The organism is Streptomyces sp. NBC_01261 (genome assembly GCF_036226385.1).
Lineage (GTDB): Bacteria > Actinomycetota > Actinomycetes > Streptomycetales > Streptomycetaceae > Streptomyces.
Window position 1 is genome coordinate 1,317,376 of record NZ_CP108463.1, and the last position, 115,343, is coordinate 1,432,718.

Here is a 115,343-nt window from a genome sequence, read left to right on the forward strand (position 1 = left end):
CCAGGAGCGGGCGGTGTACGAGCGGTGCGCGCAGGTCGACCTCATGCTCGCCCGCACGCTTGCGGACAACCTCGCCCGGACCGATCACGGCGATCACGAGCGGGAGTCCATCGACACCGCGCTCTCCTTCGCCCTGCCCGCCGCGCTGGCCCTGGAGGCGGCGCGCTACGACTTCACCACCGCACACGCCCGCAGCCAGTGGCTCGAACTCGCCGACGAGGCAATGCGGTTGGTGTTCCGCCTCGCGATCCGCCGCCAGGACCAGGGCCTGCTCTTCGAGCTGGCGGAACACCGTTGCGCGGGCGCATCGTTGGCCCTGGACCGCACACCGCCCGCCGGCGAGCCAGTGGAAGCGACCGCGTCGGTCTTCCCGAGTGCGGCCATGAAGTCGTACCCCCGACCTGAGCACGCCGAGGGCACGATGACGCTCGGCGGTGTCGCCGCGCAGGCCGCCGCGTCGGCCGGCCTGCGGGTCGCGCCGCCGCCGAAGGTGCGGATGTCGGCGCAGTCGGGTCCGGGCCGTGTCGCGCTCCAGGAGTACATCGCCGCGGCCGAGTTCCGCTATCACCGGCGGATCGTGCACGAGGAAGCGGTGCCGTTCTGGATCACCGACGACCTCACTAGTCGCCCCGTGGTCCAGGTCCGACTGGCCGACGCCGGCGACCTGTTCATGACCTGGACGTGGGCGGGCGGGGCCCGGGGCTTCGGCACCGGTCAGGGGCCCGGTGCCGAAGTCGAGCAAGCCGTACGGGAGTTGACCGACGCACTGCCGGGAGCGGGCGACGGGGCGGAGGGCATGCGGCGGGCGTTCGACTCGGGCGCGCTGGCCGAGCACGAAAGCGAACGCCGACTCGCGCGCACCCTTACAGAAGCCCTGTGGCCGGAGCAACTGACCGCGCAGATACGCCAGGTGGCTGAGCGGGCGGGCCGTCCCCTCGTACGGATCCAGCCCTCACCCCGCGTCGCCCAGATCCCCTGGGAACTGCTCGCCGTCGACGACGGAACCGACGTACGGCTCATCGACCTGGCGGACGTCGTGACCACCGCGCCGGCGTCGTTGCGGCCACGTACTCCGACGGCCCCGAAGCCGCAGGGCACGGACACCGACCTGGTCGTACTCGTCCTCGACCCCCGTATCCCCGGCTTCCGCGCCGATTCACCGCTCGGCTCTGTCCTGGGACCGCCCGGCTCCGACCCGGAGTTGCTGTCGCTGGTCCGGCGCCGCCTCGACGCGGGCGCCGTCGTACCGTCCGTCGCGTCCCCCGCTGAAGCCTTCCGCCGCACGGACCTGGACCGGGACTGGCTCAGCGAGGTACTCCGCGAGGGCGCCCGCAGGCTGATGTACGTCGGGCATGTGAGCGGTGCGCCGGTCGAGGGCGGGCAGAGCGAGGACGGCACCCTGCACCTGTGCTGCGACGCGGGCGCCTCCGGCCTGGCCGAGCCGCTCCGCACCCACCGGCCGCTCTCCGCCAAGGACTTGCTGCTGGGCTCGCTCCCCCTGCGCGCGGACGGCGAACCGGGCGCACGGATCTGGCCCGCACCACCCCGGGTCGCCCTCATCGGCTGCGAGAGCGGCGGCGATCTGCGGTTCGCCGAGTCGTTCGGCCTGGCGACGGCGATGCTGTACAACGGCGCCGAACTGGTCACCGCCACCCGCTGGGTCCTCCCGACCAGCTTCGCCTTCCACCGACTGGCCCGACTGCCGGAGTCCGTAAGGCCGTTGACGGAGGCGATCATCGCCGTGGACACGGCTCACGAGGACGACGACCCCGTGCGGAGCCTCGGCGGCTGGCAGCGCGAGCAGCTCGACCGCTGGCGCGCGGACGGCCGTATCGAGCACTCGCCGCTGCTGTGGGCGGCGATGACCTCCATCGTCGTATGACCGGGATCGCCCTACGACGTAGCGCCCTACGACGTGGTCAGAGCCGCACGATGATCAGGGCCGTGTCGTCGGTGGCGCCGCCGTGCGGGAGCAGTTCGAGGAGTACGGCGTCCGCGAGGGCTTCGGGGTCGGTGTTCCGGTGGTGGACGAGGGAGTCGGCGAGGCGGGCCAGGCCTTTGTCGATGTCCTCGCGACGGCGTTCGATCAGACCGTCGGTGTAGAGGACCAGGGTGGAGCCGCGGGAGAACGTGGTGGTGGCCTGCGGTCGGGGCATCGGGTCGGGGCGGGCATCGAGGGGCGGGTCGGTGGCCCGGTCCAGGAATTCCACGCTGCCGTCGGGATGGACCAGGGCGGGCGGTGGGTGCCCGGCGCTGCTGTAGGTGATGGTGTGGCGGTCGAAGTCGACGAAGGTCGTGACCACCGTGGCGGACTCGGCGCCGTCGACCACGTTGGCGTACCGGCCCAGGACGTCCAGGGCCTCGGCCGGGCCGTCCGCGACGCGGGAGGTGGCGCTCAGCGCGCTGCGCAGTTGCCCCATGACGCCGGCGGCGGCCAGGCCGTGGCCGACGATGTCGCCGACGGAGACGCCGATACGGTTGCCGCCGACCAGGTCGACGACGTCGTACCAGTCGCCGCAGACGTTCAGGGAGCCGACCGCGGGCCGGTAGCGCACGGCGATCTGGTGGCCCGCGCCCTGGCGGTGGGTGGGCAGCATCCCCTCTTGCAGGGCCAGGGCGACCTCGCGTTCGCGGGCGTGGGCGCTGCGCAGGCGTTCGTTGACCTCCTGCAGTTCGCGGGCGCGGGTGTACAGCTCGGCCTCCAGGACGCGGGTGCGGCTGCCGCCGGAGCCGCCGCGGGCCCGGATCAGTTCGGTGACCTCCTCGACCCGGTGGACGAGGAGGACGACCTTGCCGTCCGGGTCGACCACGGGGGCGTTGACCGGGCTCCAGTAGCGCTGGTCCCACTTCCCGGGGCACGCCGTCGACTCCACGTCGTAGCGCTGGAGGGCCATGGTGTCGCGTTCGCCGGTGGACAGGACGCGGCGGAGCGAGGTCTCCAGGTTGCGCATGCCGGTGGCGGCGGGGTCGTTCGGGTTGTCGGGGAAGACGTCGAAGAGGAAGCGGCCGACGACCTGCTCGCGGGTGCGGCCGGACATGCGCAGGAATTCCTCGTTGGCGTCCGCGTACACCAGGTCGGGGGTCAGCAGGGCCACCATGCCGGGCAGCCCCTGGAACACCGCCGCGTAGTCGATCTCCGCGTCCGTCATGGCCCTGCCACCAATCGCCGCTATCACACCATTTTCCCACGATATAAGCAGACCGGGTGCGCCTCAGGAGGCACTTTGCGGTCACCCGGTCACTCAGCGCCACACGATGGGTAGGGTGCTCCGGTGACAACGTCCTCCTCCCCCACTCAACTGATCGTGGTGCGCGGCAACAGCGCCTCCGGCAAGAGTTCGGTGGCCACGGGTCTGCGTGAGCGGTACGGCCGCGGTATCGCCCTGGTCCGCCAGGACGTCCTCCGGCGCGAGGTGCTGCGCGAGCGGGACATCCCCGGCGGCGCGAACATCGGCCTGATCGACCTGACCGTCCGGCACGCCCTGGCGAACGGCTTCCACACCGTGCTGGAAGGCATCCTCCACCTCGCCCACTACGGCGAGATGCTGGCGGGTCTGCTCGCCGACCATCCGGGCCGCACGCACTGCTACTACCTCGACGTGCCGTTCGAGGAGACCTTGGCCCGGCACGCCACGAAGCCCATCGCCGACGACGTCACCGAGCATCAACTCCGTGAGTGGTACCGGCCGTTGGACCTGCTGCCCGGCGGCGTCGAGACGGTGGTCCCGGCGGTGAGTCCGCTGGAGGGGACGGTCGACCGGGTGCTGCGCGAGTCCGGCCTGTGGGTCGGGGACTCGTCGATCGACCGTACGCCGGCTCCGTGATCGAGAGCGGGACTCCGGGTACGGCGGCGGCCCGGCTCACCGGGTGCACGGTGGTCGGTGAGCGTCCGCTGTCCGGGGTGGTCACCGAAGTCACGCTCGACGGTGGGCGGTTGGTGATCGTCAAGGGCGACGCGGCTCCCGGCGCGGTGCGGGCGGAGGCGGCGGGGCTGCGCTGGCTGGCGGACGCCGGTACGGTCCGGGTGCCCGCCGTGCGCGGGGTGGACGAGCACTGGCTGGTCACCGACCACGTCCGCACCGGCCCGCCGGGTGCGCGGGCGGCCGTCCGGTTCGGCCGAGACCTGGCCGCCCTGCACGCCTCCGGCGCACCGGCCTTCGGTTCACCACCGCCCGGCGGCCCGACGGACGCGTACATCGGGCTCGCCCCGATGCGCAACGTGCCCGCTCCCGACTGGCCCAACTGGTATGCCGGGCAAAGGGTGTTGCCGTATGTGCGCCGAGCGGTCGACGCGGGCACCCTGCGGCCCGCCGAGGCGACGGTGGTGGAGCGTGTCTGCGAGCGGTTGCCCCAACTCGCCGGTCCCGCCGAGCCACCCGCGCGGCTGCACGGCGACCTCTGGAACGGGAACGTGCTCTGGGGCGCCGACGGACACGTCCGGCTGATCGATCCGGCCGCGCACGGCGGACACCGGGAAACCGACCTGGCGATGCTGCACCTCTTCGGCTGCCCCCACCTGACCGAGGTGCTGGACGGCTACCAGGAGACCGCGCCACTCACCCCCGACTGGGCCGACCGCATGGGGCTGCACCAGCTGTTTCCACTGCTGGTGCACGTGGTGCTGTTCGGGCGCGGCTATGCCGAGCAGGCGTTGTCGGTGGCACGGGCGGCTCTCGCCGGGTGACATCGGGCGAGGCTGCGGCTGTCCGGCACGGGGGCCAGGTCAGAGGGTGCCGGTGCACGTCGTGCCGTTCGGACACGGCTGCGCCGAGCGGACCACCTGAGCCGCGCGTGTGGTCCTGGCCGAGTGGCAACCGACGAGGCCGCCCGGCACAACGGGTCACGCCAGACGCTGCCGGTGCACACCGTGCCGTTCGGTCCCTGCTACGCCGAGCCCACCCCGACCGCGCGGGCGACCCCGCCGGAAAGACCAGGGGCGAGGGCGCCCGGCACAACGGCCCAGGTCAGACGGCACCGGTACACGCCGTGCCGTTCGGCCCCGGCCACGCCCGGCGGGCCGTCCCGGTCGCGTGGGCGGCCCTGGCCGGCTGACACCGGTCAGGGTCGCTCACCGTGTGTGGCTGGTCAGACGTGTGGGCGGCGGCCTCGTTCCTGGTGGGGGAACTTCTGGTCCGCGCCCGGCAGGGTGGGCTTCGGCAGTGTCGCCACCTCCTCCTTCGCCTTCTCCAGCTGCTCGGCCGTGTCGTCGGGCAGGCGGGGCGAGCGCGGACGGGCGTCGCGGAAGCGGAAGGCGGAGGTGAAGTCGCCGAAGGTGTCACGTCGCCAGTCGGTGACGTTCGGCTCCTCGACGCCGGTGAACCGCTCCAGGAACTGGAGCGCCGAGGTGTGGTCGAAGGCCTCCGAGGCGACCCAACCACCCACGGTCCAGGGGGAGATGATGATGGCGGGGACGCGGAAACCGCCACCGATCGGCAACCCTTGGATGAACTCGTTCGCCGTGCCCGCGGGCGGGGTCGGCGGCACGACGTGGTCGAACAGCCCGTCGTTCTCGTCGTAGTTGAGGATGAACGCGGTCTTGCGCCACACCTTCGGGTTGGACGCGATCGCCTCGATCTTCGACGCGACGTAGTCGGCGCCGGCGGCCGGGAGGTAGTCCGGGTGCTCGGACTGGTAGCTCGTGGGGCAGATCCACGACACCGTCGGCAGCCGGTCGTTGCGCGCGTCGTCCTCGAACGTCCCGTGCGGCTGCGGGCGTACGCCCCGCTCGTACAGGTCGGAGCCGGGCTGGGCGTTCTTGAACGACGCGAACTGCTCCAGCATGTTGGTGCCGTAGTCGTCCTCCTCCTGGTACACCTTCCAGCTGACGCCGGCTTTCTGGAGGCGCTCCGCGTACGTCGTCCAACGGTAGGGCGTCGGGGCGACGTTGCTGATGATCGGGCCGCCCTGGGTACCACCGGGGTCGATCGAACCGGTCATCCACATCAGCCGGTTGGGCCAGGTGGGCCCGAACACCGAGCAGAAGTAGTTGTCGCAGATGGTGAAGGTCTCAGCGAGCGCGAACTGGAACGGGATGTCCTCGCGCGTGTAATAGCCCATCACGTAGGGGCCGTTGACGCCGTCGGCCGCGCGGTGGGCCGGCAGCCACTGGTCCATCTTGCCGTTGTTCCAGGCCTGGTGCTGTACCGACCAGGCGTGGCTGGTGGACGGGATGGCCTGCGCGCTGGAGGTGTGGGTGTCGAGGTGGAACGGGAGGAGGTAGCCCTTCGGGTTCACCGCGTCCGGCTGGTAGAAGACGCTGCGCCCGGTGTCGAGTTTGCGAGCGTGCGGATCGGCGAATCCGCGAACGCCGGACAGGGTGCCGAAGTAGTGGTCGAACGACCGGTTCTCCTGCATCAGCATGACGACGTGTTCGATGTCGCGCAGCGAGCCGTTCTTCGGCGGTTCGGCGGCGACGGCTTTCTGGACGCTCGGCGGGAGGAGGGAGAGTGCCGCGGCGCCGCCCACCGCGCCCGCGGCGGAACCCAGGAGTCTGCGACGTGTCAACTCGGCCATGATTGCCCCTTCTTGAAGAGCTTCGAGGGATCTCGTGGACCAGACCTCGGATCACTCTCCGCCCATTTCGGCATGGGGTGTCAGGGGCGTGCGATGAATTTGCGGCCAACGTGCGGAAAGGGGTTGGCCAAGCCGTGACCGGCAACATCCGGGCGTTGCTCGGGTGTTGCCAAACCTTGGGGGACGGCTGACGGACGCATGAGCCGGCCCCTCCGGGGACGCCGGTGCCGTACGTGTTTCCCGTTTGCGAAGTTCCTAGGCGGAGTTCCTCGGGCGCAGCCGGGCGGCGATCGCGGCCACGTCGTCCTCCGCCTCCTGGACGTGCAGGCGCAGCACGATGTCGTCGAGGAGGCGGGAGACACCCTGGCCGGGGTGCAGGCGGAGCCGGGCAAGCCGGGCGAGGGAGACGTCGATGTCCTCGCCGCGGCGTTCGACCAGGCCGTCGGTGAACATGACCAGGGTGTCCTCGGGGGTGAGGGTGAGCGTGGTCATCTCGTAGTCGGCGAGGCCCGTGCCGAGGGGTGGGCCGACGGGGACGGGGATCAGTTCGCCGGCGCCGTCGCGGTGGAAGACGGCGGGCGGGAGATGGCCCGCGCTGGAGAAGGCGGCCGTGCCGCGGTCAGGGTCGAGGAGGGCGAGCAGGCAGGTCGCGGGGCGGCGGTTGTGCTCCTCGGACATGGCGGTGTCCATCTGGCGCAGGATGCGGTGGGGCGGGAGGTCGGTGGAGGCGACGTAGCGGAGCATCGAGCGGTACGCGTTCATGTCGACGGCCGCGTCCAGGCCGTGGCCCATGACGTCGCCGATGACGAGGAGGGTGCGGCCGTAGTGCAGTCGTACGGCCTCGAACCAGTCGCCACCGACGAGGGTGCCGCTGCCGGCGGGCAGGTAGCGGGTGGCCATCTCGACGTTGGGGTGGGGGCGGCTGGGTTCGGTGAGCAGGACCTGTTGCAGGTTCAGGGCGGTGGTGCGCAGGCGGTGGTGTTCGACGGCGTGGTGCAGATGGGCCGCGGTGAGGCGGGCCGCGTAGTGCACGGCGGCGGCCTCGTCGTCGCCGAACGCCCGCCCGGCGCGGATCGCGAGGAGCGCGCCGTAGGCCTTGCCCCAGGCGGTCAACGGCACGGAGAGGGCGGCGAGTACGCCGTGGTCGTTCGTGGTGAAGGACGTGGTGATCGGATGGCCGGCGTCCAGGGCGCGGACCATGACGTCCTCGCGCGGCACGGTCCGCAGGCTGTCCAGCAGTTCCTTGCGGCCCACGGCCGCCATCGGGTGCAGCATGCCGTGCGGTGCCGGACGGGCCTCGTCCTGCGCGAACAGGTCCACGGCCGCGGCGTCGCACAGCCCGTCGACGAGGAACCCCGCACACTCCGCCGCGGTCCTCCGCTCGTCGAGCGACGACCCGATCGCGGACACGGCCCGCTCCGCGAGCGCGAACCGATCGGCCGCCCCCACCTCTGACCCACCAACCCCGTCGCCGTCCACCAAGGCCCCTTTCTGCCACCCCCATCCCAACACCCGCGCGAGCGTTCGGACGGTAGCGACCCGTTGCGCGGTGGGATCGGGTCGGGGCGGGGGGCCGGTCACGGGGGTGTGGAACTCCTTGGCCGTAGCGCCCGTAGCGCCGATATCGTCCGATCCGATCCCTTGATCCCCTGCGCGGAGAGCGACTCCGATGACGACCCAGCAGCCCACGACCACCCTCTGGCGCCCCACCGGCCCCAAGGAGCTGGACCTGGTCCGGGCGCTCGACTGGCGCGCCTGGCCGCCCCGGCTGCCCGAGCAGCCGATCTTCTACCCGGTCCTCAACGAGGACTACGCAATCCGGATCGCGAGGGACCGGAACGTCAAGCACGACGGCGCCGGTTTCGTGACGCGCTTCGACGTGGAGTCGGAGTTCCTGGCCCGGTATCCCCTCCAGCAGGCGGGCGGCCGGACGATTCTGGAACTGTGGGTGCCGGCCGAGGAACTGGACGAGTTCAACGCCCACATCGTCGGCGAGATCCGGGTGGTGCACGAGTTCCACTGAGCCTTCGGAGCTCGGGGTTCGTCGCCGGGGCGGCATCCGCTCCGGTAAGCCACGGAACCGCCGCATCCCGGACGGCGACTATCAGCCACCGAACATGCGGGCCACCGCAGGGCCCTGTCCTGGACGACATACGAAAGTGTTTCGTAACCGAGGAATTTCCCGTGCTTGTCCTGGGTGTGAATTCCGTGTCAGTGTCCCGGCCAGCAGGCAGGCGACCCGCGGTGGGGCATCCGAAAGCCTTTCGGGCCGGTTTCCGTTTTCGATCTGCCTGGCCGAACTACGGCATGCCGAAAGAAGAGAGGCACACCATGCGGGGAATCCCGGTCACCGGACATCTCGGAAGCCCGAGAACGCGACGCGCCGTCGCAGCCGCGGTCACCCTGGCCGCCGCAGCGAGCCTGGCCGCCTGCGGGTCCTCGGGACCGTCCAGCACCTCGTCGGCGAAGGGCCTGACGATGTGGGCGCTGAACGACCAGACGATCCTCAAGCAGTCGGTGGACGCGTACAACAAGGACCACCCCGACGAGAAGATCACCCTGCGGCTGTTCGCGAACGACGACTACAAGCAGAAGCTCCGCGTGGCCTTCGGCGCGAACCAGGCCCCGGACCTCTTCTTCAACTGGGGCGGCGGCGCCCTGAACGACTACGTCAAGGCCGGCAAGGTCGACGTCCTGAACACCTCGGACGTCAACACGGACCGGTACACCGACAGCGTGATGCGGAGCGCGACCTTCGACGGCAAGGTCTACGGCGTACCCGTCAACGGCCTCGCCCCGGTGGTCCTCTACTACAACAAGAAGGTGCTGTCCGACGCGGGCGTCCAGCCGCCGAAGACGTACGACGACCTGCTCGCGGCGGTGAAGAAGCTCAAGGGCAGGGGAGTGACCCCGCTGTCCCTCGCGGCCAACTCCAAGTGGCCGACGCTGATGTACCTGGAGTACCTGCTGGACCGCACCGGCGGCTCCCGCGTGTTCAGCGACATCGCCGCCGGTGACGCCGCCGCGTGGAAGGACCCCTCGGTCACCAGGGCCAACGAGAAGCTCCAGGACCTGGCGAAAGCCGGCGCCTTCGGCGACAACGCCTCCTCCGTCAGCTACGACCAGGGTGCCTCGACCGCGCTGCTCTACACGGGCAAGGCCGCGATGGAGGTGATGGGCACCTGGGAGTACGCCAACATGGCCAAGGCCGCGCCCGACTTCCTGAAGAAGGGCGAGCTGGGCTACACCGCGTTCCCGGCGCTGACCGGCGGCGCCGGAAGCGCGGCGAACATCGTCGGCAACCCGTCGAACTTCCTGTCGCTGAACAAGTCGTCCAAGAACAAGTCGGACGCGCTGACGTACCTGAAGAACTACGTCCTCAACGGCTCCCAGGTCGACGCCTACCTCGCCTCGGGCAGCGTCCCGCCGGTCAAGGGCCTCGACGCGAAGCTCGCCGCGGTGAAGTCGTCGTCCGACAAGGCGTGGCTGACGTTCGTGTACGACCTGGTGGACAAGGCCCCGAGCTTCCAGCTCTCGTGGGACCAGGCGTTGCCGTCCGACCAGGCCGACCCGCTGCTGACCAACACCGACAAGTCGTTCCTGCGGCAGATCGCGCCCGCGGAGTTCGGAGTGAACATGAGCAAGGCGGGCTCGTGACCATCACCACCACCCCGTCGCGGCGCAGAGGAGGGAGCGGCCTCCTCATGGCCGCCCCGGCCCTGCTCCTCTTCGGTCTCTTCGGTTTCGTGCCCCTGGTCGGTGTGGCGGCGCTCAGCGTCGCCCGCTGGGACGGGCTGGGTTCCATCAGCTGGGCGGGCCTCGCCAACTGGACGTCCGTCCTGACCGACAGCGCCACCTGGCAGTCGGTGTGGCTCACCCTCAAGGTGATGGTGGTGAGCTGGCTGGTGCAGACGCCGATCGCCCTGGCGCTCGGCCTGTTCCAGGCGCCCAAGGGGCGGCTGCGCGCACTGTTCGCCGTGCTGTTCTTCCTGCCGCTGCTGCTGTCCGCGGTGGCGATCGGCCTCACCTGGCAGGCGCTGCTCGACCCGTCCTTCGGCATCGGCTCCACCCCCGGACTGCACTGGCTGGCCCAGCCGCTGCTCGGTTCGCCCGAACTCGCCCTGTACACCGTGATCTTCGTGATCGCCTGGCAGTTCCTGCCGTTCCACGCCCTGCTCTACCAGGCGGGGATACGGCAGATCCCGACCGCCCTGTACGAGGCCGCCGCGCTCGACGGTGCCGGACCTGTGGCCCGCTTCCTGCACATCACGCTGCCGCAGCTGAAGTACACGCTGGTCACGTCGAGCACGCTCATGCTGGTCGGCTCGCTGACCTACTTCGACCTGATCTTCGTCCTGTCCGGCGGCACCGGCGGCCCCGGCACCGCGACCCGCGTCCTTCCCCTCGCGATGTACATCACCGGTTTCCAGTCCCACGACATGGGCCGGGCCAGCGCGGTGGCCACGCTTCTCGTGGTCTTCGGCCTCGGCCTGTCGCTGCTGACCACCCGCCTGTCCGGCTTCACCCGGATGGACAGCCAGCAGGAGGGCATGTGAGCACCACCGTGACCAAGAGCCGCACCACCACCGGACGGGAGAGCGCCCCCAGCCACCGGGCGGTGCCGCCGACACCCGTCCGCCGGAACCCCGTTCCCGGGTTCCTCCGCCGCACCCTCACCAGCGGCGCCACCCTCTTCTGGACGGCGATCGTCGTCATCCCCATCTACTGGCTCGTCGTCACCAGCCTCCGCAGTCAGTCCGACTTCACCTCCGACAGCCCCCTCGCGCTGCCCAGCCACCCGACGCTGGACAGCTACCGGACCGTCCTGGACGGCGACTTCACCACCTACCTCCTCAACAGCGTGATCGTCACCGCGGGCACGGTCGTCATCGCCGTCGCCGTCGCCCTGATGGCCGCGTTCTCGATCGTCCGCAACGCCGGCACCCGCTTCTCCCGCGTGTCGTTCCGCCTGTTCCTGCTCGGCCTGGCGATCCCGCTCCAAGCGGTGATCATCCCGGTCTACCTGCTGATCATCCGCATGCATATCTACGACAGCCTGCTCGCGATCGTCCTGCCCTCGGCCGCGTTCGCGCTGCCGATCACCGTGATGATCCTGGTCAGTTTCCTGCGGGACGTGCCCCGTTCGCTCTTCGAGGCGATGATCGTCGACGGCGCCGGCGACTGGCGCATGCTTTGGTCGCTCGCGGCGCCGCTGGCCCGCCCGGCACTGATGACGGTCGCCGTCTACGACGGTCTCCAGGTCTGGAACGGCTTCCTCTTCCCCCTCATCCTCACCCAGAGCGGCGACAAGGCCGTCCTGCCGCTGGCACTGACCCTGTTCCGCGGCCAGTTCGGCATCGACGTACCGGCCACGATGGCGGCGGTGGTGCTCTCCACCCTGCCGATGCTGGCCCTGTTCATCCTGGCCCGCCGTCAGCTCGTGGCCGGTCTCACCGCCGGTTTCTCCAAGTAGCCCCCACCACCGGGCAGTTCACCCGCACGTAGGCCGGGCCGTGCGCCCGGCCCCGTCGGCGTGCCCGCGCAACACCGAGGAGTCGTGAATGACGACCACCATGCCCGACCACGGCGGCCTCCCCCAGGAGGAGAGCGACCGCCCCTGGACCGACCCCGCCCTGCCCGTCGCCGACCGCGTCGAAGCACTGCTCGCCCGGCTCACCCTGCCGGAGAAGGTCGCGCAACTGAGCAGTACCTGGGAGGACATCGAGGCCGACGGCCCCGAAGTGGCGCCGGGCAGCAACCACTTCGGCCGCGTCGGCGACCTCGACGAGACCGCCCGGCACGGCCTGGGCCAGCTCACCCGCCCGTACGGCACGCTGCCCCGGCCCGCGTTGGAGCACGCGCGCCTCCTGGCCCGGCACCAGCAACAGGTCGTGGCGCAGAGCCGGTTCGACATCCCGGCGATGGCCCACGACGAGTGCCTGACCGGCTTCACCGCCTACGGCGCCACCATCTACCCCACCTCGCTCGGCATGGCGGCCACCTTCGACCCCGCGCTGATCCGCAGGGTCGGCGAGGCCATCGGCTCCGACATGGCCGAGGCCGGAGTCCACCAGGGCCTCTCCCCCGTCGTCGACGTCATCCGCGACTACCGCTGGGGCCGCTGCGAGGAGACCTACGGCGAAGACCCTTACCTGGTGGGCGAGTTGGCCGAGGCGTATGTCACCGGACTGCAGAGCGCCGGGGTGTACGCGACCCTCAAGCACTTCGCCGGGTACTCCGCCTCGATGGGCGGCCGCAACCACGCCCCCGTGCACGCGGGCCGCCGTGAACTCTTCGACGTGATCCTCCCGCCGTTTGAACGCCTCGTCGCGGCGGGGGTGCGGTCGGTCATGAACTCGTACGCCGAGATCGACGGCGAGGCGCCCGCCGCGAGCCGCTGGCTGCTGACCGAAGTCCTGCGCGAGGCCTGGGGTTTCGAGGGGACCGTCGTCTCCGACTACTGGTCCCTGCCCTTCCTCGTCAACGCCCACCGAGTGGCCGCCGACCTGCCCGCCGCGGGCGCGCTCGCCCTGCGCGCCGGCATGGACGTCGAGCTGCCCGACCAGCGCGGCTTCGGCAACGCCCTGGTGCAGGCCGTCGAACAGGGCATGGTGGACGAGGAGTTCGTGGACCGGGCGGTACGCCGGGTCCTGCGCCAGAAGGTGGACCTCGGACTGCTCGACGCCGACTGGGACCCTCGCCCGCCCGCCCTGCGCGCCGGCGAACTGGACCTCGACAAGCCCGTCAGCCGCCAACTCGCCCACGCCGTGGCCCAGTCGAGTGCCGTTCTGTTGTCGAACGACGGTGCCTTGCCCCTCCCGACGACCGGCCGCATCGCGCTCATCGGCCCGTGTGCCGACGACGTGCGCACCATGTTCGGCTGCTACAGCTTCCCCAACCACGTCCTCGCCGAACGCGACGACCTCGGCGACGGTGTCGAGGCGGTCTCCCTGCGCCACGCCCTGACGGCCGAACTACCCGACGTGGAGTGGGAGTTCACGCAGGGCTGCCCGATCCGCGAGGCGGACCGCTCCGGAATCGCGACCGCGGTGGTGGCGTCCGCCGGGGCCGACCTCACCGTGCTGGCCGTCGGTGACAAGGCCGGCATGTTCGGGATCGGTACCTCGGGAGAGGGCTGTGACGTGGAGGATCTGCTCCTGCCGGGCGTGCAGGAGGAGCTGATCGAGGCGGTGTTGGCCACCGGGCGGCCGGTCGTCCTGATCGTGAGCAGTGGCCGTCCGTACGCGGTGGGCCGGTTCGCGTCCACCGCCGCAGCGATGGTGCAGGTCTTCCTGCCGGGCGAGGAGGGCGGCCGTGCGGTGGCCCAACTCCTCGCAGGCAAGGCGAACTTCAGCGGCAAGCTCCCCGTGCAGATCCCGACGACGCCCGGCGGCCAGCCCTACACCTATCTCCACGCGCCGCTCGGCGACCGGCAGAGCTGGCTGTCCAACCTCGATCCGACACCGGCGTTTCCCTTCGGGCACGGGCTGTCGTACACGACCTTCGAGACCGACGGACTCGGCGTGGACCGTGAACTGGTGCCGGTGGACGGCGAGTTCACGGTCAGCGTGCGGGTGCGGAACACGGGGGCGGTAGCGGGTGCCGAGACGGTCCAGCTGTACGCGATCGACCCGGTCGCCCAGGTGACCCGGCCGGTGCGGTCCCTGCTCGGCTTCGCCAAGGTGGCCCTCGAACCCTGTGAGCGGGCGACGGTCCGCTTCCATGTCCACACCGACCGGCTGGCCTTCACCGGCCTGGCCGGCACGCGCGTCGTCGAGCCCGGCGAGATCCTGCTGGAGGCGGGCTCCTCCAGCCTGGACACACCCGTGCGCGGTGCGATCCGACTCGTGGGCGAGGAAAGGGATGCGGCGGTTCTGCGGCACCACGCGGTGCCGGTGAGCGTCGAGCGGGAGTAGGCGGCGGGGACGTACACGAAGCGGCGCCACCGTATCCGACGGTGGCGCCGCTTCCGTCGTGTGCCTAGGCGCGGCTCCACTGCTGGGTCGCGTTGCCCAGCCCGGTCCACAGCTCGACCTTCGAGCCGTTGGCCGTCCCCCAGTTGGTCACGTCGACGACCAGGCCGTTGGCCCGGTTGACGATCGTGCCGTCCACGCGGAACGCCCACTTCTGGCTGGACTTTCCGTTGCAGGCCCAGAGGATGAGCGTGGTGCCCGCGGTGGTGCCGTCGCCGTTCGCGGCCAAGCAGCTGCCGTTGACGCGGAGTTCGCCGGCCGTGGTCTGCGTGATGGTCTGGTAGGCGTTGCCCGAGCAGTCGTAGATCTGGACCTGGACGCCCGTCGCACCGTTCGGGACGTCGAGGCAGCGGCTGGAGTACGTGCCCTTCAGGGTGAAGGTGGAGGCGGTGGGGAGCGGGTCCTGGACCAGTTGCCAGTCCTGTGAGCCGTCGGTGGTGGCCGCCGCCACGGTGACGGAGCCGCCCGCGGTCGAACCGGTCATGTAGAGGCTGGTGTTGAGGACCGAGCGGAGCTTGTAGTAGCCGCTGGTCGAGGACGCGACCTGGGTCCACTGTTTGTCGGTGGCTCCGTCGTCGACCCACTGGGCCAGCTTCTGCCCGGCCGTCGCCGTGCCGGTCCAGATGGCCGCCGCTCGACCGCCGGCCTTGTTGAGCAGCGTGACGTTGCTGCCCTTGGCGGTGAGGTGCCAGCGCTGGGTGGTGGCCGCGGTGTCCGCCGCGAGGACGAGGTCGGGGGTGTTCCCGGTGAGGTTCGCGTCCTGGGTCTTGCCGGACGCGGTGCTGAGCACCTGGCCGGTGAGCCGGTTGACGAGGCTGTAGTAGGCACCGTCGGAGCGGCCGAGGTCGACCTCGGCGTAGGTCACGGGGCCGACGCTGGTGCCGCTCCAGGACGCCTGGAGGACGAGGACGCGTCCCGTGCCGTCGACGTACTGCAGGTTGCGGCTGTACCCGGCGGCGATCGGGGTCTTGTACTCCTTCCAGGTGCCGGTGGACAGTCCGGACTCGTTCACCCAGACGTCGCCGCTGCCTGCGGCGTTGTAGACGATCCGGCCGTCCGGCATCGGGAGCAGGACCGGGCTGCCGCCGGTGGACAGGGTGGCCCCGCCGGAGGGTACGGGCAGTGAGGTGATGGCGGCGTCGGTGGCCGAGAAGAACTTCGTCGGGTCGTCGGACATCCGGTAGCGGACGTTGGTACCGCCGCCCCAGTACTCGTACGTGAGAAGCCACTTGCCGTCGGTCGTCGGGGCGATGGTCGTCATGCCGGGCCGACCGCCGCCGATCTCCGTCTTGCCGTTGCCCATGCTCACCGTGGAGCCCGGCACGTCAACTACCGGAGAACTCCAGGCAGTTGTCGTACCGCCGTCCCAGGTGCGGTGCAGGAGGACCTGGCCGCCGGAGTCCGTCGCCGTGGCGTTGTCCGGGTCGAGGGTCGGGGCGCCGGTGGTGGTGTTGTAGCCGGTGTAGTCGTCCTCGTCGGAGTAGTAGGCGATCAACGTGCCGTTGTGGGCCAGGAGATGGGGTTCCCACACCGGGTCGACCTGCGCGTAGGTGTTGGCCGTGGAGACCCGGCCGACGCTGCCCGCGCTGCCGCCCTGCCAGCCGCCGGCGGCGATGATGTTCTGGATGGTCCAGGTCGCACCGTCGTCCGTACTGGAGTACAGGGCGAGGGCGACGTCCTTGCGGTCGCCGTCACTGGTGGGGGTCCAGCTGGAGTTGCGGGCCTTCTGCTCCTGGTAGTAGTAGTCGTCGCCCGAGACGATGCTCGCCAGCAGCAGGGTGCCGGCGGTCAGGCTGCCGACGTTCTGCGGGAGGACGTAGAGAAACGGGTTGGTCCAATTGCTCGTGTATTTCGCGTACTTGGAGTCGCTGGAGAGGTACGCGGGCGCTTTGACGTCGGACAGTTTCGCCCAGGTAGTGCCGTCGTCGTCGCTCTTGTACACGGGCAGGGTCTGGCCGACCGGAGCGGTCTGGTCGTTCTCGAAGGTGGCGACGATCCGGCCGTCCGCCAGCTGGGCCGACTTCGGGTAGAGAACACACGGGCTCTTGCTGCACGCGGCGGTGTTGGTCGCCGTATACAGATTCGCGGGACTCGGCTGATAGGCCGACGCAGTCGTCGTGGAGGCGATGGCGAATGCCACGCCCATGCCGAAGGCGGTCGCCGCAGCGAAAGCCTTTCGCGCCCAAGATCTGGTCAACGGCGTTCCTTTCACCGGGGGAAGGCGCGCACCACGTTCCAGGGATGCCGGAGTTTCCGGAGGTCCCAGGGGGATGGAATGGGGGTGCGGAGCAGGAAGCCAGTATTCGGATGGGACACCGCGATGTCACCGGCATGTGTCGAAAGTGTTTCGCAGGATTGCGAGTTACGCGGTATTGACGTGCTTGATCGGGCGGCGCACGGAGGTCGAGGTCCGCAGGACGAGTTCCGTGGCCAGCTCGATGCGCGGGGACACGGGCTGCCTGCCCTGGGCGAGTTCCAGGAGCACCCGGGTCGCCTCGCGCCCCAGCTCCTCGAAGGGCTGACGTACGGCGCTCAGCGGTGGGCAGGCCATGGCCGCGACGAGGGTGTCGTCGAAGGACATGACCGCCAGGTCGTCCGGTACGGCGAGCCCCTGCTGCCGGGCCGCCTCCAGCACGCCGAGCGCCTGCGCGTCGCTGGCCGCGAAGACGGCCGTCGGCGGGTCGGCGGCGCGGAGGATCTGGCCGGCGGTGGCGAGGGCCTCGGCGTAGTCGAAGTCGGTCGAGCGGACGATCGCCGGATCGTAGGCGATCTGGGCCTCCTCCAGCGCGGCCCGGTAACCGTGCACGCGTGCCGCCCCGGCCAGGGAGTGGGAGCGGCCCGCGACCATGCCGATCCGGGTGTGCCCGAGCCCCAGCAGGTGCTGTACGGCGTCGCGGGCGCCGCTCCAGTTGGTCACGCCGATGCTGGGGATGTCCTCGGAGGGCGCGCTGAGCGGGTCGATCAGCACCACCGGGAGCCGCTGCTCGACGATGCGGCGCTGGTCCTCCTCGGACAGCATCGAGATGACGATGACGATCCCGGCCGCGCCGAGCGCGACGCACTGCTCCAGCCACCCGGAGATCGACCGCCGGCTCGTCGTGCCGGTGACCACGTCGATGCCGAGCGCGCCGGCCGCGTCCACGATGCCGCGGACCACCTCCAGCGTGTACGGCCCGGACAGGTCACGGAACACGGCGATGATCTGCCGGGGTGTCGCGGGATCGCGTTCCCACGGGCGCACGAAGCCGTGCCGGGCGAGGAGTTCCTCGACCCGCTCGCGCGTCCTGGCGCCGACGTCCCGGCGCCGGTGCACCACCTTGGACACCGTGCTGAGCGAGACCCCCGCCTCCGTGGCGATGCTCGTCAGGAGGCCGTACTGCGCCTCCAGTTGCCCCTTGCCGCGACCTGTCACCCGATGCCCGTTCCGCTCGCCGAACACCGATGCGCCGGACCGCATCGCGTACCTGGCCAGTAACTTTGCCGCAACGTAACGGGACGCGGGCCGCCGGGGCAAGACCGGTGCACGCCCCTCTCACACGGCTCGACCTGCGGGGAACGCGCGACCCTCATCCCATGCGAGTCGAATCAGTGCCGCGATGCACGGTCTCGGCGATCCGCACGAAGGACCGGATCAGTGGCGTGGTGCCGTCGGCGCGCCAGGCGATGACGAACCTGCTCGGCGGCATGTCGGTCAACGGCACCACCGTCAGCCCCTCCGGCAGGTCGTGCCCGAGGGGCATCAGGCCCACGGTGCCGTTCCACAGGACGGACTGCAGGCACTCGCGAGCCGTCCGTACGACGGGCCTGTCACGGCGTCGGCCGTGGCCCGCCGAGCCCGTCCAGTAGGCCTGCCACACCGTGTCCGTGCCGTCCGGGAAGCGGAACCAGCGGCGCTCGGCGAGGTCGGTCAGGCGCAGGCTGTCGCGGTGGGCGAGCGGGTCGTCCGTACGGAGGACCACGCCGACCCGTTCCGAGCGCAGGGTGCGGGTGGTGATGCCGGTGTCGTCGAAGGGTGCCCTGGTCAGCGCCACGTCGACGAGTCCTGCCCGTAGTCCCGCGGTCGGATCGGTCAGGTCCGACTCACGGACGAGGATGCGGGCGGCGGGGTGGTGCTCCCGATAGGCGGCGGCGAGCCGGGTGCCGAACCGCTCCGCGCTGTCGGCGAGGGTGCCCACGGTCAGGGTGACCGGTCCGGCCGTCGCGGTGACGCGGGCCCGCACCCGGTCGGCCTGCGCCAGCAGGGCGCACGCCTCCTCGTGGAGCAGGACACCGGCCGGGGTGAGCGCCACCCCCGTGGGCGAGCGGAGCAGCAGGACACAGCCCAGCTCGGTCTCCAGCTGTTTGACCGCCCGGCTCAGCGGCGGCTGGGTCATCCGCAGGCGCACGGCGGCCCGGCCGAAGTGGAGTTCCTCGGCGACCGCCACGAAGTAGCGCAGCGTGCGTAGCTCCATGACCGGCGATGATACCGACGCGGTATCGGCCGTACAGGATCGGTCTTGGACACCCCTGGGGGTCCGGCGGTGGAGTGGTGGACGGACGAGATCGCCGTACCGCTGAGGAGTCATCATGGCCGACCACGTATCGCCCGACCGGGTGCCGCACGACCCCGTCGTGCATGTCGCCGAAGTCCGGGAGCTGGGACGGGACTTGGTGGTCGTGCCCGACGGGCGGGTGCGGTTGGTGCCCAACATCGGGGTCATCGGCGGCCGGGACGCGGTGCTCGTCGTGGAGACGGGACTGGGCCCGCGGAACGCCGAGAAGGTGCTGGAGTTCGCGGCCGAGTACGCCGGGGGCCGCAGGCTGTACCTCACCACGACCCACTTCCACCCTGAACACGCCTTCGGGGCCCAGGTGTTCGCGGGCGAGGCGACGTTCCTCGTGAACCGGGCCCAGGCCGAGGACCTGAAGGTGAAGGGCGCGGGCTATCTCGACATGTTCCGGGGACTCGGCGAGCCGGTCGCCCGGCAGCTCGAAGGTGTCGTCCTGCCGGAGCCCGACCTGGTCTACGACGAGACGTACGACCTCGAACTGGGCGGCCGGATCGTGCAGTTGAGGGCCACCGGGCGGGCGCACAGCAAGGGCGACCAGGTGATCCGGGTGCCGGACGCGGGCGTGCTGTTCACGGGGGACCTGGTGGAGGCGGGGCAGTTCGCCATCTTCCCGTGGTTCCCGCCGTACGACACCGATGTGTCCGGCACCCGCTGGCTCGCGGTGACGGAGCGGCTCGCGGGCGAGGGGGCGCGGGTCGTCGTACCGGGCCACGGGGCCGTCGGCGGGCCGGAGTTGCTCGCGGACGTCCGTGACTATCTGCGGCTGCTGCGGGACGAGACGTGGGCCCGCCGCGACTCGGCGTCGAGCGAGGAGACGATCGTCGAGGAGGTCCGGGCGCTCATGGTCGAGCGGCATCCGGAGTGGGCCGAACGGGACTGGATCGACAAGGGTGTTGGCTGCCTGTGCGCCGAACACCCGCAGTGAGGAGGCGAGTTACGACGCGCTGGTGACGAAGCCGTCCCTGGCCGTGTCGAAGACGGGACGGTAGGTGTCCCACTTCGCGTCCGGGGCCGAGAGGTAGATGTCGTACTCGCGGTCGCCCTCCCGGCCGAAGCCGAGGTCGATGGCGCGGAACACCCGGACCCGGCCCTGGAAGGTGAACTCCCAGATGGCGGCGGGCTGTTGCCGGAAGGTGGTCTGCTGCATACGGAGCCTGCGGTACGTGGGGTAGTTGACCTTGGTGTTGGCCTCGGTGTCCGCGAAGTGCGTGCTCGGATTGGGGCCCGCCGGGTCGACGATCCCGATGGTGAGTCCGGCGAGGCCCGTCTCGTCGGTGTAGGTGACCTCTTCCGCCGTCCGCTTGCCGGCCTTCCAGCCGTCCGGAACCGGGAAGGAGACGCCGAGTCGGCGGTCCCGGACGAGGTGGTAGCCCTCCGGCAGGGGTGATGCGGAGGCCGTGGTCGTGGGCCGGGAAGTCGCGTGACCGGGCGCTGACTCGGACGTGGCGTGCAGCACGAACGCCGTGGCCGCCACGGCAGCCGCGGCAGCGGTGGCGATCCCCCCGAGGAGGAGCCCCTTGCGGCTCCGCCGCCGCCCACGACCGGGCTCTGCCGCAGGCTTCGGGTCCGGTCCCGCGACGGGCAAGTCTGCGGTGGCCGGGGGCAGTTGGTCCGTGGACTCGCCCCACCAGGCGGTCTGCAGGGCCCGTTCCGTCTGTTCCGCCGTCGGCCGCTCGGCGGGCTCCTTGATGAGCAGCGCCTCGATGAGCGGCTCCAGCGGTCCGGCCTGCTTCATGGGTTCCAGGGGGTCCACGGCGATGGCGTACGCGGTCTCCATCGCGGTGACCCGGCGGAACGGCGGGCGTCCCTCGACGGCCTGGTAGAGGGTGGCGCCCAGAGCCCACAGGTCGGAGGCGGTTCCGGGGGTGAGCCCGCGGATGCGTTCCGGGGCCATGTAGTGGATGGAGCCGACCATCTCGCCGGTCTTGGTGAGGGTCGACGTTCCGTCCGTCATGGCGATGCCGAAGTCGGTGAGGACGAGCCGGTCGCCGGTGCCGAGGAGGACGTTGCCGGGTTTGACGTCACGGTGCAGCACGCCGGCGGCGTGGGCGGCGCGCAGGGCGGCGACCATGTCGAGGCCGATGCGGGCCGCCTCCTGGTACGGGAGGGTCCGGCCGTCCTTGAGGAGTTCGGCGAGCGTGGGGCCCGGGACGTACTCCATGACGATGCAGGGGCGCCCCTCGTCGTCCACGACGTCATGGACGACGATCACGTTCGGGTGCGTGATGCGGGCGGCGCTGCGGGCCTCGCGGCGGGTGCGCTCGAAGAGGGTGGCGAGTTCGTCGGCGGAGAGTTCCGGGCGGACGTGCAGCCGCTTGATCGCGACCTGGCGGCCGAGCACCTCGTCGTCCGCCCGCCAGACGGTGCCCATGCCGCCCCGACCGATCTGCTCGGTCAGCCGGTAGCGCCCGGCGATGCGACGCCCTTCGTCCGACACGGTGTCCTCCGCCGGTTCTGTCCATGTTCGATTCGCCTGGTCACCATAACCGGCTCTTGTCCCGGATCGTGTGGGGTGGATCACGGCGCCCACCGTCGACGGGAAGGCAGCGCGCCTCGGCTGGCGGGTCCCCACCTCGACTGGAGGGTGGAGAGGGTCTAGTACCCCGGTACTAGTCACCCCGGCCGCTTTCACTTCCCCGGTGCTGCGGGTGCGAGGAAAGCCGCTCCTAGCGTGAAGGCGTGGGTCGCGCAGGCCCACCACTTTCTAATCGAACCTGGTGGGAGTACCCCATGGCCACCTTCCTCTACCGGCTGGGCCGGTTCTCGTTCCGGCGCCGACGGCTCGTCCTGATGCTGTGGATCGCCGCCCTGGCCGTCGTCGGCATCGGTGCCATGAATGCCACGACGAGCACGTCCGACAGCTTCAGCCTCCCCGGCACGCAGTCGCAGAAGGCGATCGACCTGCTGGAGAAGGAGTTCCCGCAGGCGTCGGCCTCCGGCGCCACCGCCCGCGTCGTGTTCGAGTCGCCCAAGGGGCGCACACTGGCCTCCGGCGCCGACAAGGCCGAGGTCCGGTCGCTGATCGCCGACCTCAAGGAGGCGCCCCAGGTCGCGAACGTCTCCGACCCGTACCAGAGCGGCCTGATCAGCGAGTCCGGCACCATCACCTACGCCCAGGTCACCTACAAGGTCGGCCAGCCCGACGTCACCGACGCCGCGCGGGACGCGCTGCACTCCGTGGCCGACCGGGGCGAGAAGGCCGGCCTCGCGGTCAGCCTGGGCGGCAACGCCGTACAGGAGAAGGCGGGCAGCAGCAGCACCGAGCTGATCGGTCTGCTGATCGCGGCCGTGGCGCTCGTCATCACCTTCGGGTCGCTGCTCGCGGCCGGGCTGCCGCTGCTGACGGCGATCTTCGGGGTCGGGACGGCGGTCGCCGCCATCACGGTCGCGAGCGCGTTCCTCGACCTCAGCTCGGCCGCGTCGACACTGGCGCTGATGCTGGGCCTGGCGGTGTCCATCGACTACGCCCTGTTCATCGTCTCCCGGTACCGCAGCGAGATCCGCGACGGCCACGAACCGGAGGAGGCCGCGGGCCGCGCGCTGGGCACCGCCGGTTCCGCGGTGGTCTTCGCAGGTCTCACCGTCGTCATCGCCCTGGCCGGTCTGAGCATCATCGGCATCAGCATGCTGACCACGATGGGCCTGGGCGCCGCCTTCGCGGTCGTCGTCGCCGTACTCATCGCGCTGACCCTGCTGCCCGCGGTGCTGGGCTTCGCCGGGATGCGGATCATGGGCAGCCGGTTCACCAGTCGCCGGATGCGCGCCCTCCAGGAGGGCGGCAAGGGCGAGACGGCGGGCGTGCGCTGGGCCCGGTTCGTGACCCGCAACCCGCTGAAGATGCTCGTCGTCTCCGTCGTCGGGCTCGGTGTCCTCGCGATCCCCGCCCTGTCGATGCGTCTGGCCCTGCCGGACGACAGCACGTCCTCGCCGGGCACCAGCGAGCGCATCGCCTACGACACGATCACCAAGGGCTTCGGCGACGGCTACAACGGCCCGCTGACCGTGGTCGTCGACGGCCGGCACAGCAGCGACACCAAGACCGCCGCACAGGACGCGGTCGCCCAGCTCCGCAAGCTGTCCGACGTCGCCGCCGTACGCCCCGCCGTGTTCAACCAGAGCGGCGACGTGGCGCTGATCTCCGTCGTACCGAAGAGCTCGCCCAGCAGCGCGGCCACCGTCGACCTGGTCTCCGACATCCGCGACCGGGGCCCCGCCCTGAAGACCGACACCGGCGCCGAACTGTTGGTCACCGGCACCACCGCGCTGAACATCGACGTGTCCAACAAGCTCAGCGGCGCCCTGATCCCCTACCTGGGTGTGGTCGTCGGCCTGGCCCTGATCCTGCTGCTTCTCGTCTTCCGCTCGATCCTGGTCCCGCTCAAGGCGGCCCTCGGCTTCCTGCTCAGCGTGCTCGCCACGCTCGGTGTGGTGGTCGCGGTGTTCCAGTGGGGCTGGCTGGCGGACCTGTTCGGCGTCGACCAGACCTCGCCGATCGTGAGCGTCCTGCCGATCTTCATGATCGGCGTGGTGTTCGGACTCGCCATGGACTACGAGGTGTTCCTGGTGACCCGGATGCGGGAGGAGTACGTCCACGGGGCCGAGCCCACGGAGGCCGTGATCGCGGGCTTCCGGCACAGCGCCCGGGTGGTCACGGCCGCCGCGGTCATCATGATCTCCGTGTTCGCCGGATTCCTCCTCGACGACGTGGCACTGATCAAGTCGATCGGCCTGGGCCTCGCCGCCGCCGTCCTCTTCGACGCCTTCGTGGTCCGCATGACGCTCGTGCCCGCGATCATGACCCTGCTCGGCCGCCGCGCCTGGGCGCTGCCCGACTGGCTGGACCGCGCGCTGCCCAATGTCGACGTCGAGGGCGAACGGCTGCGCCACCTGCTGGCCGAGACCCCGGACACCGGCTCCACCGGCCCGGACAAGGCGCCCGTGTCGTCCGGCGCCACCGGCAAGAGCTGAGGCGGCGGCCGTACGATCCACACCAGGACGCCGTCCGCCGCCGTACGGCTGCCCCTGTTCGACCACACCGTCCCCGCCCGCCGGTCCCCTTCCCCCGGGACCGGCGGGCGGCCCGCCTGCACCATGGAGGGTGTCTCCCGTGACCGCCCCGCCCAAAGACCGGTCCGTCCATCCTGAGAGCCTGATCGGACGGACCCGGCTGGGCGACTCCGAGTACCGGTCGGTCGTCCGGCTGCTCACGTGGCTGGGGCGGGTGCGAGCGGTCGACCTGGCTCATCCGCGGGTCAGGCGGTGGGGGGTGCCCGCCTGCTATGCCCTCGCCGGTATTCCGGCCCTGGTCCGCGCGGGCCACGATTCCGTCGCCGCCTTCGTGCTGATGCTGGCGATCACGGCGGGGTACACCGTTCCGTTGCTGTGGCGGCGGCAGCGACCGGTGCTCGTCTTCGCCTTGCTGGTGGCCATCTCCGAGGTGTCCCTGTCCCTGGGGGTGGACTCGGGTTCGAGCGCCACCCAGCTGGTCGCGCTGCTCAACCTGGGACGCTTCGGGGCCCCCGGCCAGCTGGCCATCGGCGTCGCCTACACCCTCGGGCAGACCGCCGTGTCGTTCATCTTCTTCAACGGCGGCTCCAGGCTGGCGAACGACGATGCCAGCACCTCGGTGCTGGCATTCCTCGCCGTGGTCGCCGTGCTGTCGATGGCCGCGCTCGGTCTGGCCGGAAAACTGGTGAACGCGTACATCGAGGCCCTCCAGGAGCACGCCGTACGGCTGGAGAAGGAGCGCGACCAGCGGGCCCAGTTGGCCGCGGCGACCGAACGCGCCCGCGTGGCACGGGAGATGCACGACATCCTCGGTCACACCCTCGCCGTGATCGTCGGTCTCGCGGGCGGCGCCGCCGGGCTCGCCGAGACCAAGCCGAAGCGGGGCGCGGACACCCTGCGGATCATCGCCGACAGCGGGCGCGGCGCCCTGGCCGAACTGCGCAGGCTGCTCGCGGTCATCCACGACGACGAGCCCGACGACACCCCGCTCGCACCCCAGCCCGGACTGGCCGATCTGCACGCCCTGATGGAACGGGTCCGGGCCGCGGGACCCGCCGCCACCCTCCACTTCAAGGGCGAACTCACCTCTCTCGCCCAGGGACTTCAGCTCGCCGTCTACCGCATCGTGCAGGAAGCCCTCACCAACACGCTGAAGCACACGGCACCGAACACGACGGTCGAGGTCACGGTGACGGCCGCCCCGGACGCGGTGATCGTCACCGTCGAGGACACCGGCCCGCACGAGGCGCCCGCCACCGACGAACAGGGCAAGGGCCTGGTCGGCATGCGCGAACGGGCCGCGCTCTACGGCGGACAGGTCGTCGCGGGCCCCAACTCCCGTGGTGGCTGGACCGTCCGCGCCCTCCTGGTCCCCCTCTCCACCGCCCCCGACCTGACGGAGAAGCACCCGGCATGACCACCGTCCTCATCGTCGACGACCAGGCCCTGCAACGCCTCGGCTTCAGCATGCTCATCGAGCAGTACCCCGACCTGAGCACGGTCGGCGAGGCCACGCACGGCGGCGAGGCGGTCCGGCTGACAGCCGAACTCCGCCCCGACGTCGTCCTGATGGACGTCCGCATGCCCGGCATGGACGGCATCGAGGCCACCCGCCGGATCGTGCGGTCGGGTGGCCGCTCCCGCGTCCTGGTCCTCACCACGTTCGACCTCGACGAGTACGCGTACGCCGCGCTGCGCGCCGGGGCCAGCGGCTTCCTCCTCAAGGACGCGCTGCCCGAGGAACTCGTCGCCGGCATCCGCGCGGTGGCCGCCGGGGACGCCGTCATCTCCCCCGGCCTGACCCGCAAACTCATCGACGCCTTCGCCGACCGCATGCCCGGCCGCACCGCCGAACAGGACCGCCGCCTGGACGCCCTCACCGACCGCGAACGCGAGGTCCTCACGGTCATGGCGGCCGGCTGGAGCAACACCGAGATCGCCGAACGTCTGTGCCTGGCCGAGTCCACGGTCAAGTCCCACGTGAGCCGCATCCTCGCGAAGATCGGCGCGCGGGACCGGGTACAGGCGGTGATCTTCGCGTACGACGCGGGGTTGGTACGGCCGGCTTGAGGTCTTCCCTCAGGCTGCCGGCACGGTCACGAACTGCCCGAGCAGCGCGGTGAGTTGGGCGGGCTTCTCGACGGGCAGTTCGTGCCCGGAGTCGACGATCCGCACGACCGCGTCCGGGTAGGCGTTGGCCATCCGCAGCATCTGGGAGAGCGGCAACTGGATGTCGTGGTATCCGTGCGCGATGAGCGTGGGTGCGCTGATCCCGCCGACGCGGTCCAGTACATCGAAGGCTCGCATGGCGCCGTAGCAGGTCATGACGACCTCGCGCGGTGTGGCGGCGGAGGCGTCGACGTACTCGCGGATCTTCTCCTTGGGGTAGCCGGGGGCGAAGGCACGCTGGATGTTGACGGCGACGAACAGCTTGAACGGCAGCAGCGTGGACACCGCCAACAGCAGCCCGCGCGCCCAGCTGTAGGTCATCCGGCTGATCGAGTCGACCAGCACCATCCGTTCGACCCGCTCGGGATGATCCAGGACGAGCGTCTGGGCGATCATCCCGCCCATGGAATGCCCGACCGGCACGAACCGGTCGACCTCCAGATGATCGAGCAACGCGACGACGTCCGCGGCGAGTTCACCGACCGTCCGCGCCCCCGCACCGGTGCTCTCCCCGTGCCCGCGCAAGTCGAGCCGTATCACTCGCCGCCCGACCGCGAAGTGCGCGAACTGGTCGTCCCAGCGGTGCCGGTCGGCCGTCCACCCGTGAATGAACACCAGCGGCGCACCGCCGTCTCCGTCACGGGGGCCCTCGTCGTCGTACGCGATTACTGCGCCGTTGACTTCGAGCTTCGGCATGGGGGGCTCCTGTGGTGCGGCATCGACCGGCGTGATCCCGATCCTGCCCTGGCCCAGGCGGAGTTGGCCTTGCGGGCGGGTATCGCAACAAGATCGAGATCGTCGGGATGCGTGGGGTGGTGCAACTCCCCTTCGGGCGCTGGCCTGTTGGCCAGGCCGAGGGTGTGGCGAGGTCGGCGCACACGCTGGTCTTGCCGCCACCGGGACAGTTGTCGTCGAATCCGATGACGGAATGTCCGGACGAGGTCATCACGACCGGCACGGACACCACACGCGCGCCGACCTTGAGCGCTTCGCGGCTGTTCGGACCGTACTCGACGATCCCGCCGACGAATTCATGCCCGAGGACGACCTCTTTCTCCAGGTCGGGACTCGCGCACGGCCCGCCCGTTTCACGGGACAACTCGACCATCCTCTTCCCGCCCCGCAGGAAGTGAAGGCCGGACGCACAGATCGCGCGGGCCCGTATGCGCACGAGGACCTGACCGTCACCGGGCGTCGGCTTGTCGACCTCACCGACGAGGAGCTCTCCGTCGAGTACATGTGCGGCTCGCATCGCAGTCCTTTCGTGAGGATGGCGCAGCTCCGCCGAACCCATCGCCCTCGACGGAACCACCGATTCAGCAGCCTTGAACCGGTTTGTCAACGAGGGTGGCCCATGGCAGCAGGGGACACTCCCGGCGCGCGAACCAGGTCATTCCGAACCAGGTCACTGCCCGGACAGGAGCCAGCCGATGTGCAGTTCCTCCGCACCCGGGCGGACCATCCGCAGGAGCTCGGCGCGCTCGGGGCCGCCCTCGGGGAGGTGCTCGGCGAGGAGGGCCTGCGCGGCGATCGCCTGGGGCCGGGCACCGAGCGCGGCGCGCAGGTTGAGCGAGCGGCGCAGCATCGCCGTCCGCTCGGCGGGCTCCTTGTGCGGGGCGAGGTGCCGGATGATGTACGACTCGAAGTAGCCGTCGCCGGACTTCGTCGCGACGGCGAGGGACGACTCGTAGAGCGGGAGGGCGGCGGCCGGATCCTCGTCGATGTTGTCCAGCAGGACGGCCCAGTGGTACTCGGCCCAGGCGCGCGTCTTCTCGTCGCCGCCCTCGATCGCCGCGCGGTAGCCGGCCTCGGCCACGGCGTGGTCGTCGGCGCGGGGTTCACGCCCGAACAGCAGGCGGCTGTAGGCGAGTCGCGCCGTGAGCAGGTGCGCGGTCGGCGATGCCGGGTCGAGCGCCGCGACCGCCTTCTCGGCCTCCTCATGACCCTCGATCCGGAAGAACCAGCGGTCCACGGCGATCTCCGCACGCAGCTCGGGGTCGGCGTCCGGGCCCAGGACGGCGAGCGCGGTGTCCCACTCCCCGAGCATCTGCAGCCGACGGGCAATGTAGGTGTCGTCAGTTATCATGGCACCTACGGTAAGAAGCGGCGATGTAGGCGGTCAAGTGCAATACGATGACTACATGGCGAACGTGGCGCGGCTGGCCGTCGAGCTGGCCAACACCGGGACCCTCGACCAACAGGGCGAACTGGTGGGCGCGTTCTTCGCGGAGCACGAGGTCACTCCGCCCTCGGGCGGCGGCTACGGCGAGCTGCCGGACCTCGTGGGCACGGCGCTGGCGCAGACGGTCGACGGCGCCGACCCCGAAGCGGTGCACCGCCTGCTGCGCGACTATCCGCCGGAGATGCACCTGTCCGACCACGACGGCCTCGACGGCTGGCACATCCACTTCAGCCGCAACGGCACCCCGGCCGAGCGCTGGCTCGGCCAGCTGATCGCCGCCGAACTCGCCCTGGTCACGGCCGGGGACCCGGGGGTGACACTGGGCCGGTGCGCGGCGGCCGGGTGCGAGAACTACTTCGTGGACCAGTCACGGAACCGCACCCGCCGGTTCTGCTCCAACGCGTGCGCGAGCCGGACGACGGTCGCGGCGTATCGAGCCCGGACGGCGAGGAACTCCTAGCGGAGCGAGGCCTGTTGGGGCCGCACACCCCGCAGCTGGAGGAATCGATCGGCCGGCAGCACCGGCATCGGTCAGCCGCCCTGGCCCGCACTGCCGACCGGGCCGACCGTCACGGAGGAGCCGGAGCCGTCCGTGACGGGCAGGGTCGCGGCGCCCGGCCAGTTCAGGGTGACCGACTTCGTCTCGTTCGGCGGGGTCACCACCAGGCCGGTGATGCGGACGCCGGAGCCGCCCGACTTGTCGAACGGGTAGTTGACGGGGAAGTAGGTCGACTTCCCGTTCTTGAGGACGGCCGACGTGGTCTCCTGGCCGGTGCGCTTCGCGGACACCGTCCCCGCGTTGGTCCTCAGGTCGACGCCCGCGTACCCGGAGATCACGCAGTCCCGGCCGCCACCGTTCTTGAACTCGACCACGACGGTCCGGTCGGCGTCGCCGTCGATGGTGTTGTCCTTCGCCGTGACCTCCAGCTCGTCGGTACGGCACTTGCCGACCTTGGCGTTCACGTCGGAACCGGTACCGGCAGCCGTACCCGTGCCGCCGGAGCTGGACCCACCGGAGCTGGTCCCCGTGGTGGCCTTCGCGCCGCTCTGGTCCGAGCCGCCCGTGTCCGAACCGCCGCCCGAGGACGAGGCGTTGGACCCGGACGACGCCGTGGGCGCGGACGACGAGTCACTCTTTCCCGTGTCGGCGCCATCGCTCTGGCAGGCCGTGAGCGAGAGACCGGCGGCGACGGCCAGGGCGGCGAAGGTGAGCTTGCGAACGCGCATCGATTCATCCTCAGGATCGGTGGTGTCAGTGCCGGCCGCTCAGCACGGGTCGTCGGTACGAGCGGGCGTTTCTGATCATCAAGAGCGGCTCGGCCGGGTCGACCGTTCCGCGCAGCCACCGCACAAGACATTCCTGTTACACGCACCTCCCCGTACGACGTCCACCGCCACCAGGCACAACGTGCCGGAGCGCCCCAACCACGAGCCCGGGTGGCAGTTCCCGCAGCCCTCGCGAACTCGCCGACGGTCACCGCCCGTTGGGACAGACCCGTAACCCGAGAACCACAACCGACCGCCGGCCTTGAGCATCCCGCGGACCGAACGAAGGAACTCGCCGAAAACCACGGGCTCCAGACGGGTCGTCAGTCACTTCGCCGACTCTGTCGGTTCTCCCTGCCCCTCCCACGGCCTGGCCAGCGCGACCAGTGCGACTCCCGCCGCTGCCACGGCGATCAGCATGATCACCGCCATCGGCAGCGACCCGTCCTCCCCGAACACCCCCACCAGCGGCGCCGCGAGCGCGCCGAACAGGAACTGCAGACCGCCGAGAAGGGCGGAGGCCGCGCCCGGGGCGTTGCGGCCGAGGGCCTGGCCGATGCTCAGGGTCGACGGGAAGACCATGCCGATGCCACCGGCCGTGATGAACAGGGTGATCCAGGTGCCGGCGAGGGTCTCCCCCACGGTCAGCACCAGCAGCACCTGGCCCAGCGCCCCGACCGAGGCGACGGCGACCGCGGCGACGAGGAGGGTGTTCAGCCGTACCCGTCCGGCGAGTTGGGAGAAGGTCGCGCCGGCGATCAGCATGGCGACCGCGTTACTCGCGAAGATCAGCGAGTACGTCGTGGCGGACACCCCGTGCAGGTTCTCGAAGACGAAGCTGGAGCCGCTGATGTAGGCGAACAGTGCCGCCGAGATGAACGCCAGGACAAGGACGTAGCCCATGAACGTACGGCGTCCGAGCAACTCCCCCATCGCGCGGAAGGTGTTCGTGATCCCGCCCGCGTGCCGCCGCTCGGGCGGCAGGGTCTCCGGGACCTTGCGGACCACGCCGAACAGCAACAGGCCGCCCATCACGGTCAGTACGACGAACACCGCGCGCCAGGTCGACACGGCGAGGATCGCCCCGCCGAGCACCGGTGCGGCGACCGGCGCGACGCCCATGATCTGGGAGAGGACCGCGAAGTAGCGTGGAAGTTCGGCCCCTTGGAAGCGGTCGGTCAGCACGGCGCGGGCGAGCACCATGCCGGCCGCGCCCGACACGCCCTGAAGGAATCGGGCGCCGGTCAGGACCTCGATGTCAGGTGCGAGGGCGCAGGCGACGGAGAAGACCGTGAACGCGGCCGTTCCGGACAGCAGGAGTCCGCGGCGGCCGAGGCTGTCGCTCAGCGGGCCGATCAGCAGCTGGCCGACGACGAGTCCGGCCAGGAACGCGGTCATCGTCAGCTGTACGGCCGAGCTGCTCGCCCCGAGCGTGTCCCCCATCGCGGGGAAACCGGGGACGTACATGTCGGTCGCGAGCGGGGCGACGGCGGTCAGCGCGGCGAGGACGGCGACCAGGGCGACGGCTGTGCGCCGCGAGAGGTCGGTGGGGTCGGCCGGTGCGGTGGCGCTCGTGGCGGCGGGCCTGGAGGGGGACGGCGATACCATGACCATAACGGTAACCGATGGTTCACTGGTTAACAATGACGGATCGGTGTAGGCCTTCGCCAACCCGTGAAGACCCGTGAAAGCCTGTGGATCGGGTCCACAAGGGCCTACGAAGGCCCTGTCCAGGAAGTGAGAACACGAGCCGCATGTCGCCCTCCCCCGCCGATGTCCGCGCGCAGTGGACCGACCACAACCCCGGCCTCGACACCTCTCCCATGGAGCTGATCGGCCTGCTCAAGCACGCCACGGGGCTCCTGAACCGGGCCGTCGAGCCCCTCTACGCGGGTGCCGCGCTCACCGCCCCCGAGGTCGACATGCTGATCCCCCTACGGCACGCGACCGACCCGGTGATCGCCCGCCGCCTCGCCGAATGGCTCGGGCTGTCCCGCGCGGGCGTCAGCAAGGCCCTGGGCAAGCTGGAGAAGCGCGGCTTCATCGCCCGTACACCGAACCCGGCCGACCGGCGTGCCGCCCTGGTGACCATCACGCCGGCCGGGGCGAAGGCCGTGGACGACCTGTTCCCGCGCCAACTCTCCGCCGAGGTGCGGTTGTTGGCGGGGCTGGGTGAGGACCGGGAGCGGGTACTGAGTGCGCTGGGGCGGTTGGTGGAGGTCATGGAGCGCCAAGTGGGCCGTGACTGAAGGAACTTGACGGAGCGTCACCCTCGGGGCCCCGGCTCGGCATCACGTCGTGGCGTCCCACAGCACATGCAGCGTCGGCGGCTTGCGGAAGACCAGCCCGTGCGGGGCGGTGGGGTGGTCCGGGTCGAGGCGCAGGGCGGGGAGGCGTTCGAGGAGGTGCTGGAGGGCGATACGGGTCTCCAGGCGGGCGAGGTGGGCGGCGAGGCAGTAGTGCGGGCCGTGGGCGAAGGCGAGTTGGAGGCGGGCGTTCTCGCGGCGGACGTCGAAGCGGTCGGGGTCGGGGAAGACGGCCGGGTCGCGGTTGGCGCCGGTGAGGGAGACGGTGACCAGGTCGCCCTCGCGGATCGTGGCCGGGCCGAGGACGGTGTCGCGGGTGGCGTAGCGGTCCACGACGGCGGCACCGGGTTCGAGGCGCAACGACTCCTCGATCGCGCCGTCCAGAAGACCCGTATCGGCCTGGACGAGGGCGAGTTGGTCCGGGTGTCGGAGCAGATGCAACAGGGCGTTGGTGATCATCGCCTCGGTGGTCTCGATGCCGCCGAACATCAACACGGCGGCGTTGGAGGCGACTTCGGGCAGTGTCAGCTGTCCGGCGGCGGAGCCGAGGAGTGAGGCTCCGCCCCGGTCGGCGACGGTGGCTTCGACCGCGGCGCGCAGTTCCGCGTACGCACTGGTGCCGGCGGCTCCCGCCTCGTGGCCGGCCGTGATGTCCGAGACCGCCCGCACGATCGCGTCGTACCAGGAGAGGACCGTGTCCGGGGTGGCGCCGGTCAGCCCGAGCGCCTCGGTGACGACGGCGACCGCGAGCGGCCCCGCGAAGGCGCGCCGCACTTCACCGGCACCCGCCGGTCGCAGCCCGGTGACGAGCCGGTCGGTCTCGCGCTCGATGAACGAGGCGAAACCCTCCCGTACCTCGCGGGGGCGGAAGGGCGCGGTGAAGGGTTCGCGGTGACGGGCGTGCCGCTCCCCGTCGAGCGACAGCATGCTCGGGCCGACGACCTGGGCGGTGGAGAAGCGCGGGTCGTCCACGGTGAACGTGGCCGCGTCCCGCATCACTCCCAACGCGAGATCCCGTCGCGTGACGAGCCACCCGTCCAACTCCGGCAGCCAGGACACGGGTTCACTCTCCCGAAGCCGCGCCAGCCGTGGGTGCGGGTCCTGAGCGAGTTCGGCGAGCGTCGTCCCGGCACCGAGCGGGAAGGAGGCGGCGGCGACCGTACTCATCGCGAACCGTGACGGGGCGGGGGGAAAGGGAAACTGGCCATGCCCGAGGCTAACAATCGGGGTGCGGGTGGGGTGGGCGGGGGCTGTGCGGTGCGGTTCCCGTGCCGAAGACGCCGCCATGGCCGGCGAATCGGAGGCAGGCCGGTCATTTCCGGCGAGGGCAACAGATCGAATTCGCCCCGCGCGAGGCGTAGTTTGCGCCATCCTGAACGCCATGGGTCGAGGACCGATCGCTGACGCGGGTCGGACCTCAACTCCCTTCTCCTGCCTGCCTACTTATCGCGTCGATGCGAAAGGGCTCAGCCCCATGGCCACACCCCGGTCCGCCGGAAGAACGCTCGCCGTACCCGAGCGCACCGGCCGGACGACGCACGACCGTGACGCGGCGGACCCGGCGACGACCGACTGGTCCGCCGGGTTCCGGAGGGTCGGCCACGAGCACCCCGACCACGCAGGGGCCGTAGACCTCGACGTACGCAACGCACAGAGCGACACCTCGCACGTGAAGGACGCGCTCCCGTACGACGCCCGCACCCCGGGCGACCGCAGCACCACCCCCGGTCGGCCCACCCCCGTCGCCTGACCCGCGAAACGCCCTCCGCACCCACGCCGAGGGGCCTTCGTCATGAGCCGACGACACCGGCCGAACCGCCGGCCACACCGCCTGTGGCACCCCGCATCCGACCCCACCCACACGTGAGTCACTCTTGATCACTTCATCAGACCCCGACGGACCGGCGATACCCGTGTCTCTCCAGCCCATCCCGTCCGCCCAGGTGACCCGGGCCGCGTCCTGGCGCATTCTTGCTGTGTCACCCACCCGGCGCCACAGGGACGAGGTAGTGCCCCAATGACTGGGAGTGCCGAGCGCGAGAAGGGGACGCCCGGACGGCTCGCCGAGCTGCTCATCGACGCCTCGACGGAGGCGATCGACGCGGCCGGCGGCCACTCCGGTGGCGTCTACCTGCGGTCCAGCACGCCCGGACTGCTGCGTCTCGGCGTGCTGGCGGGGCTGCCCGGGCCGCTGTTCCGGCCCTGGGGTCGGCTGCACGTCGACAGCAAGTTCCCCGTCGCCGACGCCTACCGGCTCGGCGTCCACGTGGTCCTGCCGAACGCCACCGAGACCATGCGCCGCTATCCGCAGTTCGCCGCGAGCCTGCCGTTCCAGTTCGGGTCCCAGTACGTCCCCGTCATCGGCGGGTCGACGACGTACGGCGTGCTGACCGTGCTGCGGCCCTCCGCCGCGGACACGACCGAGGTGCTGTCCGGGCTGGACCGGATGACCCGGCTGGCCGAGGAGCTGGGCAGGGCGCTGGCCGAGCTGGAGGACGAGCACAAGGACGAGGACGGTCCGTACGTCGCCTGGGACGGCGAGCCCGTCTGCGTCCGGACGACGGCCACGCACCACCCCGAGGGCCGTATGGCCAGGTTCGTGTGGGATCCGAGGACCGCGGCCGTGACCGGGGACGGCTCCCTGCACGCCCTGCTGGGGGTGGAGCCCGCGGAGTTCCCCGGCACCGCGCAGGCGCTCGCGGACGTGGTGGCGCCGGGCGACACCTACCAGGTCATGGCCGCGCTGCGGGCCACGGCCGCCGGGAAACCCCCGCCGCTGCCCCTGCGGGTGCGGGCGGCGGACGGTTCGGCCCGGCTGCTGGACCTGTGGACGCCCGCCACCGGGCCGCTTTCGCCGGGCGGCGGGTACCCGGTCAGCGGTGTCGTCGTCGACCCGGGCTCCGCGCCGATGGCCGACAGCGTGGCCGATCTGCTGCCGGACGGCGTGTTCTGTCTGGACCGGCTGGGGCTGGTCACCTACGCCAATCCGCGCGCCGCCCAGCTGCTGGGCCGGCCGCGCGAGGAGCTGCTGGGCCGCCCGCTGTGGGAGGGCGTGCCCTGGCTGAACCAGATCGGCTGCGAGGACCAGCTGCGCGGCGCCCTGCTCTCGCTGGGGCCGGTGCACTTCCACGTCCGGCGCCCGGACGAGCGGGAGCAGGGGCAGGAGCCGTACCAGAGCGACTGGCTGGCGATGGCCGTCCATCCGGGCCAGGACCGGCTGACGTGCACGGTCGCCCCCTCGACCCGGGTGTCGGGGCCGCCGCTGCCGCTGGTGCCCGTGCGCGCCGACGGGGACGGCGGCCCGGACAACGGCGTCACCTCGTTGGCTCCGCTGTACCGGCCGATCGTGCTCGCCATCGCGCTGACGGAGGCGGTCACCGCCCGCCAGGTGTCCGCGGTGGTCATGAAGGAGCTGCTGCCCGCGTTCGGCGGCCGGCGCCTCGCGATCTACCTGCTTCAGGAACGGCATCTGTACCTGGCCTGGGAGACCGGCTTCCCGCAGGGTTTCCTCGCCCCGTTCGACGGGGTCGGTCTCGACGCCCGGCTGCCCGGTGTGGAGACCCTCACCACCGGACGCCCGCTCTTCTTCGACTCCATGCAGCAGCTGGCGGACGCCTACCCGGGCATCCCGCTGGACGCGGAGGAGGGCGCCCGCGCGTTCCTGCCGCTGATCGCGTCCGGGCGCCCGGTCGGCTCGGCGATCCTGGGCTTCGACCGGTCCCGCAGCTTCAGCGGCGAGGAGCGCGCGGTGCTCACCGCCCTCGCCGGGCTGATCGCCCACGCGATGGAGAAGGCGCAGCGCTACGACTCGGAGGCCGCCCTCGCCCGCGGCCTCCAGCAGGCCCTCCTCCCCCGCCGGCTCTCCGCCCACCCGCAGGTGGAGACCGCGGGGCGCTATCTGCCGGGCACCCAGGGCATGGAGGTGGGCGGCGACTGGTACGACGTCGTCGAGGCCGGTGACGGTCTGGCCCTGGTCATCGGCGACGTCCAGGGGCACGGCGTCCAGGCCGCCGCCACGATGGGCCAACTCCGCAGCGCGGTAAGGGCGTTCGCGCTCGGCGACCGGCCGCCCGACGAGGTGATGAGCGGCACGAACCACCTCCTCATCGACCTCGACCCCGGGCAGTTCGCGAGCTGCTGCTACCTGCGCCTCGACCCGGCGAGCGGGCTGGTCCGGGTCGCGCGGGCCGGGCATCCGCCGCCGCTGATCCGTACCCCGGACGGCCGCACCCGCGTCTGGGACATACCCGGAGGCGTGGTCCTCGGGGTGGACCCGCACGCCCAGTACCCGGTCGCGGAGCTACAACTGGAGCCCGACTCCATCCTCGCGCTCTACACGGACGGCCTCGTCGAGCGGCCCGGTTGCGACATCGACGACGGCATCGCCGCCCTGCGCGTCGCCCTCGCGAAGGCGGGCGGGTCCGCCGCGCGGCCGGGCGGGGGTGGCCTGGGCGGTGTCGCCGACCGGCTCACCGCGACGGCCCGGCACGCGGCCGACCGCCCGGACGACATCGCGCTGCTGCTCGCCGCGCGCCGCGCCAAGCCCGGACGGCACCCGTGACCCAGGCCGGCCACTGCCTGTCACCACCCGTGACGCCCCTCGCCTCCTGAGGTCAGGCAGTGTAGACATGGGCATATGGTCCGCCTGACGGGTCGGCCCGGGGCCCGGTCGACCCACCGCCCCGACGGTCTGCGCGCGCAACGCCCGTACGACCGTGCCCGTCGGGCGCGCGAACACCGGCGGGCACCGCTGGGCGGGAAGCTGGGTGGCCGCAGCGTCGCCGGGCAGGTGTTCATGCTGCAGCTGGTGATCGTGCTGCTGCTGGTCGTGTCGGCCGTGGTGGCGCAGGTGCTCCAGGTGCGGCACGACAGCACGCAGGAGGCCCGCAACCGGTCGGTGGCCGTCGCCGAGACCTTCGCCAACGCGCCGGGCACGGTCGCCGCCCTGCGCAGCGCGGACCCCACGGCGATCCTCCAGCCGCGCGCCGAGGCCGCGCGCAAGTCGTCCAAGGTCGACTTCATCGTCGTGATGAACACCGAAGGGATCCGCTACACCCACCCGAAGCCGGACCGCATCGGCAAGAAGTTCGTCGGGGACATCGCTCCCGCGCTCGCCGGGCACGTCGTCACCGAGGAGCTCACCGGCACCATCGGACCACTGGTGCAGGCCGTTGTTCCCGTCCGGGCCGACGGCGGCAAGGTGGTGGGCCTGGTGTCGGCCGGGGTGACGAAGGCGAACGTCGGCGGCGCCGCCGACCAGCAGCTGCCGCTTCTGCTGACCGCCGCCGGGGTGGCGCTCGTCCTCGCCCTCGGGGGTACGGCCCTGGTCACCAGACGTCTCCAGCACCAGACCCATGGCCTGGGCCCGCACGAGATGACCCGGATGTACGAGCACCACGACGCGGTGCTGCACGCCGTACGGGAGGGCGTGATCATCGTCGGCGGCGAGGGCCGGCTGCTGCTCGCGAACGACGAGGCGCGCCAGCTGCTCGATCTGCCCGAGAACGCCGAGGGGCGCCTGGTCCTCGACCTCGGACTCGACGCCGACATGACCGCGCTGCTGGCCTCCGCGCGGGTCGCGACGGACGAGGTGCACCGGGTCGGCGACCGACTGCTCGCCGTCAACCAGCGCCCCACCGACCTCAAGGGCGGCCCGGCCGGCAGCGTCACCACGCTCCGCGACTCCACGGAACTCCGTGCCCTCTCCGGCCGCGCCGAGGTCGCCCGCGAACGCCTCAACATGCTCTACGACGCAGGAGTGGGCATCGGCACCAGCCTGGACGTCACCCGCACCGCCGAGGAACTCGCCGAACTGGCCGTCCCCCGCTTCGCGGACTTCGTCACGGTCGACCTCTACGACGCCGTGCTGAGCGGCGAGGAACCGCAGCCCGGGACCGAGCTGCGCCGCACGGCCAACACCGGGGTCCGGGACGACGCCCCGCTCTACCCGGTCGGCAAGCAGATCCAGTTCGTGCCGTCCTCCCCGCAGGCACGCAGCCTCGACACCGGCGAGGCCGTCGTCGAACCCCGGCTGAGCGACGCCCCCGGCTGGCTCACCCAGGACCCCGAACGCACCGCGCAGGTCGTCGAGTACGGCATCCACTCGCTGATCACCGTGCCGCTGCGGGCCGGTGCCCTCATCCTCGGCGTGGTCAACTTCTGGCGCGCCGACAAGCCGGACCCCTTCGACGTGGAGGAGCTGGCCCTCGCCGAGGAGCTGGTCGCCCGCGCGGCCGTGTCCATCGACAACTCCCGCCGCTACACCCGCGAACACGGCATGGCGGTGACCCTCCAGCGCAGCCTGTTGCCCCGCCGGCTGCCCGCACAGACCGCTCTCGACGTCGCCTACCGCTATCTCCCCGCGAAGTCCGGGGTCGGCGGCGACTGGTTCGACGTCCTGCCGTTGTCCGGCGCCCGGGTCGCCCTGGTCGTCGGCGATGTCGTGGGCCACGGTCTGCACGCCGCGGCCACCATGGGACGCCTGCGCACGGCGGTCCACAACTTCTCCGCGCTGGACCTGCCGCCGGACGAACTCCTGGGCCTGCTCGACGAGTTGGTGGGCCGCATCGACCAGGACGAGACGACCGAGGACAGCGTCGCCCCGGTCACCGGAGCGACCTGCCTGTACGCGATCTACGACCCGGTGACCCTGCGCTGCACCGTCGCCCGCGCCGGCCATCCCCCGCCCGCCCTCATCCTGCCGGACGGCACCGTCGAGTTCCCCGACGTCCCCGCAGGTCCCCCGCTCGGCCTCGGCGGACTCCCTTTCGAGACGGCCGAGTTGGAGCTGGCCGAGGGCAGTCGGCTGGTCCTGTACACGGACGGCCTGGTCGAGGACCGGGAGCGGGACATCGACGTCGGCCTGGAGCTGCTGCGCACCGCGCTCACCGGCTCCGGCGACTCCCCCGAGGACACCTGCCGGGCCGTCCTCGACTCGGAGTTGTCGGTACGCCCGAGCGACGACATCGCCCTGATCGTCGCCCGCACCCGCGCCCTGGGCGCCGACCGCATCGCCGAGTGGCGTGTCCCGTCCGACCCGGCCGCCGTCGCCGACATGCGCGCCTCGGTCACCCGTCAGCTCACCCACTGGGGCCTGGACGAGCTGACGTTCACCACCGAACTCATCCTCAGCGAACTGGTCACCAACGCGATCCGCTACGGCAACGACCCCGTCCGCGTCCGCCTGTTGCGCGACCGCACCCTGATCTGCGAGGTCTACGACGGCAGCACCACGTCACCGCATCTGCGGTACGCGGCGATGACGGACGAGGGCGGCCGGGGCCTGTTCCTGGTGGCTCAGCTCTCGGAACGCTGGGGCACCCGGTACACCCCGGCGGGCAAGGTCATCTGGGCCGAACAGGCGCTGTGACCAACCCCGTTCACGGGCAGCGCCCGCACCGGCCGCCGAGCCGGTACGGGCGCCGTCACGCTGCTTCCCCTTACTCGTCGATCGCCGACCCGAAGCCCGACCCCTTCGCCGCGCCGCCGAGGTCGGCCGCGCTGTAGAGCGAAGAGCCGTCGGCGAGCAGGCCCTTGGGGCCGGCCGGGAGCAACCAGACATAGCCGTCACCGGCGTTCTCGCCGGGCGCGGAGGCGACCAGTTCGCTGCGGCCGTCCGCGTCCGTGTCGGCGAGCCGGACCTGCGAGCCCCAGGCGTCGTCGGCCTCGGCGGTGCCGGGGATGTTCGCGGTGTTCTGGTCGAAGGACTGGGCGCCGGTCGCGGTCACACCCTTGGCCGAACCGCGCAACAGCCATACGGCGCCCGCGTCCTGGACCGTGCCGATGTCCTCGCCGGGTGCGCCGACGGCGATGTCCGCGTAGCCGTCGCCGTTGACGTCGCCGACGGAGAGGTCGTTGCCCCAGGCGTCACCGTGCTCCGAGGTGCCGGGCACGCCCGGGGAGTTCTGCGACCACCAGTCGGCGGGACCGGCGGGGCCCTGCGAACCGCCGTAGTAGACAGCGATCTTGCCGCCGTCGTCCCCCTCGGCCTTGTCGTCGGCGCTGCTGAGCTGGCCGACCACCAGGTCGTCGTAGCCGTCACCGTTGATGTCGCCGGAGGCGGTGCCGAGGCCGCCGTTCAGGTCCTGACGGTACGTCAACTCGGTGTCGCCGCCCGCGTAGAGGGCCGACCAGCCCTGCTGGTAGTCGTCGTCGGGGCTGTAGCCGGAGACGACCAGGTCGGCGAAGCCGTTGCGGTCGTAGTCGCCGGTGGTGAGGTAGGCGGGCTGGATGCGGTGGCCGCCGGGGGCCGTGGTCGTGTTCAGGGCGCCCATCAGGTGCAGGATGTCGGTGTGGAAGGCGAAGATCTGGGCGCCGTTGTCGTCCAGGACGGCCATCTCGTCGGCGTCGGTGGCGCCGGTGAAGCGGGCCGCCGCCACGGACTGGCCGAACCGGGCGTCCGCCGCGGGCTTGGTGGAGGTGAAGGAGGTGTTCGCCTCGGCACCCAGGCCGGCCTTGGAGCCGTAGAGGACGGTGACGCGGCCGGCGTTCTCCAGGCTGCCCTCGTCCTCGCCGGGGGCGCCGATGATCGCGTCGTCGTAGCCGTCGCCGTTCACGTCGCCGGTGGCGATCGCCCGGCCGAAGGAGTCGTAGGCCTCCGAGGTGCCGGGGACGCCGGGCGTGGACTGGCTGATGACGGCCGTGTGACCCCTGGGGACGGTGTTGTTGGTGGCGATGCCGTTCGGGGCGCCGTACTGGACGGTGACGTAACCGGCGCCCTTCTTGCCGTCGACGGTGCCGTCCGGGGCGCCGATCAGGACGTCGTCGTAGCCGTCCCCGTTGAAGTCGCTGTTGCGGTCGACGGCGCTGGTGCCGCCGGGGACGCCCGCGTAGCTGGCCGGGGCGGCGACGATGCCGGCGCCGGCCAGGAGCAGGAAGGTCGCGGACGCGACGGCGGCGGAGACCTTCTTGCGTGACACGTTCGTCATGATGTGTTCCCCCGTGGATCAATTGTGTTGCGGTCAACGGGTTCGACACGAGTCATGCCTCGGTGGTTGTGGTGCTTCGGTGTGCTGTGACACCTCGGTGACACTTGTTGCGCGGCCCGGACGAGCGCGGCCGGATCAGCCGAGGGCCTTGTCCAGGTTGAACGCGGCGCTGATCAGGGCGAGATGGGTGAACGCCTGGGGGAAGTTGCCCTGTTGCTCGCCGGTGCGGCCGATCTCCTCGGCGTACAGGCCGAGATGGTTGGCGTAGGTGAGCATCTTCTCGAAGGCGAGGCGGGCCTCGTCGACGCGGCCGGCGCGGACCATGGCCTCGACGTACCAGAAGGAGCAGATCGAGAACGTGCCCTCGTCGCCGCGCAGGCCGTCGGGGCTGGCCTGCGGGTTGTAGCGGTAGACGAGGGAGTCGGAGACGAGTTCCTCGGTCAACGCGTCCAGTGTGGAGAGCCACTTGGGGTCGGTGGGGGCGATGAACTTCGCCAGCGGCATCATCAGCAGGGCGGCGTCGAGGACGTCGCTGCCCTCGTACTGGACGAAGGCCTGGCGCTTGACCGACCAGCCGCGGTCCATGATGCGGCGGTAGATGGTGTCGCGGCAGCCGCCCCAGTACGGCAGGTTGGCGGGCAGCCCGCGGCGGTTGGCGAGGCGGATCGCGCGCTCGATCGCCACCCAGCACATCAGCCGTGAGTAGAGGAAGTTCTTGCGGCCACCGCGGGTCTCCCAGACGCCCTCGTCGGGCTGGTCCCAGTTCTCGCAGACCCAGTCGACCAGGGCGCACACGTCGTCCCACTGCGCGCTGGAGATGGGCTCGGCCCACTTGTCGTAGAGGTAGATGGAGTCGATCAGGGCGCCGTAGATGTCGAGTTGGAGCTGGTCGGACGCCGCGTTGCCGACGCGGACCGGGGCGGATTTCTGATGGCCTTCGAGGTGCGGGAGTTCGCGTTCGGTGAGTTCGGTGCGGCCGTCGATGCCGTACATGATCTGGAGCGGGCCGGAGGGGTTGCCGTCGCCGGGGCTGATGTAGCGGGTCACGAACTGCATGAACGCCTTGGCCTCGCCGGTGAAGCCGAGGCGCAGGAGCGCGTAGACGCAGAAGGCGGCGTCGCGGATCCAGACGTAGCGGTAGTCCCAGTTGCGCTCGCCGCCGAGCTGTTCGGGGAGGCTGGTGGTGGGGGCCGCGACGATCGCGCCGGTGGGGGCGTAGGTCAGCAGTTTGAGGGTGAGGGCGGAGCGGTGGACCATCTCGCGCCAGCGGCCCCGGTAGCGGGACTGGGAGATCCAGCGCCGCCAGTAGGCGACCGTCGAGGCGAACTCGTCCTCGGCCTCCTGCCGGGCGCAGGGGCGCGAGGTCACCTCGCCGTCGACCTGGTCCAGGGCGAACACCTCGGACTCGCCCTCGTCGAGCTTGAAGTCGGCCCACACGTCGACGTCGTCGCACTCCAGGGGGACGGTGGCGGTCAGCGCGAGGGATTTCTCGGCGGACTCGAAGAGCGCCACGTCGCCGACCATCCGCGCGGTGTGCGGCGAGGCGCCGTAGTCGAACCTCGGGGCGACACGGGTCCGGAACGGCACCGAGCCGCGCACGCACAGCACGCGCCGGATCAGCCGGTGCCGGGCGGAGGCGTCCGCCTCCCCGGTCACCGGCATGAAGTCCTGCACCTCGCCGACGCCCTCCTCGGTGTAGAACCGGGTGATCAGGACGTTGGTGTCGGGGAAGTAGAACTGCTTGGTCCGCGCGGGCACGGCGGCGGCCAGCTCGAAGGAGCCGCCGCGTTCCGCGTCCAGGATCGCGGCGAAGACGCTGGGGGCGTCGAAGGACGGACAGCAGTACCAGTCGATCGTGCCGTTGGTCCCCACCAGCGCCACGCTCCGCAGATCGCCGATCAGTCCGTGCTCGGCGATGGGCAGATATCCGGGTCCGGTGGGGGTGTCCTGTTCGGGCGGGGTCTCGACCATCGCGGCAGCCTCCCTGGTTCGGGCCCGCGCGGGCCGGTTCCCAGCTTAGGGTCTGCCCGCCGGAGCAGGTCGCAGAAATGGAACAGCAACTGATCGACGCCGGTGAGCGGGGCGTGGTGCGTGCAGCTGCAAGGCGGAGGAGGGCGTCAACGCGGAGCGTTGGCAACCGACGACAACGCCGCAGATGTGCGTGCCACGCCCCGCGTCTGCGACATGATCCGCCGGGCAGGCCCTGGGTTCAGGTTCTCGATCGGCCACTCTTCCGGATGCGGGGAGCGGCCGGGCGGGGAATCGTGGGAGTGGGACCCACGGCACTCGTACGATGCCGGTGGACCTGTCCGGTCCCGAGGAGGAGGCCCCATGTCGACGTCCGAGTCCGACGCGTCCCGTTCGCCCGAGGACCGGGCCACACCGGACGACCTGCTGCATGTCCGCACCGGGACCGAGGTGGCACCGGAGGATGTGGTGCTGGCGGCCGGACGGGACGTGACGCCGGAGAATCTGGAGTGGGCCCGGCGGAAGATCGAGGTCGAGGGGGCGGCGGCGCTGGACAGACTGCTTCCTTAGCCGTCTCGCCGGCACCTGGTTACCCGTTCACCCTTTCGGAGAAGGCACCCCGGCTGACAGACTCCGGAGGTGCCCGACTTCGACATGCTTGTCATCGGTTCAGGACCGGGTGGCCAGAAGGCCGCCATCGCCGCGGCCAAGCTCGGCCGCCGGGTCGCCGTCGTCGACCGCCCCGACATGGTCGGTGGGGTCTCCATCCACACCGGGACCATCCCCTCCAAGACGCTGCGCGAGGCGGTGCTGTATCTCACCGGTCTCACCCAGCGCGATCTGTACGGGCAGAGCTACCGCCTCAAGGACGACATCACCGTCGGCGACCTCACCGCGCGCACGCAGCACGTGGTCAGCCGTGAAGTCGACGTCATCCGCAACCAGTTGTCCCGCAACCAGGTCTCCCTGTTCGCCGGCACGGGCCGCTTCGTCGACCCGCACACCGTCGCGCTGACCGAAATCACCGGCCACGAACGGCTGTTGACCGCGGAGCACATCGTCATCGCCACCGGGACCCGCCCCGCGCGGCCGGACACCGTCGAGTTCGACGGGCGGACCATCATGGACTCGGACAACGTCCTCGATCTGCCCAAGGTGCCGCGGTCCATGGTCATCGTCGGCGCGGGTGTCATCGGCATGGAGTACGCCTCGATGTTCGCCGCGCTCGGCAGCAAGATCACCGTGGTGGAGAAGCGCGCCGGGATGCTCGACTTCTGCGATCTGGAGGTCATCGAGTCGCTCAAGTACCACCTGCGGGACCTCGCCGTCACCTTCCGCTTCGGCGAGACCGTCGCCGCCGTCGAGCGGCACACCAACGGCACGCTGACCGTCCTGGAGAGCGGCAAGAAGATCCCGGCCGACGCGGTGATGTACTCCGCGGGGCGACAGGGCCTGACCGACGAACTCGACCTGGACAAGGCGGGGTTGTCCGCCGACCGGCGCGGCCGGATCGACGTCGACGAGAACTTCCGCACCGCGGTGCCGCACATCTACGCCGTCGGCGACGTCATCGGCTTCCCGGCCCTCGCGGCGACCTCGATGGAGCAGGGCCGTACGGCCGCGTACCACGCCTGCGGTGAGCCGGTGCACCGGATCGACGACCGCCAGCCGATCGGCATCTACACCATCCCGGAGATCAGTTTCATCGGGAAGACCGAGGACCAACTCACCGAGGAGTGCGTGCCGTTCGAGGTCGGGATCTCCCGCTACCGCGAACTCGCGCGCGGCCAGATCATCGGCGACTCGCACGGCATGCTCAAGCTGCTGGTCTCCCCCACGGACCGCACCCTGCTCGGCGTGCACTGCTTCGGCACCGGCGCGACGGAGCTCATTCACATCGGCCAGTCGGTGATGGGCTGCGGCGGCACGGTCGACTATCTCGTGGACGCGGTCTTCAACTACCCGACCCTCGCGGAGTCCTACAAGGTCGCCGCCCTCGACGCGACGAACAAACTACGGCAGATCGACCGACTCGGCGACTGACCGTTCACAGGAGATTACTCGCTGGTCAATCTTGAAAGGTCAAGAGGTACGGCTATCATCACACCCACACACGGTGTGACCGTCCGCCGACGCAGCGGTTCAACGGGTATCCACCATCCCCTATTTGTTGTTCCGACCGGCCACTGACCCGAGGCCACCCCATCTCCGGGTCCGGGGCCGGTTCGCGCAACCCCCCACGTCGTGCAAGACGGAAAGCAGCGCATCCATGAGCAACAACAGGGGCAGAGGGCTGCAGGCCAACGCCCTCGGTACGTTCGACACCGTGGTGATGGCCGTGGCGGGCAGCGCCCCGGCGTACTCGCTGGCCGCGACCACCGCGGTCCTGGTCGGCGCGGTGGGGCTGGCCAGTCCGGCGGCCCTCCTCTACTGCGCGATACCGATGCTGGGCATCGCGCTGGCGTTCAGCTATCTCGGCCGTATCGACGTGAACGCGGGGGCCAGTTACTCCTGGGTGGGCCGCACCCTGCACCCCTTTCTCGGCTTCATCAGCGGCTGGGCGCTGGTGGTCTCCGCGACCATCTTCATGGTCGCCGGGTCACTGCCCGCCGGGTCGATGACGCTGTCCCTCTTCGATCAAGGCCTCGCGGACAACACGGCGTTGTCGACGGTGGTGGGCGCCGCGTGGTTCGTCATCATGCTGCTCGTGGTGCTCGGCGGCGCCCGACTCACGGTCCGGGCCCAACTCATCATGTCCGGCGTGGAGTTGAGCATCCTGGCGCTGTTCGCGGTGTTCGCCCTCGTCCACTCCGACAACGCCCGCGCCTTCGACTGGTCCTGGCTCGGCTTCAGCCACTTCGACGGGGTGTCCGGCTTCGCGTCGGGCGCGCTCATCGCCGCGTTCTACTACTGGGGTTGGGACGTCACCAGCAACCTCAGCGAGGAGACCCGCAACAGCCGTCGTACGACCGGACTCGCGGGCCTGATCGGCGTCGGCATCGTCTTCCTGCTCTTCGAGGTGTTCACCATCGCGGTGAACATCATCCTGACCTCGCGGCAGATCGAGAACAACGACGCCAACGTGCTGGCGGTGCTCGGCGACGAGCTGTGGCCGGGCTGGGGCGGCAAGTTGCTCATCGTGTCGGTGATGCTGTCGACCATCGCCACCCTGGAGACCACCCTCATCCAGGTCACACGGTCGCTGTTCGCGATGGGCCGCGACCGTACGATGCCGGCCGCGCTGGGCAAGGTGCACCGCACCTGGAACACGCCCTGGGTCGCGATCACCGTGGTCGGCGGAGTGGCGCTGGTGATGTTCATCGCCTCGAACGCGCTCGGTTCGGTGGGCGAGATCCTCTCCGACGCGATCTCGGCGATCGGACTGCAGATCGCCGTGTACTACGGCCTGGCGGGCCTCGCGGTGGTCGTCGCCTACCGCAAGATGCTGTTCAAGTCGGCGGCGAACTTCCTCTTCGGCGGGCTGTGGCCGCTGTTCGGCGCCCTGTTCATGTTCTGGATCTTCGTCGAGTCGCTGAGCAGCCTGAGCGACGCGGCGATCACCATCGGCGTGGGCGGCCTGGCCGTAGGGCTGGTCCCCATGTTCTGGTACTGGAAGCAGGGCAGCGACTACTACCGCCCCGCACGCCTCGACGCGGCACACACCGTCGAGACGGACTACGTCCCGGACGACTTCGTGCCCGAACAGTCCCGGGTCCATCAGGGTCTCCCGACCGACTTCTGAGGGGCACCCCGATGGCGCGAGACCGCTACACCCCCGACTTCGACCCCGACTGCGGGGACACGTACCTCAGTTCGGCCCGCCAGGACATCGTCATCGGCCGTTGGCAGGGTCTGCGGGACCTGCTGCGGAACACCGGCGCGCACTGGCTCGGCCGGGGCCACCGGATCCGGACACTCGCGCAGGCCTGCGCGAGCAGTTCCACGGTCGAGTCGTGGCTGGCCGCCGAGCCCCACAGCGGCGACGCGCTCACGCTGCGCGCGGCGACGGAGACGGCCCGCGCGTTCAACATCGCCATCGCGGCGGGCCGGGGCGTGCCGATCGACCGGAACCGCATCGACGCCGCCGTCATGGCCTGCCTCCAGGCCTCGGAGGCGTACCCGGACGACCCCACCCCGTGGATCTCCCTGATCTCCGTGGCCCGCCTCTATCCCTCGGGCGTACGACGCCAGGAACTCGCCCGCTGGTGGGACGAGTTGCACCGGCGCGACCCCTACAGCGTCGAGGGCCATCTCCAGGTCCTCCACTACTACTCGTCCCGCTGGCACGGCAGCCACGGCCTCATGTACGACTTCGCCCGCGACGCGGCGGGCGTGGCACCGCCCGGCTGCACCCTGCCGGTCCTGGTGCAGTACGCCCGTGTCGAGGAGTACCGCTACGCCCTCGACGCCGCGAAGGGCCACCAGGCTGCGGTGGGCCTCGGCCAGCACTGGACCCACGACGGCGCGGTGAGCGACGTCCGCCGCACCTGGCAACGCTGGATCACCGCCCGCGAGGACGGCCCCTTCCCGCCCGGCGAACTCCGCGACCTCAACTACCTTGCCCACGCGGCCTGTTACGCGGGGACGAAGGACATCTCGGCGGCGGTGCTGGCCATGATGGGCAGCCGGGCGACGACGACTCCCTGGTCGTACACCGGGGACGCGGAGAAGCAGATCGCGAAGTGGCGCAAGGAGTTGGGGATACGACCGTGAGTGGTCCGGTTCGTCAGACTGCCCAATAGCGGCTATTCCGCGGGCTGTTGCGCCGGTTGAGCCAGGCTCGCCGTCCACTTCTCCTCGATGCGGCCGAACTTCCACACCAGCAGGGCCACCACCCAGGTCGCGAAGAACAGGCCGACGATGAGGAAGCCGATGATGTTGAGGTCGAGGCCGGCTACCCAGTCCCAGAAGAAGCCGTGGAGGTCGAGCTTCTCGGCGAACAGGCCCAGGAGTTCGACCGTGCCGATGATCAGGGCGACGGCGACGGACAGGCCGGTGATCGTGAGGTTGTAGTAGACCTTGCGGACCGGCTTGGAGAAGGCCCAGCCGTAGGCGAAGTTCATGAAGGTGCCGTCGATCGTGTCGAGCAGCGACATGCCGGCGGCGAACAGGACCGGCAGGCACAGGATCGCGTACCAGGGCAGGCCGGACGCGGCGCCCGAGCCGGCCAGGACCAGCAGCGCGATCTCCGTCGCCGTGTCGAAGCCGAGGCCGAAGAGCAGGCCCAGCGGGTACATCTGCCAGGACTTGGTGATCGACTTCATGAAGCGGCCGAGGATGCGGTTCATGAAGCCGCGGTTGTTGAGCTGTTCCTCCAGCGCTGCCTCGTCGTAGTGGCCCGAGCGCATCTGGCGGAACACCTTCCAGATGCCGGCCATGATGACGAGGTTGATGCCGGCGATGACGTAGAGGAACGTGCCCGAGACGGTCGTACCGATCAGGCCGGTGACGTCGTGGAGCTGGGAGTTGTCGTCGCGGACCGGGTTGGCCAGGGCCTTCACGCCGAGGGAGAGCAGGAGGGTCAGGCCGAAGACGATGCTGGAGTGGCCCAGCGAGAACCAGAAGCCCACCGACAGCGGGCGCTGCCCCTCGCTCATCAGCTTGCGGGTCGTGTTGTCGATCGCCGCGATGTGGTCCGCGTCGAACGCGTGCCGCATGCCGAGCGTGTACGCGGTCACGCCCATGCCGATGCCGAAGGACTTCTCGCCGACGCTGTAGTGCCCCGGCGCCACGATCCACACGAGCGTGAACCAGCCGATCACGTGCAGCCCCAGCACGAAAGCGGCCATCCCGCCGACCCGGGTCCACTCCTGCCGCGTCATCGACGTACGGACGCGGTACCAGAGCGAAGGCCGCGAAGCCCCGGCCGTGACAGGGAGGGTCGACGTGGATTCAGGGGCGGCCGTCATCGAGGAGGGCCTTTCTGCCGGGTACAGGTACGGGTGCGGGTATGGCTGCGCGGTTGCCGCCGGCAACCTCGTGCCATCCTCCCGTACCTGCAACCTATTCGCAGTAACGGTCGGCAAAGACCACGGCAGGTCTTGCCCAAAGGGAGGGAAAATACCAGGTCAGGTCGCCATCAAACCCCTGCCGAGCCAGTCCTTGGCATCCTTCACGCCCGGCAGCGCGTAGAAGTACCCACCGCCGGTCGGCGAGATGTAGTCGACGAGGGGTTCGTCGATCAGGCGGGTCTGGGTGGCCTCGAACTGCCGGTGCACGTCCTGCTGGTAGCAGCAGAAGACCAGGCCCATGTCGAGGTTGCCGACGGCGTCGATGCCCCGGTCGTAGTTGTAGCCGCGGCGCAGGATGCGCGAGGCGTCGGTGGCGGTGGTGCGCGGGTTGGCGAGGCGGATGTGGGCGTCGAGCGGGATCGCCGCGCCCTTGGGGTCCTTGGCGTAGTGCGGGATGTCCGTCTCCTTGGCGCCGTCCAGCGGGGCGCCGGTGTCCTTGCGGCGGCCGAACATCAGCTCCTGCTCGCTGAGCGAGACGCGGTCCCAGAACTCGACCAGCATGCGGATGATCCGGATCACCTGGTAGCTGCCACCGCCCGCCCAGGCCGGTTCGTCCTGTCCGTCGCCGACCCAGATCAGCCGGTCGGTCTCGCGGGTGGACTTCACGTCCGGGTTGGCTATGCCGTCCTTGAAGCCGAGCAGGTTGCGCTGGGTGCCGGTGGGGCGCGGGGTGTTCTGGAAGCCGTCGATGCGCCACTTGATCTGCATGCCGCCGCGCGTGTGCCGGGCGATGTCGCGCAGCGCGTGCAGCACCGTGTCCTGCCGCGCGCCGCACACCTGGAGCGACAGGTCGCCGTGGCACTCGGCGGCACGCAGGTTGTCGTTCGGGAAGGTCTTCATCGGGGTCAGCCGGCGTGGCTTGGCCTTGGCGAGTCCGTACCGGTCGTCGAAGAGGGACGCGCCCACACCGACGGTGACGGTGAGGGCGTCGGCGGGTACGTCCGGTCCGAGGATGCCGTTGTCGGCGGGGGGCGCGCCGACGCCGAGGTCGGCGGGGGTGCCGCCGGAGGTGAGGAGGCGGGCCCGTTCGGTGATCGTCCGCAGCAGGTCGGCCAGTTCGGCACGGTTGTCGGCGATCACGTCGAGGGAGACGAAGGTCGCGGCGGCCGGGGCGGGGGTGAGGATGCCGGCCTGGTGGGTGCCGTGGAAGGGGATCTTGCCGGCGTTCGTGGTGTCGGCGGCCTGCGCCTGAGCCGTACCGCCGGTCTCGGCGAGCGCGAACGCCCCGCCGGCCAGCACCGCTCCGGCGGCCCCGGCACCGAGCGCCGTCCGCACGAAGGAACGACGACCGGTTCCGGCCGGACATCCCGGGGTTTCAGCAGACGGCATCGGACGGGTCCCTTCACTGCGGGGGGTCTGGGAGCGGCGGGTGTTGTCGGCGCCTCGGGTGTTCCCGGCGCCCTGGGTGTTTTCGGTGCCGCGCGTGTCGTCGGCGCCCTGTCTGCCCTCTGTGCTCATCAGGCAGACTTCCTGATCTCCAGCAGGTCCGGCACCGGTGCCAGGTCTTCCAGCAACTGCCCGGTGGCGCCGTCGAGTTGAGCCTTCGCCGTACCGTCCAACTGCTCGACCGGCGTCCAACTACCGCCCTGGTGCGCCAAGTCGAGCAGCTTCTGCAACCGGGCGATGTCGGCGTCGACGCCGGGAAGCAGTTTCGGGGACTCCTCGGTGAGGAGCGGCTTGAGTACGGTGAGCAGCTCGCGCGTGCCGGCGAGGTTGCTGTCGACGGTCGCGAGGTTGGTGCCGCTGCCCTCGTCGGTGTCGCCGGTCAGCTCGAACTGCAGGGCGTTCTCCAGGATTTCGTGGGCCCGCAGCGGCAGGTCCCCGGGGTCGAAGTCCTGAGTCGGGAACGCCTTCCGCAACCCCACCACCGCTGCGGCGAGTTGCTGCGCCGGCGCCTTCAACTCGCCCGCCGACTGCCCGTGCCACAACCCGTACTCGATCCGGTGGAAGCCCGCGAAGTCCTTGTTCTGGACGCCCCCGGCCAGCCCGTCGGCCCGGCCGTTGATCTTCTGGTCGAAGTCCTCGAAGGTGCCGTAGGCCGCGCCGAGGGAGGAGTAGGTCCGGTGTGCGGTAAGCCAGTCGGTGCGCGCCTTGGCGAGGTGGTTGCCCGCGATGTCCCCGCTGAGCTGCCGGGTCTGGGTGATGAGCACGGCCAGGCCCTGGTCGACGTACGCCTTGTAGGTCTTGAGGGGTACGGCGAGGTCGCTCTCGGAGACGGGGACGACCGCCCTCACCGCGCCTCCCGTGCCGCTGACATGGACCGTGGCGGAGGTGACGGCCTTCGCGCCGGTGGGCACGCAGCGCCAGGCGTACGAGCCGCCCGCGACCGTCGCGACCAGGTCCCGGGTGGTGCCGGGAGCGAGGCCCTCGACCTCGCCGTAGACCGCGTTGGTGGCCGGGTCGATCAGGTACACCTCGGCGGTCTTGTCGCCGGTGTTGTGCATCTGAAAGGTCTGCCGGCCGGTGTCGGGTGCGGTGAAGCCCTTGCCGCACTCCGTCTCGGAGACGGCCACCGTCTCCGAACTCGCGGGCTTGGGGCGGGAGACGGCGACGACGAGACCGGCCACCACCGCCGGTACGGCGACCACCGCGACCGGGACGACCCAGGCGGGGCGGCGACGCTGCGACGGGGACGACTCGTTCAACCGGGCTGTCGCGGAAGCGGATTCGGGCGCGGGTTCGGGCACGCGTTTGGGCGATCGTGTCTTTGCGCCGCGCACGAACAGCGGCATCACCACAGCCAAATAGCCGACGTAGCCCACCATTTGGAGCCAGGTCATCGTGGGCATCAGGTTGAACACGCCCTGGATGAGGGTGCTGTACCAGGAGCCCGCGTCGACGCTGCCGCTCAGGTCGAAGGCGTAGGTGGTCGGGCCGGGGAGGACGCCGCCCTCCTGGAGGTCGCGCAGACCGTAGCCCAGGACGCCTGCCGCGATGACGATGAGAACGACGCCGGTGGCGGTGAAGAACTTCGTCAGGTTGATCCTGAGGACGCGGCGGTACAGGCCCCAGCACAGGGCCGCCGCGAGGACGAGACCGACGCCGGCGCCCGTCAGCGGACCGGCGGACTCGCCGGCCGCGCGGGCGGTGGTCCACAGGAACAGCGCCGTCTCCAGGCCCTCGCGGCCCACCGCGAGGAACGAGGTGAGCATCAGCACGCCCGCACCCATGCCGAGCGCGCCGGTCACCTTCTCCCTGATCTCGCCGGAGAAGGTGCGGGCCGAGCGACGCATCCAGAACACCATCGCGGTGACGAACGCGACGGCGATCACGCTGAGGACACCGCCGAAGGCTTCCTGGGCCGTGGCGGAGAGGTTCGCCGCGGTGAAGGTGAGGACGGCGCCGAAGCTCAGCGCGAGGGCGATCGCGGCCAGGACCCCCGTCCACACCTGCGGCAGCCGGGACCTGGCATCGGCGCGGACGAGGGTGGCGACCAGGATCGAGACGACGAGTCCCGCCTCCAGCCCCTCCCGCAGCCCGATCAGAAAGCTCGGAAACGCGTCGTCCCACATGTCGTGCGGCCCTCCCCCGGCCGGTACCGGCCCCGTGACGTTGGTTAGCGAAGGCACGCCTTACTGCCGCGGACCATCATGACTACATGCGTGTAGTCGGACAGTCATGAATCGGCAACGACCGGGCAAAGGTGCGGAACTTCTCGTGCGCCGCGATCGTCTACAGTTGAGTAGACCGTCTACAGATTTGTAGTCAGACTGTCTGTAGTCAGACCGGCGGAAGGGCGCGCGACGATGACCACACCCCTGGACCTGGCCTCCCAGCTCGCTGTCAACGTGCTGGACGCCAGGTCACTGCTGGCCGCCTTCGGTGTGCTGGGGGTCGGCGTGGTGATGTTCGCCGAGACGGGGCTGCTGATCGGGTTCTTCCTGCCCGGCGATTCGCTGCTGTTCACGGCCGGCCTGTTGTGCACCGGTGGCGCCGACAGAGCGGTGAAGCTGTCGTTGCCGCCCCTGCTGGTCGCGGCGGCGGTGGGCGCGCTCGCCGGGGCGCAGTGCGGGTATCTGCTCGGCCGGAAGGCGGGCGGTGCCCTGCTCGCCCGCAGCCGCTCGGCCCGCCTGCACGAAGGCGCCCGGCGGGCCGAGGAGTTGCTGGAGCGGTACGGCTACGCGAAGGCGGTCGTACTGGCCCGCTTCGTGCCCGTCGTACGGACGGTCCTGAATCCGATGGCGGGCGCTCTCGGGGTGCCGGTCCGGACGTTCACCGTATGGCAGGTGGCCGGCGGTCTGGTGTGGAGCCTGGGGCTGACGCTCGCCGGATACGCGCTGGGTTCCTCGATCCCGAACGTCGACAGGTACCTGTTGCCCATCGTCGCCCTGATCGTGGTCGTGTCGCTGCTCCCCCTCGCCGCCGAGGCGTACCGCTCCCGCAGGGCCACCCGCGCCGCCAGGGCCGGGGAGGTGCGCTGATGATCCTGATCGCCTTCCAGGGGTCGTCGATCGACGGCGAGGCCTACACGGATGTGGTCGACTCCGCACAGCACGCGCCCAGTTGGCTGGACAACGCGGTCTCGGCGTGGTCGACCTACGGGCTCGTGGTGTTCGCCGTGCTGATGGTCATGGGCTGGTGGCGGGCGCGCCGGATCGGTGCCGAGGCGGCGGTGACGGCCCTGGCCGTGCCGGTGGTCGTGGTCGCCGCGTACGGCATCAACTCGCTGCTCAAGTCGGCGGTGCGGGAGAGCCGGCCCTGCCGGAGTCTGCGGGTGGTCACGCTGGAGGCCTGTCCGGCGCCGGGCGACTGGTCCTTCCCCAGCAACCACGCGACGGTCGCCGCGGCGGCAGCGGTCGCCCTGTTCTTCGTCTCCCGCCGGCTCGGTGCCGTCGCCGCCGTGGCCGCGCTCGCGATGGCGGGCTCCCGGGTCTGGGTCGGGGTCCACTATCCGCACGACGTGGTGGCGGGCGTGACGGTCGGCGCGCTCCTGGCGCTCGGCGCGATGACGCTGCTGAAACGGCGGCCGAAGTCCCTGACCCGGCGGATCACGGCCACCCGGCTGCGACCGTTGCTGGTGTCATGAACCGCGAGGACATCGCCGAACTGGCGGGCACCGCGGGCCTCGGCGCCTGGACCGCGTTCGGCGTGCTGAGCATGGTCGTGATCGGACACGAGGGCGCTCCGCTCTTCACGGACGAGGACGCACTGTCCTGGTCCGTCGCACATCGCCCGGACGTGGCACTGGCGTTCGCCCGGGGCCTGACCGCGACGGGCACGGGCGTCATCCCGTACGCCCTCGTCATCCTGGCCGGACTCCTCACCGGCCGCACCACACGCCAACGCCTCCTCGCCGCGACCCTCGCCCCGGCCTGCCTCGTCACCGGCCAGGGCCTGCGCTACGGCGTGCTGGAACTGATCGCGCGACCCCGCCCGGCACTGAGCAACTGGGCCGGAAACGCCTCGGGTTGGTCCTTCCCCTCCGGCCACACCACCACGGCGGCGCTCACCGCCGGACTGGTCATCCTCGCGATAGCCGTGCGCGCCCCGCACGGCAGAACCCCGCTCTGTCTGGCCGTCGGCTGCTGGGGCGCGCTGGTCGGGCTGACCCGGGTGTATCTGGGCGTGCACTGGTTCACGGATGTCGTCGGTGGCTGGCTGTTCGCCGTCGGCTGGCTCGGGGTGTGCTTGTGCGCGGCGGCCTGGTGGCTGCCCCCGCGGTTGATGGCCGCCGGGACGGACACGGCCGGGCCGCCTCGGGAGCGGACCCGCCGGTAGACCCGCTCACCGGTGGACGCGCTCAGGCGGAAACGGCGGCCTGTGTGGAATCAGGGCGCGACCGAGGCTCCGTGCCCGGCACCGGTCGCCGCGGTGGTACCGGCTGCGCAGCCCAAGGTCTTCGGAGCAGCCCAGCAGCCCGAGATCCTCGGCGCGCTCACCGTCCGGGCTGTACTGGTGGTCCGCCCGCTCGTGATCCAACTCCGTGCAGCCGTGCGGCTCTTGAGCCCGTGGCCGGGCCGGTGCCGGGAGGTGCACGTCCGTCTCAGCCACGTCAACGCCCGCGCCGCCCGATGCGCCGATCTCCAGCTCGAACCACACCTCCTTGCCCTCCTCCACGAGCCGACTGCCCCATCGGTGGGCCAGCGCGTCGACCAGGAACAGCCCCCGGCCGTTCTCGCTGTCGGGGTCCACGGCGAGGTCGTCGTCGCGCTCGACCTGCCGGTGCGGGGGCCGGGGAAGGTGTCGCCGCTCGTCCGCGACCTCGCAGCGCAGTATGCCGACGCCGAGGGACAGGGTGAGCCGGTAGCGTCCGCCCGCGTGCACGACGGCGTTGGTGGCGAGTTCGCTGACGAGCAGTTCGGCGATGTCCACCAGGTCCTGGAGGCCGTACTCGGCGAGCCGCTTGCGGACGAGTTCCCTGGCCTGGCGGACCGAGGACTTTCCCGGGCCCAGGATCGTGGTGCAGCCTTCGCCCACGGTCGGCAGGCCGCGTGGACGGTCGTTCGGCATGGATGTTTCCCTTCAGCCCCGGGGGCGTTCGGTTCGTGCGGTGCGAGGACGGGTCCGGCAACAGACCCGGCCTCGTATCCACCATGCGTCCCCCGTGCCCTTCGAGGCGCGGGGGGAACTACCCGAATCCACAGGCCGGTTCGTCAACCTGCCGATACGAGGGCCGTCTCCATGCGGATGGTCCACCCCTCTTTCGCCCCGTCGCCGGACCTCATGTCGACGAACTCGCAGACCTGGCGGGTGTGCCAGAGCCCGTCCTCCGGCCGCACTTCGGCACCCGGCGGCCGGAAGCCGAGGAACGGGTCGGTGATACGGCCGCGCGGGGTGCGCAGTTCGCAGATGATGCGCTGCCGGGTCGACCACAGCCGCAGATGTGCGCGCTCGCAGCCCTGGGAGGCCGCGTAGCGCGTGGCGCCGGACACGGCCTGCCCGAAGCGGGCCGCCTCCTCGGGTGCCATACCGCGTGCCCGCGCCTGGTCCGCCGCGAACCGGTCACCGGCGGTCAGGTCCCCGTCGAGGCCGACGCCGACCGCGTCCCGCGGCGGCGCGGGCAGCGGGCCGAGATCCTGGGTCGCGTAGGCGGCGGGCTCCGTGAAGAGCGAACTGGGTTGCACGCCTTGCCGGTTGAGCTCCGTCGGGTGGGTGTGCCGGGCCGCGTCGACGACGTCCGGTGGTGCGGTCCGGGTGTCGTACAGGCACATCAGGTCGGGCGGGGCGCCGGTGAAGAGCTCGGTGGCGAGGGCTTCGTACCGTTTCCACTCGGGGATCTGGCGCGGCGAACGGCCGTCCCAGACCGGCTCGCCCGTCATGTGGAGGAGGCCCTCGGGGCCGGCGTGCGTGACGTAGTAGTCGAGGGCGGTGGCCATGCTGTTGGCGGGGCTTCCCCGGTACCAGCGGGCGGAGTCGCGGAAGTCGACCTGGCGGGCGTCGGGGCCGAGCGCGTCCCGCAGCAGGTCGAGTTTGCGCGGGGTGGTGATGACCACCGGGTCCGGTTCCTCCTCGGCGACGATGCCGTCCCTGAGGAACGGCACCACCACCGCCAGGAACTCCTCGTCGGACGAGTGGATGCCGGCGTGGTGCTTGACGCGGGGGGCGGGTGGGACGGGTCGGGTGAGTGTGGTGGGTTCTCCGTGTTCCATCGGTCTGCCTTCCTTCTCGTTCGGTTCGCGGCCGTACGTGATCTCTGCAGTACGTGGTCCCGGCAGTACGTCATTGCGGCTGTACGTCCTTACGGCCGCACGTCGTCACGGCCGTACGGCATCAGGGGCGGGTGGCCCGACGCGCCTCGGCCCAGACGGCGACCTGGCTGCGCGAGGTGAAGCCCAACTTGCTGAGAATGCGCTCCACATGGCCCTCCGCCGTGCGCAGCGCGACGACCAGCCGGTCGGCGATCAGCTGGTTGGTCAGCCCCTCGGCGATCAGCTCGGCGACCTCCGTCTCGCGGCGGGTGAGCGGGCTGTCGAGCACCGACCGTGGCGCGGACTCCCGCTCGCCCAGCGCGTAGGCGACCGCGTGGTCCGAGGTGAGTTCGAGGCCTTCGCGGTAGGCGTTCTTGAATCCGTCGCCCAGCAGTGCGCGGGCGCCGGCCTCGGCCTCGGTGCGCACCGGGCCGTGGGACGGGGTGCGGTCCAGCGCGACGTGGGCGTCCTGCCAGATCCGTTTGGCGGCGCCCAGCAGGACGGCGGCCGGGCGGCCCTCGCCGTCGCGGGCGTGGACCGCGGCGAGCAGTTCCAGCGTCATGCCGGTGCCGAACACGTCGCCGACCGCCCGCTTGAGCCGCAGACACTCCCGGGCGTGGACCCTGGCCGCCGTCTGGTCGCCCTTGGCCCACTCGGCGAAGGCGAGGATGCGCAGGAGGTAGGAGTGGATCCACTGTTCGCCGTAGGTCAGACAGACCTGCCGGAACTCCTCGCACAGGGCCGTCGCGCGGTCGTACTCGCCCTGGATCGCGAGGACATGGGCCAGTTCCACGTACTTGAAGCCGACGAGGCTCATCGACTCGCCCTCGCGCGGCGGGAGGGCGAGCGCCTCCTCGTACACGGCCCGTGCCCGTTCGTAGTCCCCGCTGATCAGGCAGGCGCCGCCGCGGCCGAAGAAGGTGTGCGCCACCTCGGCCTCGTCGCCCAGCCGCAGGGCTAGTTCGCGGGCCTCCTCGACGAGGGGCGCGGCCCGGCCGGCGTTGCCCTGGCTGAGCAGCATCAGGGCGAGGGCCCACAGGGCGCGGGCCCGTTCGGCGGTCGGCTCGGGGGCGGCGGCGAGCAGTCGCTCCAGCCAGTACCGGCCCTCGACCAGGGCGCCGGTCGCGAACCAGAAGAACCACAGGTGCCCGGCCAGTTTCAGCCCGGCCCGCGGCTCCCCCGGTGTGTTCAGGCAGAACTCGAACGCCGAGCGGATGAGGTCCGAGTCCGCGTGCAGCCGCCGTACCAACTCCGGCTGGTCGGGGCCGAACCAGCGCCGCTCGCACTCCTCGACGAAGTCCAGGCACCAGTCCCGCACCCGGCGCCGGGCCGCCGGCTCGGCGCCGGCGCCGTCCTCGCGGAGCCGGTCGAGGCCGTACTGCCGGATCGACTCCAGCATCCGGTACCGGGCGTGGACGGCGTCGCCGTCCCGGACCAGCAGCGACTTGTCGACCAGACCCGCCACCGCGTCCACCATCTCGTCACGGTCGAGGCCGGGCCCGGCGCAGACCTCCTCGGCCGCGCCCAGGTCGAAGCTCCCGTTGAAGACGGAGGCGCGTGCCCACACCGTCTGTTCCTCGCGGGTGCACAGGTCGTGGCTCCAGTCGACGGCCGCGCGCAGGGTGCGGTGCCGGGGCAGGGTGTCCTCGCTGTCGGCACCGCCCGTGCTGTCGGCCAGCAACCGGTAACGGCGGTCGAGGCGTTCGAGCAACTGCTGCACGCCGAGGGCGCGCATCCGCACCGCCGCCAGTTCGATCGCGAGCGGCAGCCCGTCCAGTCGACGGCACAGGGCGGCCACCGCGTCCTGGTTGGCCGTGGTGAGGGTGAACCCGGGCAGTACGGCGGCGGCCCGGTCGGCGAAGAGGGCCAGTGCCGGGTACTCCAGCGCGGGCTTGGGAGGCAGCGGCTCGCCCGGCGTGGGAGTCGCCAACGGCTGTAGTTCCAGGACGTGTTGGGCGGTCACGTCCAGCGGATGTCTGCTGGTGGCCAGCACCCGCACCGCCGCGGTCTCCGCGAGGAGCGTCTCGACGAGCCGTGCGCACGCGTCCGCCAGGTGTTCGCAGTTGTCCAGGACGAGCAGCGTCTCCCGGCCCTGGAGATGGTCGACGAGGACCCGCACCGGCGAACGACCCGACACGTCACGGATGTTGAGGGCCTCGATCAGGGCGAGTGGCACCAGCGACGCGTCCCGCACACCGGCCAGCTGCACGATGTGCACCCCGTCGGCGAACGCCCGCGCCAGCCGCGGCACGGCGTGCAGCACCAGCCTGGTCTTGCCGACCCCGCCGGTCCCGGTCAGACTCACCAACCGGTGGGCGCCCACCAGACGTTTGACCTCGGCGGTCTCCTGACGCCGGCCGACGAAACTCGACGCCCTGACGGGCCTGCCGATGTTCTGCCTTGTCACGGATACCCGCACAATCGGTCCCGCCTCCGAAAGTGATACGCCCGGTGCCCGCCATGGCCTCGCCGCGCATGGACTTTCAAGAACTCTATGGGCGGGACGCGAACGAAGCGCCTGTAGCCCGGCATTGCCAGGTGAAGGCGACTTTCTGACGGAATATGCGCAGAACCTGCCCCAGGCCGATCACCGGTGGATCAGCCGTGCAACGACGGCCCGGAGCCCGCCCGTTCGGCGGAAGGGAGAGCTCCGGTACTCCCGTGCCCGAGTGCGCGACTCAGCTGCCGCTCAGCCGCACCAGAACAGCGGTGTTGACCCGAGGCAGCGACACCGTCAACCGCCCCTCCGCGGCGTCCCATTCCGCACCGGCGTCCGCACTCGTCGGATACAGGACCGCAGCGTGCACATGCGCCCCCAGCAGATGCGGAACAGTGAAGGTACGGCTGCCGCCGTCACCCGACTCCCGCCGCCAGACCATCACGTACGTAGCGTCCGACCCCCGCAGCCCGTGCGCGATCCACCCGTCCTCCCACCCGGGAAGCCCCAGCGGCCAGAACGGATGCGCCGTGCCGATCTCCTCCCGGACCTCCTTGTAGACGGAGACCGCCGAGCGGACGAGGCCGAACTGCTCGTCGTTCATGAGGTTGAGGAAGCCGGAGAGGTGGATACGACCGAGGAGCGGGCCGGTGAGGGTGAAGGCGATCTCGTCGACGGTCTGGTCCGGCTGGGGGTACGCCCACACCGCGGCCTGTTCGGGCGTCGCGGCGGTGGCCGCCGCCGCGGTGATGGGCGGGTAGCGCAGCGGGTCCTGCTGGTCGCTGGTGGACTGGAGCTGGGCGACGGCCAGTTGGGCGTAGTCCCAGCGCAGACCGCCCGATCCGCAGTTCTCCAGCACCAGGTGGGGATGGCGGTCGAGGAGTCCGGCCATCCAGTCGAGGTGGGCGCGGTGGTGCCCGAGCAGTCCGGCGCCCGCGCTCTCGGTGCCGTTCTCGGTGCCGGGGCCGATGTTGATGTTGTAGTCGAGCTTCAGATAGCCGACGCCCCACTCCCCCACCAGCCGGTCCACCACCTCGTCGAGGTGGGCGCGGGCGGCCGGGTGGCGCAGGTCGAGGTGGTGCCGGCCGTGTTCCGTGACGCGCAGGCCGCCGCGCCGGAAGAACGCCTCGGGCGGCAGGGTCCGGGCCAACGGGCTGCGTACGCCCACGACTTCGGGTTCGAGCCAGAGACCCGGGGTCATCCCGCGCTTCGTGATGGCGTCGAGGACCTCCTGGATGCCGCCCGGGAAACGGTTGGGCGCGGGCTCCCACGCACCGACGGAGTCCCACCACCCTTGGGCGTCGTCGTCGTACCAGCCCGCGTCGATGACGAAGACCTCGGCGCCCGCGTCCGCCGCCGACTCCACGAGCGGCAGGAGCCGTTCGGTGGTGGGGTCGCCGTTCAGGGTGTTCATGTAGTCGTTGTAGATCACCGGGAGGGTGCGGTGGTCGGGGTGGTCGCGGCGGATGCCCCGGCGGTAGTCCGTGAGGGTGCCGAAGGCGGCGTCGAGTCCGCCGGTCTCCGCACGGACGAGAACGGCGGGGACGGTGTGGAAGTCCTCGCCGGGGGCGAGGAGTTGGTGCCACTGGTGGTGGGCCTCGTCGGGGCCGAACAGCGCGATGTAGGCCCCGCCCTCGCGCTCGCCGGTCTCGAAGCGCCAGCCCGCGCTGGACTCGATCTGCCACAGCCAGGCGTTGCCCTCCGGGTCGGTGAGGGCGGCGACCGGGAGGTGCCGGCCGGTGGACCAACTCCCCTGCGAGGAGCGCTCGAAGCAGCCGCGCCCCTCACGCCCGTGGGCGAACCGGCTCAACGGCACGACCTCGTCGCGGAGTTCGGCCTGTCGCCAACGGCATTCCGCGAGCCAGTCGTTGTCCGCCCAGTGCAGGGTCAGCCCGTCGAGACCGTCTTCGGCAACGGAGGATGCGGCTACGGAGGAGGTGATCCCGCCGAGGGTCAGGGTCGTCACGCTCTCCAGCCGGAGCGGCTCCGCACCCTCGTTGACCAGCCGTACCCGCGAGCGCAAGAACCCCGCGTCGGCCCCCGCCTCCAGGGTGACCTCGGCGAGCAGCCCGGTCATCGGGTCCGCGAGCCGGATCGTCGTACGGTCTCCGCTTCCCTCCCGCACGGTCTCGTGGTCGCGGTACGCCAGACGGTCGCCGATCTCCGTCTCGATGAAGCGCTCCCCCGACCACATGCGCCCGTGCCCGGTGGCGGTGACCTCGACGAGAGGCACCAGGCGGGCCCAGTCCTGATCGGGCGCTCCCAGCCGGACCGCTCCGGCGGCATCGACGACGGCGTGCAGCCCGAGCGCCGGATGCGACCAGATGCGGGACCTCTCGACTGTTCCTACGACACTGGTCAACGCAATTTCCCCTTCTGGGACGGTTCGGTACTGCGGCTCTCGTACGGACGCTGAGCTGGGGCTTCTCACCCGGCGCGCCGGAACTCTCCGCTCCGGCCGGTGTGTTCGAAAGGTAAATCCCCAGTTACGGTCTCTTGACGCCCACGTTGTGACCGCTCACAATCCTCGCATGGATGTGACCGGTCACACAAGCTCCGGCGGCCACGGCGACCCCCCTCAGGGGCCGCAGAAAGCCGCCAGTATCCGCGACGTCGCGGCTGCCGCAGGCGTCTCCTACCAGACCGTTTCGCGGGTCATCAACGGCCACCCGAACGTCAAGGAGGAGACCCGAAAGCGCGTCGACGCCGCCATCCAGACCCTCGGCTTCCGGCGCAACGCCACCGCGTTCGCCCTCGCCAGCGGGGTCACCCGATCGGTCACGGTCATCACGTCGAACACCGTCCTCTACGGCTATGCGGCCACCCTGCAGGGCCTGGAGGAGGCGTCCCGCGCCGCCGGTTACGCACTCGGTGTGCGGGTCGTGACCCCGGAGGACGACCTGGACCGGACGATCGCCGCGGCCGCCGACACCGGTGGCGGCGTGGTGGTCATCGGCTACGACCGCATCGGCGCCGCCGCCCTGGACCGCGTACCCGCACATGTGCCGTGCGCCGCGCTGGTGGAGGCGCCGGCGCCGGGCCGGACGCCGAGCCGTCCGGCGGTGTGGGCCGACGACCGGGAGGCGGCCCGTGCCGCCACCGAGCACCTGCTGTCGCTCGGGCACGCGAACGTCCACTACGTGGCGATTCCCGCCTCGACCGGGACCCGGCGCCTGGCGGGCCCCCGCGCCGAGGGCTGGCGCCAGGCACTCGAAGCGGCCGGCGTCACCCCGCCCCCGCCGTCCGGCAAGGGCTGGGACGCCCAGGCCGGCTACGAGGCGGGAAAGAAGCTCGCCCGGAACAAGGACGTCACCGCGATCCTGTGCGGCAACGACGACCTGGCACTGGGTGTGCTGCGCGCCCTGCACCACGCGGGCCGGCGGGTCCCGGAGGACATCAGCGTCATCGGCTTCGACGACGCACCGCACTCCGCTTTCGTCACCCCGTCCCTCACCACCGTCCGCATGGACTTCCACGGGCTGGGCCGCGCCGCGTTCGGACTGCTGCGCGCCCAACTCGACACCGACCAGCAGGAGTCGGCGCCGGTACCGGCCGAACCCACCCTCGTCCTCCGGGAGAGCTCGGGGCCACGGGAGGCCTGAGCCGGACGTCCGTCATCGCCCTGTCCGTCACGTCCGCCGCACTCGCCCTCGCCGTATCCGACAGCCGTCATCCCCGCAGTCGTCGCACATCTCCGCAGCACCCCCCTGCCTTCCCTCCGCGTACGAACAAGGATCCGCCATGAGAAGAGCCGTCTCCGTCCTCGCCACCGCCTGTGTCCTCGGGCTGACCGCCACCGCGTGCAGTGACAGCACCGGTGGCGCCACGACCGCCGCACCCGAGGGTTCGGTCGACCCGACCGCCTCCCTCAAGGGCGTCAGCCTCACCATGTGGGTCGCCCAGAACAGCGTCTCGGAGCCCAAGCAGGCCATCGAGGCGTTCGAGAAGGCCACCGGCGCCAAGATCAACACCGAGGTCATACCGGACCCCTACGAGTCGAACGTCCCGACCAAGCTCGCCTCGGGCGTCAAGCCGGACCTGATGTTCTGGCAGCCCACGGGCAGCACCCTGCCGTTCGTGCAGCCGGCGAAGAACCTGCTGACCCTCGACAACGAGGACTGGGTCTCCAAGCTCGGCACGACGGAGAAGACCCTCGGCCAGGTCGACGGTCACCGCTACGCGGCCATCGTCACCAGCCCCGCCGTGCTCGGCGTCTACTACAACAAGGACGTCTTCGCGAAGGCCGGCATCACCACGATGCCGACCAGCTACGACGAGCTGCTCGCCGACGCCGCCAAGATCAAGTCGAAGGTCTCGGGCGTGGCCCCGTTCTTCGAGGTCGGCGGCGACAAGTGGCCGCTGCAGTGGCAGGTGCAGGCCCAGATGACGGATCTGCCGCAGTCCTTCTGGGACAACCTCAACAAGAACAAGGACAGTTGGACCAACAAGACCATCGTCGACGCGATCACCAAGTACAAGACGAAGGTCCTCGACGGCGGTCTCGCGCAGAAGAACTACAAGACGGCGACCTTCGTCGACCAGGGCAAGGCGATCATGGACGGCACCGCCGCGATGGCCGTCAACGTCACGGCGCTCCAGTCCGAGATCCAGGCCACCTCCACCACCGCCGAGATCGACAAGAAGCTCGGCTGGTTCCCCATCGCCAACAGCTCCGCGAAGGCGGAGTACTCGCCGGACCAGACGAACGGTGTCGTCGCCTTCGACACGGGTGACACCAAGCGGCAGAACGCGGCCCGGCAGTTCATGTCCTTCTGGCTCGGCCCGGACTACCCGGCCTACATCAAGGCCAACAAGCTCGTCTCGGTGGAGCCGTCCGTGGCCAACCCCGACGGTCTGCCGCAGACCGCGATCGCCCAGGCCAAGGCCCTGTCCAGCGCGTCGGGCGTCTTCCAGGTCAAGGCGCTCACCGCCCCGGACATGCACCTCGCGCTCGCCGACATGATCTACGGCAAAAAGACCCCGCTCCAGGTCGCCCAGGCTGCCGAGGACCAGTTCAAGCAGGTCCTCAAGGCGCGCGGCGTCACCGGTTTCTGACCGGCGCCCCTGAGCCCAGCCCGTCCCCCGGGCCGCCCGTCGGCGGTGTGCCCGGGGCCCGTACCGGAGGTAAGAAAGTGGTGGACACCGCCACGATGGACGCTCTCGACGCCACGCGTGCGAAGGACCGGGACCGAGACCGGGACAACGTCCAGGACCGGCCGTCCCGTCGTAACCGGCTCCGCGGCAAGGCCAACCAGCCGTGGTGGTTCGCCCTGCCCGCGCTCGCCGTGTTCGGCGTGTTCTTCCTGCTGCCGAATCTGCTGAACTTCGTCTACCCGTTCACCGACTGGTCGGCGTTCCACTCGCGGATCGGCTTCGTGGGACTGTCGAACTTCAGCACCATCCTGCACGACGGGTCGATGGCCCGTGACATCCGCATCACCCTGGAGTACGCGGTCCTCGTGGCCGTCTTCCAGAACGGCTTCGGGCTCGCCCTGGCCCTGCTGCTGGAGCGCGACACCCGCTTCAACCGCTTCTTCCGCGCGGTCTTCTTCCTCCCGGTACTGATCTCCGCGCTCGCCGTCGGCTACATCTTCCGCGCCCTGCTCGCCCAGGACGGAGCGCTCAACAGCGTGCTGTCCTCGCTCGCCGGACACCACGTCGACACCCCCTGGCTCGGCTCGACCACCTGGACGCTGGTCGTGGTGACCCTCATCCACGGCTGGAAGTGGATGGGCCTGGCGATGCTGATCTATCTGGCGGGCCTGAAGAGCATGCCCGGTGATGTGCTGGAGGCGGCCCGGATCGACGGGGCCGGCTGGTGGCGCACCTTCTGGTCGGTGCGGTTCCCGCTGCTCGCGCCCGCCGTCACGTTCAATGTGACGACCGCGCTGATCGGCTCCATGAACACCTTCGACATCGTCCAGGCGACCACCGGAGGCGGTCCCGGCGGCGAGACCGAGGTCTTCAACATCTACATGTTCCGCATCTTCGGCCAGGGCCTGTACGCGCAGGCGTCCGCGATGAGCCTGGTGCTCTTCCTCATCGTCGTCGTCCTCGCCGTGCCCGTCATCGTCGGCCTGCGCCGCAGGGAGAACAACCAGTGACCACCGTTACCGCGTTCGCCCCCGCACACCGGCGCCCACTGCGCTGGGTCCAGCCGCTCGTCGTCCTGATCGTCGCGGGCGTCACCATCGGCATCCCGCTCTGGCTGGTCGCGGTCACCTCGTTCAAGCCGCAGGCCGAGGCGATCAAGCCCAACCTCTCCCTGCCGCACCACGTCCAGGCCGCCGCGAACTACAAGCAGAGCTTCGACGAGGGCAAGATCGTCCAGGGCTTCGTCAACAGCCTCCTGGTCGTCGCCCCGTCCGTCGTCCTCGTGCTGCTCCTCGGGGCGGGCGCCGCCTGGGTGTTCGCGCGCCGCAAGGGCCGCCTGGTCAACACCCTGTACGCGCTGAGCATCAGCGGACTGCTGCTGCCGCCCGCCGTGATCACCATCGTCATGGAACTGCGCCAACTCGGCCTGGCCGGCACCCGTCCCGGCATGATCGGCGTCTACGCCGGGATGTACCTGTCCACCTCGATCTTCTTCATGACGGGGTTCATCCGCGCCCTCCCCGAGGAGTTGGAGGAGGCCGCGCGCATGGACGGCGCGGGCCCGGTCCGCGTCTTCTTCCGCATCATCCTGCCGCTCCTGCGCCCGGTCATCGCCACCGCCACGATCATGGTGATGCTCTACGCCTGGAGCGACATCTTCTACGCCTTCTTCGTCCTCGGCGGAGGCGACAAGGCCACCCTGCCGCTCAACCTCTACCAGGTCGCCAACGCCCAGCTGTACCTCAACAACTGGCACCTGATCTTCGCCTACGTCGTGATGATGAGCCTCCCCATGGTCCTCGTCTTCGTCATAGCGCAGCGCCGCATCGTCTCCGGCATCACGAGCGGCGCCGTCAAGTAGGCCAAGCAGCCCCGGGGAAAGGCCAGTTGAGCCGCCCCGGTCACCCCCGAAGTACCCGACAGCCTCCCGCAACGCCGCGGGAGGAGGAGGACAGCCATGCCTCGAACACCCCGTAGATCCCGTTCCGTCCGCGCCCTCATGGGCGTGACCGTGGTGACCGCCGCCCTCCTGGGCACGGCGCTGACCGTCCCCGCCGCGCAGGCGGCCACCCCTACGCTGAGCGTCGACCTCGGCACCACCACCGGCGCGGTCATGCACGGAGCCAACGGCGCCCTGTACGGCCTCAGCGACGACGGAGTCCCCGGCGACAACCTGGTAACTCCCCTGCACATGACGTCCATCGCCCAGAAGGCACCGGACGGCACCCAGCATCCGAACGGTGACGCGCTGGTCGTCCAGCCGGAGTTCGCCCGCGGTGGCGGCGGCGACAACCTCATCTACATGCAGGACATCTACGCCTCGTGGCCGTACGAGAACCTCGGGCTGAGCGACTACCTCACCAAGGTCACCACGATGGTCACCAAGGTCGCGGCCCGCTCGGACGCGAGCACGTTCGTGTGGGTGCCGTTCAACGAGCCGGACGGCAACTGGTACACGGGGCTGGGTAGTTCGACGACCGCCACGTACAACAGCGCGCTCGCCGGCTTCGAGAGCGACTGGACGACGGTCTACAACAAGATCCGCTCGATCATCCCGAACGCCCGGATCGCCGGCCCGAACGAGACGCACTACGACGCCCGCCTGATGGGCGACTTCTACCCGTGGGCCAAGGCCAACAACGTCCTTCCGGACATGACCACTTGGCACGAGCTGGACCCGACCTCCCTCTCCAACTTCGAGGGCAACCTCGCCGCCTACCGCACCATCGAGACCAACGCCGGCATCAGCGCCCGCCCGGTCAACATCAACGAGTACGGCGACCGCCGCGACCTCTCCGTGCCGGGTCAGATGGTCCAGTGGATGTCCATGTTCGAGCGGAACAAGGTCTACGCCGACCAGGCGTACTGGGACATCGCGGGGAACCTGGACGGCAACGTCAGCCAGACCAACATCCCCAACGGCGACTGGTGGCTGCTGCGTTGGTACGCGGGCCTCACCGGCCAGACCACCAAGGTGACCCCGCCGCAGGCCAACGTCACCGACACGCTCCAGGGCATCGCGTCCCTCGACACCGGCCGCAAGCAGGCGCAGGTGCTCCTCGGCGGCGGCACCTCCGGCTCGGCGAACACGGTCGTCAAGAACATACCGTCGTCGTTCGGCAGCACCGTCAACGTCTCGGTGGAGCGCACCGCTTGGAGCGGCTACGAGGGTGCCGGTCCCGCGCCGACCGTGCTGGCCCGCAGCACGTACACGGTCGCCTCCGACGGCAGCATCACCGTCCCGCTGACCGGTCTCGACCCGATGTCGGCCTACCGCATCGTCGTCAACCCGGCCGGCACCGGCACGCCCACCGCCGCGAGCGCCCCGGCGACGGCGTCGTACGAGGCCGAGAGCGCGACCATCACCGACGGCACCGTCTACACCCAGGGCAGCGTCACCAACGCCTACGGGTACGCCACTTCGGGCACCAAGGACGTCGGCAGCCTCAACCAGTCGGACAGCAAGGTCGCCTTCACCGTCACCGCCCCGACCACGGGCACGTACAACCTGAACGTCTTCTACGGCAACCAGTCCGGCGGCCCGGCGACCCAGACCCTCACGGTCGACGGCGGCTCCTCCCAGACGGTCACCTACACGCCGACCCTGAACTGGACCTACCGCTCCACGGCGAGCGCCTCCGTCTCCCTCACGGCGGGCACGCACACGATCACCCTGGCCAAGGGCACGAACGAGGTCACCCTCGACAAGATCGACCTCACCCCGGCCTCCAGCGCGGACACGTCGTACCCGGCCACGTACGCGGACATCACGGGCTCGCCGACCTACAACTACACCGCGTCCGGCACGACCGGCGCCGGTGCGCTGGCCCTGACCTCGGGCACCTCCGCCGCCTTCGACGTCTACGCGCCGACCGACGGCTACTACACCGTCCACACCGACTACTCCTCCAACGGGTCCGGCACCCTCACTCTGGACGGCGCGACCGCCGTCACGCTGGCCTCCACGAGCGGCACGCTCACGGACAAGAGCTCACGGCTGTACCTGTCGGCGGGCAACAACCGCATCACGGCGGCCACTTCGGGCTCCACCACGCTGACCGTGCGCGATCTGCGGGTGGCCGCGAGCGGTGACACCACGGGCGTCTCCGCCTACGAGGCCGAGAGCGCGACCCTCGCGGGAACCGCCGTCGCCACCTCGGACAGCTGGGCCTCGGGCGGCAAGTACGTCGGCTATGTCGGCAACGGCTCGGCCAACACGCTCACCTTCCAGGTGACCGCGGCCGGCGCCGGGCGGTACGTCATGAACGTCCGCTACGCCAACGACCAGGTCTCCGGCTCCGGGAACTACAACACCAACGTCGTCTCCCGGGCGGCCCAGATCTCCGTCAACGGCGGCACCGCGCAGACCATCATGTTCCGCAACAACTACAGCTGGTCCAGCTACTGGGACCTGCCCGTCCCGGTGACCCTCACGGCCGGCACCAACACGATCAGCTTCGCCAACGCGAGCGCCTACGCACCCAACATCGACCGCGTCACGGTCGCGCCGGTCTCCGGCTGACCGACAACTCCGGTCGGGGCCCGGGCACTTGTGCCGGGACCCGACCGGGGGTTCCATCCCAGAGATTTATTCTGCACCGCATTCGACAGCCCGAACAGCGACTGACATATCGAACAGAAGGGCGGCCCGGTGGTGAACGCCGAGAACAGCGAACACACCCATCCCGACACCTACGTCATCGGAGTCGACTACGGGACGCTGTCCGGACGGGCCGTGGTGGTCCGTGTCGCCGACGGCGCCGAACTGGCCGTCGCCGAGCACCCGTACACCCACGCCGTCCTCGACCGGACCCTCCCCGACGGCACCCCGCTGCCGCCCGACTGGGCGCTCCAGGTCCCCGCCGACTACATCGACGTCCTGCGCGTCGCCGTACCCGAGGCACTGGCCCGCTCCGGCGTACGACCGGACCAAGTCGTCGGTATCGGCACCGACTTCACCGCCTGCACGGTACTCCCGGTCCTCGCCGACGGCACGCCCCTGTGCGAACTCCCCGACCTCACCGGCCGCCCGCACGCCTACGTCAAACTCTGGCGCCACCACGCCGCACAGGCCCAGGCCGACCGCATCACCGAGCTGGCCGACGCCCGCAAGGAACCCTGGCTCCAGCGCTACGGCGGCAAGATCTCCTCGGAGTGGGAGTTCGCCAAGGCCCTGCAACTGCTCGAAGAGGACCCGGAACTCTACGAGTTGACCGAGCGCTGGATCGAGGCCGCCGACTGGATCGTGTGGCGGCTCAGCGGCGCCTACGTCCGCAACGCCTGCACCGCCGGGTACAAGGGCCAGCTCCAGGACGGCAGTTACCCCTCCCCCGACTACCTGGCCGCGCTCAGCCCCGCCTTCGCCGGCTTCGTGACCGACAAGCTGGACCAGCCGATCGGCCAACTCGGCGACCGAGCCGGTGGGTTGACGGCGGAGGCAGCCGCGTGGACGGGCCTGCCCGAAGGCATCGCCGTGTGCGTCGGGAACGTCGACGCACACGTGACGGCGCCCGCGGCCACCGCCGTCGAACCGGGCCGGATGGTCGCCATCATGGGCACCTCCACCTGCCATGTGATGAGCAGCGACCAGTGGGCCGAAGTGCCCGGCATGTGCGGGGTGGTCGAAGGCGGCATCCTCCCGGGACTCTGGGGCTACGAGGCCGGGCAGAGCGGCGTCGGCGACATCTTCGGCTGGTTCGTGCGCACCGCCTTCCCCGCCACCTACGCGGAGGAGGCCGCCGCGCTCGGCCGCGATCCGCACGAACACCTCACCGCCCTGGCATCCGAACAGGGGGTGGGCCAGCACGGGTTGATCGCGCTGGACTGGCAGAGCGGCAACCGCAGTGTGCTCGTCGACCACGACCTCAGCGGTGTCGTGGTGGGCCTGACCCTGTCCACCCGCCCCGAGGAGATCTACCGCGCCCTGCTGGAGGCCACCGCCTTCGGCACTCGCACCATCATCGAGGCGTTCGAGACGTCCGGCGTGCCGGTGCGCGAACTGATCGTCGCGGGCGGGCTGATGAAGAACCCGCTGCTGATGCAGATCTACGCCGACGTCACCCGGCTCCCCTTCGGCGTCATCGACTCGGCGCAGGGTCCGGCGCTGGGCGCGGCGATGCACGCGGCGGTCGCGGCCGGCGTGTACCCGGACATCCGGGCCGCCGCCCACGCCATGGCCAAGGCCCGCCCTGCCGTGTACCAGCCGGACCCCGAGCGGGCCGCCGCGTACGACCGGCTCTACGCCGAATACCGGCTCCTGCACGACTACTTCGGGCGCGGCGCCAACGAGGTCATGCACCGGCTGCGCCACCTCCGCGCCGAGGCCTCCGCCTGAGCGGCACACCTCCCCCACCCGGTGGTCAACTCCCTTTGAAAGGCACTCTCATGGACAGCAACGCCACGCCCTACCCCGACCAGGAGATCTGGTTTCTCACCGGCAGCCAGGGCCTGTACGGCGACGACATCCTGCACCAGGTCGCCGAACAGTCCCGGAGCATCTCCGAGATCCTCGGCGGCCCGGGGAAGATCCCGGTCAAGATCGTGTGGAAGCCGGTGCTCACCGACGCGGACGCGATCCGCCGGCTGTGCCAGGAGGCGAGCACCTCCGACATCTGCGTGGGCGTGATCGTGTGGATGCACACGTTCTCCCCGGCCAAGATGTGGATCGCCGGACTCAGCGCCCTTGACCGGCCGTTGCTGCATCTGCACACCCAGTACAACCTGTCGCTGCCCTGGCCCAGCATCGACATGGACTTCATGAACCTCAACCAGGCCGCCCACGGCGACCGGGAGTTCGGGCACATCGAGTCCCGGCTCGGCATCGAACGCAAGATCGTGGCCGGTCACGCCACCGACCCGAGGGTCGTGCGCCGGGTGGCGGCCTGGGCCCGTGCCGCCGTCGGCCGGCACGCCTCACGCAGCCTGCGCCTGGCCCGCTTCGGCGACAACATGCGCGATGTCGCCGTGACCGAGGGCGACAAGGTGGAGGCCCAACTGCGGTTCGGCTACTCGGTGAACACGTACGCGGTCAACGATCTGGTGGCCGTCGTGGACGAGGTCGAGGACAAGGAGGCCGCCGAACTCGCGGCCGAGTACGTCGAGTCGTACGACGTCGTTGCGGCGCTGCGCCCCGGCGGCATCCGCCACGACTCCCTGCTCTACGCGGCCCGCCAGGAGATCGGGTTGCGCACCTTCCTCACCGAGGGCGGCTTCACCGCGTTCACCACCAACTTCGAAGACCTGGGCGGGCTGCGCCAGTTGCCCGGTCTCGCCGTCCAGCGCCTGATGGCCGACGGTTACGGTTTCGGCGGCGAGGGCGACTGGAAGACCTCGGCGCTGCTGCGCACGATGAAGGTCATGGGTGCCGGCCGGCCCGGCGGCACCAGCTTCATGGAGGACTACACCTACCACCTCGGCCCCGGCACCCCGCGCATCCTCGGCGCCCACATGCTGGAGGTCTGCCCCACCATCGCCGACGGCCGCCCCAGCTGCGAGATCCACCCCCTGTCCATCGGCGACCGCGAGGACCCGGTCCGCCTGGTCTTCAACGCGGCCCCCGGACCCGCCGTGGTCGTCGGCCTGTCCGACCTCGGCGACCGCTTCCGGCTGACCGCGAACACCGTCGACGTCGTCACCCCGAGCGAGCCCCTGCGCCGGCTGCCGGTGGCCCGGGCCGTGTGGAAGCCGCGCCCCTCACTCGCGGAGTCCGCCGAGAGCTGGCTGCTGGCCGGTGCCCCGCACCACACCGTGCTCAGCTCGGCCGTCGACACCGAGACCCTGACCGACTACGCCGCCATGGCCGGCGTGGAGCTGCTGACCATCGACGAGACCACCAGCACCGGGTACCTCGCCAAGGAGATCCGCTGGAACGCCGCCTACCACCGGCTCGCCCAGGCCCTCTGACACCCGTGATCCTGATCGATCTGCAAGGAGACGCCCGATGACCGCGCGAGTCCGTGACGGCCTGCGGCAAGAGGTACTGGACGCCAACCTGACCATCCCCCAGGCCGGACTGGCCACTTTGACCTGGGGCAATGTGAGCGGCGTCGACCGTGAGGCGGGAGTGTTCGTCATCAAGCCCTCGGGGGTCCGCTACGAGGACCTCGCCCTCGACGATCTGGTGACCGTCCGGCTGTCCGACGGCAAGGTGGTCGAGGGCGACCTGCGCCCCTCCACCGACACCGAGACCCACCGCTGCCTCTACCTCGCCTTCCCGTCCGTCGGCGGTGTCACCCACACCCACTCCACCCGCGCGGTGGCCTTCGCCCAGGCCCGCCGTGACATACCGGTGCTGGGCACCACCCACGCCGACACCTTCAACGGGCCGGTCCCGTGCACCCCGGACCTCACGGCCGACCAGTGCGCCAAGGACTACGAGTACAACACCGGCCGGGTGATCGTCGACCTGCTGGAGAGCGACGACCGGCGGGCGAGCGAGGTCCCGGCCGCGCTCGTCGCCAACCACGGCCCCTTCACCTGGGGCGCGACCGCCCGCACCTCCCTGGAACACGCGATCATCTGCGAGGCCGTAGCCGACATGGCCATCAACACCCTGGCCCTGTCCCCGACGGCCCCGCCGCCCCCGCACCTGCTGGCCCGGCACTACACCCGCAAGCACGGCCCCGACGCCTACTACGGCAACCCGGCACCCGCTCCCGGCGTCTGACCGGATGCCACAGCCACCCTGGTCGCTCAGGGCGCGACGGTCGGTCCGTCCGGGTGGCTGTGGCGTTGCTCGACCATCTCGCGGGTCAGGGCCTCGGTCTCCGGTTCGGGCAGCCGCTCGAAACCGTCCTCGGTGATGACCGAGACGATGGGGAAGATACGGCGGTTGATGTCCGGGCCGCCGGTGGCCGAGTCGTCGTCGGCCGCGTCGTACAGGGCCTGAAGTGCGGCGAGGGCCGCGTCACGCCGGGACATGTCCTTGTGGAACAGCTTCTTCAGAGAGCCTCTGGCGTACGGGGAGCCGGAGCCCTCGGCGTGGAAGTCCGGCTTCTCGTAGGTGCCGCCGACGACGTCGAAGGTGAAGATACGGCCCTTGGCACCTTCGGGAGCCGCGGGGTCGTAGCCGACCAGGAGCGGTACGACGGCGAGGCCCTGCATGGCCTGGCCGAGGTTCTGGCGGATCAGTCCCGCGAGGCGGGTGGCCTTCGCGTTGAGGGTCATCGGGATGCCCTCGATCTTCTCGAAGTGCGTCAGCTCGACCTGGTACAGCTTCACCATGTCGACGGCGAGCCCGACCGTACCGGCGAAGGCGACCGCGGTGTAGTCGTCCGCGGGGTGCACCTTCTCCAGGTCGCGCTGCGCGATGACGTTGCCCATGGTGGCCCTGCGGTCGCCGGCGATCAGCACGCCGTCGCGGTAGGAGAGGGCCAACACCGTGGTGCCGTGCGGGAATTGGTCGGCGCCGGCGCGGACGCCCTCCGGTAGGGGACGGCGGGTCGGCAGCAGTGCGGGCCGGTGTGCCGACAGGAACTCGGCGAAGGACGAGGTCCCGGGGGTGAAGAACTCGTCCGCCAACCGGCCGCTCATTTCATTCAACCGGCCGCTCATTTCATTCTCCGCCATACAACTCCCCCTCGCCCGCGGACAGATATCGGAAGTCCTACCTGAACCGACCGGACGGGAAACGCGGTTGAGGTCAGAGTGCCTTGCGCCGGACCAGCACCCCGAGCACCAACAGGCCCGGGATCAGCGGCAGCCACACGGTGAGCAGCCGGTAGCCGAGGACGACGGAGGCAGCGGCCGACGCCGTGGTCCCCGACTCGGTGAGCGCGAAGACCAGCGCGGCGTCGAGGGAACCGATGCCGCCCGGGGTCGGCAGCAGGGCGGCGGCGCTGCTGGCGGCGAGGTACAGCAGCGCAACCCGGGCCGGGGACAAGGGCAGTTCGACGGCCTGGGTGACACAGATCAGCACCAGGCAGTTCAGCGCGGCGAAGGCCAGCGAGCCGCCCCACAGGGCAGCCGCCCGGTGCGGCCGGACGTGCACGGCCCGGATGTCGGTCAGCACCGTGCCGAGGGCGCGCCGACACCGGGGCCAGAGCGGGCAGTTGAGCAGCACGGCGACGAGGACGACGACCGCGAGGACGACGCCCACGATCCCCACGGAGATGTCCGGGACACGCAGCACCCCGGGACAGACCGCGGCGAGAACGCCGATGAGCACGATCCGGACGGCCACGCCGGCGGTCGCCTTCACGGCGAGAGCGCTGGCCGAGCGACCGACCGGCAGCCCGCAGCGCATCAGGAACCGCAGATTGACGGCACCGGCGCCGAGCCCGGCGGGCAGCACATGGTTGGCGGCCGAAGCGGCGAGCTGCGAGGCCACCAGCCTTTTGCCGGGCAGCCGTTGGGGCACGGCACCCTGCTGAGCGACCGCCGAGGACACCCACGTCCCGAGCGCGGCCGTCGCGGCCACGAGCAACCACCCCTGATCGGCGACGGCCAGCCGCCCGGCCCCGCTCGCGAGCACGGGCCAGTGCCGCCGCACCATACAGACGACGGCGACCAGGACAACGAGGGTCAACGCGGTCTGCCAGTACGCGTGCCGGCGGCGGCGAGTGGTGGGGGCGGGGTTCGTCGTCGGTGTGGAGGCGGGCGGTGCCGTCATGCGCCGCCACCGTCCACCGTGGCCGGGGCGACGCCGAGACCGAGCGCGCCATAGCGCCAGACGTGCCCGCGCATCGCCGTCGACACAGAGGCGGACCCTGCCGTCATGCCCCTGCAGACCGTCCCCGGCGCCGGAACGACACGGAAGCCGAGCGCGCCATAGCGCCAGACGTGCCCGCCCATTGTCGTCGACACAGAGACGGACCCTGCCGTCATGCCCCTGCAGACCGTCCCCGGCGCCGGAACGACACGGAGGCCAAGCGCGTCGTAGCGGCAGACGTGCCCGCCCATTGTCGTCGGGGCAGAAGCGAGCCGTGCCGTCATCCGTCGTCACCGCCCTCCGTGTTCGGGGCAACGCGGAGGTCGAGCCCGCCGTGGCGGTGGGCGGGCCAGTCGCGGGCGTAGGCGGGTGGGCGGCTGCCGGCCGGGGTGATGTCGGCGACGGGCATGTGGCGGGCCGTGCGGTCGAGGGTCGTCCGGGACGTGTTGGCGTTGTGGCCCCCGGTCGCGGCGGAGGCGCAGCCCGTGTAGAAGGCGATCGGGATGGCGTCCTGGCCGGTGAGCAGGCAGGGCTTGCGTACGCCGAGGCGATGGAGTTCGGCGGCGGTACGCGACCAGTCGCGGTGCTGGGTGTTCGTGCGGTCCACCGTCCGTTCCAGGACGGCGAGTTGGATCGCCAGATGCCCGGCGAGGCCGATCGCGAGCAGGGTCGCCGCGACCGGGCGCCCTGCTCCGGTCGGTCTGGTGACCAGGTGGATCAGCGCGTCGGCGACCGGGATCGCCACCAGCGCGTAGGCGGGCAGGAGGAAGCGGGGAGCCGCGTACCCGATCATGAACAGGTACGGGAAGGCGGCCGTCGCGGCGCAGGCGAGGGGGACGAGGGTGGCCGCCGTGCGCCGCGCGCGGATCGCGACGACCAGTCCGACGACGGCGAGTACGGGCAGCACGAGCCACCAGACGTCGACCGCCGGGTTGGGCATCTCCCCCGTGCACGGGCGGCACAGCGCGCGTCCGCCCAGGCTGCGCAGTTGGTCGACGACCGCGACATGCCAGCCGAGTCCGCCCTCGATGGCCGAGGCCTCGTGCAGCCGCTGTGTCAGGCCGCCGTAACTGACGTACGCCTCGATCACCCACTCCAGGGCACCGGACGCGAGCCCGGCGAGGAGGGCGACGAGGAGGCGCCAGTGGCGGACGGCGACGAGGAACGCCAGCAACGGCAGCGTCACCCAGACCGCGTCGGTCGGGCGCATCCACGCCATCAGGGACGCGCTCGCCACCAGGCCCCACAGGGCGGCCCGGTCGGAGCGGTCGGCCCGGGCGCGCAGGCAGCAGCCCGCCGCGGCGAGCGCGCCCACGGCGACCCAGTAGTTGGGCATGGCCTGGATGCCGTAGAGGAGGGTCACCCAGAGGGAGGCGAAGAGGGCGCCTGCCAGGGCGAGTACGCGGACCGGGAAGAGGCCGCGCCAGGCGCGGAGCGCGAGGAGGAGGGCCAGGCCGGAGAGGGCGGCGAGGTAGACGCGCAGGAGGGTGGTGGACGAGGACCAGGACGTGATGGGGGCGACCAGGAGCGAGATGCCGCGGGCCCGGGGCGCGCTGAAGAAGGCGGCGGGGGCGTGTGCGCTGAGCTGGCTGACGTAGACGGTCTCGTCCCAGCCGAGGCCCAACCCGGGTCGTACGAGGACCAGTTGGGCGAGGGTGAAGGCCCCTGCCACGGCCGCGAGCGGGTACTCCGAGCGGCGGGACGCGGTCGGCGGTCCGAGCCGTCGCGTCCCGGCGAGTGTGGCGTACGCGCTGCCGGACATTGCCCACCCCTCCCCCTACAGTTTGTAGGGTTTCCTGCACCCTACAGCCAGTGGTTCTGAAGGCGGGAGCCAGGGAAAACATGGACAAACTACCTCGCGACCGACGGGACTGCGGCCTGTGATTCAGCCAAGCGACTGACGGCCCCGCCCGCCGTACGGCTCCTCAATGGATGCTCGCGCTCTCCCGGTCCGCTTCCGGGGCGAAGCCGTAGGTGTCCTTCCCAGCGGTCGATTGCCCTGATCGCGTGCGTCGTTGATCGCTGCTCGCAGCCGCAGCCATGTCGGATCCGCCGCCGTCGCGGTGGTCGCAGTCGCCGGATCGTCCGATTCCCAGGTGCGCGGCATGCCTACGTCTCCTACGTCCCGCACGGCTTCGTCGCCACCTGGACCGGCGACGGCACACCGGCAGCGGACTACGGCACCCAGCTCTCCGCCGACGCCGACCCGGTGCGGACCGCCACGATGGGCCTGCGCATCCACCGCAGGACGGCCCGCCGCGAGGCCAAGGACCGGCTGCGGTTCCTCCCGATGCACCTCGCGCTGGAGGGCTACCTGGCACTGCACTTCGGCGGCCCGACGGTCGCCTGGGAGGAATGGTCGCAGCGCGCGATCCGCCAAGGCCTCTCCCCGCGCGTCGAGGAGGCCTACGCGGGTGCCGAAGTGCGCGGTCTCGCCGACGCGTTGCGCGTCTTCGAGATCCACCCCGGCCAGTGCGGCGTACTTGTCCACGTCTCGGACGCGTTGGCCGCCGTGTTCGTGGTCCCGCATCCCGAGGACTACCGGGCGCTGCACTCGTCGCTCCTTCAGGACCTGTACGGGGAACTGATCCACCACTACGCCCTGTTGATGCCGCCGGTACAGGACTTCCGGGCCCGCATCCCCGACGCGGGGATCCGTTCCCTGGCCGGTCTGCGCACGGCGGTCGCCGAACAGGAGCGCGGCTGGGCGCGGTTCCACGACACCACCATGGCGGCCGAGTTGCTGGAGCAGGAGCACACCTGGCGGTCGGTCCACCGGATGGGGCGTTTCACCCTCTCCCGCTTCCTGCCGCGGTTCCGTCCCAAGCAGGGCAACCACATCGGCGAGGCCATCACCGACGACAGGGGCCGGATCACCTACCTCAAGACGTTCCGCCTGTCGGAGGGCCAGGTCCGCCGCGGCCATCTCCTCAGCAGACTCGCCGCCCACGACTGGCACCTGGCGGACACCGCGGCCGAACTCGGCCTCACTGCCGATCAGTTGGGCCTACGGCTGGACTCCGCCGGTTTCGGCTTCCTGCTCCGCCAGGATGTCCTGGACGGATACCGGAAGCAGCACCGAACCTGAGGCCACCGGGGGCAATCTCGCCTTCCACGCCCAAGTCGCCTCAGGCCGACGGGACTTCAGCGACGACCGACGTCCGGAACCGCTCGCAGGACCCAGCCGGTCCAGGAGCACGTCCGCATAGGCCGCGAGGAAGGGCGTGTGGGGTGCGGGGGAACGGGTGACCAGTCCGGAGAGCTTGACGGCCACATTGGGGCGACGGCCCAGTCTGCCCATGAAGGCAGCCCACGGGGCCAGGGCGTCCGGTCCCGGAGAGAAATTTGATGGACACCGAGAACTCGCCGTCGGCATCCCAACCCGCCCAAGACATCAGGTGGATTCGCGGACGACGAGTCGGCAGGGAACGCTGTGCAGTCCGCGCGACGGCTCGGAGTCGATGGCGTCCAGCAGGAGCAGCGCGGCCCGTCGGCCGACCTCCGAGAGGTCCGTGTCGATCGTGGTGAGGGGCGGGCGGGAGGCCAGGGCCATCACGTCCCAGTTGTCGTACCCCACGATCGACACGCTGCCGGGGACGTCGAGGCCGTTCTCGCGCAGCGCGTCGGCGACGCCTCTGGCGATCTGGTCGTTGCCGCAGAAGAAGGCGTCCGTGTCCGGTGCGGTGCGCAGGACCGCTTCGGCGGCGCGGCGGCCCCACGCCTCACTCCATTCCCCGAAGTGGACGCGGCCGGTGGCGAGTTCGATGGCGGAGTGCTTGAGCAGGTCGAGGGTGTGGTGGGCGCGGTCACGGGCGGCGGCGTGGTGGGCCGGGCCGGTGATGTGCGCGATCCGGGTGCGGCCGGTGGCCAGCAGGTGCTCGATGGCCAGTTGGGCTCCGCTCCGGTCGTCGGACACGACGGAGATGTCGTCCGGGTCGGTGGACGGCGAGAGCGCGTAGACCGTCGGGATCGGTTCGATGCCCTTCAGCGGCGGACGCGGGTCGGTCCTCCGGCCGGTCACGATGATGCCGTCCACCCGGCGGTCCATGAGATTGCGCAGGTGGTGCTGCTCGCGGATGGCATCGCCGCGGGTGTCGCACAGCAGCACGGAGATCTTTCCGGCGCCGAGCGCGTCCTCGGCCCCGAGGAGGACGGGCGTGCTGAAGCGACCGATGCCGTCCGTCGTCATCAGCCCGACGGTCCAGCTGCGGCCGGTGTGCAGGCTCTGCGCCTGCTGATTGGGCCGGAAGTCGAGTTCCTCGACGGCGTCCAGGACGCGCTGCCGGGTCTCCGGGCGCATGCTCCCGCTGCCGTTCAGCGCCTTTGAGGCCGTCCCGACACTGACACCGGCCAGCTTGGCCACGTCGGCGAGCTTCGCCCGCCCGGTGGGCGGAAGACTTGGAACGGCGGTCACACGCAACCCTTTTCCTGGACGATATCGGCACCAGCATCCTGACACCGTTCGCGACAGCTGACCAGCCCCGGACAGGCGAAGAGATTGTTTGCGCAGACCTCTTGACGCGCACTCGGTCCCGTTCCTACCTTTCCCGGCAGAAAAACGTTTTCCTAAACCGGTTCGAGAGACGGAGCCACGCCCGTCCGACCTCAGGGACGCCCTGACGCACTTCGCGCGTCGGGTCCCCGTCCTGCCTCCCACCTACCTCTCCGGAGAACCATGCCCCGCCCACGTTCCACCGCGCTTTCCCCGGCCCCGGCCTCGTCCGAACAGGCAGGCGCGTCCACCGGGCCGGTCCGCCTCGGACCGGGCGCCAAGGCGGCACTCGCGCCCGCCGCGGTCGAGGTGCGCGCCGGCTTCTGGAGCACCCGCCGCGAGGTGAACGCGCGTGTCTCGCTCCCGCAGGGTCCCGAGCTGCTGGAGTCGGCGGGGAATCTGCACAACCTGCGGCTGGCGGCGGGCTCGATCGAGGGCGAGTTCCGGGGCGCGTACCCGTTCGTGGACACGGACATCTACAAGTGGCTGGAAGCCGCCTCCTGGCAGCTCGCCCAACAGCCAGACAGCGAACTGGAGTTGGAGGTCGACCGGATCGTCGCCCTGGTCGCCGGCGCGCAGCGGCCCGACGGCTACCTGAACACGTGGTTCCAGCTGGTCAAGGGAGGCGAGCGGTACAAGGACCTGCGCTGGGGCCACGAGTTGTACTGCGCCGGTCATCTCATCCAGGCGGCCGTCGCCCACCACCGGGCCACCGGTAGGCCCCAACTCCTGGACGTGGCGTGCGCGTTCGCCGACCACATCGACTCCGTGTTCGGCCTGCCCGGCAGCGGCAAGGAGATCGACGGCATCGACGGCCACCCCGAGGTCGAGACCGCCCTGGTCGAGCTGTACCGGGAGACCGGCGAGCGCCGCTACCTCGATCTGGCCGGCTACTTCGTCGACCGTTTCGGCCACGGTCTGCTGGGCGGCGAGGCGTACTGCCAGGACCGGGTGCCACTGCGCGAGGCGGACACCGTGGAGGGCCACGCCGTACGGCAATTGTACCTGCTGGCAGCCGCCGCCGATCTGGCGACCGAGACCGGTGACGCCGAACTCCGGGCCGCGGGCGAGCGGTTGTGGCAGGCGATGACCGCCACCAAGACCCACCTCACCGGCGGCCTCGGCGCGCACCACGACGAGGAGGACTTCGGTGACCCGTACGAACTCCCCAACGAACGTGCCTACTGCGAGACGTGCGCCGCCATCGCCTCCGTCCAGTGGAGCTGGCGCCTGGCCCTGCTCACCGGCGAGGCCCGCTACTCCGACCTGATCGAACGCACCCTGTACAACGGCTTCCTGGCCGGGGGGTCCCTGGACGGCGAGCGCTGGCTGTACGTCAACCCGCTCCAGGTCCGCGACGGCCACACCGACCCCGGCGGCGACCAGTCGGCCCGCCGCACCCGCTGGTTCCGCTGCGCCTGCTGCCCGCCGAACGTGATGCGGCTGCTGGCCTCGCTGGAGCACTACCTCGCGTCCGGTGACGAACAGGGCCTGCAGATCCACCAGTTCACCACCGGCCACTACTCCTACGGCGAGATGTCCGTCCGCGCCGAGACCGACTACCCCTGGCACGGCACGATCGCCCTCACCGTCGAGGACACCCCCGACCGGCCGTGGACCCTGTCCCTGCGCGTCCCGCAGTGGTGCCGTGAATTCCGGGTGCGCGTCGGGGAGTTGACATACGACCAGACGGACGCGCCGGTCGAGGACGGATGGCTGCGACTCGAACGGACCTGGGCGCGGGGCGACTCGGTCGTCCTGGAGCTGGTGCTCGAACCCCGGCTGACCGCCGCCGACCCGCGGGTGGACGCCGTGCGCGGCTGTGCGGCGATCGAGCGCGGACCGCTCGTGTACTGCCTGGAGCAGGTGGACGTCCCCGGCGGCGGTCTGGACGACATCGTCCTCGACCCCACCCGCCCGCTCGCCGTGAAGCACCGCCCGGACCTGCTCGGCGGGGTCACCACCGTCGTCGCCGCCGGGTACCGCAGGCGCCTTGCGGACGACGGGAGTTGGTGGCCGTACCGGGCTCCCGCACCCGACGCCGCACCGACCGGCGACTCGGTCGAGCTCACCGCGATCCCCTACTACGCGTGGGCCAACCGGCAGGACGGCGGCATGCGCGTCTGGCTGCCCACCTCCTGAGCCCTCCGCACCCACCCCCTGACTCCCTCCTCCGAGCCGCACCAAGACAACGAGGTCACCGTGAGAAACACCCGCCGCACCCTCCTCACCGCCATAGCCGCCGTCGGCGCGCTCACCTCTGTCGCCGCCTGCGGGGGCGGCTCCGACTCCTCCGCGTCCGGTTCCGGGAAGGCCGGCGGGACGTACAACTTCTGGGACCCGTACCCGCAGTTCGACGCCTCCTCGGCGTGGGGCAAGCTCGTCACCAAGTGCGGCACGGATGCCGGGGTCAAGGTCAAGCGCACCAGCATGGACACCACGGACCTCGGCAACAAGGCGCTGCTCGCCGCCCAGCAGGGCAACGCCCCCGACGTGATGCTGGTGGACAACCCGGTCGTCTCCACGCTCGTGGAGGCGGGGATCCTCAACAAGACCAGCGACCTCGGCCTCGACACCTCGTCGATCCAGAAGAACATCCTCGGCGCGGGCGTCATCGACAACGCCTCCTACGGGGTACCGATCGGCGCCAACACCCTCGCGCTCTACTACAACAGGAAGATCCTGACCGCGGCCCACGTCGACCCCGCGTCCGTCAAGGACTGGGCCTCCCTCACCGCCGCACTGGAAAAGGTCAAGGCCGCGGGCAAGAAGGGCATCACCTTCTCCGCGATCAACACGGAGGAGGGCAGCTTCCAGTTCCTGCCGTGGTTCTGGGGCGCGGGCGGCGACCTCACCAAGCTCGACTCGGACAAGGGTGTCGCCGCGCTGTCGCTGTGGAAGCGGTGGGTCGACGGCGGATACGCGCCGAAGGACGTGCTGCAGAACACCCAGACCACCAGCTGGCAGGAGTTCGCCACCGGCGACTACGCGTTCAGCGAGAACGGCACCTGGCAGCTCGGCAACGCGGACAAGGCCGGCTTCGCCTACGGCGTCCTCAACATCCCCGGGCAGAACGGCGGTTCGGCGCCGGTGCCGACCGGCGGCGAGTTCGTCACCGTCCCGGTGCAGAAGGACTCCTCCCGCTACGACGTCAGCAAGAAGATCGTCACCTGTCTGACGAACCCGACGAACCTGCTGACCACCGACACGACCCTGACGTACGTGGCGCCCACCGCTCAGGTGCAGGCCCAACAGGTCAAGCAGAACCCCGAGTTGAAGCCGTGGGTCGGCGCGGTGGCCGCGGCGCGCGGCCGTACCAGCGGCGGTCTGGGCACCAAGTACCCGACGATCTCCCAGCCGTTGTGGACCGCCGTGCAGAACGCCCTGTCCGGCGGCAAGAGCCCGCAGGCGGCCCTCGACGCCGCCCAGACGGCCGCGAGCAAGGGCTGACACCGGCCTCCGCGCTTCTCCGGACACCGCACCGCCACCGCCGGGACACCGCCGCCGGCCCGGACACGCCACCCGCATCCAGGAGTACCCATGACCATCGCCCGCGTCGACCGCCGCGCGCAGCGGTCCCCGGCCGGGTCCGGGGCGACCGGCACCGGACAACGGACGGACGCGTCGGACCTGCGGCGCCGGCAGCGTCGTAGGAGCCGGCTCACAGCGCTGGCCTTCATCGCCCCGCTGCTCGGCTACCTCGCCGCCTTCTACCTCTATCCGCTCTACCGCAACCTCGACCTGAGCCTGCGCGACTACACCGTCCGGTCGTTCGTGCAGGGGGACGCGCCCTTCTCCGGCCTCGACAACTTCAGGACCGTCCTGGACGACCCCACGTTCGGCCCCGCGATGCGCCACACCCTGGTCTTCACCTTCGCGTCGATCGCGTTCCAGTACGTGGCCGGACTCGCCCTCGCGGTCTTCTTCAACCGGCACTTCCGGCTCGCCGGGACCCTGCGCGCCCTGTTCCTGATCCCCTGGCTGCTGCCGCTGATCGTGTCGGCGTCGACCTGGTCGTGGATGTTCAACAGCGAGTCCGGTGTCATCGACTACGCCCTGCACCTGGTGGGCGTGTCCCCGGTGGACTGGCTCAACTCGCCGGACTGGGCGCTGACTTCGGTCGTCATCGCGAACATCTGGATCGGCATCCCGTTCAACCTCGTCATCCTCTACAGCGGGCTGCAGAACATCCCCGGCGAGCTGTACGAGGCCGCTTCCCTGGACGGGGCCGGCGCCTGGCAGCAGTTCCGCCGCATCACCTTCCCGCTGCTGCGTCCGGTGTCGGCGATCACCCTGCTCCTCGGACTCGTCTACACGCTCAAGGTGTTCGACCTGATCTGGATCATGACCAAGGGCGGTCCGGGTGACGCGTCGTCCACCCTCGCGACCTGGTCGTACCAGCTCGGCTTCGGCACGCTGCTGCCGAAGTTCGGCCCCGGCGCCGCCGTCGGCAACATCCTCATCCTCATCGCGCTCGTCTTCGGCCTGCTGTACATCCGCGTCCAGAGGAGGCAGGAAGCGTGAAGTCCCGTACGGGAAAGCGCCGTTACACCGTCATCGGCGTCCTGCTGACCGCGCTGATGCTGTTCCCGGTGTACTGGATGATCAACGTGTCCCTCACCCCGCAGCAGGACATGCGCAAGACCCCGCCCGACCTGCTGCCCCTGCACCCCACCTTCGAGGGCTACCGGGCCGTCCTGAACGACCAGTTGCCCTACCTCGGCACCAGCCTCCTCATCGGCCTCGGCACGGTCGCCCTGACCCTGGTCCTCGCCGCCCCGGCCGGCTTCGCCCTGGCCAGACTGCGCCCCCTGGGCGGCGGAACCCTCGGACTCGCCCTGCTGGTCGCCCAGATGATCCCGGGCATCGTCATGGCGATGGGCTTCTACGGCGTCTTCCTCGACCTCGGCCTGCTCAACTCCTGGTGGGGGCTGATCGTCGCGGACTCCACCATCGCCGTGCCGTTCGGCGTGATGATCTTCACGGCCTTCATGTCGGGCATCCCCGGCGAACTCATCTCCGCGGCCCGCATCGACGGCGCTGGCACCTGGCGCACCTTCCGGTCCGTCGTACTCCCGGTCAGCCGCAACGCGGTGGTCACCGTGTCGCTCTTCAGCTTCCTGTGGGCCTGGTCCGACTTCGTCTTCGCCAACACCCTCGACGGCGGCGGCGATCTGCGGCCGATCACCCTCGGCATCTACAAGTACATCGGCAACAACAACCAGGAGTGGAACGCGATCATGGCCACCGCCGTCGTCGCGTCGATCCCGGCGGCCGTCCTGCTCGTCCTCGCCCAGCGCTACGTGGCCGCGGGCGTGACCGCCGGCGCGGTCAAGGACTGATCCACGGTGCAGGCAGCCCCGCGTCAACCGGTCGGGCGGGGCCGCGGACCGCCGATGCCTCCCCGAGCCACCTCCGCACCGCATCGCAACTCCCCGCACCGCCCTTGGCAAGTCCCCATTCCTCAGGAGAGCCGCTGATGTCATACCTGAGCCACCGACACCGCTCCAGAGCGCCCCTGGGCCGCCTCGGTGCCACCGTGACGGCCACCGCCCTGGCCGCCACCGCCCTCGTCCTGACGGGCACCCCCGCCCAGGCCACCCCCACGTCCGCAACCACCTTGGTCGTCGACGCCGCGCAGACCCTGCGGTCCGTCACCCACGTCGGCACGGGCAGCCTCTACGGCCTCGCCAGTGCGAGCACCCCCGGCGACAGCCTCGTACAGGCCCTGAAACCCCACACGTTCGTCCAGATGGCTCCCGGCGGCAGCCAACTCCCCAACGGAGAGCCCGCGCCCGCGGGCGACGCCCTGCTCGTCGCCCCGAAGGCCGCGGCCGCGGGGGCCGAGGTCGTCGTACGGATGCCGGACTGGTATCCGAACTTCCCCTACCAGTGGGTGAGTTGGAGCAACTGGCTCTCGGCGGTCGACCAGCAGGTAGCCGCGGTGAAGTCCTCCGGCGCCACCAACATCGGCGCGTACGAACTGTGGAACGAGCCGGACTGGACCTGGGACACCACCAACGCGGGCGCCTTCGACGCCGGTTGGGCCCGCACGTTCAAGGAGGTCCGCACCAAGGACACCACGACCCCGATCCAGGGACCGAGTCACTCGGTGTGGAACCAGTCGTGGATGACCACGTTCCTCACCGACGCGAAGGCCAGCGGTACGGTCCCCGACGTCATCGCCTGGCACGAGTTGCAGGGCAGCTCGGGTATCGCCGCCCATGTCGCGGCCTACCGCTCGCTGGAGAGCAGCCTCGGCATCAGCCCACGCCCGATCGACATCGAGGAGTACGGCACGCCCGCGGAAATGGGCAACTCGGGTGCCCTCATCGGCTACGCCGCCAAGTTCGAGCGCGCGGGCGTCCGCGACGCCGAGCTGGCCTTCTGGAACCACTACGGCACCCTCGGCGACACTCTGACCGACACCGGCGGCTCGCCCAACGGCTCCTACTGGACGTACAAGTGGTACGGCGACATGTCCGGGAACATGCTCACCACCACACCGCCCGCACAGACCGGCATCGACGGTCTCGCCTCCCTCACCAGCGCGGGCAACCGGATCAGCGTCATCGCCGGCGGCTGCACCGGCTCCTGCGCCGTCACGGTCAACGGGCTCTCGTCCCTGTCGGCCTACGGCAGCACGGTCCACGTCAAGCTGGAGTACAGCCCCGCCACGGGCCGCACCACCGCTTCCCCGGGCCCGATCACCGTCTCCGACGCGGACTACGCCGTCTCGAACGGCTCGATCACCGTGCCGGTCACGATGAACGCCGCCGACGGCTACCACCTGACGATCACCCCCAGCGGCACCTCGACCTCCCTGGCCGGGCGCTACCAGATCACCAACAAGAACAGCGGCCTCGCCCTGGACACCCTCAACGCGGCCACCGCACAAGGCACTTCGGTCGTCCAGGCCACGTCCACCACCGGCACCGACCAGAACTGGACCCTCGTGGCCGCGGGTCAGGGCCTCTACAAGATCGTCAACCAGAAGAGCGGCCTGCTCCTCGGCATCACCGGCGCGGGCACCGGCAACGGCGGAACCACCCTGATCTGGGGCGACAACGGCACCGCCGACCACCTCTGGCAGATCGTCCCGGCCCGCGACGGCTACGCCAAGATCGCCAACTACAACAGCGGCCTCCTCCTCGGCGTCGACCAGATGAGCACCGCCTCCGGCGCCCAGGTCCTGCAATGGTCCGACAACGGCACCGCCGACCATTTGTGGAAACTCACCTCACGGTGAGGTAGCCGGGAAGGGTCCCGCGTTGGTCGTCCACGGCGAACGCGGGAAAACCTCACCAACCGGCACATCGCCGAAGAGCCTGGTCAGAGCGCCAACACCAGGCACGTCAGGCCCTACAGGCTGTAAGGTGAGCGCCATGTCTGGCAGAGACCCGCAGGTCCGGGCGGCGCGGCGCGGCGCCGGTGAGCTGGAGAGCGAGGTCCTCGCCTCCTTGTGGGCGACCGACCGCCCCCTGACACCGGCCGAGATCCAGGCCGGAATCGACGGCCCGCTCGCCTACAACACCGTGCACACGATCCTCAAGCGGCTCTACGACAAGGGGCTCGTCCTGCGTGACGCCGACGGGCGGCGCGGTACGTACCGGCCGGCGAAGAACGCGGCCGAGCTGACCGCCGAGGCGATGCACGAGGCGCTGGACCGGGGCCCGGATCCGATCGGCGCGCTCCAGCAGTTCGTGAGCGGACTGAGCCCCGAGGAGGAGCGGGCTCTGCGCGATCTCCTGGCCGGGGGCGCACGGTGAGGCGGCTCGGCGAGGGACGGACTGCGCCTTGAGCGGAGCCCGTCGGCCGTCAGCGTCCGCGGGGCTTGCCGCGCTTGGTTCCCTTGGCGCCGCCGGAGGAGCCGCGAGGGTTCTTGCCGGTGTTTTTGGTCCTACCGGTCGCCTTTCCGGCGGCCGGCTTGCGGCGCGCCGGGGTTTCGGTGCGCTTGGCCTTCGTCTTCGGCTGAGGGGGCGTCGGAGTGCGGCCCCGCGTGCTGTTGACCGTGCGACCGCGGACGATACCGATGAAGTCCTCGACCAGTTCCGTGGTCGCGTCCTCGGGCCAGGAGAGGGCGACGTCCGACTGGGGGGCGTCGACGACGGTCCGGTAGGTGAGGTCCTTGCGGTGGTGGAGCCGGGCCAGGGACTGGGGGACGTAGAGGATGCCGATGCCGGACGCCACGTGTTCGACGGCGTCCTCGGTGGTGGCGGGACGCTCGAACGCGGGCTCCCCCGGCGGCTGTTCCCAGTCGAGGACGTCGTCGAGGGGGTGGAGGACCACCTCGTCGGCGAGTTCGTCGAGGGACACCTCTTCGGCCGCCGTCACGACATGGTCGTTCGGGGCCACGACCACGGTCGCCTCGGTGTAGAGGGCGATCGCGCTGAAGACCTCACGGTCGACCGGCAGCCGTACGAGTCCGGCGTCGGCCTCGCCGCGCCGCAGCACATCGGACACCTCGGCGGACGGGACCGGTACGAGGACGAGGGGGACGTCGGGCAGGCGCTCGTTCCAGATCCGCACCCACTTGGCGGGCGTCACCCCGGGGACGTACGCGAGCCGGAACGAGGGGGATGCTTCCGAGCCTGTCACCCCGCAAGGTTACCCGCCGTGGTCGGAGGTCTCGAACGCGGTCGATACTCTTGACGGTATGAAGTCGCACCAGACCGCCCAGACCATGAAGCCCGCCACGGCGGCGAAGAAGCTGGGTGTGTACCTAGAGGCCACCCCCGCCGAGTTCCAGAAGGCCGAGGTCTCCCGCACCGAGCTGAACGAACTGCAGGCCAACCCGCCCGAGTGGCTGCGCGAGCTGCGCGCCAACGGCCCGCACCCGCGCCCGGTCGTCGCGGCCAGGCTCGGCGTCTCCATCGCCGGTCTCGCCCGCGGCGGGGTCACCGAGCCCCTCACCACCGAGCAGATCGAGGCGCTGAAGAAGGACGGCCCCGAGTGGCTGGAGAAGGAGCGTGCCACGCAGGCCGAGGTCCGCAAGGAAGCCGAGCGGATCAAGAACAAGAAGAGCGCCGAGAACGCCGACAACGACTGACGGCCTCGCACCCAGGGAGACGCGCACGGTGACGGACGGCCCGGCCGGCACGGGAAAACCCCCGGCGATGTACCGCAAGGTCGCGGCCGACCTCGGCCGCGAGATCGGCGAGGGCCGCTACGGCTCCGGCGGCCGGCTTCCCGCCGAGGGCGAACTCGCCGAGCGGTACGGCGTCTCGCGGGGCACGGTCCGCCAGGCGATGGCCCTCCTGCGCACCGAGGGCCTGATCGCCTCCCGGCGCGGCACCCGCCGGGTCGTGATCGGCTCGCCCCGCCCGCAGAGCTTCGGCGAACTCCTCAGCTTCACCCGCTGGGCCCGTTCCACGGGCGAGGAACCCGGCGCCCGGACCGTCACCGTGGAGACCCGCCCCGCCGACACGGCCGAGCGGGACCAACTGCGCCTGCCCGCAGGGGCGGAGATCTACGAGGTACGGCGGCTGCGCACGCTCTCGGGACGACCCGTGATGGTCGAGCGGACCGTATATCCGTCGGCCGTGGGCGAGTTGATCGCCGAGCTGCCGCCGGACACCGTGTCGCACACCGTGGCCCTGGAGGAGTCGGGCGTGCTGATCGCGGACGCCCAGCACACCATCGACCTGTGCCGGGCCGACGAGGAGGACGCCCGCCTGCTCGGCTGCCGACCCGGCGACCCGCTGCTGCGCGAGCGCCGGTGCAGTACGGATCCGGCGGGCACACCGGTCGAATGGTCCGAGGACCGGTACCTTCCCGAGACCGTGGCGTTCACCGTCCACAGCTCGGCCGCCTCCGGCTCACTGGCCCGCCGCCCGGCCGACGACGCCTGACCTCAGGTGCTCCGCAGCAAGGCCGTGAGCAGCGGCCGGAAGTGTGCGAAGTCCGGGGTCGGCGCCTCGGGGTCCTTGCCCTCGTCGTCCCAGCGGCGCACCGCGACCCCGTCGGCCGCGTAGGGATTCGCCTCGTACGTGGCGACCTCATCCGGAGACATCGGACCGCCCTGCACCTCCAGCGTGTACACCGAGGCCTGGGAGAGCCGGCCGAAGTAGCCCGGTTCGACCGCGCACAGGTACCGCTTGGCGGCCACGTGGAGCCGGATCGGCTCGGTGACCTCGGGACCGAACCACTCGGCCAGCCGGTCCGCCCCGGTGTGGCTGTGCCGGTTGTCGGTGCCCTCCATCAACTCCTCGCCGCTGACCGGCCCGTGGAAGTGCCCGAGGTCGTGCAGCAGCGCGGCGGCGACCAGTGCGTCGGGCGCACCCGCCTCCTCGGCACGCGCCGCCGCCTGGAGCATGTGCTGCGCCATCGTGACCTCCTCCCCCAGGTAGGCGCTCGCACCCTCACCGGCGAAGAGTTCGGCAAGCTCGTCCAGGAACTCCGCGCCCGCCACGGCCCGTTCGCGACGCAGGACCGCCAACGTGCCGGCCAGCGCGTCGATGTCGGCGTAGGCGCCCTGGAGGTGACGGGCACCGCTCTCCTCGAAGGCGGTGCGCGCGTGCAGCAGGCGGACGTTGTCGAAGATCAGGCAGTCGCCGGGCAGCAGCCGGAATTCCAGCTGGAGTTCGGGCCGCAGGGTGATCTCGGCGAAGATGCGGTAGGCCCGGTAGAAGGCCTCCAGTTCGACGGCGGGCAGCAACAGGGTGCCGATGGAGCGGTTGTTGAAGCGCACCTCGCGGATCCGGCCCCGGCCGTCCACATCGATCAACGGCCGGTCGGCGGCCAACTCGGTCTGCGCGTCGCTGAATTGGAACGGCACCGGCGTGCGCGTCAGCACCGCGAACGCCTCCGGGTCCTCGGCACGCAGCAGCGCGGCGGCCTTGAACCCGTCGACCAGTCCGGAGTCGCCGCCGACCGCCGCGTTGGACAGGCAGTGCAGGAGTTGGAGCGTTGGCACCGGGTCGCGGTACGGGTTGTCGGTGTGCGGGGTGATGCGGGCGCCGGTGAAGGCGAGGTTGTTGGGGTCCGGTTCGACCCGTACGTCGAAGAGCCGCCCGTAGTTGGTCTCCCGGACGTACCCGAAGGTCTCCACGACCTCCAGCACCCGCCCCTCACGGCACGGCACATCACGCAACAACGCGAACCCCAGCCCGAGGACCGACTCCAGCACCCGCGCCTTGACCGCGGGATCGCCCAGATACTCCGCCCAACTCGCCCCGGGGAGACGGTCGTTCAGGTCGGCGGCGACCCACAGGGTCTTGCCGTTCTCACCACGCCGGTCCCCTGAACCGCCCCCACCGTCGGGCCGGTTGGCGGTCAGCCACTGCGCGGAGTACGCGGACCGGTGCCCGTCCGGCGCCCAGTCGACCTCGACACCGTCGGCGGTTCGCCGTACGCCGTCCAGCGCCAGGCCGGTGGGCAGTTCGGTGATCTGGAACAGCTTCTGCCCGTTGCGCGGGTCGCGGCACCGGGGGCAGGGACAGTTGTCCCGCAGCCAGGTGAGCGGCAGGTCCTCCATGAGGCCCTCTACGGACGGTGACATGACCATCACTCCCTCTCGAAGTTGTATAGCCAACTTTTCCAACAGAGGGAACGTCTCAGCACGGGATGAGCAACAGGTGACGCGCCGGCTACCCGCGCATGAACGAGACGGCGGCAACCCGGTCAGCGGGACCGGCGCACGCCCGCGACGAAGACGTCGACCAGGCGGAGCGCGTCGTAGCGGTCGTCGCCCTCCGCACCGGCGCAGAGGTTCCCCACGCCGCGCATGATCTCGTAGGCGGTCAGATCGGAACGGACCTCGCCGGCGGCGGCGGCGGCGTCGAACAGCTCGGCGCACACAGGCAGCAGACGGTCCAGGAAATAGCCGTGCAGGGCCTCGAAACCGGCGGTGTCGGACCGCAGTACCGCGGCGAGTCCGTGCTTGGTGACCAGAAAGTCGACGAAGAGATTGATCCACTCCCGCAGCGCGGCGTACGGCGTGGCACTGTTCGCCAGCAATGCCGGACCGGCTTCGGCGCAGGCCTCGACCTGGTGGCGGTAGACGGCGATGACGAGATCCGCGCGCGTCGGGAAGTGCCGGTAGATCGTGCCGAGTCCGACACCCGCCTCGCGCGCGATGTCCCGCACGGGAGCGTCGACACCGGACGCGACGAAGACCTTGGCGGCGGCGTCGAGGAGTGTCTCCTTGTTGCGCCGGGCGTCGGCCCGCTTGGACTGGCCGCCCGTCCCTTCCACCTGCCGGTCCGCCTTGGCCGCGCGCCCCGCATCCACACCGTTCTCGCTCACCGCGCAACTCCTCACCCTCACGACTTGCCAAACCGGAACCGCGTTCCGTATCGTTTCCGGAACAAGGTTCCGCTTGCTCATGATGCCAGAGCGGAGGCCGGACGACCAAGCGACACCCGAGCCACGCCTGCCACCACGCGGTGCACAAGAGCGGTGCAGAAGAACGGAGGGCACCATGCCCCACACATCCCGCCCCAGCTTCGGAATCATGACCGCCCCCATGCAGGTCGGCTACCCCGACCTCCTTCGCGTCTGGCGCGAGGCGGACACCGTCCCGGAGATCGAGCACGCCTGGCTGTTCGACCACCTCATGCCGATCGGCGGCGACCCGGACGGCCCGGCCTTCGAGGGCTGGACCCTGCTCTCCGCCCTCGCCGCGCAGACCCGGCGCCTGCGCCTCGGTGTGATGGTGACGAGCAACCGCTTCCGGCCGCCCGCGATGCTGGCGAAGATCGCCACGACCGTCGACATCGTCTCCGGCGGGCGGCTCGACTTCGGCATCGGCGTCGGCTCACGCCCGGATCATCCGCTGGCCCGGCGCGAGTACGAGGCGCACGGCCTCCCCTTCCACGACTCCGCGCACGCCGTGGCGAGCCTCGGCGAGGCGTGCACGGTGATCCGGCGGCTGTGGACCGAGGAGAAACCGTTCGACTTCCACGGCACCCACCACCACCTCACCGGAGCGTTCGGCAGCCCCAAGCCCGTCCAGCGCCCGCACCCGCCGATCCTCATCGGCGGCCGCTCGGCCGCGACCCTGCGCGTGGTCGCCGAGCACGCCGACCTGTGGAACATCCCCGGCGGCGACATCGAGGACGTCATCAACCGCGGCGCACTCCTCGACCGCTACTGCGCCGAGATCGGCCGCGATCCCGCCACGATCACCCGCTCCATCCACCTCTCCGTCTCCTACGACCGTCCCGAGGCCACCCGAGCGGCGATCCGCGAGGCGCTCGACGCGGGCTTCCACCACATCGTCCTCGGACTGTCCGCGCCCTACCCCGCCGACGTCGCGCACTGGGTCGCCGACGAGGTGATCGGCAAGGCGTCCTGAGCGCCCTTCCCCCGTCAGTCGTGCGGGAACGAGTGGTGTTCGTGCGCGACCAGCCACCGGCCCCGCTCCTTGCGCAGTCCGAAGGTGAGCCGAAGCCGCAGGGTGGGGTGTTCGGCGAACTCCTCGGGGGTGCCGCACCGGAGCAGGGCATGGGCGTAGGCGACGTCCGTGCCGGCCGTGATGTCGAGGGAGTCGATGTCGAAGCAGGCGCCCTGGGCCTGCCAGTCGAAGAACGGCGGCCAGGTGGCGCGGTAGGCGGCGAGGCCGTGGATGCCCGCGTGGGGCGGCGGGACGTCGTACATGACGAGGTCCTCGGTGTGGTCCGCCATGACGCGGTCGAGGTCGCCGCGGTGGACGGCCTCGGCCCAGCCGGTGATGAGGGTGCGGATCTGTGTCGTGTCGTCGGTCATGGACGGCTCCTGTTCCTGTCCCCCACTCCATGGTCTCTCTGCTCGGTCGACTCCCCGATCTTCCGCACATCATCGACCCGGCCGGGCAACCGGGACGGATGGCACACTCTCCGTGTGCCGCTGACTTTCGACGATCTCCTCACCCGTGCCGCCGCCCTCGCCGTCCCCGGCCGACGTGCCGTCCTCGGTATCGCCGGCAGTCCCGGCGCGGGCAAGACGACCCTCGCCGAGCACCTGGTGCGCACGCTGAACGGGAGCGGCGCGGAACCGTGGGTCGCGCACGTCCCCATGGACGGCTTCCACCTCGCCGACGTCGAACTGGACCGCCTCGGCCGCCGCGCCCGCAAGGGCGCCCCCGACACCTTCGACGCGGCCGGTTACGCGGCGCTGCTTCGTCGGTTGCGCGAGGAGACCGACGAGGTCGTGTACGCACCGGACTTCGAGCGGGTGCTGGAGCAGCCCATCGCCGGTGCGATCCCGGTACTGCCCACCGCCCGGCTGGTGGTGACGGAGGGCAACTACCTTCTGTCGCAGGCGGGTTCATGGGCGCGGGTACGGCCGTGCCTGGACGAGGTGTGGTTCTGCGAGGTCGACGAGGACGAGCGCGTCGGCCGACTCGTCGCCCGGCACGAGGAGTTCGGCAAGGACCACGAGACGGCGGTGGCCTGGGTGTCGGGCACGGACCAGCGCAACGCCGACCTGGTGGCGGCGACCCGGGACCGGGCGGACCTGGTCGTGCCGGTCGGCGCACTGCCCGCGCCGGAGCGGAACTCGGCGGCGCGGGCAGGCGGTTGAGGACCCTCAGGCCAGCAGGGTGAGCTCCGGCTCGGCGTCGGCATCGCCCGCCGGGTCGCCGAGCACCGCGGTGAACGCCTCCGTGCGGACGGTGAGAGTCAGACCGTCCTCGCCGGTCTCGAAGGCGGGCGTGAACTCCCCTGCTCCCGGGCCGTACCGTACGGCGAACACGTGCAGGTTCTCCGGCGCGCCCGGTGCCGGGTCGGCCTCCAGCGCCGTGGAGCTGATCAGATGGCGCCAGCCCTCGTCGGGGTTGCCGTAGCCCCGCGGGTCGGCCGCGAGGGCGAACGCCGCCTGTTCCTGGGTGAGTTCGGAGCGGGCGTCGAAGTGGTCGGCGCCCTGGCCGGTGGGGTGGGTGAGGCACAGGGCGCCCGCGGAGGTGACGTCACCCTCCGCCGTCCTGCGCACCCGGTCCCCGTCGTCCGCCGCGTACGGCAGCCCGGCCAGCAAGTACGGTGCTCCGTCGAGGCGTTCGAGGGCCACCGTCATCCAGAGACGAGTGCCGTCGGTGACGTACAGGGAGCGGATGTGCCGCAGAACGTGGTCGCGGCCGACGACCGGCTTGGTGACCAGCTTGGCGGTCAGTCCGTCGACTTGGAGGTCGCGGACCCGTACCGCGCCCATCGGGCGGCACAGCAGGAAGCCGTCGAGCACCGGGCCGAAGCCGTGCTGCCGGTTCACGGCCGCGGGCAGGTAGTACGTGCCGTCCGCCTCGACGAGTGACGGGGTCATCCTGCTGTCGAAGGCCACCGAGACGGTTCCCGACCGGAGTTGGTGCCGGGCGGGCGTCGTGGACGGTGTGCGGTGCCAGCGTGTGCCGTCCTGGATCTGCCAGACCAGCATCCACGCGAAGTGCCCGTCCACTCCCCCGTCCGGCTTGGCCGCGTGCCGGGCCCAGCGGCTGTCGCCCCGGTAGCGGCCGATGTCGGAGCCGATACGGCTGCCGAAGTAGCGCAGACCGAGGACCGATTCGAAGCCGGAGTGCTGTTCGCTGTAGCGGGGGCCGCCGTTGTCGAAGCCGCCGTTGGTGAGGCGGGCGTCGATGTAGCGGGCCAGCGCCTCCCCGTCCTCGGCGAAGACGTCCTCGCCGCTGACGATGTGGGCCTGCGCGAGGAAAGAGAGGGAGATCGGGCCGTAGTTGTTGTCGTACGCTCCGCCGTGCTCGGGCGGGAGGAGGGCGCCGCGGTCGCTCACGCGGTGGGCGCGGATTTCGTCGCCGTACACACGGAGTGCGCGTGTGCGGACCGACTCCCCTTCTTCCGGAGGGAGATGGCGGGCCAGCATCAGGCCGCCGACGACACAGCCGATGGCCTGGTTGCCGGCTTCCTGCGGGTTGAAGAAGGTCGCCTCGGTGAGCCGGCGCCAGTAGCCGTGCGCCAACTCCGCCAGTGCGGTGCGCTGTTCGTCGTCGACGAGGCCGTCCGCCGCGTCGAGGATGTTCACCGCCTGGAGCAGTGCCCACGCCGTGCTCGGCCAGTCACCGATGGGGTGCGCGCCCGCTTCCAGGACGTAACGGGCGTACGGGAGACCGGAGTTGCGGACCTTCAGGTTCGGGTAGCCGGGGTTGTCCTCGGTGTAGACGCGCTCCCGGAGGTGGAAGCCGAGGCTGCGCCGTACCGCCTCCGGCAGTCGCGGGTCCTTGCCACGCTGCCAGGCGAAGGCCAGCAGGGAGGTCATCCCGAGTGACGTGTCCCCGATGTCGTCGTAGCAGTCGGGGTGTTCGAGGTTCCCCTCCGGTGTGATGCGTCGCAGGGCCTGCTCGACGACGTCGGCGAGGACCGCGTCGTAGGCCTCCGGGGTGTCGGGGAGGTCGTGCAACGGGCCGCGCTGGTGAGGGAGTTGCATCGCGGTGGATCAGCCCTTCATGCCTGAGGTGGCCATGGCGTGGGTCGTCGGGGTCAGCGGGCAGGTGCGGGGCGGCCGGCGCGCAGGGCGACGCTCAGGGTCTGGGGGCCGTTTCCACCGAGGTAGACGCGGTTCCCGGTCGTCGCGTCGGTGCCGCCGACCACGGTGTAGTCCTGGCCCGGGTCGTACCGTAGTACGTCGCCGCGGTCCGGGCCGGCGAGAGGTTCGCCTGCCTCGACCTGCACCTCGACGCGGATCTCGTCGTCGCCGACGCGGTAGGTCACCGGGCCGGTCGTCAGGCACCAGCGTCCGTCGTCGAGCGGTACGGCGCCCTCTACGACTCCCCCTGGGCGGAAGGTCAGTTCGAGGGCCCAGGGCACTCGTGGTCCGCTGATGTCGATCCGCAGGTCGGCGCCGTCCTCGCGCAGTTCCACGTCGATCCGGGTCGTCCGGGAGACCTCGTCCTGGGGCCGGTCCGGGAAGGCCATCGCGGCGGAGAAGCGTCCCTCGTCCGCCATGGAGTAGGCGGCGTCGTCCCGTCGTAGGTCCGATGGGAGCGGCTGGTAGTAGGCGGCCGAGAGGGTCTCGGTGAGCCGGTACCGGTTGTCGGCGAGCCGCTCCATGTCGGCGGCGCGGAACGGGCCGAGATCGAAGAAGCCCTGCGCGAGGCGGACCGCGTCGAGGACGGCGTCGCCGGCGAACAGGCGCAGGAAGGTGGGGTTGCAGGCGAGGCCCGAGCGGATGCGGCGGAACGCGGGCACGTCCGAGCCGCTGTAGAGGACGCTGTGTGCGGTGGTGGTGGCGCGGGAGGCGAGGCGGGCCGTGGGGATGTGGCGGGCGCGGGGCAGGGGTTCCGGCGTCGGGGTCGGGAGCTCGTGGCGGAGGTCGGGGGTGAGGATGGTCTCGGCGAGGAGGTCGGGGTCGTCGATGCCGCCGGCGGCTGCCCAATGTGCCGCTCGGCTGAAGTCGCCCCTGCCGGTGCGGATCGCGAGGAGCCGGTAGTGCGGCAGGTAGGGCGCCAGCGGGAACGGGCCGTTCTGGTCCTGTCGGCGCGAGAGGACGGTTTCCACCGTGCCGTCGGGTCGGATGAGGTCCAGGGTCGCGGTGAGGTTGCGTTCGACGGCGTCCCGCAGGTCGGGGCGGTCCAGGACGTCGGCCAGGAGCAGCAGCGACGGGTTGGACACGTGGGCCGCGTAGTTGGCGCTGCGCTCCGAGTACAGGCCTTCCGCGTCGATGTCGACGCCCTCGGCGAGCCACTGCTCGACGCGGTCGAGCAGCCGGTCGTCGGGGAACGAGCGGTGCAGCCGGGCCAGTGCCGCGGACAGTTCCCAGCGGTGGTTCGGGGTGTGGACCCCGCCGGTCAGGAGACCGGCGGTGGCGGCGCCAGCGATGTCGGCGAGCGCGGCAGTGACCTCGCTCAGTTCCGGCCCCGCGCCCGCCGCGAGGACGTGCGCGTCGCACACGTCGTTCATGGTGAACGCGGAGTCCGGCGGTGACTGCACGTTGTCGCCGCCGGCGAAGAGGCCGGTGGCGGTCTGCGTGGCCCGCAGGGCGTGGAGGTGGGTCAGGGCGGCGGCGACGGCCTGCCCGCTGCCGTGCAGTGCCGAGTCCGGGGAACGGTAGGCCGCGATCAGGGTCTTGACCCGGCGCGCCAGACCACGGTGCGCCACACCGGCGGGTTCCTCGTCGGGGCCGGCCGCCAGCGGGGCGGCCGACCGGTCGGCGGCGCGGGCCGCCGCGCGGACGAACTCGTGGTCGAGCGGGGTGCGCAAGGTCAGTCCTTCAGTCCGGCGTTGATGTCGGCGCTCATGACGTAGCGCTGGAACACCAGGAAGATGACGATCAGCGGGATCATGGAGATGACCGAACCGCCGAGCAGCACCGACCAGTTGATGTTCTGCGCGCCGACGAGGCTCTGGATGCCGATCTGCACGGTGAACTTGCTGGGGTCGTTCAGCATCAGCAGCGGCCAGATGTAGTCGTTCCAGCGCCACTGGAAGGACAGGATGGCGAGGGTCAGCATGATGGGCCGGGAGATCGGCACCATGATCCGCAGGAAGATCGACAGTTCCCGGGCGCCGTCGATGCGCGCGGCCTCGACGAGTTCGTCGGGGACCGTCAGGAAGAACTGCCGGAACATGAAGCAGCCGGTCGCGGTGAGCACGGCCGGGAGGATGATGCCGGCGAACGAGTTGTAGAGGCCCAGGTTGCGGACCACCAGGAACTCCGGGGCGAGCATGACCTCCGACGGCAGCATCGTGGTGGCCAGGATGCAGAGGAAGAAGAACTTCAGCCACTTGTTGTTGTACTTGGCCAGCGCGTACCCGGTGCAGCAACTGACGCCCACGGTGAGGATCGTCGTGATCACGCACACGATGGCCGTGTTGATGAAGTACTGGGAGAAGTTGGCGCTGTCCCACGCCGCCTTGTAGCCCGACACGGTGGGGTTGTGCGGAAGCACCGTCAGCGGAAGGGAGAACAGGTCTCCCGCCGGCTTGAAGGAGCTGAGGACGAACCACGCGACCGGGAGTCCGTAGAGGGCGGCCAGGATCCACAGCAGTGTCGTCGCGGGTACCGCGCGCCGAAGCCCACCGTCGCGCTCGTTGCGTCGCTGCCTCTTGGAACGTGCCCGCACTGAGTCGGCGCCGGCCGGACGCGGCGTGTCTGTGGTTGTCATCGGTTCTCCACCCGCCGGTTGACGATCAGCTGGATGATCGCGACGGCCATCAGGATGAGCATGAGCACGAACGACGCGGCGCTCGCGTAGCCGATCTGGCCCCGGTTGAAGCCGGTCTGATAGATGTACTGGACAAGCAGGTTGTTCGAGGTGCCCGGTCCGCCGTTGTTGAGGGAGACGAAGAGCGGGTATTCCTTCATCGCGTTGATCGTGTTGAGCAGGATGACGATGAAGGAGGTGGGCGCGATGCTCGGCAGGGTGATGCTGACGAACTGGCGCCAGGGTCCCGCGCCGTCGAGCGAGGCCGCCTCGTAGTACGACACCGGCACGTTCTTGATCGCCGCGATGAACAGCAGCATCGAGAAGGCCGTTCCCCACCAGGCGCCCGCCATCACCACGACGCCCAGCGACAGGTCGGCGTTCGACTGCCACGGAACGGCACTTCCGCCGAGCTTCTCGACGACGTAGTTGATCAGTCCGAAGTTCTCACCGAACAGCCACCGCCACAGGACACCCACGACGATGGGCGAGATGAGCCACGGGATGAAGAAGACGACACGGGCGACCGACGCGCCCTTGGCCTGCTTGCTCACCACCAGGTTGGCGATGAACAGCGAGAGCACGAAGTTCAGCGGGACGACGAGCACGGTGTACAGCAGCGTCCGGAACAGCGCGTCGTAGAAGGTGGAGTCCCCGAACAGGTTCTGGTAGTTGTCCAGCCCGATGAACTGGAACGCCCCCACACCGGTGTAGTTCGTGAAGGAGTAGACGAGCCCGATCACCGCCGGCCACACGAAGAACAGCGCGAAGAGCACGACATTGGCCGCGATGAGGACGAGCGGCGCGAGTGTGTAGGTGCTACGTCGTTTCCTGGGCGGCCTCACGGACACGTCCGCGGCGCTTTTTGTCATCTTCCTGACTTCCGTGCTGGTGGAATGGATCGCTGTGGGCTCACGTCATGAGCCCGGCATCACCTGGGCGACCGGGGCCGGGCGGCGGTGTCGCCGCCGCCCGGCCCGTCGGCCCACGATCAGCCGCCGACCGCCGTGTTGTAGCCGTCCACGATGTTCTGCAGGGCCTTGTCGGCCGACTGCTGGCCGTTGATCGCCTTGCCGAGTTCCGTCTTGGTCGGGTCCTCGGTGAGGCTCTTGCCCTTCAACACCCAGTTCGTCTGCGCGTTGTTGAAGTAGCCCGAGATCGGGGCGTAGAGCGGGATCTCCTCGTTGTAGAGCTTGAACGCCGCCTGCGCCGCCGCGGACTTGAAGGGGTACTTCGGGGTCAGACCGCTCTCGACCGGGAGGAACCCGGAGGTCTCGACCAGCTCGGTGTAGTTCTTCGGCTCGTACACCCAGGACATGAACTTCTGCGCGGCGGTGGCCGCGGCACCGTTGTTGTTGAAGCCGACCATCATGCCGCCGCTGTTGACGTCACTGGCCTGCACCGGCTGCGCGGGGGTCGGGACGCTCGCCCAGTCGAACTTCTTGATGCTCGTCGCGAAGGCGGGAACCTGCCACACGCCGGACCAGTAGGCGACCACGTCACCGCTCTGGAACATGGCGGACGGGTCGGCGCCGCTGGTCCACACCGACTTCGGCATGACCTTGTCGTCGTTCAGTCCGACGAAGTACTCCACGGCCTTCTTGGTCGCGGCGTCCGCCGAGAACTTGCCGGAGGAGTCCGCGTGGACGTACTTCCCGCCCATCTCGTACACCATGGCGCGCAGCCGGGACGGTGACTGGTCGAACGTCAGCGAGTACTTGGCGCCGGTCTTCTCGCGGACCTTGTTGGCCGCCGCGATGAACTCGGTCCAGGTCCAGGTCTTCTCGGGCGAGGCCGGGACGGCGACGCCGGCCTTCTCGAACAGCGACTTGTTGATGAACAGGCCGGACGCGGTGACGTCCGAGGGGATGGCCAGCACCTTCCCCGACGAGTCCTTCGCGAGGAAGTTCGAGTTGATGTTGTAGCTCTTGTTGCCGGCGATGGACTTGAGGTCGATCAGCTTGCTCGACCAGATCGGGTCCAGCGCGGGCACGTCCGCCACGTCGGGCAGGGAGTTCGCCTGCGCGGCGTTGTGCAGCTTCGTCGTGTACCCGTCGTAGGGGATGTTGACGAGCTTGACCTTGACGCCGGTTTCCTTCTTGTACTGCGCGACCAGCTTCTTCCAGCCCGCGTCCTGTCCCGGAACCGTGGAGATCCAGAACGTCAGTGACTTCGCGTTACCGCCCGAGCCGGACCCCGACCCGCAGGCGGAGAGCAGCAGGGCACCGGACACGGCGACGGCAGCGAGGGGAACCAGGCGGCGCATGCCGCCGCGGCCGAGTCGGCTGGAGCGCCGCACACCCACAGTGGTCATCTTCGATCCCTTTTTCGTCGTAGGGGACGGAGCACGGCGCCGATCGATGCGGCACGGGTGCATTTTGCAGGAAAAGTCACTTTCCGGGGGCGCGGCCTCGCCCGGCCGCGTCGTCCACGCGGGGCGAGATCTCCGGCCGTCATGGCCGTCACCGCACAAGCACACCCTCGTGCGGTTGCCGTACGTCACGTACGGGCTGAGAAGCCTCACCCCAAGTCGGCGTCCCGGCCGACTTAGAAAGCGCTTGTCCGGACATTGGCAGACCAAGTCGGAGGCCGTCAATCCTTCGCCCCCGCACCATCGGTCACGGTTTGGACTCCTCTGGCGACCGCGAGCCGGGCCGCGCCCACCACGGTGCCGAGATCACCGACCGTGCTGCTGACCACCTCGGTGGGCCAGCTCAGCCGCCCCAGCTCGGTCCGCACACCGGGCAGGAGCTGCGGGTCCGTGCCCGTGCTGCCCCCGAGGACGATCAGTCCCGGGTCCAGTACGGCGGCCACGGCGGCGGCCAGTCTGCCCACGTCGGCGGCGTGCCGGCCGACCAGTGCGCTCGCCGTGTCGTGTCCCTGCCGGGCGAGGGCGAAGAGCTGGTCCGCGCTGCCGGGGCAGGGTTCTCCGGTGTCCGGCCAGGCGGCCGCCGCCCGGCGCAGCAGCGAGCGGGCGCCCACGTACTCCTCCAGGGCCTCACGGCGCGGCTCCACGGCGTCGTCCCACGGGTAGGGCAGCCGGGCGAGCTCACCGGCCGCGCCGTTCGCGCCGCGCAGCACCTGGCCGCCGACGACGATGCCGAGGCCGATACCGACGCCGATCCGCAGATAGCCGAAGGAGAGGCGGCCCCGGGCGGCGCCCTCGTGCAGTTCGGCGAGGGCCGCGCAGTTGACGTTGTTCTCCAGATGGACCGGCACGCCCGGCGGCAGGGCGACCGTCATGGCGTCGAACACCGGGCCGGCCTTGGCGGTCGCGGGGCGCATCCCGGCGCCCGCCCGGTCCCGCGCGGCGACATCACCGACGGCGACGACGACGGTGCGCAGCGGAGTTCCGGCGGGCAGCGCGCCGAGGGCCTCGCGCACGGCGGCGGCGGCGTCCTCCCGCGAGCCGGTGGCCTCGGCCAGCAGGGTGCCGTCGAGGGCACAGCCACGCACCCGGGTGAGGGCGGGGCCGAGGTCGACGGCGAGTACGGCGCCGGCGGCCGGGCCGAGGCGGTAGACGGCGGCGTTGCGTCCCGTGCCGCCGGAGGCGGTGCCCGAGTGGGCGGCGAGCCCGACGTTCTCCAGCTCCACGACGGCGGAGGACACCGTCGGCTTGGACAGGCGGGCCAGGCCGGCGAGCTGCGGACGGGTCGCGCTGCCGGCTCTCGCCAGCACCTCGAACACCGCGCTCGCGCTCTCGGTCAGCCGGGCCGCCCGCGCCACGACGTGTTCCACACTTCCCCCAGTTCACAGGCCGCGTTCCCGATGGGTGTCCGTGGGATGCGGCGATGGGATGTCCTGACGTCACACGGGCCCGGACAACGGTCCGTGTGACCGAGTTCGCGATGACTCTTGACGCACTGTACTTCGTTAGTTAACTTCCTAACGAACGTCACGGTACTCGCCTGCCGTGGTCCGTCAGAAGCCCGTCCCGGGGCTTCCCTAGTGCTCCAACTGCCGTCCCCCCGGACACGGTTCGCCCAACCGTCGCAGCACTGCGCAACGACGAAAGAGGTTCCGTGCAGGACTTCACGCCCCTCGTGGTCGGCATCGACGTGGGTGGCACCAAGACACATCTGCGCGCGTGCGCGGGCCCGGATGTCGTCGCCGACCACATCCGTGCGAGCAGCGGCTGGCGGCCGCACGACCCCGCGGCCGCCGCCGACTGGCTGACCGCACTCGTTCATGACGCCCTGCCCGCCCGCACGCGCCCGTCCGCGGTCGCGGTGGGCGGGCACGCGTGCGAGACACCCCGCCAGTGCGCCGAGATCCGTGCCGCGCTGGAGGAACGTCTCAAGGTGCCCGCACTGGTCGTCGGGGACGCCGAACTGCTCGTCCCCGCCGCCGGGTTGGACAAGGGCGTCGGCCTGGTCGCCGGCACCGGTTCCGTCGCGGTGGGCCTGCTCGCCGACGGCGGGCGGCTCCAAGTGGGCGGCTGGGGCGCGGTACTCGGCGACGAGGGCGGCGCCGCTGGTCTCGTCCGCGAGGCGGCCCGCGCCGCCTGGGCCGCGCACGACCGCGGCGAGGCCCCGGACGAACTCGCCCTGGGACTCGTCGAGGCGTTCGGGGTGGCCGAAGTGCCCGCGCTGGGGGCCGCTTTGGAAAGCGCTTCCGACGTCTCCGCCGACTGGGGCCGCCACGCCCGTGTCGTCTTCACCGCGGCCGACGCCGGCTCGCTCCACGCGCGCGAGGTGATAGCCGAGGCCGGCCGGTCCCTCGCCGCACTCGTCGTACGGCTCGCCGAACGCGGCGTCCCCGTCGACGACGTGGTGGTCTCGGGCGGCACCGTCCTCGCCCAGCCCCGCCTGTACGACGCCCTCACCGCCGCACTCGCCGAGCGGGTGCCGGGGGCGCGGCCGTGGCCCATCCAGGTGCCGCCCGTCGAGGGCGCCGTGGCATTGGCCCGATCGATCCTGTGAACCGCACGGCCCCCGTTCACCCGGGGGTCACGCCGTGGACGCCGGACCCCCTCCGACGGGACACGGTCCACCGTAAATCTTCGCACGTACGCACCAGTTGACGTATGCGCTTTCTCGCGTCGTACGGTGCACCCCGAACCACAGCCGATCGCACGATCCCCTCCCTGGTCGCACGACCTCGCCGGCCTCATCGGCCGTAGAACTCAAGAGAGGCTCACCCATGCCGTCACCCGCCGGGCAGCGCACGAACGCCGTTCGACCCGCCGTGAACAGACGTGGTTTCCTCAAGACCTCGCTCGGCGCCTCGGCCGCCGTGGTCGCCGCGCCCACGCTGGTCAGCTGGCTGGCCACCGCGGACGCCAAGGCCGCCACGGCTCCGCTCGCGTTCGTGGACGACTACAAGACGAACGTCATCGCGAACCTGACGCCCGAGACCAACGCCGTGGTCCGGGTCCTCGGCGGCATGGCCCAGATATGGAAGACCGGCGCCACCTGGAACACCGGCACACCGCTGCGCCCCGAGATCCTCCGCGCCAACGTGCGGTACTGCGTCGACCTCACCACCCACCGCACCGAGGCGCAGGCGAAGGAGGCGTTCCTCTACGACCGTCAGCACCAGAGCTACGCCATGATCGCGGGCCTGGGTCCGCTGGCCGACCTGTACAAGTCCGGTGCCCTGGCGGTCACTTCGATCACCAGCGCCCCGGACGGCACGCCCGCCACCACGATCAACGACGCCGTCCCCGCCGACGCGCCCGCCGGTGCCGCGCTCGGCGCCGGCTCGCACGACTCGGCGCTCGGCAAGGTGGCCGAGCTGGTCGACACCCTGCGCGGCAACTACGCGTCGGGCAACCCGGGCAAGTACGCCTACCAGTACCCGCGTCCGTGGCGCATGAACGAGAAGAGCGAGGTCGTCGACACCGGCAAGGTCGACGCGCTCGGCTTCCCGGTCTACGACTCGAAGGTCATCGTCGCGCCCCAACTCCTGCGCCAGCGCAGCACGTCACCGGTGGACGACGGCGGTTTCCCCAGCGGCCACACCAACGCCTTCCACCTGGCGGGCCTCGCCTACGCGTACGCCGTGCCGGAGCGTTTCCAGGAACTGGTCACCCGCACCTTCGAGTTGAGCCACACCCGGATCATGGCCGGCATGCACTCGACGGTCGACGTGATGGGCGGCCGCATCATGGCCACCGCGCTGGCCGCCGCCACACTCGCCGACCCGGCCAACGCGGCGCTCAAGGCAGCGGCGCGCGCGCAGGCCCTCGCCTACTTCGAGGCGCAGACCGGCACGACGGCGGACACCCTGTACGCCTACGCCCACGCGGCGACCACCGCGACCGACCCGTACGCGGACCGGACCGCCAACTCCCGGCTGGTGAAGCCCAAGTTCACCTACGTACTCACCCGCAGCGGCCGTGACAAGGCACTGACCGTGCCCAAGGGCGCGGAGGTCCTGCTGGAGACCCGGCTGCCGTACCTCTCCGCGACCCAGCGACGCGAGGTGCTGCGCACCACCGCGCTGCCGTCCGGGTACGTCCTGCTCGACGGCTTCGAGCAGTGGGGCCGCCTCAACCTCTTCGCGGCGGCGGACGGTTACGGCTCCTTCGAGTCCGACGTCGTCGTCGCCCTCGACGCGGCGGCCGGTGGCTTCGGCGCGGCCGACGCCTGGCGCAACGACATCGACGGCTGCGGCGGTCTGACCAAGCAGGGCACCGGCACGCTCACCCTGACCGGGCACAACGCGTACACCGGCGGGACCGTGCTCAAGTCCGGTGCGCTGGTGGCCGGTTCGGCGCACGCGCTGGGCCACGGCGACGTGAGCGTGCTCGGCGGTGCGCTGCGGGTCCCGGAGTCCGTGCAGATCCACGGCGCCTACACCCAGCAGTCCGCCACGCTGAAGGTCACGCTGCGCTCGGGCCACCAGCCCGCCGTCGAGGTCACCCGGCGCGCGACCCTCGGCAGGGGCAGCACGCTGACCCTCCAGTTCGACGCCCAGCACCCGCCGGTCGCGGGCTCCACGGTGCGGGTCCTGAGTGCCTCCTCGCTGCGCGGCCAGTTCGACAGCATCACGGTGAACTCGGACAAGCTGCGGGCCGTACCCGTGTATACGGCGGAAGGTCTGTCGGTACGACTCCTGAAGCGGTGACGCCCCTGGTGGCGGGAGCGATGCGACAGTAGGGCCATGACCCGGCCCCCGCCCGCTCCCGCCACCGCGCGGCCGGCCTCACCGCAGGGCGGATGATGGCGCGCGAACAGCACTCGGTCCTCGACCCCGACACGCTCGACGACGGCGGTGGCGGGGACTCGCCGCCGCGCGCCGACGGCTCGCGGTCGACCCGCCTCTACGCCGGACTGCGGCGCCGTAAGCGATGGCTCCTGCCGCTCCTCGTGGTGGTGCTCCTCGCGCAGATGGCCGCCGTGATGGTCACGACCGCCGTACAGCAGACACCGACCATCGACGAGCCGGTGTACGTGGCCACGGCCACCGTCTATCTGCGCGAGCACAGCCTCGACTACAACCCCGAGCACCCGCCCCTCGGGAAGCTGGTGATCGCCGCCGGAATCGCGGTCGCCGACCCGCACTTCGACGCCAACTACAAGGGCGACCAAGGCGAGTTGGGACGCCATCTGCTGTACGAGTCGGGCAACGACCCCTGGCGGCTGATGTTCTGGGCCCGGTTGCCGGTGATCGTGCTGACCCTGCTGTTCGGGCTGGTCGTGTTCGCGTTCGCCCGTGAACTCGTCGGCCCGGCACGCGGGTTGGTGGCCCTCGCGCTCTACGCGTTCTCACCGGATGTCATCGCACACGGCTCGCTGGCCACGCTGGACGTGCCGCAGGCCGGCTTTCTGCTGACGTCGGTGTGGCTGCTGTGGCGGGCCAGGCGACGGCCGCGGCTGTACCTGCCGCTCGCCGGGGCGGCGCTCGGGGCGGCCGTGGCGACGAAGATGAGCGCCCTGCCCGCCGTCCCGGTGCTGATGCTCCTGGCCGTCGTGTCGGTGTGGTCCGCCCGCCGAACGGCCGATCGCGCCGCCCGGCTGCGGGTGCTGGCGCTCGGGGCCGCGGGCGCGGCCGTGGTGGCGGTGGTGGCGCTCGCCGTCGTATGGGCGTCGTATCTCGCCGTCGATCCGCAGCTGCGGTTCACGTCCACGGAACCGGTGCCCGTCATCCACGGGCTGCGCGGGCAGTTGGTCCCGCTGCTGCCTTTCCCGCGCGCGTTCCGGGACGGGATGCTCATCCAGTTCGGCCTGGAGGACTACCCGTGGCAGGGCTTCCTGTTCGGGCACCTCTACACCGGGTCGCACTGGTACTACCTGCCGGTGGCCCTGATGGTGAAGACCCCGCTCGGCATGATCGCACTGTGGGCGGCGGGTGCCGTAGCGGTCGTGGCGGTACGGCGATTGCGGCCCGCAGCGCCGTACCTGCTGGTCCCGACCGCCGTGTTGCTGGCCACGGCGATGGACGGCTCGCGGGACTTCGGCACGCGGTACGCGATCTTCGTGCCGATGTTCCTGGCGGTCGCGGCGGCCTGTGTGCCGGCGCTGCGGTCGTGGTGGCGGTGGGCTCCGCTGTCCACGGGGCTGCTGGTGGCGTTCGTCGCGGTCAGTTCGCTGCGCACGTTTCCCTACTATCTGCCGTACTCCAACGAGGCGTTCGGCGGTCCGTCGAAGACCTATCTGCGGCTGCACGACTCCAACGTGGACTGGGGCCAGGACCTCGGCCGCCTCGCCGACCGGCTGCGCGAGCGGTACGCGGGAGAGCGGGTCTGGCTCGTCTACAAGGGCAGTGGTGTGCCGTCGTACTACGGCATCGAGTCGGCCGATCCACGCAAGGCAGGGGTGGGCGATGTGCACGGGCTGTTGGTCGTTTCGGACACCGCGATCGACAAAGCGCAGGGGAAACTGGCCGAGTTGATCGACAGCAGTCGTCCGATCGATCAAGTCGGTCATTCGATCACGATCTACCGGCGCTGATCACTCTCTGGTCACAACGCTCTGTGAGCTATGTTGAGTGGCTGTGGGAGACAAAGGAGGCGCACCGGTGCCATCGCCGCAGCAGGCACGCGCCCAGGCATCCGTGATCACCTCGGGAAAAACCGACCCGGAAGTCGGCGCGGCACCGACGTCCCAACTCAGGGAACTCTTCGACGGGCCACGGCTGTCACCGGGCCAACGGCGCATCGCCCAGTACCTGATCGAGCACATCACCGAAGCGGCGTTCCTCTCCATCACCGATCTCGCGGAACGCGTCGGCGTCAGCCAGCCCTCGGTGACCCGGTTCGCCGCGGCGGTCGGCTTCAGCGGTTACCCGGCGCTACGGGAGCGGCTGCAGGCGATCGCCCTGCGCACCCTCGCGGGCGGCCCGGCGGCCGAGGAGAACCGGAGCAACGAACTGCAGGCCGCGGTCGACGCCGAGATCGCGAACCTGGAGAACCTGCGCCGGGACTTCGCCGACCCCGACCGGCTGATCGAGGTCGGCCGCGAACTGTCGGCGTCCACCCCGCTGACCGTCCTCGGCCTGCGCATCTCCGTCTCGCTGGCCGAGTACTTCGCGTACGCCGCGCGCCGCATCCACCCCGATGTACGGCTGGTGACCCGCGGCGGGAGCGTCGCCTACGACGCGATCCTGCAGTCCCGCGAGGCGGGCGGCACCTGGCTGCTCGCGTTCGACATGCCCCGGCACGCGCACGAGACGCTCACCACGCTCCGGGTGGCGCGCAGCGCCGGGCTCAAGGTGGCCCTCGTGACCGATCTGGCGCTCGGCGCGCTGGCCGACGAGGCCGACGTCACCTTCGCCACCGGCACCGGCTCCCGCCTGGTCTTCGACTCGTACGCGGCGCCCGGCGTGATGGCCTCCGCCCTGCTCCAGGCCATGACGGACGCCGATCCCGAGCGGACCCAGGCCCGCCTGGAGGACTACGAGCAGATCGCCGAGCAGCACCAGTTCTTCATGCGGGACTGACCCACCACTCCCCCCTCATACGAACTCTAACTGGGATGATTACGCCCAATTCACGCATGAATGTTTTCATACGCCTTGCAAAGCGGACGGCATATATAAATACTGCTCACGGATCGCACCCGCCCCGAGAAAGCCCGGTCCGCCCATGCGCACCTCCGCTCGACCCGCCGCGCCGGCGACACCCGCTTCCCGGGGCCCTCTCACGAGCACGCCCAGCCGCCGTCTCCTACCCGCGTCGGCGCCGGACGTGTTCGGTAGGGCATCGCCTCCGCGAGCGCCCAAGGCGGCCTCGGCCATCCCCTGGGCCGGGGCCGCCTCACACCGTCGACCCACCCCCGCGACGCCGCACACCGGGAAGCGATGACATGCAACTCACCACCACGCGCATCAGCCAGGACTGGCCCTGTCAGGTCAAGACGCCCGGCAGCTACGACTGGGAGCGCTCGGCGGCCAAGTGGCTGCGCGAGCTGGTGCCGGCCCGCTACGCCAGCTATCCCGCGTTCATCCGCCACCCGGTCCTGCTCGCCCGCCACGCGCAGATCCAGGTCCAGCACGAGATCCGGGTGGCCCGCACCGCCCTGCAGACCGCGCGCGCCGACCTGCCCGGCATCGGCCTGCCCGAGTCGGTCATCGAGCACACCATCAAGCTGTACGCCGCCGAGGTCCTCCAGCTCCAGCACATCGCGCGCAGCGTGCGGGCCGTGACCGAGGCGCTGGTCGGGCACAGCACGGGACGCTGACGTCAGCGCCGGCCGGGGTCAGTCGTCGTCGCGGTGCCGCCAGTACCAGAGCGCGCCCACGACGAGGGCCAGCAGCAGGACCCCGGGCAGGATCAGACCGGGAACGCGGGAGCCGCTCATCGGCGTGGCCTTCGGTTCGGAACGGACACGACACCGCCGACCCGCGGCGCCGCGCTGTCCATGATGAGGCTCCACGGCCCCGCCACCACCGACTTTCCCCAGGCCTTGCCGCGCGTTCGAAGACCCGGGGGCTCGAATCCCGGTGCGCCTACTGCCCGTTGTCGAGCGTCGTGCGTGACTCCAGGTCCTTGCGGGTGTCGTCGCCGTACACACCGTTCTCGTCGCCCCGGATCCCGTACCAGAGCTGGAAGCGGGCGACCGCGGCCGTGAGGGTCGCGTCGTACTGGCCGCTGGTGGAGCCGTTCTCGTAGACGTTGGGGATGCGCAGGAGCCGTTGCTCCAGCTCCTTCACCTCGGGGCCGCTGTCGCCCTCGCGGAGGGTGCCGGCGCCGTCCGGGTCGGCGGTCGTCGTGACCGTGGCGGACGCCACCGGAGTCGGGGGGCTGATCGGCTGGGCCGTACTGGCCTCACCCTTGCCCGGCAACAACAGGGCGCAGGCGAAGCCGACCAGCGCGGCGGCGCTCACGCCGACCACGATCGCGGCCCGGCGCAGTCCGGGTCCGAAGGGACCCGTGGTGGTCGGCAGGGGGTGCAACTCGCCGGGTACGGGCGGCAGTTCCTGTGTCTCGGCCTCGGAGCCGAAGATCGGCCTGGGCACCGGCACGGACTCGAAGACGGAGGAGTCCCGGCGGGGCTCCCGCATCAGCGCCGCGAGGTTGTCCGAGCGGCGGCGGCGCAGGACCCGGGCGGGTTCCAGGACCGGGCCGCCGGGCGACGATCCCGGTTCGGGCGGTGTAGACACACTGCTCTCCTTCCGTTCCGCGCGCACGGATGTCCGCCATCCCCCTGGAGAGATACGCGCGCACGGCCGCCGGAGTTCAGCTCAACCGCCCGCTCGCACGAACCGGTGCAGGGACGCCGTCAGCGCGGCGACGAAGGCGTCCCGCCGCGTGTCGTCGAGCGCCTCCAGCGAGAGGTACGGGTTCAGGTCCTCCAGCTCGACCAGGAGCAGCCGGCCGTCCGGGGCGCGGCAGGCGTCGACGCGCTGGATGCCGTGGTCGACGCCGTTCCAGTCGATGAACCGCTGCGCGAACTCCAGGTCCGCCAGGGCGGGTTCGTACGGTTCCAGCTGCCAGCGCTTCTCGGTGTCGGGGGCGTGGAGGGCGTACTGGAAGTCGTGGTCGACGAAGTAGAAGGACACCTCGTACGAGAAGTCGACGCAGGGCTGGACGAGGACGCTCCCGTCGGCCAGGGCGGGCAGGCGGTCGGCCTCGACGATCTCCAGGCCTATGGAGTCGGCGCCGAGTTTCGGCTTGACCACGTAGCGGTCCGTGCGGGGCAGCCGGTCCAGGTCCTCGACGCGGTCGACGGTCGGGATGACCGGGAACCCGGCGGCGCTCAGGTCGAGGAGGTACTGCTTGCCCGCCATGTCCGCCCGGCCCGAGAGCTGGTTGTAGACCCGGGCCCCGGTGCGGAGCGCGCGCTCGCGGAACGCGTCGTACTCGGCCTGGTAGCCGAGGACGGGACCGCTGTTGCGGACGACGACCGCGTCGAAGCCGTCCATCAGCGCGACCGCGTCCAGTGGATGACACAGCGCCAGGTCGAAGTCGTCGCGCAGTCGGGAGGTCAGGTCGATGTCCTCGTCGCAGTAGCGGCGACCGCGTGCGGGGTAGGTCAGGTCGGTCACGTACAGGATGCGGGGACGGGCGAGGGGTGTGGAGGCCATGCCGGTTCTCCTTTTCTCCGATCGAGGGCGTTCACCGAGAGCGTTCGCGCGGAATGATCAAAACGGTCGGCCCGTGATCAGCGGTCGAGCGTCTTGGCCCCGCAGGACGAGCGGATCCTCAACTCGGGGAGGAGTTCGACGTGTTGACGCGGGGCAGGCCGCCGTCCGCTCCCGTGCTCGGCGAGCCGTTGCAGGAGGAGCTTCGCGGCCGACTCCCCCACCGCTCGTTTCGGCGGGGCGACGGCGGTGAGCGGCACGTCGGCGAGCGGGGCGACCTCGTCGTCGTAGGCGATGAGCGCCAGGTCGTCCGGGACGCGGATGCCGCGGGCCTGGAGTCGGGGCACGAGCACGATCGCGTCCTCGTCGCTGTGCACGAGGGCGGCGGTGACTCCGCGCTCGCGGACCGCGTCGACCAGGTGGTCCACGCTCGATTCGTGGTCGCCGTGTTCGCGGACGGACGGGGCACCCCGGGCGTCGTCGAGACCGAGGGAGCGTACGGCCGCCTCGTAGCCCGCGAGGATCTGCGCGGCGTGCGGGCCGTCCTGGAGTACCGCGGTGATCCGGTGATGACCGAGCGCGGCGAAGTGGCCGACGGCGACCGCGGCTCCGTGGGCGCGGTCCGTGCGCACCCGGTCGAGGGCGGCGGCGGGGTTGCCGGGCGGGGCGGAGCGTTCGACCAGGACGGTGGGTACACCCCGGTCGAGGAGCCACTGTTCCTGACCGCCGACAGGCACACCGCCCGGCCAACTGGGCGCGACGAGCAGCCCTTGCGCGCCACCCGCGAGAAGATGCCCGGCCTGGACGGCGTCCTCCGTGTCGACGTATCCGGAGACTCCGAGCACCAGTCGGCCGCCCTGTGCTGTCACGACTTCGCGGGCACCGCGCACTGTGCCGGCGAAGATCGAGGCGGTGGTCGGCACGATCATTCCGATCACGACGCCCTCGGCGGACGCGGTGGACTCGCCAACCTCGGCGGCCTCGGCCGACTCCTGTCGCGCCGCCCGCGTCCCGACGGTGTTCTCGCCGCCCGGCCACACCACCGCGCCGTGCAGCCGGTGCACCCGGCCCTGGCCGGCCAGGGCCTCCACGTCACGCCTCAAGGTGACGGCGGAGACGCCGAGTTCGACCGCGAGTTCGGCGACCCGCAGGCTGCCGCGCTCACGGACGAGTTCGAGCACCCGCTCATGGCGCTGGTCGACGTGCGGTCGCATCGGTCCCCCTGAAGGTGAAACTGGTCGCGGTCACTCTATGCGGCGGATCGTATCGATCGTTTCGATCACATCGGTCGCTCCAGATCCGTGAGGGGACTCAGTCCCCATCTGGAGCGCACTGAGTGCCATCCATGTCGGCCTGGTGCTACGTTCCCGTCCATGAGCTCCAAGCCGCCCATGCGGGACGCCCTGGTGGCGGCCGCGTTCCAGCTGTTCCTGGAGCGGGGCTACGAACAGACCACCATCGACGACATCGTGGCGCTGGCCGGGGTCGGACGGCGGTCGTTCTTCCGCTACTTCCCGTCCAAGGAGGACGTGGTCTTCCCCGACCACGAGCGTTGCCTGGCCGACATGACGGCCTTCCTCTCCGCCGGCGGCGACGAGCACGAACCCGTACGGCGGGTCTGCGACGCGGCCCGGCTCGTACTGCGCATGTACAACGAGAACCCGACCTTCTCCGTGCAGCGTTACCGCCTCACCAAGAAGGTGCCGGGGCTGCGCGCCTACGAGTTGTCGGTGGTGTGGCGCTATGAGCGCGCCCTCGCCGACTATCTGCGCGGGCGCTTCGCCGGGCGGCGCGACGGCACCCTTCAGGCGGACGTGATCGCGGCGGCCGTGGTCGCGGCGCACAACAACGCCCTTCGCTCCTGGCTGCGTTCGGACGGGCAGCGCGACGCGGGTGCCGAGGTGGACCACGCTCTGGGGTATGTGCAGTCCGCCTTCGGACACCCTCCGGTGCGGGCCGTCGGCGTACGGCAGGAGCAGCGCCCCGAGGACGTCGTGGTGGTCGTCTCCCGGCGCGGGGCTCCCATGTGGCGCGTCGTCCAGGAGATCGAGTCCGCCTTCGGCCGCGACTGAACCGGAAAAGCCAAGGGTACGCAGTGTCTTTACGCTTGGCACTGAGTGCCATACCCTGTGGTCGTGCACGGTGGCACGGCAAGCCGCGCACATGCGTGCCCGGCCAGCCCGTGCGCGCGGGATTACCGGCCGAGCGCAGGGAGTTGACAGCGTGTACCACCACTCAGGATTCGCGACCCGTCCGGCAGTCGGCTCCCCGGCGGGCCTCCTCGATCCGCCCACCGCGGACGGGGACACCATCCTCTTCCAGCGCTGCACCTGGTGCGCCACGGCCATGTACCACCGGCTGTTGTGCCCCGTCTGCCAGGGCGGCGACCTGCGCACGGAGCGCAGCGAGGGCACCGGCACGGTCCGCCACTCCACCGTCGTGCACCGCAACACCCCCGCCGCCCGCAATGTGTCGCTGATCGAGATGGCCGAGGGCTTCGTGGTGCGCGGCCGGGTCATAGGCCCGCCCATCGGCATCCACAGCGGCGACCGCGTCCGGCTGTCCACGGCCAAGGACCCGGTGCGCGGCGAGCCGGTCTTCCAACTCCTCGACGAGCCGTACCGCGCCTGGCACTGACGGCTGTGGCGCGAGCCCGGGTTCGGGCCCACCCGACGAAGATCGGCCGAATCCTCCTCCACAGGCAACCCACAGGCTCCGCTTTCCGTCCTCCGGGGCGCGAGAGGCTCCCGTGATCGACGGGGCGCCTGAGCCTGGGGTTCGAGGAGGAGAACACATTGTTCCGTGCCCGGCGAATATGGGTCACGGCCGCGGCGGTGCTCGCGGTGACGGGAGGGATGTCCGGGTCGGCGCAGGCGGCGCCACCGTCGGACGCCGGACCGTTCACGGCGGCGGCGACGGCCAACGACGGTACGCTCCCGCCGGGTTGGCGGATCACGGGGAAGGGTTCCGCGCAGCAGCTGGTCTGGCGCTCGGGCACGCGGGTGCCCATGGGGGACGCGCGCGTCGAGTTCCACGCCGGGGGCCGGCTCCTCGGTGTGCCGAGCCCGGCGAAGGACGGACGGACGTTCCGGCTCGGCCTCGGCGCCGTAGCCCCCCAGCAGCTGACGGACCTTCAAGTACTGGCCGCAGGGCGGCGGTTGGACGCCGCCGGTGACAACAGCGGCTCCGGCAAGGGACGTTCGGAGGTCGCCGCGCGGCCCGCGGCCCCGCTCCCGGCCGGCGCGATCGATCCCGGCAAGCCGGGCACGTACCGTACGACGACCGGCGAGTACACGCTCGACTCGGTCCGGCTGCCCGGGTATCCGCAGCCGATCGAGATGCGGGCCGTCGTGGTCGCGCCGAAGGGTGCCACCGGCAAGCGGCCGCTCGCGCTGTTCCTGCACGGCCGCCACTACACCTGCTACAAGCCCGGCACCGAGGACATCACCGGTGACTGGCCCTGCCCCGCCGGCCTCAAGTCGGTGCCGAGCTACCGGGGTTACCTGCGCGACCAGCAACTCCTCGCCTCCCAGGGCTATGTCACGGTGTCGATCTCCGCGAACGGCATCAACGCGCAGGACGCCGAAGCCGAGGACGCCGGCGCGCAGGCCCGTTCGTCGCTGATCCGGCAGCACCTGGCCCACTGGGCCGACTGGTCCGCCCACCCGGACACGGCTCCGGCGGTCGTGCGGAACGCACCTCGGGCCGACCTCTCCCGCGTCCTGCTGATCGGCCACTCGCGCGGTGGCGAGGGCGTCAACCGCGCGGCGATGGACAGCCTCTACCCGCCGCCGGCCGCCCAGGACGGCTATCACGGCCCGGTCCGCTGGAAGATCCGCGGCACCGTCCTCATCGGCCCGACCATCTTCGGCCAGAACCCGGTGGCCGACGTCCCGTCGGTGACGATCCTGCCCGGCTGCGACGGTGACGTCTCCGACCTCCAGGGCGAGGTCTACGTCGACGGCACCCGCGGGGTCAGCCGGGGTGCCGCCCTGCACAGCGCGGTCTACGTCGAGGGCGCCGACCACAACTTCTTCAACACCGAGTGGACGCCGGGCCAGGCCGAGGCGCCCGCGTCCGACGACTTCTACGACGACCCCGACCAGCGGGACGCGGTGTGCTCGCCGGGCGCCGCGACCCGGCTGACCGCCGACCAGCAGCACAAGGCCGGCTCCACCTACATCGCCACGGCCGCACGGCTGTTCATCGGCGGCGACGACCGGGCGCGCCAACTGCTCGACGGCTCCGGCCGCCGGGCGCCCTCGGCGGACCCCGCGCGAGTGCTCACCCACGCGGTGGGCGCGAACCGCGGCGCCGGGTTCCTGCCCGACGGTCAAGTCACCGTCTCGGGTGGCAAGTTGTGCTCCGCGGTGGACCCCGACCCGGCCGTCGCCTGCCTGAGCGAAGACGCCAAGGGCAGCTCGCCGCACTTCGCGCAGTGGGAGGCCTCGAAGGAGGTCGGCCGCCGCGCCGTCGCGCTGCGCTGGTCCGCCGCCGGTTCACCGGTGACGGTCCGTCCGAGCAAGCCCGTCTCCCTCGGCGGCGCCAAGGGCCTCGCCCTGCGCGTGATCGTGCCGCCCAACACCACCGGCACCCAGCTCGACGTGTCCGTGACCGACACCTCCGGCCATCGCGCGACCC

The 115,343-nt window shown here is 70.7% G+C and carries 90 protein-coding genes (2 of these 90 only partly in view); 51 read left to right on the forward strand and 39 right to left on the reverse strand.

The genetic code is table 11. The annotated features are described in order from the left end of the window. Nucleotides 1-1,882, forward strand: partial view of a CHAT domain-containing protein gene (locus tag OG226_RS05835; RefSeq protein ID WP_329348182.1) — the 3' portion only. The gene continues 1,064 nt to the left of window position 1, outside the view; 1,882 of the gene's 2,946 nt are visible here — the last part of the coding sequence; its start codon lies beyond the left edge, outside the window; it ends in the stop codon at nucleotides 1,880-1,882. A gap of 37 nt (nucleotides 1,883-1,919) precedes the next feature. Here OG226_RS05835 and OG226_RS05840 read toward each other — a convergent pair whose 3' ends face one another. After that, a complete protein-coding gene (locus tag OG226_RS05840; RefSeq protein ID WP_329348183.1) occupies nucleotides 1,920-3,149 on the reverse strand; it encodes a PP2C family protein-serine/threonine phosphatase in 1,230 nt (409 codons plus the stop codon). A gap of 123 nt (nucleotides 3,150-3,272) precedes the next feature. Between OG226_RS05840 and OG226_RS05845 the strand changes: the two genes are divergently transcribed. Together OG226_RS05845 and OG226_RS05850 are read left to right on the forward strand one after the other, a co-directional pair. Continuing rightward, entirely contained in the window at nucleotides 3,273-3,824 is a 552-nt protein-coding gene (locus tag OG226_RS05845) for an AAA family ATPase (RefSeq protein WP_328675624.1), read from the forward strand. Continuing rightward, complete coding sequence (locus OG226_RS05850) at nucleotides 3,821-4,684, forward strand: fructosamine kinase family protein (protein WP_329348184.1); 864 nt, start codon at nucleotides 3,821-3,823, stop codon at nucleotides 4,682-4,684. The genes OG226_RS05845 and OG226_RS05850 overlap by 4 nt, the downstream gene beginning before the upstream one ends. Nucleotides 4,685-5,085: 401 nt before the next feature. Here OG226_RS05850 and OG226_RS05855 read toward each other — a convergent pair whose 3' ends face one another. Beyond that, nucleotides 5,086-6,513, reverse strand: a complete 1,428-nt coding sequence (locus OG226_RS05855) for an alkaline phosphatase family protein (protein WP_329348186.1) — start codon at nucleotides 6,511-6,513, stop codon at nucleotides 5,086-5,088. 255 nt (nucleotides 6,514-6,768) lie between these two features. Further along, nucleotides 6,769-7,995, reverse strand: coding sequence for a PP2C family protein-serine/threonine phosphatase (locus OG226_RS05860; protein WP_443066866.1), 1,227 nt, complete (start codon nucleotides 7,993-7,995; stop codon nucleotides 6,769-6,771). Between the two features lie 187 nt (nucleotides 7,996-8,182). Here OG226_RS05860 and OG226_RS05865 point away from each other — a divergent pair, with 187 nt between their 5' ends. The 5 genes from OG226_RS05865 to OG226_RS05885 all read left to right on the forward strand — a co-directional run bounded on the left by OG226_RS05865 (nucleotide 8,183) and on the right by OG226_RS05885 (nucleotide 14,429). Then, a complete protein-coding gene (locus OG226_RS05865) occupies nucleotides 8,183-8,536 on the forward strand; it encodes a hypothetical protein (protein ID WP_329348189.1) in 354 nt (117 codons plus the stop codon). A 308-nt stretch (nucleotides 8,537-8,844) separates the two neighbouring features. After that, entirely contained in the window at nucleotides 8,845-10,170 is a 1,326-nt protein-coding gene (locus OG226_RS05870) for an extracellular solute-binding protein (protein WP_329348190.1), read from the forward strand. 47 nt (nucleotides 10,171-10,217) lie between these two features. Continuing rightward, nucleotides 10,218-11,069 carry a carbohydrate ABC transporter permease gene (locus tag OG226_RS05875; protein WP_329353325.1) on the forward strand — a complete coding sequence of 284 codons (852 nt, stop codon included), beginning with the start codon at nucleotides 10,218-10,220 and terminating at the stop codon, nucleotides 11,067-11,069. Further along, the gene (locus OG226_RS05880; RefSeq protein ID WP_329348191.1) at nucleotides 11,066-11,986 is read left to right on the forward strand and encodes a carbohydrate ABC transporter permease; all 921 of its coding nucleotides are present in this window, start codon (nucleotides 11,066-11,068) and stop codon (nucleotides 11,984-11,986) included. The genes OG226_RS05875 and OG226_RS05880 overlap by 4 nt, the downstream gene beginning before the upstream one ends. A gap of 88 nt (nucleotides 11,987-12,074) precedes the next feature. Further along, complete coding sequence (locus tag OG226_RS05885) at nucleotides 12,075-14,429, forward strand: glycoside hydrolase family 3 N-terminal domain-containing protein (RefSeq protein WP_328675631.1); 2,355 nt, start codon at nucleotides 12,075-12,077, stop codon at nucleotides 14,427-14,429. Nucleotides 14,430-14,493: 64 nt separating this feature from the next. Here the strand turns inward: OG226_RS05885 and OG226_RS05890 are convergent, their stop codons facing one another. The 3 genes from OG226_RS05890 to OG226_RS05900 all read right to left on the reverse strand — a co-directional run bounded on the left by OG226_RS05890 (nucleotide 14,494) and on the right by OG226_RS05900 (nucleotide 18,937). Further along, a complete protein-coding gene (locus OG226_RS05890; RefSeq protein WP_329348192.1) occupies nucleotides 14,494-16,632 on the reverse strand; it encodes an RICIN domain-containing protein in 2,139 nt (712 codons plus the stop codon). 216 nt (nucleotides 16,633-16,848) lie between these two features. Further along, nucleotides 16,849-17,943 carry a substrate-binding domain-containing protein gene (locus OG226_RS05895; protein WP_328675633.1) on the reverse strand — a complete coding sequence of 365 codons (1,095 nt, stop codon included), beginning with the start codon at nucleotides 17,941-17,943 and terminating at the stop codon, nucleotides 16,849-16,851. Nucleotides 17,944-18,052: 109 nt separating this feature from the next. Further along, nucleotides 18,053-18,937 (reverse strand): LysR family transcriptional regulator, encoded by an 885-nt coding sequence (locus OG226_RS05900; RefSeq protein WP_329348194.1) that lies wholly within the window; start codon nucleotides 18,935-18,937, stop codon nucleotides 18,053-18,055. A gap of 115 nt (nucleotides 18,938-19,052) precedes the next feature. On the opposite strand from OG226_RS05900, the gene OG226_RS05905 reads away from it, so the two are divergent. Then, a complete protein-coding gene (locus tag OG226_RS05905) occupies nucleotides 19,053-19,961 on the forward strand; it encodes an MBL fold metallo-hydrolase (protein ID WP_329348195.1) in 909 nt (302 codons plus the stop codon). A gap of 9 nt (nucleotides 19,962-19,970) precedes the next feature. On the opposite strand, the gene OG226_RS05910 is transcribed toward OG226_RS05905, so the two are convergent. Then, entirely contained in the window at nucleotides 19,971-21,473 is a 1,503-nt protein-coding gene (locus tag OG226_RS05910) for a serine/threonine-protein kinase (RefSeq protein WP_329348197.1), read from the reverse strand. A gap of 293 nt (nucleotides 21,474-21,766) precedes the next feature. Here OG226_RS05910 and OG226_RS05915 point away from each other — a divergent pair, with 293 nt between their 5' ends. The 3 genes from OG226_RS05915 to OG226_RS05925 all read left to right on the forward strand — a co-directional run bounded on the left by OG226_RS05915 (nucleotide 21,767) and on the right by OG226_RS05925 (nucleotide 26,113). After that, nucleotides 21,767-24,004, forward strand: a complete 2,238-nt coding sequence (locus OG226_RS05915; RefSeq protein ID WP_329348198.1) for an MMPL family transporter — start codon at nucleotides 21,767-21,769, stop codon at nucleotides 24,002-24,004. 130 nt (nucleotides 24,005-24,134) lie between these two features. Further along, nucleotides 24,135-25,460 carry a sensor histidine kinase gene (locus OG226_RS05920; protein WP_443044580.1) on the forward strand — a complete coding sequence of 442 codons (1,326 nt, stop codon included), beginning with the start codon at nucleotides 24,135-24,137 and terminating at the stop codon, nucleotides 25,458-25,460. Then, nucleotides 25,457-26,113, forward strand: a complete 657-nt coding sequence (locus OG226_RS05925) for a response regulator transcription factor (protein WP_328675639.1) — start codon at nucleotides 25,457-25,459, stop codon at nucleotides 26,111-26,113. Before OG226_RS05920 ends, OG226_RS05925 begins: the two co-directional genes overlap by 4 nt. Nucleotides 26,114-26,122: 9 nt before the next feature. On the opposite strand, the gene OG226_RS05930 is transcribed toward OG226_RS05925, so the two are convergent. From OG226_RS05930 to OG226_RS05935, 3 genes are all read right to left on the reverse strand, one after another. Beyond that, nucleotides 26,123-26,908 carry an alpha/beta fold hydrolase gene (locus OG226_RS05930; protein ID WP_329348201.1) on the reverse strand — a complete coding sequence of 262 codons (786 nt, stop codon included), beginning with the start codon at nucleotides 26,906-26,908 and terminating at the stop codon, nucleotides 26,123-26,125. Further along, a complete protein-coding gene (locus tag OG226_RS51520) occupies nucleotides 26,850-27,506 on the reverse strand; it encodes an alcohol dehydrogenase catalytic domain-containing protein (RefSeq protein ID WP_443066867.1) in 657 nt (218 codons plus the stop codon). Before OG226_RS51520 ends, OG226_RS05930 begins: the two co-directional genes overlap by 59 nt. Before the next feature lie 111 nt (nucleotides 27,507-27,617). After that, nucleotides 27,618-28,298, reverse strand: coding sequence for a hypothetical protein (locus OG226_RS05935; RefSeq protein WP_329348202.1), 681 nt, complete (start codon nucleotides 28,296-28,298; stop codon nucleotides 27,618-27,620). A gap of 55 nt (nucleotides 28,299-28,353) precedes the next feature. Between OG226_RS05935 and OG226_RS05940 the strand changes: the two genes are divergently transcribed. Next, on the forward strand, nucleotides 28,354-28,854 hold the full coding sequence (locus OG226_RS05940) for a CGNR zinc finger domain-containing protein (RefSeq protein WP_329348204.1): 501 nt from the start codon (nucleotides 28,354-28,356) through the stop codon (nucleotides 28,852-28,854). Between the two features lie 71 nt (nucleotides 28,855-28,925). Here OG226_RS05940 and OG226_RS05945 read toward each other — a convergent pair whose 3' ends face one another. Together OG226_RS05945 and OG226_RS05950 are read right to left on the reverse strand one after the other, a co-directional pair. After that, a complete protein-coding gene (locus tag OG226_RS05945) occupies nucleotides 28,926-29,621 on the reverse strand; it encodes a DUF4232 domain-containing protein (RefSeq protein WP_329348205.1) in 696 nt (231 codons plus the stop codon). Between the two features lie 366 nt (nucleotides 29,622-29,987). Beyond that, a complete protein-coding gene (locus OG226_RS05950) occupies nucleotides 29,988-31,268 on the reverse strand; it encodes a multidrug effflux MFS transporter (RefSeq protein ID WP_329348206.1) in 1,281 nt (426 codons plus the stop codon). Nucleotides 31,269-31,414: 146 nt separating this feature from the next. Between OG226_RS05950 and OG226_RS05955 the strand changes: the two genes are divergently transcribed. Further along, nucleotides 31,415-31,909 (forward strand): MarR family winged helix-turn-helix transcriptional regulator, encoded by a 495-nt coding sequence (locus OG226_RS05955; protein WP_329348207.1) that lies wholly within the window; start codon nucleotides 31,415-31,417, stop codon nucleotides 31,907-31,909. 42 nt (nucleotides 31,910-31,951) lie between these two features. Here OG226_RS05955 and OG226_RS05960 read toward each other — a convergent pair whose 3' ends face one another. Further along, entirely contained in the window at nucleotides 31,952-33,133 is a 1,182-nt protein-coding gene (locus OG226_RS05960; protein ID WP_328675646.1) for a cytochrome P450, read from the reverse strand. A 307-nt stretch (nucleotides 33,134-33,440) separates the two neighbouring features. Here OG226_RS05960 and OG226_RS05965 point away from each other — a divergent pair, with 307 nt between their 5' ends. From OG226_RS05965 to OG226_RS05975, 3 genes are all read left to right on the forward strand, one after another. Then, on the forward strand, nucleotides 33,441-33,716 hold the full coding sequence (locus tag OG226_RS05965) for a hypothetical protein (protein WP_329348208.1): 276 nt from the start codon (nucleotides 33,441-33,443) through the stop codon (nucleotides 33,714-33,716). 267 nt (nucleotides 33,717-33,983) lie between these two features. Next, nucleotides 33,984-36,527, forward strand: a complete 2,544-nt coding sequence (locus tag OG226_RS05970) for a SpoIIE family protein phosphatase (RefSeq protein WP_329348209.1) — start codon at nucleotides 33,984-33,986, stop codon at nucleotides 36,525-36,527. Between the two features lie 75 nt (nucleotides 36,528-36,602). Beyond that, nucleotides 36,603-39,335: a SpoIIE family protein phosphatase gene (locus OG226_RS05975; RefSeq protein WP_328675649.1), complete on the forward strand. Its 2,733-nt coding sequence runs from the start codon at nucleotides 36,603-36,605 to the stop codon at nucleotides 39,333-39,335. Between the two features lie 70 nt (nucleotides 39,336-39,405). Here the strand turns inward: OG226_RS05975 and OG226_RS05980 are convergent, their stop codons facing one another. Together OG226_RS05980 and OG226_RS05985 are read right to left on the reverse strand one after the other, a co-directional pair. Further along, nucleotides 39,406-40,893: an esterase gene (locus tag OG226_RS05980; RefSeq protein WP_329348210.1), complete on the reverse strand. Its 1,488-nt coding sequence runs from the start codon at nucleotides 40,891-40,893 to the stop codon at nucleotides 39,406-39,408. A 135-nt stretch (nucleotides 40,894-41,028) separates the two neighbouring features. Further along, entirely contained in the window at nucleotides 41,029-42,864 is a 1,836-nt protein-coding gene (locus OG226_RS05985; protein WP_328675651.1) for a glycoside hydrolase family 15 protein, read from the reverse strand. Between the two features lie 360 nt (nucleotides 42,865-43,224). Here OG226_RS05985 and OG226_RS05990 point away from each other — a divergent pair, with 360 nt between their 5' ends. From OG226_RS05990 to OG226_RS06005, 4 genes are all read left to right on the forward strand, one after another. Beyond that, nucleotides 43,225-43,431: a hypothetical protein gene (locus OG226_RS05990; protein WP_328675652.1), complete on the forward strand. Its 207-nt coding sequence runs from the start codon at nucleotides 43,225-43,227 to the stop codon at nucleotides 43,429-43,431. Between the two features lie 69 nt (nucleotides 43,432-43,500). Then, complete coding sequence (sthA, locus tag OG226_RS05995) at nucleotides 43,501-44,904, forward strand: Si-specific NAD(P)(+) transhydrogenase (RefSeq protein ID WP_328675653.1); 1,404 nt, start codon at nucleotides 43,501-43,503, stop codon at nucleotides 44,902-44,904. 226 nt (nucleotides 44,905-45,130) lie between these two features. Next, the gene (locus OG226_RS06000; RefSeq protein ID WP_329348212.1) at nucleotides 45,131-46,603 is read left to right on the forward strand and encodes an APC family permease; all 1,473 of its coding nucleotides are present in this window, start codon (nucleotides 45,131-45,133) and stop codon (nucleotides 46,601-46,603) included. A gap of 11 nt (nucleotides 46,604-46,614) precedes the next feature. Next, on the forward strand, nucleotides 46,615-47,574 hold the full coding sequence (locus OG226_RS06005; protein ID WP_329348213.1) for a hypothetical protein: 960 nt from the start codon (nucleotides 46,615-46,617) through the stop codon (nucleotides 47,572-47,574). 32 nt (nucleotides 47,575-47,606) lie between these two features. Here OG226_RS06005 and OG226_RS06010 read toward each other — a convergent pair whose 3' ends face one another. The 3 genes from OG226_RS06010 to efeU form a co-directional block, all read right to left on the reverse strand. Further along, nucleotides 47,607-48,770 carry a HoxN/HupN/NixA family nickel/cobalt transporter gene (locus OG226_RS06010; RefSeq protein WP_405866706.1) on the reverse strand — a complete coding sequence of 388 codons (1,164 nt, stop codon included), beginning with the start codon at nucleotides 48,768-48,770 and terminating at the stop codon, nucleotides 47,607-47,609. A gap of 159 nt (nucleotides 48,771-48,929) precedes the next feature. Further along, nucleotides 48,930-50,201 carry an iron uptake transporter deferrochelatase/peroxidase subunit gene (gene efeB / locus OG226_RS06015; protein WP_328686234.1) on the reverse strand — a complete coding sequence of 424 codons (1,272 nt, stop codon included), beginning with the start codon at nucleotides 50,199-50,201 and terminating at the stop codon, nucleotides 48,930-48,932. A 128-nt stretch (nucleotides 50,202-50,329) separates the two neighbouring features. Beyond that, a complete protein-coding gene (gene efeU / locus OG226_RS06020) occupies nucleotides 50,330-52,384 on the reverse strand; it encodes an iron uptake transporter permease EfeU (protein ID WP_328675657.1) in 2,055 nt (684 codons plus the stop codon). A 234-nt stretch (nucleotides 52,385-52,618) separates the two neighbouring features. Between efeU and OG226_RS06025 the strand changes: the two genes are divergently transcribed. Genes OG226_RS06025 through OG226_RS06035 form a run of 3 tightly spaced genes read left to right on the forward strand, consistent with a single transcriptional unit; the run spans nucleotide 52,619 to nucleotide 54,590 of the window. After that, nucleotides 52,619-53,293 (forward strand): DedA family protein, encoded by a 675-nt coding sequence (locus OG226_RS06025; protein ID WP_329348215.1) that lies wholly within the window; start codon nucleotides 52,619-52,621, stop codon nucleotides 53,291-53,293. Beyond that, complete coding sequence (locus OG226_RS06030; RefSeq protein WP_443066868.1) at nucleotides 53,293-53,898, forward strand: phosphatase PAP2 family protein; 606 nt, start codon at nucleotides 53,293-53,295, stop codon at nucleotides 53,896-53,898. Before OG226_RS06025 ends, OG226_RS06030 begins: the two co-directional genes overlap by 1 nt. Further along, nucleotides 53,895-54,590, forward strand: a complete 696-nt coding sequence (locus OG226_RS06035) for a phosphatase PAP2 family protein (protein ID WP_329348216.1) — start codon at nucleotides 53,895-53,897, stop codon at nucleotides 54,588-54,590. Before OG226_RS06030 ends, OG226_RS06035 begins: the two co-directional genes overlap by 4 nt. 6 nt (nucleotides 54,591-54,596) lie before the next feature. Here OG226_RS06035 and OG226_RS06040 read toward each other — a convergent pair whose 3' ends face one another. From OG226_RS06040 to OG226_RS06055, 4 genes are all read right to left on the reverse strand, one after another. Then, nucleotides 54,597-55,322, reverse strand: coding sequence for an ATP-binding protein (locus tag OG226_RS06040; protein ID WP_328675660.1), 726 nt, complete (start codon nucleotides 55,320-55,322; stop codon nucleotides 54,597-54,599). Between the two features lie 143 nt (nucleotides 55,323-55,465). Then, nucleotides 55,466-56,461, reverse strand: a complete 996-nt coding sequence (locus OG226_RS06045) for an MEDS domain-containing protein (RefSeq protein WP_328675661.1) — start codon at nucleotides 56,459-56,461, stop codon at nucleotides 55,466-55,468. Between the two features lie 121 nt (nucleotides 56,462-56,582). Next, nucleotides 56,583-58,907, reverse strand: coding sequence for an ATP-binding protein (locus OG226_RS06050; RefSeq protein WP_329348217.1), 2,325 nt, complete (start codon nucleotides 58,905-58,907; stop codon nucleotides 56,583-56,585). A gap of 271 nt (nucleotides 58,908-59,178) precedes the next feature. Continuing rightward, a complete protein-coding gene (locus OG226_RS06055; RefSeq protein ID WP_329348219.1) occupies nucleotides 59,179-61,299 on the reverse strand; it encodes an alpha-galactosidase in 2,121 nt (706 codons plus the stop codon). A gap of 169 nt (nucleotides 61,300-61,468) precedes the next feature. On the opposite strand from OG226_RS06055, the gene OG226_RS06060 reads away from it, so the two are divergent. From OG226_RS06060 to araD, 8 genes are all read left to right on the forward strand, one after another. Beyond that, a complete protein-coding gene (locus OG226_RS06060; RefSeq protein ID WP_329348220.1) occupies nucleotides 61,469-62,539 on the forward strand; it encodes a LacI family DNA-binding transcriptional regulator in 1,071 nt (356 codons plus the stop codon). A gap of 139 nt (nucleotides 62,540-62,678) precedes the next feature. Further along, nucleotides 62,679-63,992, forward strand: a complete 1,314-nt coding sequence (locus OG226_RS06065) for an ABC transporter substrate-binding protein (RefSeq protein WP_328675665.1) — start codon at nucleotides 62,679-62,681, stop codon at nucleotides 63,990-63,992. A 77-nt stretch (nucleotides 63,993-64,069) separates the two neighbouring features. Beyond that, on the forward strand, nucleotides 64,070-65,041 hold the full coding sequence (locus tag OG226_RS06070; RefSeq protein ID WP_328675666.1) for a carbohydrate ABC transporter permease: 972 nt from the start codon (nucleotides 64,070-64,072) through the stop codon (nucleotides 65,039-65,041). Next, nucleotides 65,038-65,892, forward strand: coding sequence for a carbohydrate ABC transporter permease (locus OG226_RS06075; protein WP_043662415.1), 855 nt, complete (start codon nucleotides 65,038-65,040; stop codon nucleotides 65,890-65,892). Before OG226_RS06070 ends, OG226_RS06075 begins: the two co-directional genes overlap by 4 nt. Before the next feature lie 96 nt (nucleotides 65,893-65,988). Then, a complete protein-coding gene (locus OG226_RS06080; RefSeq protein WP_329348221.1) occupies nucleotides 65,989-68,553 on the forward strand; it encodes a CBM35 domain-containing protein in 2,565 nt (854 codons plus the stop codon). Between the two features lie 129 nt (nucleotides 68,554-68,682). Further along, a complete protein-coding gene (gene araB / locus OG226_RS06085) occupies nucleotides 68,683-70,365 on the forward strand; it encodes a ribulokinase (protein WP_329348222.1) in 1,683 nt (560 codons plus the stop codon). A 50-nt stretch (nucleotides 70,366-70,415) separates the two neighbouring features. Further along, nucleotides 70,416-71,933, forward strand: a complete 1,518-nt coding sequence (gene araA / locus OG226_RS06090; protein WP_329348223.1) for an L-arabinose isomerase — start codon at nucleotides 70,416-70,418, stop codon at nucleotides 71,931-71,933. Nucleotides 71,934-71,970: 37 nt separating this feature from the next. Next, the gene (gene araD / locus OG226_RS06095; RefSeq protein WP_329348224.1) at nucleotides 71,971-72,696 is read left to right on the forward strand and encodes an L-ribulose-5-phosphate 4-epimerase AraD; all 726 of its coding nucleotides are present in this window, start codon (nucleotides 71,971-71,973) and stop codon (nucleotides 72,694-72,696) included. Between the two features lie 26 nt (nucleotides 72,697-72,722). On the opposite strand, the gene prcB is transcribed toward araD, so the two are convergent. From prcB to OG226_RS06110, 3 genes are all read right to left on the reverse strand, one after another. After that, nucleotides 72,723-73,598, reverse strand: coding sequence for a proteasome subunit beta (gene prcB / locus OG226_RS06100; RefSeq protein WP_443066869.1), 876 nt, complete (start codon nucleotides 73,596-73,598; stop codon nucleotides 72,723-72,725). Nucleotides 73,599-73,671: 73 nt separating this feature from the next. Then, nucleotides 73,672-74,640, reverse strand: a complete 969-nt coding sequence (locus tag OG226_RS06105; protein ID WP_329348225.1) for a lysylphosphatidylglycerol synthase transmembrane domain-containing protein — start codon at nucleotides 74,638-74,640, stop codon at nucleotides 73,672-73,674. 319 nt (nucleotides 74,641-74,959) lie between these two features. Next, entirely contained in the window at nucleotides 74,960-76,441 is a 1,482-nt protein-coding gene (locus OG226_RS06110; RefSeq protein ID WP_328675672.1) for a hypothetical protein, read from the reverse strand. A gap of 318 nt (nucleotides 76,442-76,759) precedes the next feature. On the opposite strand from OG226_RS06110, the gene OG226_RS06115 reads away from it, so the two are divergent. Further along, nucleotides 76,760-77,767, forward strand: a complete 1,008-nt coding sequence (locus OG226_RS06115) for an ARPP-2 domain-containing protein (protein ID WP_443066985.1) — start codon at nucleotides 76,760-76,762, stop codon at nucleotides 77,765-77,767. Nucleotides 77,768-78,073: 306 nt separating this feature from the next. On the opposite strand, the gene OG226_RS06120 is transcribed toward OG226_RS06115, so the two are convergent. After that, nucleotides 78,074-79,093: a LacI family DNA-binding transcriptional regulator gene (locus OG226_RS06120; RefSeq protein WP_328675673.1), complete on the reverse strand. Its 1,020-nt coding sequence runs from the start codon at nucleotides 79,091-79,093 to the stop codon at nucleotides 78,074-78,076. 261 nt (nucleotides 79,094-79,354) lie between these two features. Here OG226_RS06120 and OG226_RS06125 point away from each other — a divergent pair, with 261 nt between their 5' ends. From OG226_RS06125 to OG226_RS06150, 6 genes are all read left to right on the forward strand, one after another. After that, nucleotides 79,355-81,313, forward strand: coding sequence for a glycoside hydrolase family 127 protein (locus tag OG226_RS06125; protein ID WP_329348227.1), 1,959 nt, complete (start codon nucleotides 79,355-79,357; stop codon nucleotides 81,311-81,313). 60 nt (nucleotides 81,314-81,373) lie between these two features. Beyond that, on the forward strand, nucleotides 81,374-82,621 hold the full coding sequence (locus tag OG226_RS06130; RefSeq protein ID WP_329348228.1) for a sugar ABC transporter substrate-binding protein: 1,248 nt from the start codon (nucleotides 81,374-81,376) through the stop codon (nucleotides 82,619-82,621). 90 nt (nucleotides 82,622-82,711) lie between these two features. Continuing rightward, nucleotides 82,712-83,695: a carbohydrate ABC transporter permease gene (locus OG226_RS06135; protein ID WP_328675676.1), complete on the forward strand. Its 984-nt coding sequence runs from the start codon at nucleotides 82,712-82,714 to the stop codon at nucleotides 83,693-83,695. Further along, on the forward strand, nucleotides 83,692-84,513 hold the full coding sequence (locus tag OG226_RS06140; protein ID WP_329348229.1) for a carbohydrate ABC transporter permease: 822 nt from the start codon (nucleotides 83,692-83,694) through the stop codon (nucleotides 84,511-84,513). The genes OG226_RS06135 and OG226_RS06140 overlap by 4 nt, the downstream gene beginning before the upstream one ends. 137 nt (nucleotides 84,514-84,650) lie before the next feature. Then, nucleotides 84,651-86,420 carry an RICIN domain-containing protein gene (locus tag OG226_RS06145; RefSeq protein WP_329348230.1) on the forward strand — a complete coding sequence of 590 codons (1,770 nt, stop codon included), beginning with the start codon at nucleotides 84,651-84,653 and terminating at the stop codon, nucleotides 86,418-86,420. Between the two features lie 136 nt (nucleotides 86,421-86,556). Further along, the gene (locus OG226_RS06150) at nucleotides 86,557-86,940 is read left to right on the forward strand and encodes a BlaI/MecI/CopY family transcriptional regulator (RefSeq protein ID WP_329348231.1); all 384 of its coding nucleotides are present in this window, start codon (nucleotides 86,557-86,559) and stop codon (nucleotides 86,938-86,940) included. Nucleotides 86,941-86,989: 49 nt separating this feature from the next. Here the strand turns inward: OG226_RS06150 and OG226_RS06155 are convergent, their stop codons facing one another. Continuing rightward, complete coding sequence (locus tag OG226_RS06155) at nucleotides 86,990-87,769, reverse strand: LysR family transcriptional regulator substrate-binding protein (protein WP_329348232.1); 780 nt, start codon at nucleotides 87,767-87,769, stop codon at nucleotides 86,990-86,992. 58 nt (nucleotides 87,770-87,827) lie between these two features. Here OG226_RS06155 and OG226_RS06160 point away from each other — a divergent pair, with 58 nt between their 5' ends. Then, on the forward strand, nucleotides 87,828-88,220 hold the full coding sequence (locus tag OG226_RS06160) for a DUF5997 family protein (RefSeq protein WP_328675695.1): 393 nt from the start codon (nucleotides 87,828-87,830) through the stop codon (nucleotides 88,218-88,220). 28 nt (nucleotides 88,221-88,248) lie between these two features. Beyond that, nucleotides 88,249-89,022: a GntR family transcriptional regulator gene (locus OG226_RS06165; RefSeq protein WP_329348233.1), complete on the forward strand. Its 774-nt coding sequence runs from the start codon at nucleotides 88,249-88,251 to the stop codon at nucleotides 89,020-89,022. Between the two features lie 2 nt (nucleotides 89,023-89,024). Here OG226_RS06165 and tmpA read toward each other — a convergent pair whose 3' ends face one another. Both tmpA and OG226_RS06175 read right to left on the reverse strand, forming a co-directional pair. Then, nucleotides 89,025-90,671: a 2-trimethylaminoethylphosphonate dioxygenase gene (gene tmpA, locus OG226_RS06170; protein WP_329348234.1), complete on the reverse strand. Its 1,647-nt coding sequence runs from the start codon at nucleotides 90,669-90,671 to the stop codon at nucleotides 89,025-89,027. Nucleotides 90,672-90,793: 122 nt separating this feature from the next. After that, nucleotides 90,794-91,366 (reverse strand): TetR/AcrR family transcriptional regulator, encoded by a 573-nt coding sequence (locus tag OG226_RS06175; protein ID WP_329353328.1) that lies wholly within the window; start codon nucleotides 91,364-91,366, stop codon nucleotides 90,794-90,796. A 226-nt stretch (nucleotides 91,367-91,592) separates the two neighbouring features. Between OG226_RS06175 and OG226_RS06180 the strand changes: the two genes are divergently transcribed. After that, nucleotides 91,593-92,468 (forward strand): LLM class flavin-dependent oxidoreductase, encoded by an 876-nt coding sequence (locus tag OG226_RS06180; protein WP_329348235.1) that lies wholly within the window; start codon nucleotides 91,593-91,595, stop codon nucleotides 92,466-92,468. Between the two features lie 14 nt (nucleotides 92,469-92,482). Here OG226_RS06180 and OG226_RS06185 read toward each other — a convergent pair whose 3' ends face one another. After that, a complete protein-coding gene (locus OG226_RS06185) occupies nucleotides 92,483-92,878 on the reverse strand; it encodes a YybH family protein (protein WP_329348236.1) in 396 nt (131 codons plus the stop codon). 114 nt (nucleotides 92,879-92,992) lie between these two features. Here OG226_RS06185 and OG226_RS06190 point away from each other — a divergent pair, with 114 nt between their 5' ends. Then, entirely contained in the window at nucleotides 92,993-93,673 is a 681-nt protein-coding gene (locus tag OG226_RS06190) for a nucleoside/nucleotide kinase family protein (RefSeq protein WP_328675700.1), read from the forward strand. A gap of 6 nt (nucleotides 93,674-93,679) precedes the next feature. Here the strand turns inward: OG226_RS06190 and OG226_RS06195 are convergent, their stop codons facing one another. The 6 genes from OG226_RS06195 to OG226_RS06220 form a co-directional block, all read right to left on the reverse strand. After that, nucleotides 93,680-95,518 (reverse strand): hypothetical protein, encoded by a 1,839-nt coding sequence (locus OG226_RS06195; protein WP_328675701.1) that lies wholly within the window; start codon nucleotides 95,516-95,518, stop codon nucleotides 93,680-93,682. A gap of 53 nt (nucleotides 95,519-95,571) precedes the next feature. Beyond that, a complete protein-coding gene (locus OG226_RS06200) occupies nucleotides 95,572-97,290 on the reverse strand; it encodes a hypothetical protein (RefSeq protein WP_329348237.1) in 1,719 nt (572 codons plus the stop codon). Nucleotides 97,291-97,292: 2 nt separating this feature from the next. After that, nucleotides 97,293-98,195 carry a carbohydrate ABC transporter permease gene (locus OG226_RS06205; protein WP_328675703.1) on the reverse strand — a complete coding sequence of 301 codons (903 nt, stop codon included), beginning with the start codon at nucleotides 98,193-98,195 and terminating at the stop codon, nucleotides 97,293-97,295. Further along, a complete protein-coding gene (locus OG226_RS06210; protein ID WP_328675704.1) occupies nucleotides 98,192-99,106 on the reverse strand; it encodes a carbohydrate ABC transporter permease in 915 nt (304 codons plus the stop codon). The genes OG226_RS06205 and OG226_RS06210 overlap by 4 nt, the downstream gene beginning before the upstream one ends. A gap of 119 nt (nucleotides 99,107-99,225) precedes the next feature. After that, the gene (locus tag OG226_RS06215; protein WP_328675705.1) at nucleotides 99,226-100,548 is read right to left on the reverse strand and encodes an ABC transporter substrate-binding protein; all 1,323 of its coding nucleotides are present in this window, start codon (nucleotides 100,546-100,548) and stop codon (nucleotides 99,226-99,228) included. 278 nt (nucleotides 100,549-100,826) lie between these two features. Then, the gene (locus tag OG226_RS06220) at nucleotides 100,827-101,972 is read right to left on the reverse strand and encodes an ROK family protein (protein WP_328675706.1); all 1,146 of its coding nucleotides are present in this window, start codon (nucleotides 101,970-101,972) and stop codon (nucleotides 100,827-100,829) included. A gap of 284 nt (nucleotides 101,973-102,256) precedes the next feature. Between OG226_RS06220 and OG226_RS06225 the strand changes: the two genes are divergently transcribed. The 5 genes from OG226_RS06225 (at nucleotide 102,257) to OG226_RS06245 (ending at nucleotide 108,859) form a co-directional block, all read left to right on the forward strand. Further along, nucleotides 102,257-103,156: an N-acetylglucosamine kinase gene (locus OG226_RS06225; protein WP_328675707.1), complete on the forward strand. Its 900-nt coding sequence runs from the start codon at nucleotides 102,257-102,259 to the stop codon at nucleotides 103,154-103,156. A 220-nt stretch (nucleotides 103,157-103,376) separates the two neighbouring features. Next, the gene (locus tag OG226_RS06230; protein ID WP_329348238.1) at nucleotides 103,377-105,305 is read left to right on the forward strand and encodes a phosphatase PAP2 family protein; all 1,929 of its coding nucleotides are present in this window, start codon (nucleotides 103,377-103,379) and stop codon (nucleotides 105,303-105,305) included. 92 nt (nucleotides 105,306-105,397) lie between these two features. Next, nucleotides 105,398-107,131, forward strand: a complete 1,734-nt coding sequence (locus OG226_RS06235) for a phospholipid carrier-dependent glycosyltransferase (protein WP_329348239.1) — start codon at nucleotides 105,398-105,400, stop codon at nucleotides 107,129-107,131. A gap of 67 nt (nucleotides 107,132-107,198) precedes the next feature. Then, on the forward strand, nucleotides 107,199-108,119 hold the full coding sequence (locus OG226_RS06240; protein WP_019064418.1) for a MurR/RpiR family transcriptional regulator: 921 nt from the start codon (nucleotides 107,199-107,201) through the stop codon (nucleotides 108,117-108,119). Between the two features lie 365 nt (nucleotides 108,120-108,484). After that, on the forward strand, nucleotides 108,485-108,859 hold the full coding sequence (locus OG226_RS06245) for a hypothetical protein (RefSeq protein ID WP_019064417.1): 375 nt from the start codon (nucleotides 108,485-108,487) through the stop codon (nucleotides 108,857-108,859). Between the two features lie 268 nt (nucleotides 108,860-109,127). Here OG226_RS06245 and OG226_RS06250 read toward each other — a convergent pair whose 3' ends face one another. From OG226_RS06250 to OG226_RS06260, 3 genes are all read right to left on the reverse strand, one after another. Further along, complete coding sequence (locus OG226_RS06250) at nucleotides 109,128-109,781, reverse strand: peptidoglycan-binding domain-containing protein (protein ID WP_329348240.1); 654 nt, start codon at nucleotides 109,779-109,781, stop codon at nucleotides 109,128-109,130. 81 nt (nucleotides 109,782-109,862) lie between these two features. After that, nucleotides 109,863-110,705, reverse strand: coding sequence for a hypothetical protein (locus OG226_RS06255; RefSeq protein WP_329348241.1), 843 nt, complete (start codon nucleotides 110,703-110,705; stop codon nucleotides 109,863-109,865). 77 nt (nucleotides 110,706-110,782) lie between these two features. Continuing rightward, complete coding sequence (locus OG226_RS06260) at nucleotides 110,783-111,916, reverse strand: substrate-binding domain-containing protein (RefSeq protein ID WP_329348242.1); 1,134 nt, start codon at nucleotides 111,914-111,916, stop codon at nucleotides 110,783-110,785. A 177-nt stretch (nucleotides 111,917-112,093) separates the two neighbouring features. Between OG226_RS06260 and OG226_RS06265 the strand changes: the two genes are divergently transcribed. From OG226_RS06265 to OG226_RS06275, 3 genes are all read left to right on the forward strand, one after another. Then, complete coding sequence (locus OG226_RS06265) at nucleotides 112,094-112,774, forward strand: TetR family transcriptional regulator (protein ID WP_328686239.1); 681 nt, start codon at nucleotides 112,094-112,096, stop codon at nucleotides 112,772-112,774. Nucleotides 112,775-112,925: 151 nt separating this feature from the next. Next, nucleotides 112,926-113,339, forward strand: a complete 414-nt coding sequence (locus tag OG226_RS06270; protein ID WP_328675713.1) for a Zn-ribbon domain-containing OB-fold protein — start codon at nucleotides 112,926-112,928, stop codon at nucleotides 113,337-113,339. 158 nt (nucleotides 113,340-113,497) lie between these two features. After that, nucleotides 113,498-115,343: the 5' portion of a hypothetical protein gene (locus OG226_RS06275; RefSeq protein ID WP_329348243.1), read on the forward strand. 941 nt of this gene lie beyond the right edge of the window; only the first 1,846 of its 2,787 coding nucleotides appear in the window; its start codon is at nucleotides 113,498-113,500; its stop codon lies beyond the right edge, outside the window.

What these genes read in the sequence shown, in the direction of transcription:
- OG226_RS06005 (WP_329348213.1), top strand. Translation starts at nt 46,615, where the DNA reads ATGGCGCGAGACCGCTACACCCCCGACTTCGACCCCGACTGCGGGGAC.
- OG226_RS06060 (WP_329348220.1), top strand. Translation starts at nt 61,469, where the DNA reads ATGGATGTGACCGGTCACACAAGCTCCGGCGGCCACGGCGACCCCCCT.
- OG226_RS06205 (WP_328675703.1), bottom strand. Translation starts at nt 98,195, where the DNA reads ATGACAACCACAGACACGCCGCGTCCGGCCGGCGCCGACTCAGTGCGG.
- OG226_RS05985 (WP_328675651.1), bottom strand. Translation starts at nt 42,864, where the DNA reads ATGGTCGAGACCCCGCCCGAACAGGACACCCCCACCGGACCCGGATAT.
- prcB (WP_443066869.1), bottom strand. Translation starts at nt 73,598, where the DNA reads ATGGCGGAGAATGAAATGAGCGGCCGGTTGAATGAAATGAGCGGCCGG.
- OG226_RS05875 (WP_329353325.1), top strand. Translation starts at nt 10,218, where the DNA reads ATGGCCGCCCCGGCCCTGCTCCTCTTCGGTCTCTTCGGTTTCGTGCCC.
- OG226_RS05905 (WP_329348195.1), top strand. Translation starts at nt 19,053, where the DNA reads ATGGCCGACCACGTATCGCCCGACCGGGTGCCGCACGACCCCGTCGTG.
- OG226_RS06185 (WP_329348236.1), bottom strand. Translation starts at nt 92,878, where the DNA reads ATGACCGACGACACGACACAGATCCGCACCCTCATCACCGGCTGGGCC.
- OG226_RS05965 (WP_329348208.1), top strand. Translation starts at nt 33,441, where the DNA reads ATGGCCACACCCCGGTCCGCCGGAAGAACGCTCGCCGTACCCGAGCGC.
- OG226_RS06230 (WP_329348238.1), top strand. Translation starts at nt 103,377, where the DNA reads ATGCCGTCACCCGCCGGGCAGCGCACGAACGCCGTTCGACCCGCCGTG.
- OG226_RS05915 (WP_329348198.1), top strand. Translation starts at nt 21,767, where the DNA reads ATGGCCACCTTCCTCTACCGGCTGGGCCGGTTCTCGTTCCGGCGCCGA.
- OG226_RS06160 (WP_328675695.1), top strand. Translation starts at nt 87,828, where the DNA reads ATGAAGTCGCACCAGACCGCCCAGACCATGAAGCCCGCCACGGCGGCG.
- OG226_RS06210 (WP_328675704.1), bottom strand. Translation starts at nt 99,106, where the DNA reads ATGACAAAAAGCGCCGCGGACGTGTCCGTGAGGCCGCCCAGGAAACGA.
- OG226_RS06215 (WP_328675705.1), bottom strand. Translation starts at nt 100,548, where the DNA reads ATGACCACTGTGGGTGTGCGGCGCTCCAGCCGACTCGGCCGCGGCGGC.
- OG226_RS06045 (WP_328675661.1), bottom strand. Translation starts at nt 56,461, where the DNA reads ATGGAACACGGAGAACCCACCACACTCACCCGACCCGTCCCACCCGCC.
- OG226_RS06245 (WP_019064417.1), top strand. Translation starts at nt 108,485, where the DNA reads ATGCAACTCACCACCACGCGCATCAGCCAGGACTGGCCCTGTCAGGTC.
- OG226_RS06000 (WP_329348212.1), top strand. Translation starts at nt 45,131, where the DNA reads ATGAGCAACAACAGGGGCAGAGGGCTGCAGGCCAACGCCCTCGGTACG.
- OG226_RS05955 (WP_329348207.1), top strand. Translation starts at nt 31,415, where the DNA reads ATGTCGCCCTCCCCCGCCGATGTCCGCGCGCAGTGGACCGACCACAAC.
- OG226_RS05940 (WP_329348204.1), top strand. Translation starts at nt 28,354, where the DNA reads ATGGCGAACGTGGCGCGGCTGGCCGTCGAGCTGGCCAACACCGGGACC.
- OG226_RS05870 (WP_329348190.1), top strand. Translation starts at nt 8,845, where the DNA reads ATGCGGGGAATCCCGGTCACCGGACATCTCGGAAGCCCGAGAACGCGA.
- OG226_RS05895 (WP_328675633.1), bottom strand. Translation starts at nt 17,943, where the DNA reads ATGCGGTCCGGCGCATCGGTGTTCGGCGAGCGGAACGGGCATCGGGTG.
- OG226_RS05960 (WP_328675646.1), bottom strand. Translation starts at nt 33,133, where the DNA reads ATGAGTACGGTCGCCGCCGCCTCCTTCCCGCTCGGTGCCGGGACGACG.
- OG226_RS05945 (WP_329348205.1), bottom strand. Translation starts at nt 29,621, where the DNA reads ATGCGCGTTCGCAAGCTCACCTTCGCCGCCCTGGCCGTCGCCGCCGGT.
- OG226_RS05935 (WP_329348202.1), bottom strand. Translation starts at nt 28,298, where the DNA reads ATGATAACTGACGACACCTACATTGCCCGTCGGCTGCAGATGCTCGGG.
- OG226_RS06065 (WP_328675665.1), top strand. Translation starts at nt 62,679, where the DNA reads ATGAGAAGAGCCGTCTCCGTCCTCGCCACCGCCTGTGTCCTCGGGCTG.
- OG226_RS05865 (WP_329348189.1), top strand. Translation starts at nt 8,183, where the DNA reads ATGACGACCCAGCAGCCCACGACCACCCTCTGGCGCCCCACCGGCCCC.
- OG226_RS06110 (WP_328675672.1), bottom strand. Translation starts at nt 76,441, where the DNA reads ATGTCCGGCAGCGCGTACGCCACACTCGCCGGGACGCGACGGCTCGGA.
- OG226_RS05885 (WP_328675631.1), top strand. Translation starts at nt 12,075, where the DNA reads ATGACGACCACCATGCCCGACCACGGCGGCCTCCCCCAGGAGGAGAGC.
- OG226_RS06145 (WP_329348230.1), top strand. Translation starts at nt 84,651, where the DNA reads ATGTCATACCTGAGCCACCGACACCGCTCCAGAGCGCCCCTGGGCCGC.
- OG226_RS05890 (WP_329348192.1), bottom strand. Translation starts at nt 16,632, where the DNA reads ATGGGCGTGGCATTCGCCATCGCCTCCACGACGACTGCGTCGGCCTAT.
- efeB (WP_328686234.1), bottom strand. Translation starts at nt 50,201, where the DNA reads ATGCCGTCTGCTGAAACCCCGGGATGTCCGGCCGGAACCGGTCGTCGT.
- OG226_RS06025 (WP_329348215.1), top strand. Translation starts at nt 52,619, where the DNA reads ATGACCACACCCCTGGACCTGGCCTCCCAGCTCGCTGTCAACGTGCTG.
- OG226_RS06150 (WP_329348231.1), top strand. Translation starts at nt 86,557, where the DNA reads ATGTCTGGCAGAGACCCGCAGGTCCGGGCGGCGCGGCGCGGCGCCGGT.
- OG226_RS05975 (WP_328675649.1), top strand. Translation starts at nt 36,603, where the DNA reads ATGGTCCGCCTGACGGGTCGGCCCGGGGCCCGGTCGACCCACCGCCCC.
- OG226_RS06035 (WP_329348216.1), top strand. Translation starts at nt 53,895, where the DNA reads ATGAACCGCGAGGACATCGCCGAACTGGCGGGCACCGCGGGCCTCGGC.
- OG226_RS06255 (WP_329348241.1), bottom strand. Translation starts at nt 110,705, where the DNA reads ATGGCCTCCACACCCCTCGCCCGTCCCCGCATCCTGTACGTGACCGAC.
- OG226_RS06105 (WP_329348225.1), bottom strand. Translation starts at nt 74,640, where the DNA reads ATGACGGCACCGCCCGCCTCCACACCGACGACGAACCCCGCCCCCACC.
- OG226_RS05930 (WP_329348201.1), bottom strand. Translation starts at nt 26,908, where the DNA reads ATGCCGAAGCTCGAAGTCAACGGCGCAGTAATCGCGTACGACGACGAG.
- OG226_RS06235 (WP_329348239.1), top strand. Translation starts at nt 105,398, where the DNA reads ATGATGGCGCGCGAACAGCACTCGGTCCTCGACCCCGACACGCTCGAC.
- OG226_RS05900 (WP_329348194.1), bottom strand. Translation starts at nt 18,937, where the DNA reads ATGGAGCTACGCACGCTGCGCTACTTCGTGGCGGTCGCCGAGGAACTC.
- OG226_RS06180 (WP_329348235.1), top strand. Translation starts at nt 91,593, where the DNA reads ATGCCCCACACATCCCGCCCCAGCTTCGGAATCATGACCGCCCCCATG.
- OG226_RS05990 (WP_328675652.1), top strand. Translation starts at nt 43,225, where the DNA reads ATGTCGACGTCCGAGTCCGACGCGTCCCGTTCGCCCGAGGACCGGGCC.
- OG226_RS06135 (WP_328675676.1), top strand. Translation starts at nt 82,712, where the DNA reads ATGACCATCGCCCGCGTCGACCGCCGCGCGCAGCGGTCCCCGGCCGGG.
- OG226_RS06010 (WP_405866706.1), bottom strand. Translation starts at nt 48,770, where the DNA reads ATGACGGCCGCCCCTGAATCCACGTCGACCCTCCCTGTCACGGCCGGG.
- OG226_RS06080 (WP_329348221.1), top strand. Translation starts at nt 65,989, where the DNA reads ATGCCTCGAACACCCCGTAGATCCCGTTCCGTCCGCGCCCTCATGGGC.
- OG226_RS05840 (WP_329348183.1), bottom strand. Translation starts at nt 3,149, where the DNA reads ATGACGGACGCGGAGATCGACTACGCGGCGGTGTTCCAGGGGCTGCCC.
- OG226_RS06195 (WP_328675701.1), bottom strand. Translation starts at nt 95,518, where the DNA reads ATGCAACTCCCTCACCAGCGCGGCCCGTTGCACGACCTCCCCGACACC.
- tmpA (WP_329348234.1), bottom strand. Translation starts at nt 90,671, where the DNA reads ATGTCACCGTCCGTAGAGGGCCTCATGGAGGACCTGCCGCTCACCTGG.
- OG226_RS06040 (WP_328675660.1), bottom strand. Translation starts at nt 55,322, where the DNA reads ATGCCGAACGACCGTCCACGCGGCCTGCCGACCGTGGGCGAAGGCTGC.
- OG226_RS51520 (WP_443066867.1), bottom strand. Translation starts at nt 27,506, where the DNA reads ATGGGTTCGGCGGAGCTGCGCCATCCTCACGAAAGGACTGCGATGCGA.
- OG226_RS06260 (WP_329348242.1), bottom strand. Translation starts at nt 111,916, where the DNA reads ATGCGACCGCACGTCGACCAGCGCCATGAGCGGGTGCTCGAACTCGTC.
- efeU (WP_328675657.1), bottom strand. Translation starts at nt 52,384, where the DNA reads ATGTGGGACGACGCGTTTCCGAGCTTTCTGATCGGGCTGCGGGAGGGG.
- OG226_RS05970 (WP_329348209.1), top strand. Translation starts at nt 33,984, where the DNA reads ATGACTGGGAGTGCCGAGCGCGAGAAGGGGACGCCCGGACGGCTCGCC.
- OG226_RS06265 (WP_328686239.1), top strand. Translation starts at nt 112,094, where the DNA reads ATGCGGGACGCCCTGGTGGCGGCCGCGTTCCAGCTGTTCCTGGAGCGG.
- araA (WP_329348223.1), top strand. Translation starts at nt 70,416, where the DNA reads ATGGACAGCAACGCCACGCCCTACCCCGACCAGGAGATCTGGTTTCTC.
- OG226_RS06030 (WP_443066868.1), top strand. Translation starts at nt 53,293, where the DNA reads ATGATCCTGATCGCCTTCCAGGGGTCGTCGATCGACGGCGAGGCCTAC.
- araD (WP_329348224.1), top strand. Translation starts at nt 71,971, where the DNA reads ATGACCGCGCGAGTCCGTGACGGCCTGCGGCAAGAGGTACTGGACGCC.
- OG226_RS05925 (WP_328675639.1), top strand. Translation starts at nt 25,457, where the DNA reads ATGACCACCGTCCTCATCGTCGACGACCAGGCCCTGCAACGCCTCGGC.
- OG226_RS05950 (WP_329348206.1), bottom strand. Translation starts at nt 31,268, where the DNA reads ATGGTATCGCCGTCCCCCTCCAGGCCCGCCGCCACGAGCGCCACCGCA.
- OG226_RS05980 (WP_329348210.1), bottom strand. Translation starts at nt 40,893, where the DNA reads ATGACGAACGTGTCACGCAAGAAGGTCTCCGCCGCCGTCGCGTCCGCG.
- OG226_RS06125 (WP_329348227.1), top strand. Translation starts at nt 79,355, where the DNA reads ATGCCCCGCCCACGTTCCACCGCGCTTTCCCCGGCCCCGGCCTCGTCC.
- OG226_RS05855 (WP_329348186.1), bottom strand. Translation starts at nt 6,513, where the DNA reads ATGGCCGAGTTGACACGTCGCAGACTCCTGGGTTCCGCCGCGGGCGCG.